Genomic DNA, 113801 nt, shown 5'->3' on the forward strand with positions numbered 1-113801 from the left:
CCGCGCACTCTCCGCCAAGGTGACCGGCTTCATGCTCAAGGACGCACCAGCCGCACAACTCGCCGACGCCATCCGCAACGTCGCCGCCGGCCGACGCGTCGTCGACAGCCAACTCGCCATGGCCGCATGGGACAGCGCGGAGTCCCCGCTCACCGCCCGCGAGACCGAGGTCCTCCGCCTCACCGCGGAAGGCATGCAGGCGGTCGACATCGCGTCGAAGCTGTTCCTGTCAGTCGGCACCGTCCGTAACTACCTCACCACGATCATCGGGAAGCTGGCCGCACGCAACCGGGTCGACGCGATCCGGATCGCACGGGAAGCAGGCTGGCTCTGACGCCGGTACCCGGTTGCGCATCACCCGCAGGGGCACGTCGGCACGGAGCCGGAACATGTGCGGATCGCGTGTCACGGTGACCGAGCCGCCGATCTCCTTGGCACGCACCGAAAGGTTGCGCAGTCCGCAGCCGCCGCCGTCCCGGTTCGCTGGCAGCGCCGCCAGGTCGTCGTTCACGATCTCGATCGACGCGTGGTCGCGCTCCTGCCGGATGGTGATCTCGCAGTGCTTGGCCTTGCTGTGCCGCAACAGGTTCGTGACGCCTTCACGCAGCACGGTGGCCAGCACGGTGCTCACCTGGACCGGCAGGTCGGTGTGGTCGACGTCGAGTTCGACGGCGACGTCCGCGGCCGAGAGCACCGACACCGCGGAGCGGCACTCCTCCTCGATCGACAGCTCCCGGTAGCCGCTGGCGACCGTGCGCGCGTCGGACAGCGCGAGTCGGGAGATGTCCAGTATCTCGAGCAGTTGGTCGCCCGCCTTCCTCGGTGACGTCTCCAGGAGCCGGTGGGTCAGCTCGATCTTCAGCGTGATGGCCGACAGGCTGTAGCCCAGCAGGTCGTGCAGGTCCCGCGCGAAACGCAGCCGTTCACGCAACACCGCCATGCGCGCGATCTCGGCACGGCTCTCCTGCACCTCGCGGACGAGTGTGGTCAGCCGGGACAGGCCGTACACCACGAGCCCGGTCGTGACCGTGGAGATCGCGGTGTAGAGCGTGTCCACGAGCCGCTCGGTGAAAACCCACTGCGCGTAGCCCATGCTCGCGACGACGAGACCGAAGGCGGTCCACGCGAAGACGGGCCGCAGCACCAGCAGCGCGCTGCCAGCGAGGAACCCCGGCACGCCGACCCACGCCTGGCCGAAGACCAGGATCGGCAGGTACGCCAGGCAGGCCTGGAACCCGAGGACCGCGTGGCCGAGCGATGAGCGCAGCCGGGTGCTTTCCCCGGAATACCACAGCGACTGCACCAGCGTCAGCGCGACGATGCACGTGCTGGACAGCACGACGGCGCCGACGGTGACGTTCGGGAGGAGGAGAACGTGCAGGAAGTCGATCAGGCAGATACTGACGAAGACGGCGACGACGACACCCATCGCCAGCCGGGGCGCCGGAAGCGGCCCCGCGCCAGGGATTGGGTGGCCGGAGGTGGTGGGAGTGCTCACGACGGCAGCTCCGGTCCGGCCTACAGCAGTCGACGCGGCGCACGCGGCCAGCGCTCGAGTAACCAGCGCGGTAAAAAAACAGACACGACTCTCACCCCTGATACCTCCGCCCGATACCTAGAGTGTGTCTTGCATATGCACTTGTGATTCGCGAATGAACGCGACCCTGTCTGGAGAATACACCACGGATGGGCGCCCGGGACGCAATTCTTACGTGGCCGACACACGCGAATTCGCCGGGGCGTGCGCCGTTCAGCGCAGTCGTACAACGAAACGACAGGCCGGCGACCGACAACTGTGGACTGTGCAGAATGGCCACTCAGCCGACCGATGGGCCTGATGGAGCCGCCACACAGCGAAACCGAATCGGCCTTTCGGGGTAACGGCGTTGCGCCGGGCGGCACGCACCAGGCAGGTCCGCCGCGGCCGGCCCGTCGGAGGAGAGTGGATCGCGCCGAGGAGCGAATGGGCGCGTCCGGTCAATTATGCAGGTTGCATTGACAAAATCGAGAATGCGTCGAAACAGCCGATCGTCTCGGCGTGCGGCCTTTCGGACTATCCGTCGTAGACCGAAACGACCGGCTCCGGGGTCGCGGTGTAGGACGCGTGGTGGATCAGGCTGCGGTTGTCCCAGACGAGCAGGTCGCCCGCCTCGAACGTCTGCAGGTGCACGTTGTCGTGCTGGTAGGTCCGGTCGAGCTGACCGGTGACCTCGAGCAGCCGCGCGAGGAGGTCGGGACGGTCGGCGCCCCCGGCGTCCTGGACGGACGTGGTGAAGCCCTCGCTGAGGTGTAGGACGGTCTCCCCCGTGCGCGGGTGCGGCTCCGTGATCGAGTTCGTCACGGGCGGGGCCTTACCGGTGACGACCTGCACGAGCTCGGAGATCGGGCGGCGCACGTCGGCCGGCAGGAGCTTGGCGTGGCGGAGCACGCTGTGCGTGGCGGTGGCGCCCACGACGGCCAGCTTGAGGTCGGCCGAGAGCCTCCGGTAGGCGGCCGCCATGTCGATGAAGTAGGTCGGCACCACCTTCGGATAGGCCAGCGCGAAGTCGAACGGCGCACGCGTCAGCAGGTAGTCGGAGTGCCAGAAGCATCCCGGGCTCCGGTAGACCGGCTCGTGGAACTCCGCCCGGCGACCGAGCCGCTTGCCCAGCGCCAGGATCCCGTCCCGCGTCACGTCCTGACCCTTCAGTACGGCGATCTTGTCGGCGTAGACAGCCTTCTTCAGCATCGCGAGGTCAGCCGAGGACGCCTCCGCAGCGTCGAGGCCCTCGACGGTCACCCCGAAGGCTTCTCCCGCTCGCGCGGTGATCTTCATCAACGATTCCCCAACAATCGTTCGGCACATTCTTAAAACGGGATCCACCCACGAAACATCACATTGACGCCAACCGGCGAAATGGCATGGCGAAGCCGGTCGGAAAGTCGCTTCCGACCGGCCGCCAAGCCCTGATGGGGAGCCCACTACAGGCCTGCCCGCCCCCGGCGCCGCCTCCACCACCACGCGGCCACCGGGGCGTTCCCATCGTCCCCAGACGCTCGTCGAACTGTGTGTTGGCACCATCGCCGGCACGTCTGTCACGCCCCGACGATGGGCCGGACCAGGGATATCAGGCGTTCGTCGCTGGCCGGCCGTCGCACCAGGTGATGCTCGCGAGAGGGGCGGCCGTGAGACCGGAGTTGGTCCAGCTGTCCAGGACGTCGATGCGCACATCGCCAGTCGCGGCCACGTCGGTGCCGTCGAAGAAGAAAGCCTTGACAATCTCGTTGGTCGACATAGCAATCTCCTTGAGAGGAAAGTTTTTTGTCTTCGGCTAGCGGGGAGCAACCGCTGGGTTTAAATTTCCGCTATCGGGGTAGGGTCCGACAAGTTCCCCAGTCACCGTTCACTCAAGGGGTTTCTCACTGCCCCCTCATGAATTGTTCATACCGACCTGACGGAGTCAGTCCGCTACTTTGCGCACTCGCGGCACGCCTCACGTCCTGACACGTGGCGGTCATCCCTGATCATAGATAGGACGGCCACTGGAGAGTATGCATCGCGCGTGCCGCGACCGGTGACCGCTCCCGCAACTCATGTGACAGGTTCACGGGCAGGGGTATGAGATCTTCACGTCAGGCGCCCGACGAGTCCACTATGGACAACCGAGGTCGGCCGTCACACCGCGCCGCCGGTCAGGAGCGTCAACAGTCGGTTCAGCGGCACGGATCCGCTCGGCTCGTGGTTCGTGATCACGGAGACCAGTTGCAGCAGGCCGTTGTCGAAGTCCAGGCATGTGCGCAGGATGCTGATCACGTGAGCTCGGCGGGCCGTGAAGTGCCTTACCGTGCCGGCGAACGGGAGCTCGTCGACCACGAGGGAGCGCGTGTCCTCCTGCCGCATGCACGGAATGTCCTCGAGCGCGTCGACGACCTCGTAGAACCGAGGCGACGCCGGGCGCAGCCGCACCGGGATGACCACGGGCGGGACCGGTTCGGTGACCGGACGGACGGAGGGTGCCGGCGCGGGTAGCTCGTGGCCGGGGACGCGGATCCAGCCGACGTCGCTGGTTTCCTTGACATCCACGTTGACCTGCCGGTACGCGTTCGGCTCGTAGTCGTCGTGGTGCTGGATCACCTCGGTGTAGAACCAGTCCGAGGCGATCATGGCCAGTGATCCCGCGGAGTTCCGCAGCGCCTCCTTCAGCGGCGGCGCGTCCAGCAGGCGGCTCGCGAGGATGATCGCCTTCCCGGCGACGCCGTACCTGTCGTAGGTGACCTCCCCCGCGTGCAGGGCGAGCCGCAGCCGGATCCGCTCCGCCGGCAGATGCGCCTCGTTGTGCGCCCCCAGCGCGTCGGCCAGCGCCTCGGGCAGCGCGCCGGCAAATGCCCCCTTCGGCACGTGCGCCGGTGCGAGCACGAGGATGCTGTCACCGACGTCCTGCTGGAAGCACTTGTCCCAGGGAATCCCGGCCAGGTCGAACGCCTGCTGAACCGACTCGTACATGCCGGATCGCAGGGTCACGTAGTTCGGCCGCGTGCGGGCCATGCCACCGTAGCCCGCGATGTCGACCGAACAGATTGTCTGATGGACGTCCACACGACTCACCCCGGGCATCAGGATGCAACCGTGTCTACTGCCGGCACAAGAACGCGACGCCCGACAATTGCTTGTCGAGGCGTCACGTTCTGGACTCACCGAGGCTACGGGGTCACCTCTGCCAAAAGTGTCCCGTTTTTGTCATACGCGCGGAGTACCAGAGCCCGGCGGTTCTCCGGGATGAGCCAGTCGGTTGGGTGGAGGACGCGCGCGAGGAAGGTGCCGTTCGCGACCGAGGCGTCCACCGAGTCGGCGCCGACCGTGACGGTCACCTTTGCCACCTCGGGCGACACCCGGCCGCCGAACTGGTCTGTGCCGGGCTGCCCCGCGTACTGCGACTTGTTCCCCGCGACATCACCGCCCGCGCTGGCCAACGAGGTGTCGAGGCCCACCGGTGGCGTGAAGTCGCCGAAGCCACCGCCGCCGGGGTTGTACCCGGTCGGTGGGGTGTCGAGCGTGCACACCACCGCGACCCGGTCGCTGTAGAGCAGCGCGACCCGGCCAGCCGCGTCGGTGAGCACCTGCTTCAGCGTCAGCGTTTCGTCCGGGAAGCCGGACCGCGCGCAGCCGTCCTCGATGGCGGCCCGCTCGTCGGGCGAGACACCGGCAACCGGCTCGCTCACGTCGGACGTCGACGTGGACGGTGCCGGCAGAGTCGTCTCCTGGCTCGTCGGCTGGGTCGCCGCGTTCCCGCCGTTCCCGGTCCACGGTGTGAACCACGCGACGAGGCCGACGATCGCGAGGGCGGCGGCCGCGGTGACGAGTGGGGCGATCCAGCGGCGGTTCGGACGGCGGGTCGCGGCCAGCACGGCGCCACGGATCTGGGCGTGGCGCCCCGGCGGCAGGTCGCGGGACGGCGGCAATGTCGTGTTCACAGTTCCTCCTTGGCGGTTGCGAGCGTCATGACCGACCTGCCGAGCAGCCCCTGGAGCCGGGACCTGGCCTTGCTGACCCTGGCCCGGACGCTTGCCTCCGCGATCCCGAGCACCGCGGCGGCCTCCGCGTAGGACACGCCGGACCACACGCACAGCGCGAGTGCCTCCTGCTGGTTGCGGGGCAGCTCCCGCACGGCGGCGAGCAGTTCGGCCATCCGGCGTTCGTCGTCGATACGGCCGGCCACGTCGTCGGCGTGGTCGGGCGCGGGCGCCTCGACCGGCACCCGGTTGACCAGGCGCAGGCGCCGGGCCACCGTCCGGCGCTCGGAGCGGACCACGTTGGTCGCCACCGCCAGCAGCCACGGCAGCGCGGAGTCGTTGGTGAGCGTCACCCGGCTCCGCTTCCGCCATGCCATCAGGAAAGTGGCCTGCGCGAGATCCTCACCGGCGGTCCACGAGCCGACGAGCCGGAAGCAGTGGTTGTACACAGCGCGCGCGTGCCGGTCGAACAGCAGCCCGAAGGCGTTCGCACTACCGGCCGCGGCCTGTGCCCACAGCTCCCGGTCCGTCGGCTCGAAATCGGTCGTCATGACCACGTTGTGTCCACCACGACCGGAAGTGTTGCCTACCGCCAGAACCCGCAGTTGTGCTCGGCGGCCACGTCGACCTGCTCGATCGCGGCAGGCGCCAGCGACTGGGCGTTCTCACCGAGGAAGATCGGCCAGCTCGGCAGGTCAGGACCGTTGGGGTTGCCGGTGGCGGCGAACCGTGCCCAGTACGCGATCATCTGGTCGGCCAACGCCTTCTGCTCCGGGTTGAGCACGCCGGGGAAGCCGACCATGTCGAACAGGTACGGCAGCTCCGAGCTGTGGAACGCGCCAGGCGGCAGGTTCGGCGGGAACTCGAACCAGCCGGTCGGCGCGGTGCGGTCGGCGAACTGGTAGCCGTACACCGGCACGTGCCTTGCCAGTGCGCGGTTGTCGGTCACGTGCCCGCACGCCCACACCCGGTCGGTCAGCACCTGCGCGTACGCCAGGATCGGCGAGCCATGCGCGGCGGAGGGGTACTCCGCCGCAACGCGCGGCGCGTCGGCGCCGAACGCCTCGACCAGCAGCGCCTGGTAGGACTCCTCGGTGAACGGCTGCGGGGCGCGCGCGGGCGCGAGCCGGCCTTCGTCGCGCGTGTGGCCCGCGATCACCGGCACGCGGTGGAACCGGCCCTGTGCCAACGCCTGGCCCGGATGAGAAGGCAGGACCTTCGTGCCGTAGGTCAGCCGGGTGATCATCATGACGTAGTCCTGCGACACCAGGTCGGCGGCCGGCACCTGGCGCAGACAGTCGACCGCGTCGGCCGAGTCCGCGCAGCCGTACCGCGCGGCGAGGTCCGCGCCGTGCGCGTTGGACTCCGCCAGCGACACGAACGACGACGCCGCCGGCTGGTCCTGGATCAGGCCGTTGGCCGGCCAGCTCGTCGTGCAGGTGCCGCTCTGGATGATCGCCCGATGGAACAGGCCCCGCGCACCCGGCGAGGTCAGCTGCGCGCAGACGTCGAACGCGCCCCCGGACTCACCGAACAGCGTGACCCGGTCGGGGTCGCCGTCGAACGCGGTCGCGTTGCGCCGCACCCACCGCAGCGCGGCCTGCTGGTCCTCCAACCCGAACGCGCCGCCGCCGGCCAGGTCGGGGTGGCTGAACGCGCTGAACACACCCAGGCGGTAGTTCACGGTCACCACGACCACGTCGCCCTGGACGGCGAGCCGGGTCGGGTCGAAGTCGGTGCCGGCGCCGATGCTGTTCCCGCCGCCGTGCACCCACACCATCACCGGCTTGCGGCCGGGTGTGCTGGGCGTCGTGACGTTGAGGTAGAGGCAGTCCTCGGTCGCGCTCGGGGTGCCGCCGCTCGCGGTCTGCGGACAGCGGTCAGCCGGGGTGGTGGCGTCCCGCACTCCCGCCCACGGCGTCACCGGTCGTGGGGACCGCCATCGCGCGTCCCCCACCGGCGGCGCCGCGAACGGAATGCCTTGGAACGTCCTGTGGTCAGGCGCGACCGTGCCACGAACCGACCCCTCGACGGTTCGTACCACCTCCGTGGCGCCCTCGGCAGGCGCACCGGCCAACCCGCTTGCCAGCGCGGTCGCGACCAGCAGTTTCGTCAACATGGATCATGGCTCCCTTCGCGTGCTCGCACAGCAACGTCGAAGCAGGAGCCGGCACTTCGACACTCGGCTCAGAGTTCTTCCTCGCGATCACGGACGGCGTTGCGGACCGTCGGCGGCACGCGAAGTCGTGGGTCGGCCATCAGGTCGGGGAGGTCCGTCAGCTCCGGGTCGAGCGTGGCGGCGGCCAACCGGTCGAAAAGCTCGACGTCGACCGGTGCCTCCGGCTCAGGCATGGCGCCCCACACGTCCCACGGCAGCAGTTCCACCTTGAGCAGTGCCGCCGCGTCCCGCATGAGGTTGGCCGCGATCCACCAGTAGCCGGCCTCCTTGGTGAACGTCAGCCCGAACGAGTCCGGTGACGCCTCGCCCGCACGGCAACGGGTCCACGCGTCACCCGCCACCAGGAAACGGTCGCGTGGCACGTCGGTGACGTCGAAGTCGATCGGGAACGTCGCCAGCTGCGTGGCGTCGATCTGCCCGTCGACGAGCCGCCAGCGCTCACCCGTCCAGTACTCGCACACCCAGTGGTCCTCGAAGAACCCCGGCGCGAAGTAGGCGCCGAACCCGCATCTGGCCCGCGCCGGCACGCCGTGTGCCCGTAACGCGGCCACCAGGAACACGGTGAAGTGCCGGCAGTTCGCCGCGACCAGCTCTTCCGGCGGCCGCGGCGTCGCCAGCGGGGTCGGTGACACCGCGAGAATCCGTGCCAGTAGCCGAGGAACCGGCCTGATGTGCACGGACTCGCGGTCCTCCTGGCTGAACTCCACCCTGTGGAGCCAGGTCAGGTGCTCGTGCGCCATCAGCCCCTGGCCGACGGCGGCGAGCCTGACCGGTTCGGCGGGCAACTCGGCGAGTAGTGCTCGGTAGTCGCCGGTCATCGGCCCGGGTGCGGCGTACATCGCGTGCATGCGGACGACTCTGTGATACTTCCGCCGCCAATATCAACCGACGGCCAACAACCCGATCGAAATTCCCGCCGCGGCGAGGCCGACCGTCTGCCATGTGGACAGCCGTTCCCGCAACACGGTGATGCCGAGCAACGCCGGGATCGCGGGGTACAGCGATGACAGGACGACCGCGACGACGTCCAGCGTCTGCCGGGTCGCCAGCAGGTAGCAGACGAGCGCGCCGGCGGCGGTGACGCCACAGGCGGCCGCGCCGACCCCGATCCGGGCCGGGATCCGGCGGCGCGCGGTAGGCAGCACGATCAGCGCGGCCACCACCCGTCCCGCGACGATCGGCCACAGACCGCTGTGTGCCTGTGCGAGCGCGAGGTACTGGACGGCGAACCCGACGCTGGCGATGAGCGCGTCGCCGAGCGCGGCGGGTTTGCCGCCGCCGTCCGCGCGACCCACCAACCACAACGCGGGCACCGCCACGATCGTCCCGGCCCAGGCGAGTGCCGTGGGCCGTTCCCCGAGCACCGCCACCGAGACGATCACCGGCAGGGCCACCCCGCCCACCGCGCTGACCGGCACGACCACGCTCATGTCGCCACGCGCCAGCCCGCGGTAGAGGAACAGCATGCCAACGCCCGTGCCGGCCCCGGACAACGCACCCCAGCCGAGATCACCGTAGGTGACGTCGGCGGCAACGAACGGCGCCGCCCCCAACGCGAACACCAACCCGGCGAGCTGGCCGACGAACGCGATGGTCCCGAAATGCGCCCGCCGCGACAACAACCCACCGACGAAATCGGCCAACCCGTACGCCACGGCCGACGCGAGCGCGAGCAGCACACCCGTCACCCGGCAACCCCCGAAAACGTCAGTGCCCCTTGGGACAATCGAACCGGGGGCCGGAGGCCACGCCCACCGGTCCCGCGAACAGCCGCCGTCACGTGAGCCGGGTCTTCCGCACCTGCTTCCAGTAGTCCGGGCACACGCGTTCGACCTCGGCGCAGCGCGCTCGTTCACGGTCGTGCAACAGCCCGTACGTGAACCCGTTCTCGCCGGCCAGATGTGCCTTCATCCCCAGCTCCCGCAGCAAAGGCCGCACCACGGTGCCGTCCTGGTGCTCGCCGAGCAGCTTGGTCAGCGCTCGGGCCGCCTTCCGCGCCCGCTTGGCCTTGCCGCCCACGGCGGGCTGGGCCACCTCCAGCGCGTACCGGTACCGCTTCGCCGCCTTCCTCGTCTGGTGCAGGGTGTCTGACCCCATGCGGCGCTTCGTCTTCCGGTACGCCCGCCGCACGTGCTCGCGCAGCTCCTTGCCCGCGGGCCGGGACGCGCGGGAGGCCAGTGGCGGGTCAGCCACGAGCCGGTCCAGCGCGTCGAGCAGGCGACGGTAACGCTTGTCCGCCAACGTCTTCAGCACACGTTCCCGCGCCGTGGCCGCCGCCGGTGCGAAGTGGCGGGTCAGCCGGGCGGACACCGGCCCGACGACCAGTTCATCCGGCAGCGTCGCGATCTCGTCCCGCAGGTGCGCGTGCTGGACCTCCAGGTCACGTGCCTCGGCCATCCGCCTGCCCAGCCAGCGCAGGTCGTCCGACACTCGTCCCGTGTCCGGCAGCAGGTGCCGGTACACCCGCAGCGCGCTGCGCAGCCGTCGCGCCGCCACCCGCATCTGATGCACCGCGTCCGGCGCGTCCCTGCGCACCAGCAGGTCCTGTGTCACGATCTCGTCGTACTGGGTCCGGACGTAGTCGAGCAGGGCGTCACCCGCCGTGTCCCCGGTGGGTCGCTCCTCCTCGACGGCCAGAGCCCGCGCGAGCTTCGACGTGTGCGGCGCCCGGCGCAGTCCAGCCTTCCGCAACGCGCGGTCCATGCCGGGCGCCATGTCCGGGTCGGCCAACTCCACCTCCAGCTCCCGCCATTTGTCTACTGTGGACTCACGGTCGAGGCGGCTCGCGGTGACGCGGTCGTCGGCCACCTCGGCGAGCGGCTTTCCCTTACGCCCGAACAGTTCCCAGATCTGGCGCTCGGTCTTCAGCAGCACGACCGGGCGGATCTCCGCCCCGCGTGCCATCCCGAAGGTCAGGTCGACCAGCTCGTCCGGCGGGGTGTTCGTCACTCTGGCCGGCCCCTTGTCGAGCGGGAGCCGCAGCTCGGTGCGCGAGTCGCCGCCGGCGGGGACCTTGAGGTGCCAGCCGGCGTCGTGGCCGCCGGTCCGCCTGCGCAACGTCACACCGTGCCTGGCGAGCCGCAGGTCGGCCGTGTCGAAGTAGACGGCCTCCAGCCGCTCGGTTCTCGGTCCGTCCACACCGGACACGCCGGGGAGCCCACCGAGTGACGGCAGCTCCGCACCGGCCTCGTACTTGAGTTCGGTCTCACGGTGTGCGGCGACGGTCATGTGGTAGTCCTACCCCTTCCGTGCCTGGCCTAATCGATCACGACGGCCGAAGGGACATCGAATTTCGCCTGTTGGGGCGCACGCGTTGCCCTAACGGCTTGTTCTGGATGACCGACTACTGACCGTGCGGGAACCACTCGAGCGGGCAGGTGTGCTCGACAAGCTGCGCAGAACCGCCCAGGCCGCGGAGGCCGGGCGGGGCTCCGTCGCGCTCGTGACCGGTGAGGCCGGCATCGGGAAGACGAGCGTCGTGCGGGCGTTCACCGCCGGGCTGCGCATGCGGGTGCTCGCCGGCGCGTGCGACGACCTGCTCACGCCCCGCCCGCTCGGCCCGCTGCGGGACATGGCGGCCGCCGGCACCCCGCTCGCGAAGGCGGTGGCCGACGGAGAGCTCGAGCGGATCTTCGACGCCGCGCTCGCCGAGCTGAGCACGCCCACGGTGCTGGTCGTCGAGGACCTGCACTGGGCCGACGACGTCACGCTCGACGTGCTCGGCTACCTCGCCAGGCGCGTGGCGAGCCTGCCGGCCCTGCTGCTGCTCACGTTCCGCGACGAGGAGGCCCCGCTGCGCTGGCTCGGCACCCTCGCCGCCGCGCCGACACACCGGCTGCCGCTCGCCCCGCTTTCCCCCGCCGCGGTCGAAACGCTCGCCGAGGAGGCCGGCCGGGACGCGCCGGACCTGCACGCGCTCACCGGCGGTAACCCGTTCTACGTCACCGAGTGGCTCTATCTCGGCAACGGCGTGCCCGTCACGGTCGCCGACGTGGTGCTCGCCCGCGTGGCCCGCCTCGAACCCGCGGCACGCGCGGCGCTCGAACAGCTGGCCGTGCTACCGGGCGTCACCGAGTACGACCTCGCCGAGCGCCTGGTGGGGCCGCTCGACGTCGTGGCCGAGGCAGAGCGGAAGGGCCTGCTGGAAGCCCGGCCGGACGGGCTCGCGTTCCGGCACGAGCTGACCCGCCGCGCCGTCTACGAGCACGTGCCGGAGCTGCGCCGGCGGTCACTGCACGCGAGCGCGCTCGTCAAGCTGCCCACCAGCAACCCCGCGCGGCTCGTGCACCACGCGGTCTGCGCGGACGCCCCGGCGGCCGTGCTGGCCTACGCACCACGTGCCGGCCGGGAGGCGGCGGCCGCCGGGGCGCACCGCGAGGCACTAGCGCACTTCACCGCCGCCATGCGGCACGAGCACCGCCTGCACGGCGACGAACGCGCGCGGCTGCACGACGACCACGCGTGGGAGCTGTACAACGCGCACCGCTTCACCGAGGCGGTCGTGGCGGGCGAACGTGCTGTCGCGCTCTACACCGACCCGGTCGCGTTGGCGCAGGCGCAGGTCCGGCTGTCCCGGCACTACTACATGGCGGGTGACACCGAGGCGGCGGAGCGGACCGCGCGCCAGGCGGACGAGGGGCTCGCCGGCACGGCCGCCCATGCGTACGCCGCGACCTACCACGGCGCCGTGCTGGCGCTGGCCGGCGACCGGGCCGCACAGTCCGCTGTGGACAGGGCACTGCGGCTGTCCCGCGCGGCGAACCGCGTCGACCTGGTCGAGCTGGGCCTGAACTACCTGAGCACGGCCCAACCCGGGCTCGAGGCGGACGGCCGGATCGCGTTGCTGCGGGAAAGCCTGGCGCTCGCACTGCACCACGGCCACCACGAGCACGCGGCCCGCGCCTACACGAACCTCGGCGAGCTGCTGTACCGGCACGCCCGGTTCGACGAGCTGGCCCGCGTCCTGGCGGACGGCCTGGCCTTCACCCGCGACCGGGGCTTCTCCTCGCACGCCTACAACCTGCAGGTGCACGAGGCACTGCTGACCATGCGCCGCGGCGACCTCACCGGGTCACTGGCCGCGCTGGCGGAGCTCGCGACCCGCCCGGAGGACACCGGGATGCAGCGGGTGTACGCGGAACCGCAGCACGCGCGGCTCCTCGCCAGGACCGGCGACGAGGCGGCCGGCACCCTGCTACTGGCGGCGTGGGAACGCGGCCAGCGGCAGCGTTCGCTCGTGGGACTGGGTTATCCCGGCGCGGCGCTGGCGGAGTGGGCGTGGCTCACCGGCAACGCACCGGTCGCCGCCGCCGTACGCGACGCGTGGGCACAGCACGCGGGTCGTCCCGGCGCCGAGCCGCTGTGGGCGGAGGTGCTGCGGTACTGCCGGCGTGCCGGTCTGCCGGTGCGTTCGTTCGCCGGCTGCCCGGAACCGTGGGCGTCGGGCCTGCGTGGCGACTGGCGTACGGCCGCCGAGGGCTGGGCGCTGCTGGGCGACCCGTACGAGCAGGCGCTGGAGTTGGCGGACTCCGGCGAGCCGGGCCCCACCCGGGACGCACTGCTCATGCTGCAGGACATGGGTGCGACGGCCGCCGCCGCGCACGCGCGCAGGCGGTTGCGTGACATGGGGGTCCGCTCCGTGCCGAGAGGACCGCAGCGGACGACACGGGCACACCCGGCAGGCCTCACCGCACGACAGGCGGACGTGCTGGAACTGCTGGCCGCCGGACTCACCAACGCACAGATCGCGGAAAAACTGGTGCTGTCGGTGCGCACGGTGGACCACCACGTGTCCGCGATCCTGACCAAGCTGGGCGTCGCCTCGCGCCAGGACGCGGCGGCGTACCACGCGTGCGCATGAGTCAGCTCAGCAACGCGGCGATCGGCTCGCGGAACCGGTTCAGTGACGTGACGTCCTCGACGGACGGTTCGCCGACGACGGCTGAGCTGGCGATGACGACCGCGCACCGGCGGCCAACGGCCACACCTGTTTGCACGGCGGTGTCCCTGGTCCGGTGCGCGGCGGCGGCGATGGTCTCCGCGTGCCGCTCCTCCGCCGTCTCGACGAGGAAGATGAGGAGGAAGTCGCGGAACATGATTCCCGGCGGTTCGGCGTGCACCTTCGCGCAGGACCGCAGTCCACGTAAGGCCTCACGGACCTGTGGGGTGTCGCCGCCGAGCCACACGGTCGGCACCTCACCGACCACATCGGTGCTGTTGACCTCGTAGATCCCGTCGTCGTTCACCAACTCGACCACTTTGGCCGCTCGCTCCAGCAGGTCGTCCGCGTCCGGCGATGGGCCGCCAAGGCTGTCCACGAGAACCGGGCCGTCCAGCGTCAGCATCTCGCGGTACCCCCAGGCGGCCAGGTCGACCTCCCGTCCGACGGCGCGTTCGAGGATCTTGGCGACCTGCGGGTCCGCCCACCGGACGGCGCGGCCTCGCACCTCGTCCGGCTCCAGCCCGACCCGCCGAGCCGCGAAGGACGCCAGCGACGCCACGACCACGACGTCGCTCCCGTCGACCCGCTCGACGTCGATCGCGGACAGCGCGTCGAAAGCGGCCTCCGCGGCCCCGGGATCCTCGTTCCGCAGGGCGGCGAGCACACACCGCCGGGCGAACGTGAGGAGCGTGTGGAAGTCGTCCATCGTGAGACCCGCCCGTACCCGCGCATGGTCGTCGACGCCGGTGTACGCACGGACGAACGTCCAGACCTCCGCGTCCTCCTGCGCATCCACCCACTTCCACAACAAGTCCGCCCCACGCGGGTACGCGACCCCGCGCAAGGGCGACGGCCCGGACGCGGTCGCCCGGTGCAGTTCCTCCGACACGCGAGCGACCGCCAACTCCATGCCGAGGAAAACGTCATCCACCACGTTCAGGACTCTAAGTGACCGACCACTCGCTACACACACAGTGGACGCGAGAGTGTCCTTACCTTGTCAACTGCGACAGCACCTCGTCAGCCCCCGGCATCGCCGCGATGTCCTCACTCACTCTCCGTGCTCGTTCGCCGAAGCCCGGTTCGGTCATCAGACGTGTCACGGCGTCCGCGACGGCCTGGGCACCGATCTCGTCAGGCGCGAGCGACAACGCGACGCCGGCACTCTCCGCCAGCGCGGCGTTGTGGAAGTTGTCCGCGCCCCGCGGAAGGATCAACTGCGGCAGCCCGTGCCGTAACGCGCCGAGCATCGAGCCAGCACCACCGTGGTGAACGGCCACGCGACAGTGCGGCAGCACCAGTTCCTGCGGCACGAAGTCCGTCACCTGAACGTGCGCGGGCCATTCGCCGACACGCGCCGGGTCCGCGTTGGGGCCGGTGGTGACGAACACGTTGACCGGCAACGAGGTCAGCCCGTCGAGGGCCGCGCGGAACACGTCCGCCGCCTCGTGGAAGATCGTGCCGAGCGTCAGGTACACGGTGTTCGGGTACTGGTCGGGAATCGCGGGCGCGGTGGTCACCTGGCTCGGCGGCGGCGCCGGTCGCAGCGCCAGCACCTCGGGAAAGTCGGGCCTGGCCTGCAGTCCGGCCGGCAGGATGTCGAGGTAGGTCGCGTCCAGGTACCGATCGGCGACCGACCACTCGGCACACAGTGCGGTGTAGCCCGGCGCGAAGATCGACCAGATTCCCGCCGGCCACATCCCCAGCCCGTGCACGACCTGCCGCGCCCCGGTGACCGCCGCGGCGATGCCGCCGGCGAGCGCCGACGGCTCGTGCACCACCAGGTCCGGGCGCCACGCCACCGCCCTGGGCACCAGATCCTGTGCGCTCGCCCTGGCTTGCGGCACGAAGAACGCGGACACGTCCGCCGCGATCCGCTCCTCCGGCGACAGGTTCTCCTCGTCGACGCGGTGCTCGGCGACGGCCTCGGCCAGCGTGGGCCCCACGCGCCAGAACTCGACGCCGAGCCTTTTGACCTCCACCTCGATATCGGTCCCGGAAGCGACGACCACCTCGTGTCCGGCCCGCCTCGCCGCGTCGACGAGCGGCGTCATGGGCAGGAAGTGCCCGAACACCGGCACGGTCGTGAACAGAATTCTCATGCCGTGTTTGTAGAGCCGCCGGGCCGTGCACGACATCGGTAACGGGTGCCTATATCTCGAGCGACCGTGCCCACATCCGCAGGTACACCTCCGCGCCGCGGCTCATGTCGGTCACGATCGCCTGGCCGTCCGGGCCGGAGACGATACGTAGGTCCTCCAGCCAGTCCGGCAGCATGCCGTAGTGGGCGAACCCGTCGGTGTTGACGTCGTAGGTGCGCTCGCCCGTCCGCTGTCGGTCCACAGTGGATCCGCCGTCGAACGTGCGGAACGGGTACCGGACCGCATTTGTGCCGCGTGGCGGTGGCTGGTGGCCGAAGCCGCCCGTGTCGAAGCCGACGCCGAAGCCGAACTCGTACCGCGGGTCGGCGACCGCCTTCATCGACCGCCACTCGGCGTGGAACTGTTCGGTGCCGAAGCCGTACGGCACGGCCATGCCGCCCAGCGAGTAGATCCGCGGGTAGAAACTCGGGTCCAGCCACGAGTGACCGGACACGGCACCCGCGTAACCGTTGGCCTCCAACAGGTCCAGCGCCTGGTCGGTGGCCTTCACGCTCATGTGGTCGAGGTCCACCATCATGCCGCGGTCCATCATGCCCTCGATGGCATAGGCACCGAGATCGGTCAACCCGTTGACGTTGCAGTGCGGCGCGCTCGGGTACACGGGCAGCGTCACGCCGGGCGGCAGCAACGCCGACAGTGCCCCGGACAGCACGTCGCTCTCGACGGAGATCGTGTTGTCGTGCGCGGCGGTCGGGCACCGTTCGACCTGCCAGAACCGGCCGGTGGAGAAGTAGTTGGCCGCGTTGATGATCGTGCCGGCCGCGCCGCTGTCGAACCGCACGCCGCACAGCGCGTTGTCGAACTTGTGGCACACGAACATCCGCCGGACGCCGAGGTCGTGCAGCTCGTCGAGGCCCGCGTCGATGTCCGCCCGGTCGCACTGCGGCACGCCGTTTCTGAGGCCACAGCCGAACGGCTGCGACACCTCGGCGCCCAGCACCACCGCGAGCTTGCCCTGCTCGATCACCGACCGGGCCTGCTCGGGGTCGGTCACGATGCGGAACCAGCCGCGTCCCGGCCCGCCGTGCTGGTCGTCGATGAAGTCCTGCAGTTCGTAGATCCGCTGCGCCTGCAGGCGGATCGACGCCATGTCCTCGCACGGGTTCGTCTTGATCGGGTAGATCTCGCAGAGTGCCGCGTTGTTGACGAACAGGTTGGTGTAGAGCCGAAGCCCGCCGCGCCACGCCCGCTCGACCCACCGGTAGTACATGGCCTCGTGGGTCCACGAGTTGTGCTTCGGCCAGTCGCGGAAGGTCGGCCAGCCCTTGGTGTCGTGAGTGAAGGTGGGATAGCCGCCGCCTGCGAGGTTCTCCCACCACGCGCCAAGGCCCGCCGGTTCGTGGTCCGGGCAGTCGACGAGCGCGGCGGTGATGCCGTACGGGCTCCACGGCTCACCGCAGTGGATGTCGCCGCCGATGAACTCGTACGCGGTCAGGTGGCCGTGCAGGTCGGCGAGCCCGCGGACCTCGCCGTCGACCGTGCCGGTGAACGGCTGGCCGGTGATGTCGATCTCGGCCTCCGGCGCGCTCGCGCAACCCGACGCGGACACGAGCGTGAACCTGGTGCCGGTGGCCCGCAGCGCGAGTGTCCGCAGGATGGGGTCGACCGCGAGGTGGCGGTTGGCGGTCACGGCGGTGATCGTGACGGTGTCGCCGGTGCTCGCCGTGAGGCGCCAGTTGGTGTCCGCGCTCGCCGCGCCGGCCGCGAGGACACCCAGCGTGCCGAGGCCCTGCCCGAGAAAGTCGGTGCCGGTGCCGTAGAACAGGTAGCTCGCGGCGCCGGTCTTCTGCAGGCGGAACGGTTGCGTGGCGCCGCCGGTGGCCTGGTAGCCGCCGAGCGCGTTGCGCACCACGAAGGAGCCGTTCGGCGCCTGCAGCGCGACGCAGGCGCCGTCGAGGGCGTTGACGTCCGGAGACGCGGCCTGGGCCGGGGGCACGTTGAGCGCGGTGGCGGTGAGTACTGCGGCAACGGCCGCGAGGACACGTTTGCGGTGCATCGGCAACCTCCTGGCTGAAGCTACCGTGGCGTAACAAACACACTCCGTCAAGACGCAGCTCAGCCGGCAGTGCCGATTCCCGTCACGATCAGGTGATGGTGGACGAAGCCTTCCGGCTCCAGCTCGGCGAGCCGCGCGCGCACCGCACGCACGAACTCGGTCCGCGCGTCGGGCGGCAGGCCCAAGAGGCGCCGGGAGGTGTGCCCCAGCTCGACATGCTGCTCGACGAACCGTTCCACCGACGGCCGGTACTCCCAGGGGGTGCCGTCGACAGTCACCTCGGCGAACCCGGCGTCGCGCAGCAGCCCGGCCAGCTTGTCGGGGGTGTCGACCAGGTCGTGGTTGCCGACCAGCGGTGCGTCGGGTGGGGCGTCGTGCCGGTCGAGTTCCTCGTGCCAGATGTCCAGTGCCGGCACCCGCGGTTCAGGGCCCCAGGTGGCCACCCCGACGACGCCGCCGGATCGGAGCACCCGCCACGCTTCCCGTAAGCCAGCAACAGGATCGGGCAGATGGAAGAGCATGAAGGCGAGCACGACCACGTCGAAGACGTCGTCCGCGGCGGGGAGCCGCGCGGCGTCCCCCAGCACCCGGGGGAACCCGGCAGGGGCACGCCCGATCATGCCCGGGGACCGGTCCAGCCCGACGACGAGGGCGTTCGGCGCGACCTCCCGGAGCGTGGGGAGCAGTGTGCCGACCCCGGTCCCGAGGTCGAGGACACGGCGTGCCCCGGCCAGCGGGAGGCGGCCGAGCAGTGCCCGGTTCAGCGGGTCGAGCTCACGGGCCCAGAGGCGTTCGTAGGCTGTCGCGGCGGCGCTGTAGTGGTTGGCGAGAAACCGTACCGAGGAGTCTGCGGAAGTCATCCCGAACCAGGGTAGGTCTTCTGCCGCCCTGCTCCTACCTCTTGTCCGGCGCGAGGGCGATGATCACGCTGTCCTCGCCATCCTGCCGAACCTCCGGATGCTCGGTCTCGTTGCACCAGTAGCCGCCCTCGCCGAGATAGCGGAAGCGGACCTGGGTGCCGTCCGGCACGGTCACCGACACCGAGCGGGTGCCGTTGTTGCGTGGCCGCAGCTCGTGCGCGCCGGGCTCCCACGCGTTGAAGTCTCCGACGACGCTCACCCGGCCATTCGGTTCGTCGGGCCGCAGGACGAACGTGACACGGACGTCGCCGGTGCGGTCGCGGTCGATCTTGAGCATGACTCTCCATAATCGATCTTGTCGGGGGTCGAGCACATAATGCCCGCATGACCGTTATCCCGCTTGTTGATCGTGTCGGCCACGTGGCCGGCGTCGAGTCGATCGTCGTGGACGGCCGGCGCTGGTACTTCGGCATGGACTACGGCAGCGACCTCGTCGTGTCGCCGCTCGTCGAGGACTCCGGCGACATGGCCGAGTTCGCCGCGCAGTACATGGCCCAGAGCGACGGCATGCATGACGTCGCGTACTGGGCCGACCAGGTCGCCTGGGCGGACGAGAACTCCGACCTTGTCGAGCCCGGCGGCAACGTATACGACAGCGCCACGCTCGCCGCCGGCATCGACTACGGCCTCCTCTACCTGTTCGGCGCCGTCACCGGCTGGGAGGGCGACGTGTTCGCCGACGATAACTGGGACGAGATCAGCGAGAGCCTGGACGACGCCGAGGTCCAGAGACGCTTACGCGAGTCCCTGGCGTCGCGGCTGCCCGCCGACTGGGCAACCGTGTTCGCGCCGTTCTTCCAGAGCGGCAACGAAATTCCCCCGAAAGTGTAAGAGGTCGGAACTTTCGGGGTGACGACACGGCCGCCGTGCGCTGCGTAGCTTTCCGCCATGGCAAGAACTCTCGCGCTGGCGGCCGCGCTCGTCCTGTCAGGACTGTTGGCGCCGTCCACTGTGGCGGCGACGGCGCAACCCCCTACGGCGTGGGCGGTGTGCGGCCGGATCGCGGCGCGGTACCCGACGCCACCACCCGGCGCGGTGGTCGTCCGACCGATCGACGAGGAGGTGCAACGCCTGACCGCCGAGCGCCCCAGCGGCACCACGTTCTGGTTGGCGCCGGGCACGCACACGCTGGGCACGGACCAGTACGGCCAGGTGATCCCGAAGAACGGCAACGTCTACCTCGGCGCGCCAGGGGCGGTGCTCGACGGACGCGGGCGGAACCGCTATGCGTTCACCGGCTACGCGACGAACGTCGTGCTCCGCAACCTGACCGTGCGGCACTTCGTCGCCCCGCGCGACGAGGGCGTGGTCAACCACGACTCTGGTGACGGCTGGGTGATCGAGCGCAACACCATCGAGAACAACAAGGGCGCCGGTCTGATGGCGGGTGCGCACCAGCGGGTGCGGGGCAACTGCCTGCGCAACAACGGCCAGTACGGCATGAACGCGTACAAGGACGGTCCGCTGACCGACATGGTGCTCGTGGGCAACGAGATCTCGGGCAACAACGTCGACGACTGGGAGACGGTCACGCCCGGCTGCGGCTGCACGGGCGGGGTGAAGTTCTGGGCGTTGGACGGCGCGGTCGTGCGGGACAACTGGGTGCACGGCAACCGAGGACCCGGGCTGTGGGCGGACACCAACAACAACAACTTCCTCATCGAGCACAACCTGTTCGAGTACAACGACGCGGAGGCGCTCTTCTACGAGATCAGCTACAACGCCGTGGTGCGCGACAACGTCTTTCGCGCCAACACCGTCGTGATGGGCCGGCGGTTCGCGGGCAGTGGCGACACCTTCCCGGTGGGCACCATCTACATCTCGGAGTCCGGCGGCGAGCCGAGGGTCGCGGCCCGCACCAACCGCATCGAGATCCACGACAACACGTTCGTGAACAACTGGTCCGGCATCACGCTGTGGGAGAACGCGGACCGCTTCTGCAACAGCCCGGCCAACACGTCGTTCGGGACCTGCACGAAGCTCGTGGCCAACCCCGACCGGTGTGTCCGGCCACGGATCGCACGCGCGCCGCTCTACCACGACTGCCGGTGGAAGACACAACGCGTGCTCATCCACCACAACCGGTTCACGCTCGACCCGGCGGCAATCGGCTGCGACAGGGGCTGCGGCCGCATGGCGGTGCTGTCCAACTGGGGCACGTACCCGCGGTGGTCGCCCTACCAGGGCCAGGTCGTGCAGCAGGCGATCACGTTCAAGCAGGGGAACCTGTGGCACCACAACACGTACGTGGGCCCGTGGACGTTCACGCCGTTCGACACGTCCCGCGTGCTGAACGCGGCGGCGTGGCAGGCCGCGCCCTACTACCAGGACGTGTGCAGCGCGTTCACGCTGTTGCCGACCACGTGTTAGCACTCGCGGGTGTGCGGATCGTCGCAAACCCTCGAAACCGCGGGTCCTCAAACTGCCGGCCAGGAGCCGGCCACGTGGTGGGGGACCTGCTCACCGGCCAGCGCCTGCCGCCCGCACTGTCCGAGGTGGACACCGTTGCTTCACCCGGCCACGCCACTGCGCGGCCGCACCGATCGGACCGCCACCCGGAACCTCCGCCGCGGCGCGGGCGGCGCACCTGGCGTTCGTGTCCATTGTGGGCATCGACGGTCCACGCCGGCCGGCGCCGCGAAGCGAGCTGACCCTCGCCTACGTCCTGGTGCCCACGGCAGCCGCCATCTGGCTGGAACGGCGGCTGGGTGCAGATCGCTCTGGCCACGAACCTCGTGTTCACCGTGCCGCACTTTCTGTTCCACGCCACGCACCTGGACCACCACCCGGCCGGCTCCGCGAGACCGTCACGCTGGGCCTCGCCGTGCTTGTCCCGGCCGCCCTGCTGGTGCTCAGCCGCCGTCTGCCACGAGCCACCCTCCAGGCGGTTGACCGGACCGACAGCGGGTAGCCGAACTGTGGGACACACCATGAAGGAGGAGATGTGACCAGGGCTGAGACCGGTCAAGTCACCGGTACGAAGGACAAGGACTACAACGTCATCTGGTTCGTCGAGGCATGCCTCAGCAACGCCCTGCGCCTGGAGACCTACATCCAGGACGCCGAGCGGGACGGCGACTCCGAACTGGCCAACTTTTTCCGGCGTGCGCAGGGCGAGAGCCGCAAGGGCGCCGAGCAGGGCAAGGAGATGCTGGTTCGCCGGCTGGGCAAGAACTGACAAAACGAGAACTGGTTTGGCCGGCCCCCCGAGGCCGGCCAAACCAGTCAGCTCATCGAACAAGCGGCAGTAGCCGCACGACCGCGTACTGCGACAGCAGGTCGAGGGCGTCTTCCGCGTTGCGCGCGGCTGGTTGCGGCGCGCCCGCGCCGGGGTTGGCCGCGAACTCAGCGACCTCCTCGGCCGGCGGGCACACGGAACCGGGCAGGTAGGACAGCGTGACCAGGTCCTTGCTTCCCGCCGGCTCGAGCACCGACCGCCACCCCGTCCGCTCGTCCCACACCAGCGCCACATCGATGTCGGGGAACGCGGCCACCCGCTCCTCCAGCGGGATGTAACCCGTCAACGGCCGCTCCAGCCGAACGGAGAACGCCTCCCCGGAACCACACACTCGCGCCACTCGCCGGAAGTACTCGCGCAAACCCCGTGCCGGTTGACTCCAGCTCTCCAACTGCATCGTTCACCTCGCCTCACACGCATGGGGGTGCGTGCGCCCTGCGGTGGTTACCCGGGCGTTCTTCTCCTCACACGTATGAGAAGGGTGGTTTCTTTCGAACAGGTGAAATTGGGTCCGGTCGGACGAACAACTGCTGGGCCATTCGTGGCAGCGCGTTACCGCGCGACTACTCGAACGGACTTCAGCTCGGGGTCCACCGGATCGGGGATCTGCATGCCGGCACGCAGGCCGCTGCGCACGTAGTCCAGAACCTCCTGGGTGATCACCTCGCCCGGCAGCACGGGCGGCGCGCCGGGTGGGTACGGGGTGATCATCTCGGCACTGCACCGCCCGACGGCGTCGGCGACGCTGACCTGTTCGGTCCTGGCGAAGAACGCGTCCCTCGGCAACATGACTGTCGCCAGCTCCAGGTCGTCCGGGCTCGGCAGGTCCACCGGGCGCGGCGCCGGCAGGTCGGCCTTGGCCAGCGCGGCGACCGCGCGCACCAGCACGGCCGCGGTGTCGGCGTTGTCCGCGATGGTCAGCTGGGCGACGATCCTGCGGTGGTCGGCCAGCCCGACCGCCACCCGCCGGTGCTCCCGCAGCCAGTCCGCGGCCTGGTAGCCGCTGATGCCCATCCCGGACACGTCCAGCACGATCTTGAGCGGGTCGGTCGTCGTCGCGAGGTCGGGCCCCACCAACTCCTCGCCCATCACGTCGAGCCCGTCGATCGCGGACAGCTCGCGGCGGGTGGCGTTGGCGAGCGACAACGCGGCACCCAGCAGCTCCTTGCCCTGCTGCATCATGTGCCGGCGCCAGCCGTCGAGCGTCGCGTACACCAGCGAGGTCGGGCTGGTCGTGCCCAGCAGGTCCTCCCGCGCCTTCAGCACGGCCGGGTCCACGCGGTTGCCCTGCTGGTGGAACACCGAGCTCTGCTCGACCGCCGCGCCGGACTTGTGCACGCTCGTGACGCACACGTCCGCGTTCGCGTCCATCGCCCACGGCGGCAGGTCGGGGTGGAACGGCAGGTGCGCGCCCCACGCCTCGTCGACGATCAACGCCCGGTCGAACTCGTGGCAGACCTCCGCGATCGCCGCGATGTCACCGCACGTGCCGTAGTCGGTCGGGGTGACCAGCAGCATGCCCTTGGCGTCCGGCGACTCCGCGAAACAGCGCCGGACCTCGTCGACGCCCGGCGGGTGGGACAGGTGGCGCTCGGCGTCCCAGTTCGGCCGCACCCACACGGGCTCGACGCCCGACAGGATGAGGCCGGAGATCACCGACTTGTGCGACTGGCGTGCCACCAGCAGCTTCTCGTGCGGCCCGGCGACCGACAGCATCGCGCTCTTGACCGACAGGGAGCTGCCGCATGTCGAGAAGAAGGCGTGTTCCGCGCCGACCGCGTCGGCCATCAGCTCCTGCGCCCGCTGCACGATGCCCTGCGAGGTGGTCCGATCGTCCAGTCCGTTGACCGAGAGGACGTCGGCCGCGAAGACGTCCGCGCCGACGATGTCCAACACCCGCGCGTCCACTCCCCTGCCCTGCCGGTGCCCTGGCGGGTTGAAGGGCGTGACACCCCGTTCACGGAAGGCCTGGAGCGCCTCCAGGACTGGTGCGCGGCTGTGGTCCATGCGGCCCGGGTGCCCATGTCGTGACCACGTGAAACGCTGGCGAGTCCACAGTGGCCCAGTCACTCTCGTGGGCGAAAGGCTCGGAGTCGATGTCCTCCCGCCACGCCACGAAAAGGGCGATCAGCTGGGCGAATTCCGGCTCCACGAACCGATGTGTCGCGGATTCGATCAGTCTCGTTACCACGGTCGTGCACGCCCGGCCACCGGCTCGATGTCCGCTGTTACACCAAAATGGTCACTGCCCCACACTCCGTCGATGGGTGTGTCAAGGATGCGTTCACAGTGCGTTACGCGTAGGCCCGGTCCTCCGCCACCCGTACAGCGGATCAGAATGTAATCGATCCGCCGATCGAGGTCATTTTGCCAACGCTCCGTGACCAACGGCATGACCGATGGCACAAAGGTCGGACCAGGCAGGTCACCGTGGGTGAGCTGCCACGCGTCGCGGTACGCGACGCTCGTGCCGTCGAGCGACGCCATGCCACGCCAGAACCGGACGCTCGCGGCCTCCGGCATCGCGTCGAAGTCGCCGGCCACCACCACCTGCTGCCCGGTCCGCTCGACGATCTCCTCGACGAAACCGGCGGTGAGCACCGCCTGCCGGCCGCGCTCGTACTCGAGGTTGGTCCGGTAGGACGGCTTGTGGTTCACCAACAGCAGCGGCAGATCTGAGTGCGGCCAGAGGATGTCCGCGATGAGGGCGCTGGCCGCGAAGCCGGCGGTGCGCGGCCCGAACTGCAGGTCCAGCTCGCGCACGGCGCCGATGGGCCAGCGGCTCGCGATCGAGATTCCAGAACCGTCTTCTTCCCGCAACGGATGATGCGCGATGTGGTACTCCTCCCCCAGGACATCGGTAACCTGGTCGTAGTCGTCGGTCGCGACAACCTCCTGTACAGCCATCACGTCAGGCTTCAGGCGCTGCAACCAGCTCGTGACCACGTGCCTGCGACGCGGCCAGTCCATGTGGTGCCCGAGAAGGTTCTGCGTGACCACTCGCATGTCGTCAAGTCTTGTTCGGCCGCCGCGGGTTCGCATGACAACGTCGAACAAGGGGTACGTCTGTCTGGCGGAAAGGTGGGCAGTTGAGAGAGATCTTCCACAGCGAGCTGACCGAACTGCGTCAGACGCTGAGCTACATGTGCCAGCTGGCGGCCGCGAACATGCGACTCGCGACCGAGGCACTGCTGTCCGCCGACCTCGAGAAGGCGAACCAGGTGCTGGCGGCGGACGTCGAGCTGGACGAGCTGCGGGACAAGTGCGAGGAGCGCGCGCACCAGATGCTCGCGCTGCAGGCGCCGGTGGCGAGCGACCTGCGGCTCGTGCTGTCCGTGGTGTACTGCGCCGACAAGATCGAGCGGATGGGCGACCTGGCCGAGCACGTCGCGAAGACGACGAGCAAGGTCCACCCGGCACATGTGGTGCCGGCGGAGCTGCGGGACACGTTCGCCGAACTGGGCGCGATCACCGCGAGCATGGCCGATGGTCTGGTCCAGCACATCGCCTGCCCGCGCCCCGGCTCGTTCGCGGAACTCGACGAGACCGACCGCAGGGTGGACGCCCTGCACGCCTCGGTGCTCGGCGAAATCACCGAAGCAACGTGGCAACACGGCGTCCCCTCGGCGACATGCCTCGCCCTGGTCACCCGTTTCTACGAGCGCTTCGCCGACCAGGTCGTGTCGGTCGCCAAACGCGTCGAGTTCGTGAGCACGGGCAAGCTGCCGCGCTAGCCTCGCGGGCGTGGTTGTTCGAGTACGCGGCTACGCCCTGCCGCACGGCGAGTACGTCGACCTGTACGCCGACGGCGACCGGTGGACCACCGATCCTGTCGCGGCTGCCGAGCTGGTCGCGGAAGGCTGGCTGGTGCCGGGCCTGGTGGACGCCCACACGCACCCCGGCGCGGAGAACCCGGGCGACCCGCTCGACGAGTCGATGCTGCGCAAGCACCTGCACGAGCACCTCGACGCCGGCGTCACGGCCATCCGCTCCCCCGGCCTGGCCGGCGAGCCGCCGCCGTGGTTCGGCGTGGCGCCGGACGCGCCGAGGGCGTGGCACGCGGGCCCGTGGCTGGCACAGCACGGCCAGTTCTTCTTCGGCTGGGGACATCGTCCCGGCCTCGACAAGCTGGCGGAAACCGCTGCGGCACAAGCAAGACGCACGGGCTGGGCAAAGATCATCGCCGACTGGGGCATCGGCGACACGGTCATCCCGGTCGACGTCCTGCGCGCAGCGGTCGATGCCGTGCACGCGGTGGGCGGCCGCCTCGCGGTACACACCCAACAAGCAGCGGGCGGCGCGATCGCCGTAGCGGCGGGCGTCGACTCGGTGGAACACGGGATGTGCCTGGACCCCGCACTACTGAACGACATGGCGGCGCGCGACATGGTGCTGACGCCTACCTTGTCGGTGATCGAGGCTTCGCTGGCGAGGACCCGCGACCGGCCGGACAACCCGGGAAAACGTTGGTACGTCGAGGGTGCGAGCGCCCACCCCGCCCTCGCCGCCGCGGCCGCCGAAGCTGGCGTGACCGTGCTGGCGGGCACGGATTCCTTACCACACGGGCGAATCATCGACGAAGTACGAGCGCTGGCGGCCGCCGGCCTGCGCCCCCACGACGCCTTGGGCGCGGCCTCGTGGTCGGCTCGCGCATACCTGGGCCTCCCCGGCCTCGAGGCGGGCGCCCCAGCCGACGCGGTGATCTACGAGAGCGACCCCCGCCTCGACCTGCGGCAGCTGGCACACCCGCTGGCCGTGATCCTCCGAGGTAACCGGGTCCGATAGGTCCATTCACGGTCTGCATATTTTCGATTACTCAGCGCGAGTTGGTACTCGACAGACAAGGGGGGCACCATGGGAGCCATGACTGCGGAAGCCGGTTCAGTTCAGCTCGCCCACGGACGCCCGTTCACCGTGGACGACCTGGAGGCGATGCCGGCTGACGGCAACCGGTACGAGCTCATCGACGGGATGCTCATCGTGAGCCCCGCGCCCGGCCTCAGCCACCAGACAGTCGTGGGCAATATCTTCGTGGCATTGCTTGCAGCGTGCCCACCGGACATGCATGCCGTGGTCGCCCCATTTGCCGTGCGTCCATCACAGACCACCGAACTGCAGCCTGACGTCCTCGTCGCGCGCAAGGAAGACTTCACCAAGAAGCTCTTGCCCGTGGCACCGGCGCTGGCCGTCGAGGTGTTCTCGCCAAGCAGTGTGCTCAACCTCAACAACAAAAAGGCTGCCTACCAACGCCTCGGCGTCAAGAACTACTGGGTGATCGATCCTGAGGCCCCGACGTTGACCGCCTTCGAACTTGACGACTCGGGCGTATACCGGCAGGTGGCCGAGGTGAAAGACACAGACGTGTTCGAGGCGCGCGAACCGTTCCCTGTGCGTATCTCACCCGTTGACCTACTCGACTGGCTGGCTGAGCAAGAGGACTGAGACTGCTCGGCCATGGCGTCGCCGGGTTGCCGCTCGCGGACATGCGACGGTACCTGGAACGCTGGTCCTGGAGCCGGAGTACGGCGCGACGAACCCGTTCGCGTTCATGGAGTTGCAGGACGTGCAGGAGCTGTCCAACTTCTTCGAACGCCGCGTGTCCGCCTACCAGGTCGCGGTGACGGGCGCGGTGACCTTCGACGAGGACTTCTAGCAGTATGTGACCCATGGCTCTGCTGTTGCGTGATGTGACGATCGGGTTCACCGGGCGGCGCGCCGACGTGCGTGTCGAGGGGCGTCGCCTGGTGGCCGTCTCTCCTGTCGGCATGGCGGTCGACGGGGCGGAGGTCGTCGACGGGCGGGGCGGCACACTGCTGCCCGGTCTCGTCGACGCGCACGCGCATCTGTTGCAGTGGGCCAGTTTCCAGCAGCGGGTGTCGCTCGGCTCGGCGCGGTCCGCCGCCCACGCCGCCGAACTGATCGCGGCGGCCGACACCACGCCCGGCGTTCTGTTACAGGGGGCCAACTTCCAGCCCGCGCTCTGGCCCGACAGTCCACACAAGACGATGCTCGACCGTGCGTTGCCGGACCAGCCGGTCGCCCTGTTCTCCGGTGACCTGCACACGCTCTGGCTCAGCTCGGCGGCCATGCGGCTGGTCGGCGTCGACCACCCGACGGGTGTGTTCATCGAGGACGAGTGCATGGCGCTCACCGCGGCGTTACCCGCACCGCCGACCGACGTGACGGACCGGTGGGTGCTCGACGCCACGAAAGCCGCCGCCGCGCGCGGTGTCACGACGATCCGCGACTACGAGTACGCCGACACCGTCACCGACTGGTCACGCCGCGACACCCCGGCGACCCGGATCGAGTGTGTCATCGCGAAGTTCCTGCTCGACGAGGCCATCGAGCGCGGTCACCGGACGAGCGACCAGATCGCCGACCTGCTCACCGTCGGCCCGCTCAAGATCTTCATGGACGGCTCGCTCAACACCCGCACCGCCTACTGCCACGACCACTACCCCGGCGGCGAGTACGACGGTGAGCTGCTCGAACCGCTCGACGACCTACTTCCCGTGCTGCGCAAGGCGATCGCGAACGGCATCGGCCTCGCCCTGCACGCGATCGGCGACCGGGCCAACACGCTCGCGCTCGACGCGTTCGCCGCGCTCGGGGTCGGCGGCCGCGTCGAGCACGTCCAGCTCGTCAGCCCGGCCGACCTCCCCCGCTTCGCCGCGTTGAACGTGGTCGCGGGCGTCCAGCCGGCACACCAGCCCGACGACCGCGACGCGGCTGATCGGCACTGGGCGGGCCGCACCGACCGGGCGTTCCCGTACCGGGACCTGCACGACGCCGGTGCCACGCTCGAGTTCGGCTCCGACGCGCCGGTCGCGCCGCTCGACCCGTGGGACGCCATCGCGTCCGCGGTCACCCGCACCGACGACGACCGGCCGGGGTGGCACCCGGAGCAGTGCCTGCCCCTGGAGGTGGCCGTCGCCGCGTGCACGGGCGGGCGGACCACGGTCGAAGCCGGCGACCCGGCCGACCTGGTGCTGGCCGGCCGGGACATCGCCGGGTTACCCGCGAGCGAGCTCCGGGATCTCCCGATCCTGGCGACCGTCCTCGACGGCCGTCTTACGCACCGGGCGTAGCGCCAGGACCATGAGCACCCCCGCGGCGACGGCCGCGAAGGCCGCGATCTGCGGCAGTGCCCGGACGCCCACCAGGTTGATCACCGCACCGCCGGTCAGACCCGACAGGCCGACACCGAGGTAGATCGCGGACGCGTTCAGCGACAGCACGAGCGCGCTGTTCGCCGGCGAGAACCCGATGAGGAAGTTCTGCATCGGCGGGTTGAACGACCAGGTGACCATGCCCCAGACAACCATCACCACGGCCGCCACCGGCACGTTGACCACCACGAGCGGCAGCGTGGCGAGCAGGACGATCATGGCACTGATCGACGTGTACAGCGGCAGTTTGCTGCCGAACCGGTCCGTGACGCGGCCGCCGAGCGTGTTGCCGACGGCCGCGCCGACGCCGTAGCCGAGCAGCAGCAGGCTGATCGCCGCGCCGTGTGCCCCAGCCGTCTCGGACAGGAACGGCGCGATGTAGGTGAACGGGGCCATCGCGGACAGCACACCGAGCACGGTCACCCCGAGCAGGAGCTGCACACGCCGGTCGCGTGCGACGGCGAACCGCTCACGCAGGCCGACGGCGGGCGGCGCGTCGACGGCGGGCACACCGAGCCGCACCGCGACCGCCCCGGCCAGTGACACGGCCGCGACCAGCGCGAACACGCCGTGATAGCCGAGCGGCCCGCTGAGCAGGTTGCCGGCCGGCACCCCGAGGATCAACGCGAACGTCAGCCCGCCGAACACGAGGGCGACCGCGCGGCCACGACGTTCGGGCGGGTTGAGCACGGTCGCGACCGCGGTGGCCGCCGGGGTGTAGACGGCCGCGCCGAGGGCGGCGACGATCCGGGTGGCGAGCAGCAGTTCGAAGGTCGGTGCGAAAACGGCGAGCGCGTTGCCCACCGCGCTGACGAGCAACGCGACCACCAGCAGCGTGCGGCGTTCCCAGCGGCCGGTGAAGGCGGCGAGCAGCGGCGAGGCGATGGCGTAGGCGATCGCGAAGGCGGTGCCGAGCTGGCCGGCGGTGGCCACCGAGACGTCCAGTGCCCCGCTGACCTCGGGCAACACTCCCGAGACGATGTATCCACTGGTGCCGACCGCGAAGGCGCCGAGAGCGAGCAGATAAGTACGTGGCGACATGTCCCTCCTTGGTACGATCGACACCGTACTACGATTGTGGTCGAACTACGACAGTTCTCGTACTATGAGGCGTTATGGCGGAAGTGCTCCCGCACCCGGAGCGGTCGGAGATCCAGATCGAGTCGGTGCTCCAGGCCCTGGCCGACCCGGTCCGGTTGCGGTTCGTCCGCGAGCTCGCGAAGCTCGGCTGCGACGGCGCGCCGTGCGGATCGATCGACCTGCCGGTCACCAAGTCGACCCGCACGCACCACCTGCGCATCCTGCGTGAGTCAGGCGTGATCAGCGTACGCCCGGAGGGCACGTCCCGGATCTCAACGCTTCGGCGTGACGACCTCGACGCCCTCTACCCCGGGCTCCTCGACAGCATCCTCGCCGCCAAGCGCTGACGCGGCACGGACGCGGGGCACCAGCCACGTCACCAGCAGGCCGGTCAGCGCCGCGCCCGCCGCGATCAGGAACGCCACGCGGAAGCCGGTGAGCGACGGCACGGTGAGCGACCCGACGGTGAACGTCATGTGCGCCAGCAGGGTCGCCATCACCGCGCTCGACACCGACGTGCCGACCGAGCGCATCAGCGAGTTGAGCCCGTTCGCCGAGGCCGTCTCCCGCAGGGGCACCGATCCCATGATCAGCCCTGGCATGGCGGCGTAGGCAATGCCCACACCGGCGCTCACGAGCAGGCAGGCCAGCATGATCTCGACGACGTTGTCCAGCAACAGGGTCGACGCCAGATAGCCGACCGCGATGACGCCGGCGCCGACCATGAGCGACGTCCTCGGGCCGCGCCGACGAGTGAGTCCGGCGGACACCGGCGACAGGGCCATCATCACCAGCCCGCCGGGCGCCATCCACAGGCCGGCCTCGACCATCGACTGTCCCAGCCCGTAGCCGGTGATCGCGGGCGCCTGCAGCAGCTGCGGCAGCACGAGCGACGAGCTGTACATGGAGAACCCGACCAGCACGGACGCCATGTTGGTGAAGAGCACGGGCCGACGCGCCGACACCCGCAGATCCACGAGCGGATGACGCACCCTCAGCTGGTACCAGCCCCACACCAGGAACACGAGCACCGCGGCCGCGAACAGCCCCAGCGTGGTGGGCGATCCCCATCCCCACGACGCGCCCTTGGTGATCGAAAGCAGGAGAGAGACGAGACCTGCCGCGAGCCCGAGCGCACCGATCCAGTCGAACCGCCCGCCGGCCCGGACCCGCGAGTCCGGCACCACGAACCACAGCAACGTCAGGCAGGCGGCGCCCAGCCCCGCGGCCATCCAGAAGAGCACCCGCCAGGAGGACGTCTGTGCGACGACGGCCGACACCGGCAGCCCGATGGCCCCGCCGACGCCGAGCGTCGCGCTCATCATCGCGATGGCCGAGCCGATGCGGTCGGCGGGAAGAATGTCGCGCATGATGCTGATGCCCAGCGGGATGACGCCCATCGCGCAGCCCTGGAGTCCGCGTCCCACGACCATCGGCAGCAGAGAGCCGGCGAGCGCGCACACGACCGAGCCGGCGACCAACAGCACGAGGCTCGCGAGCAGGATGCCGCGCTTGCCGTAGAGGTCGCCGAGACGGCCGCTGACCGGCATGATCACGGCGGCCGCGAGGAGCGTGACCGTGATGACCCAGGACGCGTCAGCGGGTTCGGCGGAGAGGATGGTGGGCAGGCTGGGTATCAGCGGTATGACAAGGGTTTGCATGAACGACGCGACGAGACCGCAACTCGCCAACACGGTGACGACGAACCCCGGGCGCACATGTGTACCGTACACATCCAACGACGGAGGCCGCGGTGATGCGTGGTAGAGAACACCTGCTGGAGTCGATCACGCGCGAGCTGACCCTGATCAGCCGCCACCAGCTGGCCAGCGCGGCACGAGGTGTGCTGGAGCGGTCCGCGTACCTGATGATGAGCAGGATCGACGCCACGGGCCCGATGACCGCACGCGAGCTGGCGACGGCCCTGCAGCTGGAGATCTCCACGGTGACCCGGCAGGTGAGCGCCATGCTGCGGGAGAAGGTCGTGGAACGGATTCCCGACCCGGACGGCGGCCTCGCCCGCCGCCTCCGCATCACCTCCACGGGCGCCGCCCTCCTCGCCGCGGACCGCGAGCGTCACCGCACCAGCCTCGACAAGGTGCTGACCGACTGGCCGGACGCGGAGTGCGCCGACCTGTACCGCCTGCTCCGCGCGCTGAACGAACGCATCGAGGAGCTGCAGGGCACCCCGTGGCCCAGGGAGACCTGAACGTTCTGGAAATCGGCTGTTTGAGATCGTGTTCGGGCGGGTAAAAGCAGGCGAGCCCTGAGGGAGACGCCATGACAGACCCCAACCCGATCTACACCGAGTTGCTTGCCGAGCGTGAGGCCGTTGACGCGGTGGAGTCCGAACTCGACCAGGACAGCACGGCCGACGAGCGTTAGCCGCGCCGAACCCACGCTGAGTGACTGGCGACACTCAGCGTGGGTGGCGCACCGCTCACAGGCGTGGGTCCACGGGCTCCGACTCCAGTGCCAGTACCGCGAACACGGGTTCGTGCACGCGCCACAGTGGTTCCTTCTCGACGAACCTGATCAGTGACTCCATGCCCAGCGCGTACTCACGCAGCGCCAGCGAGCGCTTGCGACCCAGCGAACGCCGGCGCAGGCGGTCGAGGTTCTGCGGTTCGGAGTAGTCCGGGCCGTAGATGATCCGCAGGTACTCGCGGCCCCGGCACTTGATACCCGGCTGTACCAGGCGGTCCGCCGGGGTCTCGGACGGCTTCACCACCATGCCCTCGCCGCCCGCTTCCGTCATCGCGGTCCACCAGTCGATGCCCGCCGCAACGGATGTCGGGTCGGTGACGTCCACCGTCAGCCTCCTGGTCGAACGCAGTAGCTCCGGGTCGGCGGCCACCAAGCGGTCCAGTACGGCCTCGTGCCAGCGACGCGGGTTGGTCGCGTGTACCTGGCCTTCGGCCGCCAGCACCGCGAACGGGGCCAGCGACACACCGGCGAGACCCTCCACCGGCCAGCAGTACCTGCCGTACGCGGCCACGTAGCCCTCGGCGTTCGTCAGCCTGGTCCGTTGCCTTGCCAGCAGGTCCTGGACGTCGGCGCCTCGGGCCGCCGCTCGTTCCAGCGCGGTCACCGCGGACGGGAGTGCCGCCGTCGCCGCCGCGCCAACCGGGGCGTACTGGCGCTTCAGCAGTTGGTCCGCCTTCGCCGACCACGGCAGCAGCTCCGCGTCAAGGATCACCCAGTCACTGTCCAACGTGGACCACAGGTCCGCCGCGGTCGCCGCCGCCCGCAGGCGGGTCAGGAACTCCGTCGGCTCCGGGAAGAACGAGCGGCCCGTCCGCGTGTACACCGCGCCCGCCGCGCCGTCCGGTGCGGCGAAGCGGTTCCGTGCCACCGACTCGTCGCGGCACAGGACCACCACCGCACGGGAGCCCATGTGCTTCTCCTCGCACACCACCTCGGACACACCGTCGGCGCGGTAGGCCTCGAAGGCCTCCACCGGGTGTTCCAGATAGCCGTCCACTGTGGACGTCGCACACGGGGCCATGGTCGGCGGCAGGTACGGGAGCCACTGTGGCGCGATGGCGAACCGGCTCATCACCTCGAGCGCGCCGGCCGCGTTCTCCTCTCGTACCTTCAGCCGGCCCATCAAGCGAGCGTCCACGTGGCGCGTGCCCAGCACGTCGTCGATGCGCAACACGTCCGGTGCCCGCGTTGGCGCGTTCAGTGGCTTGGCCGGCTCGTAGTGCACCGCCTCCGCCGGCACCGACACCAGCTCGCGGGACGGCCAGCGCAGCGCCGTCAGCTTCCCGCCGAACACACAACCCGTGTCCAGACAGATGGTGTTGTTGACCCAGGTCGACTCCGGCACCGGCGTGTGTCCATACACGACGGTCGCGGCGCCCCGGTAGTCGTCTGCCCACGGGTAGCGGACCGGCAGGCCGTACTCGTCGGTCTCGCCGGTCGTCTCCCCGTACAGGCAGAAGGACCGCACCCGTCCCGACGACCGGCCCTGGTACTCCTCCTTCAGGCCGGCGTGTGCGACCACCAGCTTGCCGCCGTCCAGCCGGTAATGGCTCACCAGGCCGAACATGAACTCGCGCGCGGCCTTGCGGAACTCCTCCGGCTCCTCCGACAGCTGCGCCAGCGACTCCGCCAGACCATGGGACACCCGGACGTCGCGACCGTCGAGCGCGCGCACGAGCTTGCTCTCATGGTTACCCGACACGCACAGCGCGGTCCCCGCCGCCACCATGCCCATCACGAGACGCAGCACGCCCGGTGTGTCAGGACCGCGATCGACCAGGTCGCCGACGAACACCGCCGTGCGGCCATCGGGGTGGTGGGCGCCGTCCGCCGTCACCACATAACCGAGGCGGGTCAACAGCGTCACCAGCTCGCTGTGACACCCGTGCACGTCGCCGATGATGTCGAACGGGCCCGTCAGCTCGCGCTTGTCGTTGTACGCCTTCTCGTACTCGATCTCCACGGTGTCCTGTGCGGACAGGACGTGGACCTTGCGGAAGCCCTCCTTCGCCAGGTGCCGAACGGACCGGCGCAACGCGTCGTGCTGGCGGCGGATCACGTGATCGGGCAGATCACGGTGGCCCTTGTTGCGCTCACGAAGAGTCGCCAGGGGCAGGTCGAACACGATGGCCGTCGGCAACACGTCGTACTCGCGGGCCAGTGCCACGAGCTTCGCGCGATCCTCACGCTGGACGTAGGTCGCGTCGACGACCGTCAGCCGGCCGGCGCGCAACCGCCTGCCGGCGACGAAGTGCAGTGCCGCGAACGCGTCCGGCGTCGCCGACTGGTCGTTCTCGTCATCGGCCACCATGGCGCGGAACGCGTCCGACGAGAGGACCTGCGTCGGCGCGAAGTGCTCGCGGGCGAACGTGGACTTGCCGGAGCCGGTGACCCCGACGAGCGCGACGAGGCTCAGGTCCGGGATGGCGATGGTTCGCATCAGGCCTCCTTTCTCGTGAACACGGCCAGTTGCGTCGGTGCGCCGACCTCGGGGTCGACCGGGCCGACGGGTACGTGGCGGACCTCGTAGCCGTGGGTGGCGCAGACCTCGTCGGCCCATGTGGACAGTTCGGCGCGGGTCCACTCGAAACGGTGGTCCGGATGGCGGAACCGGCCGGCCGGCAGGGTTTCCCAGCGCACGTTGTACTCGGCGTTCGGGGTCGTCATCAGCACGTGTGTGGGCTTGGCAATGCCGAAGACCGTCTCCGCCAACGCCGGCAGGCGCGGCGGGTCGACGTGTTCGACGACCTCCGACAGCACGATGGCGTCAAAGCCGGCGATGCGCGGGTCCGCGTAGGTGATCGAACCCTGGTACAGCGTGACCCTGGCACGCTGACGTTCCGCGAAGCGGTCCACGCGGGAGGCGGCCGTGAGCAACGGCCTGGCCGCGACCTCCATGCCCACGATCTCCGTCAACGTCGGCTCCTTGACGAGTTCCCGCAGCAGGCGGCCCTCACCGCAGCCCAGGTCGACGACTCGGCGCACACCAAGGGCACGCAGTTCGTCCACAATGGCCTCCCGGCGCAGCTGCGCCAGTGACGGCAGGCGTTCCTCCCGCTCCGGCACGTCCGCGTCCTCGGCGGGCCGGTCGTCCAGCTCGGTCAGCCTGGCAAGCGCCTCGACGGTGTACCGGCGCTTGTGTACCAGGTAGCGGGTGGTGATCAGCTCACGGTCGGGGTGCGTGGCCAGCCAGTTCTTGCCGGCCCGCAGCAGCTTGTCGATCTCGTCGGCCGACACCCAGTAGTGCTTCGCGTTGTCCAACACCGGAAGAAGGACGTAGAGCTGGGTGAGCGCGTCCGCCAGGCGCTGCGTGCCGGACAGGCGCAGGTCCACGTACGGGCTCTCACCCCAGTCCGGGAACGCCGAGGCCAGCGGGATCGGGGCGGCCTCGACCGTCCAGCCCAACGGGCCGAACAACCGCTCCGCGTGCGCACGCGGGCAGGCCGGCAGGTGGATCTCCAGCGGGATCGCGGTCGCGGCCAGCTCGGGGCGGGCGTCGCAGCGGCCGCGCATGGCCGTGCCGAAGACCTTGCCGATGGCCACCGAAAGCAGCGACGACGCCGCGTAGGGCCGGTCGTTGACGTACTGGCCCAGCGTGTCGCCGTCCCTGCGCGCGAGGCCCACCGGGTCGACCTCCAGCAGCAGCGTGGCCGTCGCGCGCTCCTCCGTGACCTCCGGGTAGAAGACGTGTGCCGTGCCGGTCGACACGTCGAACCGCTGGGCGCGGTCGGGATGTTTGTGCAGCAGGTACCCGAGATCGGCCGCGGGTCGGTGCGTGGTCGTGATGTTGAGGAGCACGGACCGAGTATTCCGGAGGAGGCGGACGACGTCCGCCGGTTTTGTGATCGCGGGGAGGGTAACCGAACCTTCGAGGACACGGCCGCGTTTGAGTATGTGTAGGCCGCAGGTCCTCCGACAGTGGGTCATGGGACGGGACTAGGTGGGCGCCAGTGTTACGCCTCGAAGACCGGGCACAGGACGACACGGTCGTCGTTCACCCCGTGGGGCGGCTCGACGTCGCCTCCTACCGGCAGCTGCGTGACCACCTGCTCAAGGTGGGCGCCGACCACCCACGTGCGGTGGTCGTCGACCTCACGGCCGTGGACGTCGAGTCGGGCGCTCCCCTGGCGGTCTTCCCGGTCGTCCACTCGCGACTGCAGCAGTGGCCGGGTGTGCCGCTGCTGCTGGTCACCGGCATGAAGCAGATCAGGCGCCTGCTCGCCCGCAACCGGTTCCTCCGCGTGCACGACAGCGTCCCGGAGGCCATGGCGGCCATCGCCGAGCCGCCCCCGCGCCGCGTCGCCCGCCTCCAGCTGCCCAACGCGGTGACGAGCCCGAGCATCGCCCGCGAGTTCGCGCGGCGGACGTGCGCGACCTGGGATCTCGTCGAGCTGATCGACGACGCCGTGCTGCTGGTCGGGGAGCTGGTGACCAACGCGGTCATGCACACGTCGTGCCAGCCGGACATCCGGCTGGAGCTGTGCCGCGACCTGTTCAGCGTCGCGGTGTACGACGACGCGCCTGGCGAGGTCGCCGTGCGTGACCCCGGCGCGGGCCTCACCGGGATCCACGGCCTGTTGCTGGTCGCCCAGATCGCGACCGCATGGGGCTACGTGCCGACGTCGTCGGGCGGCAAGGTCGTGTGGGCGACGCTGCGTACCGTCTAGAGCGTGTTTCAGATGTCATAGCCATTCGTTGATCGAAGCGATGACGAGGACGGCTTCGTAGCGGACGGCGAGTTTGTCGTAGCGGGTGGCCACGGCGCGGTTGCGTTTGAGGCGGTTGATGCAGCACTCCACGGCATGGCGTTGTTGTAGATCTCCTGGTCAAACGTGGGTGGTCGTCCGCCAGCGCTGCCTTTGTTCTTGCGGTGGCGGATCTGATCGGCGGGTTGCGGGATCGTGCACGCGATCCCGCGTCGGCGCAGGTAAGAGCGGTTGGCCCGGGAGGAGTAGGCCTTGTCGCCCAGAACCCGATCCGGTGTGGTTCGCGGTCGCCCACCCCCGATCCGGGCCACGCAGATCCCCTCCAGCACGGCCTCGAACTGCGGACTGTCACCCCGCTGACCGGCAGTGACCACCAACGACAGCGGCTTGTGCCCCTGCTCCGAGGCGAGATGGGTCTTCGTGGAGAACCCACCCCGCGACCGGCCCAGCCCGTGATCAGCCGGCTCGGTGTCGACTCCACCTGGCGGTTCGACCTGCAGATCCGCGTCCTTGCGTGCCCCCGCGGCATGCTGATGCGCCCGCGAGATGGTCGAGTCCACACTCACATCCCAGGCGATCAACCCCGCCGCGTCAGCGAGAGCCCGCAACGAGGCCAGGATCCGCTTCCAGGTCCCATCGCGCTGCCACCGCCGGAACAACCCATACACCGTCTGCCACGGCCCATATGCTGGCGGCACATCCCGCCACGGCGTCCCAGCCCGAATCCGCCACCGGATCCCATCGATGAGCTGTCGTTTGCTCCACTTCGGCGGACGTCCTGGTTTCTTTCCCTTGGGCAGCAACGGTTCCCACACCGCCCACTGCGCATCAGTCAGGTCAGCCCGCCCCGTTACCGCTACGCTGGCCACGAGGTCTCCGAGAGAATGGTCCTTCTTGGTCGAAGAACCACCTATCGGAGACCTCACCCATTTCGATCAACGACACGCCGCGATCCCCGCAGGTCAGGCCTTTGAAACGCGCCCTAGGGCGTGACCATCCCGGACTCGTAGGCGAAGATCGTCAGCTGGACGCGGTTGGTGACATCGAGCTTGGCGAAGGTCCTGGTGATGTGGGTCTTCACGGTGGCCTCGCTGAGGAACAGCTCACCGGCGATGTCGGCATTGGACTTGCCCTGCGCGACCGCCCTGACCACCTCCTGTTCCCGTTCGGACAGCACGCCGAGCTTGGCGAGTGCCCGCTGGCGACGCGGGTTGGCGCGCGCGGCGACGAAATGGCCGACGAGCTTGCGGGTCGTGCCCGGGGACAGCATCACGTCCCCCTTCGCGACGATCCGGACGGCCTCGATGATCTCCTGCGGTGAGCCCTCCTTGAGCAGGAACCCGCTGGCCCCGGCGGCGAGCGCGTCGAAAACGTACTCGTCGAGGTCGTAGGTCGTCAGCACGAGCACCTTCGGCGGGTTCTGCAGTGCGGTCACGGCCGCGGTGGCGGCGATGCCGTCCATCCGTCTCATGCGGATGTCCATGAGCACCACATCGGGCACACTGGCCCGCACCTGCCCGACCGCCTCGTCGCCGTCCCCGGCCTGCGCCACGACGACGATGTCCGGCGCACTCCCCAGGATCATCGCCAGCCCGGTCCGCACGAGCGGGTCGTCATCGACGAGCAGCACCCGCAGCTGAGTCACCGGATCATGGTAGGGATGTTCCCGAAAACGCAACTCACAGGGGCCGAACGCGCGACTCGCGGGGGCCGAACGCGCGACTCGCGAGTATTAGGGCCAGGGTAGCCAGGCCTGTACTACGAAGGTGATGTTCGTCGGGCCTATGGTCACCTTGCCGCCCAGTGCGGCCACGCGTTCGGACATGCCGGTCAGACCAGAGCCGGAGCCTGGGGACGGTGGGGCGTTCGGGGTCAGGAAGTTCACCACCTCCAGGGTCACGCCGGCGCCGGGGCCGCCGCGGACCGTGACCTCGGTGGGAGCGCCCGGGGCGTGGCGGATCACGTTGGTGAGGGACTCCTGCACGATGCGGTAGACCGCGATCGCGAGTGGAGCGGGGGCGGCGGTCGCCTGGTCCAGCATCACCGTCAGGTTCACCGGCACGCCGGCCTTCCGTGTCTGCGCCACCAGTTCCGGCAGGTCGGCGAGGGTGGGGACCGGGCCGTGCAGCTGGAAGTCCCGACCGTCGCGCAGTACGCCGATCACCTGGCGCAGGTCGTCCAGTGACTGCTTGGCCGTGGTCCGCACGGCCGCGGCCGCGTCGCCGGCGGCCGGCGCGGACACCTCCAAGGCCCCTGCCTGCAACGAAAGCAGCGACAGCCGGTGGCCCAGCACGTCGTGCATCTCGTGTGCGATGCGGGAACGCTCCTCCCGCCTGGTCATCTCCGCACGCATCCACTCCTCGCGCCGTTCCCGTTCACGCAGTTCCGCCCGCGTGCCCCGCGTGATGCCCACGATCAGTGGCACCGCCGTGAACACGGCGGCCGTCAGCAGCACGACGATGACCTTGCCCGCCCCCGACGACGGAATCCACGTCCCGACGATCTGGTCCGACTCGTGCCAACTCGCGTCCCGCCACACCGCGTACGCGGTCGCCGCGTAGACGAGCGCGCTTCCGAGCCATAACAGGTGATCCCGCCGCTTCGCCGCCAGCGCGGCCAGTACGATCAGCGCCGCCATCGCGTCCGAGGCCACCAGTGGCGGCACCAACGCGATGCCGCACACCAGTTCCGGCCACCGATGCCGCCAGACCAGCATCACCGCCGCGCCGATTCCCAGGAGGAAGCTGAACCCTGACAACAGCGTGGGATGCAGCTTCTCGTCGTACGGCACGGAACTCTCGCCGGCGAACGAGATGATGCTGCTGAGCACGCCGAAGAACACCGCGAACACGGTGGCCACCACGCCGAGTACGGGCCGTCCCATGGGAAGAGCGTACGGATCGGCGGTGGCTGTCCTCATCAACCTATCCGCTCTGGACGATTACGACGAAAGTCGTAACGGCTAGCTGCCCACGAACGACGCGGGACCCAGTTGCCCGCTGCTTGTATTCCCGGCAGCAAAATCCCCGAAAGGACTCACCCTGTGACTCAGTACGCCCCGAACCCGCCGCAGCCGCCCGTCGCGAAGCCGAGCAACGGTCTCGGTCTGACCGGTTTCATCCTCGGTCTCATCGGGCTCTTACTCTCTTTCATCCCGCTCATCGGTGTCGTGGCCTGGCCGCTCGTGATCCTCGGGATCATCTTCTCGGCCATCGGCATCGCCAAGGCCAGCAAGGGCCGCGCCACCAACAAGGGCCTGTCGATCGCCGGCCTCGTGGTGTCGGTGATCGGCCTCGTCATCTGCATCGTGTGGGCCACCGTCATCAACAAGGCGGTCGACGAGGTCAACGAGGAAGCCGCCCGCGAGGCCGTGATCGTTTACGAGGTCACCGGCGACGCGGCCAACGTGGACGTCACCTACTCCACCTTCGGCGACGAGATGACCACGAACGACGAGACCGTCGCGGCCCTGCCGTGGACCAAGGAGGTCAAGACGAAGGGCCTCGTCAAGGAGGGCCAGCTGATCGTCACCACCGGCGAGTCGGGTGGGACCGTCACGTGCAAGATCACCGTCGACGGCAAGGAAGTCGAGACGGCGACCGCGACCGGCCCCTTCCAGATGGCCACGTGCGACAGCATCTGAGCTGGAAACCCGCACACGGGGGGTGGTGCCCTTCGGGACTCAGGTCCCGAAGGGCATCGTCACGTCAGGGGACGACCTGAACGACGTCACCCGGCTGGAGCGTGTTGTAGAACGTCCGCGCCGCCTCCGGGGAGAGGTGGATACAGCCGTGTGACTGCTGGCTCAGGCTGCCCTCGTGGAACGCGATGCCGCTCCTGGTGAAGAACACCGAGTACGGCATCGGCGCGTCGTAGGCCTTGCTCCAGTGATCGATGTCCTTGTACTTCACGGTGAAGGTGCCAGGCGGCGTCTCGTACCCCGGCTTCCCCGAGGTGATCGGCACACCGCCGTAGGTCACGACTCCGTTGTCCATCAACCATGTCGTGTTCGCGCTGAGGTCGATGCACGCGTCGGCCCGTGCGCCGCATGGTGCCGGCGCGGCGTTCGCGATGCCGGGTAACGCGAGCAACAACCCCGCCGAACCGGCGGCCACACCCAACGTGGTCCGCAGCTTTCCCATGATCGGTCCTCCCATCCGCCCGTCGAAGCGGGCTCGTGTTCGGTGCTGCGATGATCATTGGGTACCACGGCGGAGCGCGCTTTAAAGCTTGGAAAGGTCGACGGCGTTCGCCATCGCCCGGTAGCCGGCGTCGTTGGGATGCAGGTGGTCACCGACGTCGTACGCGGGCAACATTCGTTGCGGGTCAGCGGGGTCGCGGGTCACCCTGTCGAAGTCGATGACCGCGTCGAACTCGCCGCTCGTGCGGATCCACTCGTTCACCGAGACCCGCGTGGCCTCGAGTGTCTCGTCCCACACCCGCCAACCCTTGAACGGCAGCATCGTCGCGCCGATGACCCGGATCCCGCGTGCCTTCGCCTGTGAAAGCAGCTGCCGGTACGCGGAGATGAGCATCGCGGGATCGGTCTGGTGCGGGGTCTGCTGGATGTCGTTGATGCCCTCGAGGATGATCAGCGTGCGGACGTCGCCCTGGCTCAGCACGTCGTCGGCGAACCTGGCCAGCGCGTTGCGCCCGAACCCCGAGCCCGGCACGTCGAGCAGGAGACGGTTGCCGCTGATGCCGGCGTTCAGCACGCCGAGCCGGCCGCGCAGGCGGTCGGACAACAGGTCAGGCCAGCGGTTGTTGGAGTTGTTGGTCATCCCGACGCCGTCGGTGATCGAGTCGCCGAGCACCATCACCGAGCCTGGCGCGCCGGACCGCACGTCCACGCCGGTGACGTAGTGCCACACGGAGGTCTGCTCGGTGAAGGCGGCGCCGGACTCCTGGTCGGCGAAGTCGCCGTTCGGCGTGAAGAACGAGGTCTGACCGGTGAACGCGTGGAAGGTGGCCGGCCCGGACGGGGTCGGCGTGAAGGTGGTGACGAGCAGGTCGCCGTCGCGCGGCACGGTCAGCCGCACCGGGTCGCTCAGCACCTCGGCCGCGGCTGGTACGACCACCGACCGCTGCCCGCCGAACGTGAGCGTGCGCATCGTGCCCGGTCTCGCCGCCGGCGAGGTGCCCGACGCGGCGACGGCGACCGTGACGTGCCCGAACGTCAGCGGCGTCGTGCCGAAGGTGTTGGACAGCCGCACCCGCGCGTGCGTGCCACCGATGCTGGTGTGGACCACGTTGCGGATCGAGTGGTTCGGGAAGCCGTTCGGCGTGTTCGCGACCCCCGCGCCGGGCGAGGCGGCCCATGTGCCGACCCAGCCACCCGGTGGTGCGTGCCGATCGGTCCCGGTCGTGCTGGAGGCGATCGCCCCCGAGCCGACGAGCGTGACCATCACTGCCCCGAAAACCAGTAATCGCCGCATGCCGATCACCGTGTCTTTCTGGCGGCGCCGGCAGCAACCGCTGACCGGGTGACGGACCGATTTCGGTCGGTAACCGGGTGGAGTCGCCGCGGGAGGACTAGTTTGACTGGCATGACCACAGTCGCACTGCTCGGCACGGGGATGATGGGCGCCGGCATGGGCCGCAGCATGGCCCGCGCGGGGCTTTCCGTCACCGTGTGGAACCGGTCCGCCGACAAGGCCCGCGAGGTCGGCCTGCCGGTCGCCGAGGACCCCGCCGCGGCCGCTCGGAACGCGGACGTCGTGGTGACGATGCTGTTCGACTTCGAGTCGGTCGCCGAGGTGATGACCGAGGCGCTGCCGGCGATGCGCCCGAACACCGTGTGGTTGCAGACCAGCACGATCGGCCTGGACGAGACGACCGCGCTCGCCAGCCTGGCCGCCAAGCACGCGGTGTCCTTTGTGGATGCGCCGGTGCTCGGCACCCGGCAGCCGGCCGAGAACGGACAGCTGACCGTACTCGCGGCAGGACAACGGGACGAGCGGCTCGACCCCGTGCTGGACGCGATCAGCGCCAAGGTCATGTGGGTCAGTGACAAGCCTGGCGACGGCCACCGGCTGAAGCTGACCATGAACGCCTGGCTGCTGACCACCGTGGCGGGAACCGCGCAGAGCCTCGCGCTCGCGGAGGCACTCGGCCTTGACCCGCAACAGTTCCTCGACCTGATCGCGGGCGGCCCGCTGGACTCGGGATACGCGCAGCTCAAAGGAAAAGCCATGCTGGCGGGTGAGTTCACGCCCGCGTTCGCGCTGGGCGGCGCGACCAAGGACGCCGGGCTGATCCGCGAGGCCGCGGCGGACGTCGGCGTGGCCACGGACCTGATCGCGGCGCTGCAGCGGTTGTTCGGCGCGGCGGGCAACCCGGCCGACGACATGTCGGCGGTCATCCGCGCGCTTCGCGTGGAAGAGAAGTAGGCGGGTCCGGGTTGGACGGTGCGCCTTCCGGCACCACGTATGATCGCCCGATGACGACGGTCTCGCGACGGGAAGGCATGCTGGCAGTCGCGGTCGTCGCCGTCGCACTGGGATGGTCCGCGATCGGCGCGAAGAGCCTTGGCACGTGGGCACTCGAGGTGGTGTGGATCCTGCTCGGGTTGCCGCTGGTGCTGTACTTCCGGCGACGCTTCCCCTTGACCCGCCTGGTGTGCTGGCTACTGGTGCTGCACGCGATCGTGTTGTGTTACGGCGGCCATTACACCTACGCCGAGACCCCACTGGGCAACTGGTTCCGCGACCAGTTCGACCTCTCGCGGAACCACTACGACCGCCTCGGCCACTTCGTGCAGGGCTTCGTGCCCGCCGTCCTGGTGCGCGAGCTGCTGCTCCGCCTCACCCCGTTGCGCCGCGGCGGGTGGACGTTCACGCTCACCACCGCCGTGTGTCTGTCGGTCAGCGCGTGCTTCGAGTTCGTCGAGTGGGCGTCGGCGCTGATCCTCGGCGCGGGCGCGGACGCGTTCCTTGCCCCACAAGGCGATGTGTGGGACACGCAGTGGGACATGTTCCTGGCCCTGTGTGGCGCGATCCTGGCGCAGCTACTGCTCGCCCGTGCACACGACCGACAGCTGGGCTCCGCGACAGTGCGATAACTACGCAGCGCTACCACTTGACTGCGGAAGAAAGATGGTCTAAACCATAAGTGTGGTCTAGACCACAATCTCCGGTTGAACCCTGCACTCCCGGGAGATTCGCATGAGCCTGAAACGAAAACTGATCATGTTCGCGTCAGCGGTCCTCCTCGCCCCCATCGGGCTCGTGGTGCTACCCGCGGCGACGGCGAACGCGCACGGCTACATCTCGAGCCCGCAGAGCCGGCAGGCGCAGTGCGCCAGAGGCACGGTGAACTTCTGCGGTGACATCAAGTACGAGCCGCAGAGTGTCGAAGGGCCCAAGGGCCTGCGGAACTGCCACGCCAACGTGGGCCGCTTCGCCGAGCTGAACGACAACAGCAAGCCGTGGAAGACCACGTCGGTCGGCCGGACCGTCGATTTCACGTGGACGTTCACCGCGCGGCACGCGACCCACAGCTTCGAGTACTTCGTGGGCAACACGCGTGTCAAGGAGTTCCGCCTCAACAACCAGCAACCGCCGGCGACGCTGACCCACAGCGTGAACCTCGGCAACGTGAGCGGCAAGGTGCGGCTGCTCGCGGTGTGGAACATCGGGGACACGACCAACGCGTTCTACTCGTGCGTCGACCTCCAGGTCAGCGGCGGCGAGGAGGCGCCAGAGCCGGCACCGGAGCCCCAGCCGGCACCACCACCCGCCACCGGCACCTGGGCGGCGAACACGGCCTATCCGGCCGGGTCGATCGTGACCTACAACGGTGCCACCTACCGAGCCGCGCAGAGTCACACCGCGCTGCCGGGTTGGGAGCCGCCGAGTACCCCTGCGCTCTGGCAGGCCTCTTGACCCATCCGGTAGTGCGAGCCGGCCGGCCCATCACGCACCCGGGCCGGCCGGCCTCTTTTTCGGGAGTGTGCCGATGAAAGCGTGGCTGCTCGCCCTGTTGTTCGTGCTCGCCGGCTGCGGCGTCGGGGTCACGGAGACCACCGGCGTCTCGATCAGCGCGCCACCGCCGCCCGGCGGGTTCAACGACACCGACGTGATGTTCCTGCAAATGGCCGTACCGCAACACGAACAGGGCATCGAGATGGCGCGGCTCGCCGAGAAACGCGCTGACCGCAAGGAAGTCCGCGACCTCGCCACCGCGATCCGGCTGACACAGGCGGACGAGGTCGAGGCGATGAAGAAGTGGTTGGTGGCGTGGGAACAACCCATCGCACCCGACCTCGACCCCAACGCCCACACCGCACACGGGGGCATGCACGGCACCGACCCCGCCGTCCTGCAGATGCTGCGTGACACGCCGGCCGGGCCGGAGTTCGACAACCGGTTCCTGAACCTGCTGACCGGCCACCAGCACGGCGCGGTGGAACTGGCCCGCATGGAGGAGAAGGACGGCCTCAACTCCGACACGCGTGCACTGGCGACCCGAATAGTCCAGTCCCGCACGGCACAGATCCAACAGATCGGCACCTACCTCTAACCCGCGCGTGTCCAACCAAACAGACCCGCGTGTCCAACACTGGTGACCGGTGAGTTCAACAAACGCGCCGACCAAGCGGTAAGCAGGTTTGTCGAACTCGCGGGTCCAGATTGTTGGACACGCGGGTTCTGGGCGTTGGACACGCGGGGCGCGGGGGTCAGTCGCCGAAGTTGCTGGCTGCCAGGTCCTGGAACGTGCGGAGGGCTTCGGTGGCCTGTGGGCCCGTGGCCTCGACGCGGACCTCGTCGCCGCCGCGTGCGCCGAGTGCCATGAGGCCGAGGACGCTGCGGCCGTCGGCCTTGGCGTCGCCGAACCGGACGGTCACCAGGGCGTCGAACCCGGTCATCGCACGCGCGACCACGGCGGCCGGTCGCGCGTGGAGGCCGATCTCGTTGGTGAGCGTGACCACCACCGCCTCTAGCCTGCCCTGCGTGGCCGCGGCCACGCTCGCGCCGCCCGCGATGTCGATGGCGCCCGCGACCACCCGGTCTCCCTCGGCGGATCCCGGCTCACGCGCCGCGTCGGCGGTGATCAGTTCGGCCTCGGTGCGGACCGCTTCCTTCGCGGCGTCGACCACCGCCGCGGCGTCCGCTCCGCCCTGCGCCGCCACCGCTGCCGAGACCGTGCCCTCCACCAGCGGCGCGTCGGCCAGGTGGGCGTTCTCGGCCGTCTCGATCGCCATCTCGGCGACCATGCGTGCGCTGCCCAGGTCGTAGAGCACCACCACGCCAGCACCGCTGTCGGCCCGCTCGATCGCGGCCGTGACAGCGTCGAAGTCCGTGCCGATGCCCCCGTCCGAGGTGCCACCGGCGGCGACGACCACGACGTCCGGCGCCATCTGCGCCGCCACCTCCACAACCCCTGCCGCGAGTGCCGCACTGTGCGACACGACGACCAGCCCGACCCGAGGACTCACGACCACCCCTCACCCACCGTCCGACGGTTCACGACGCGGCCACTTCCGCTAACGCCCGCAGCAGCAGGGCCGTCGAACGGGCGCCGGGGTCCATGTGGCCGGCGCTGCGTTCGCCCAGGTAGGAGGCACGGCCTTTGCGTGCGACGAGCGGGACGGTCGCGTCGGCGCCGGCCTGCGCGGCGTCCGCGGCCGCCGCCAGTGCCTCCGTCACGGTGTCGCCGACCGCGGCCTTCACGGCCGGGTCCAGCGCGTCGACCATCGTCTTGTCGCCGAGTTCCGCCTTGCCTCGGGCGACGACACCGCCGAGCGCGGCCGTCAGCGCGTCCACCACGTCCGTCACGTCCAGCTCGGCCTTGTCCTTCACCGCGGTCGAGGCGCGCAGGAACGCCGTGCCGTACAGCGGTCCGGCGGCGCCGCCGACCTTGGAGATCAGCGTGGTGGCGACCGTCTTCAGCACCGCGCTCGGGCTGTCCGGTGTGGACGCCTCGAACGCGGCGAGGACGGCCCTGAACCCCCGGTCGAGGTTCTCGCCGTGGTCGCCGTCGCCGATGGCACGGTCGAGCTGGATCAGCTCGACGCGGTGTTCTGCGACGGTCGCGGCGATGGCACGGACTGCGGTGACCAGGTCAGCGGCCGTGCACCCCACGTCAGCGCCCCCACCGCAGCGCCGCCGTGTGCACGGGCGCGTCCCACAGGTCCCGCAGCTCGTCGTCGAGTTTCAGCAGCGTGAGGCTCATGCCCTGCATCTCCAGGCTGGTGACGAAAGGCCCGACGAGCCGGCGCTCGACCACGATGCCGCGGTCCGCGAGCAGCCGCTCGGCGATGCCGTGTGCGAGGTACAGCTCGAGCAGCGGCGTGCCGCCCATCGAGTTTGTGAACAGCAGGACCCGGTCACCCTCGCGGAACGGCAGGTCCTCGACGATCGGTTCAAGCAGGCGGGCGACGATGCCGTCGGCGTTCTCCGCCGGCATACGCGCACGGCCGGGCTCGCCGTGGATCCCGATGCCGACCTCCATCTCGTCGTCGGCGAGGTCGAAGCTTGGCCCACCGACATGTGGCACGGTCGGCGCGGCCAGCGCCATGCCCATGGACCGCACGTTGGCGACGACCCGCTGCGCGATCGCGTACACGGCGTCGAGGCCGTCCCCACGCTCGGCCGCGGCGCCGACGATCTTCTCCAGCGGCACGGTGCCACCCACGCCACGCCGGCCGGCGGTGTAGAGCGAGTCCTGCACGGCGACGTCGTCGTCGATGACGATCGTGCGCACCTCGCCCTCCACCAGCTCAGCGGCGGTCTCGAAGTTGAGCACGTCCCCGGTGTAGTTCTTGACGACGAGCAGCGCGCCGGCCCCACCGTCGGTCCGCTCGATGGCGAGCTGCATCTGGTCGGGCGTCGGCGAGGTGAACACGGCACCCGGGCACGCGGCGTCGAGCATCCCCGGCCCGACGAGGCCGCCGTGCATGGGCTCGTGCCCGGACCCACCGCCGGAGATGATCGCGACCTTGCCCTGCACGGGCGCGTCGGCCCGCAGGATGACGGCCGGGTCGTGGACCACGGTCAGCAGATCGCCGTGGGCGAGCTCCACCCCACGCAACGCCTCGGCGACCACTGTGGACGGATCATTGATGATCTTCTTCATGCGAGCTCCCGGTTCGTGGCGGCGCTGCCCCGGCGTTGATCGTAGTCCCGTTAGCCGTGCGACACGATCAGGCGAAAGCCGGCGTCCCACTGGTCGAGGGCGAGCAGGTCCTGGTGTCGTTCGTGCCACCGGCCGCTGTGGACGTCGGCGCGCAGGCGGCTTATGCCCCGTTCCACGGCGGCGGGAGCCGTCTGCGCCAGGGCGGAGCAGGCGCTGCGGACGCGGGGGTCGAGATAGGCGGCTGGGCGTCGCCAGTAGGCGGGGAAGACGCCGTCGGTGAAATCCCAGGGCAGTGGCAGGGGCGTGACGCTGCTGGCGCCCAACTCGTTCGCGATGTCGGGCGCGGAAGGCCGGGTGAGCTCCAGCGCGGCGACCTCGGGCACGTACTCGCGGACGAACCAGAACTCCGTGTGCCGGCGCGTGTCGTAGGCGAGGACGATCTGTCGTGGGGCCACCCGGCGCAGCTCGGCGAGCCCGCGCCGCCAGTCGGTCCAATGGTGGACGGTGAGCACGGCCAAGGCGACATCGGCCGCGTGGTCGCGAACCGGCAGCGCCTCGGCGACCGCCCGCACGGTGGGGCACGCACCGGGTGGCCGTTGCCGAACCATCTCGCCGGACGGTTCGACCGCGAGCACCGTCCGGTCGTTCGGCTCGTAGGAGCCGGTGCCCGCACCCACGTCGATGATCGAGCCCGCGTCCCCGACCGCGGCGAGGATGGCCGCCATCCACCGCGGATCCGTGCGCCGTCCGAACGAGTACTCCGTGCCGATCTCGTCGTACAGCTCAGCCCCAGTCATCTACCCAACAGTAACAAACAAAGTGACCCCGGTCACCACGCTTCACGTCTGGTTCGGGTCGGCTCGTCTCGTGGTCAGGTCAACGCGAGAAGGGAAAGAGCGATGCACAAGATCGTGATTCTTGGTGGCGGATACACCGGGCTGTCGGCGGCCGTGAACCTGGCCGGGCGCGTCAAGCGGCGTGACGACGTGCGGATCACCGTGGTCAACGCCGCCGAGCGGTTCACCGAGCGGTTGCGGCTCCACCAGGTGGCGTCCGGGCAGCGGCTGGCCGACCTGCGTATCCCGGACCTGCTGGCCGGCACCGGGGTGGAGTTCGTGTGCGGGTGGGTCACCGGCGTGGATGTCGAGGCGCGGACCGTGCGGATCGACGACGAGACGGTCCTCGGGTACGACACCCTCGTCTACGCGCTGGGTGGGGTCGCCGACACCGGCAGCGTGCCCGGCGCCGACGACCACGCCCACACGCTGAACAGCGCACAGGACGCCGCGGTGCTCGCGCGGCGGCTGGCCACGGCCCGCACCGTCGCCGTCTGCGGTAGCGGGTTGACCGGGGTGGAGGCGGCCGCCGAGATCGCCGAGCAGCACCCCGGCCTGGACGTCGTGCTCCTCGGGCGGGACGAGCCGGGGGCGGCGATGGGGCCCAAGGCGAAGGCGTACCTGCACGCGACGCTGGCGCGGCTGGGGGTTCAGGTCCGCGGCGGCGTCGAGATCACCAAGGTGCTGCCGGACTCGGTCGAGCTGGCCGGCGGGGAGAGCGTCGCGGCCGACGTGATCCTGTGGACCAGTGGGGTGCGGGTGTCGCGGCTGGCGGCGGCGCTGGAGACCGACGAGCGTGGGCGGATCGTCACCGACGCCGCGTTGCGGTCGGTGTCGCATTCGGACGTTTACGTCGTCGGCGACGCGGCGTTGGTGCGGCAGGGTTTCGGCGTCCTGCACGGCACGTGCCAGAGCGGCATGCCGACCGGCGTGCACGCGGCGGTGTCGATCGCGCGGGAGCTGAACGGCAAGCAGCCCAAGGCTTTCCGCTTCGGCTACTACCACACGCCGGTGAGTCTCGGCCGGCACGACGCCGTGGTGCAGTTCACCAAGCCCGACGGCAGCCCGCGACGTCTTTCGCTGACCGGGCGGCGTGCCACCTGGTACAAGGAGACGGTGAGCTCCGCCCCGTGGCCGACCTACGGCCAGATGCTGAAGCACCCACGAGTCACCTCGATCTGGCCGCGTGGCGGCCGGCACACGCGATGACGGCCGACATCTTCGCGGAGTACCGGAACCTGCTGTTCTCGGTGGCCTACCGCGTCCTCGGCACCGCCGCCGACGCCGAGGACGCGGTGCAGGACGCGTGGGTCAGGTGGTCGGCCGCCGACCGGTCGCAGGTGGCCGACCCGAAGGCGTACCTGGTGCGGATCGTCACGAACGTCGCGATGGACCGGCTGCGGTCGGCGGCGCGGCAGCGGGAGACGTACGTGGGGCCGTGGCTGCCGGAGCCGGTCATCACTGATGACACTGTGGACAGTGAGTCCGTGTCGATGGCGCTGCTGGTGGTGCTGGAGTCGCTGACTCCGTTGGAGCGCGCGGTGTTCGTGCTGAGGGAGGCGTTCGGCTTCACCCACGGCGAGATCGCGGAGGCCGTCGAGCGTTCGGAGGCCACCGTGCGCCAGGCCGCGCACCGGGCCCGCGAGCACGTGCAGGCGCGGCGGCCCCGGTTCCACGCCGGCCGCGCACGGCAGCGGGAGGTCACCGAGCGGTTCTTCACCGCTGCCGGGGGCGGGGACATCAACACGCTGATGCAGCTGCTGGCCCCGGACGTGACACTGTGGACGGACGGCGGCGGCAAGGTGCGTCAGGCGATGCGTCCGGTCACCGGCGCGGAGCGGGTGGCGGCGTGGTTCGCCGGTGTCGCCTCGCGTCCGTACGAGGGCGTCGATCCCGCGGACATGACGACCGAGGTGGTCGACCTCAACGGCACGCCGGGCATCGTGTTCAGCGGCGCGGGCCGCGTGCTCGCCACGCTCACCCTCGACCTCGACGAGCAGGGCCGGATCATCACCATCCACAACGTCGCCAACCCGGACAAGCTCCACGCGGTCTCGACTCGTACGATCCACCCGCTGCGTTGAACTCGCGGGTCTCCAGTGTTGGACACGCGGGTCTGCGACGTTGGACACGCGGTTAGCCTGGTGTTGTGGCGCAGACTGAACAGCGGGCCCGGCCCCGCGTGCGTGCTGGGTTCCTCGTCGTGGTGGTCGTCGCGATCGGCTTGTTGTTCGGGGTGCCGTGGCTGACGCTCGTGCTGCCCTGGCCGCCGGTGGTCGTCGTCATCGGCGCGGTGGTGTTCGTCGGGGCGGCGATCGCGTTCCCGTTCCTCATGTTCCTCGGGCACGGGCGTGGTCGTGACTGGGCGGCGCGTGTCGGTGACACTCTGCTCGGCGTCGTGTGGGTGCTGTTCGCGTGGTCGGTGCTGGGGCTGGTGGCACGGCTGGTGCTGCCGGGCCGGGCGGTGGCCGTCGCCGTGCTCGTGGTGGCCGTGGTGCTGATCGCCTGGGGTGTCCACGAGGCCATGCGGGTGCCGAGGGTGCGCCGGGTGGACGTCGTGCTGCCACGCCTGGGGCCCGACCTCGACGGGACGACCGTGGTCGTGCTGGCGGACACGCACTTCGGGCCGATCAACCGGGTCCGCTGGTCGGAGGGGACCGCGGCCGCCGTGAACGCGCTCCGTCCCGACATCGTGTGCCACGCCGGGGACATCGCCGACGGCTCGGTGGCACAGCGCCGCGAGCAGGCCGCGCCGCTCGGGACGATCGAGGCGGGCCTCGCGCGGGTGTACGTGACCGGCAACCACGAGTACTTCGGCGAGGCGCAGGTGTGGCTGGACCACATGGCGTCGCTGGGGTGGGAGGCACTGCACAACCGCCACGTGGTGGTCTCGCGGGGCTCGTCGCGTCTGGTGCTGGCCGGCATCGACGACGCCACCGCCAAGGCGTCCGGTCTTGAAGGGCACGGCGCGCAGTTGGACGCCGCACTGGCCGGGGCTCCGGAGGACGCGCCGGTACTGCTCGTCGCCCATCAGCCGCGGCAGGTCGTGCAGGCCGCGGCGGGAGGCGTTGACCTGCAGGTGTCGGGGCACACGCACGGCGGCCAGATCTGGCCGTTCCACTACCTCGTCCGCGTCGACCAGCCGACCGTGCAGGGCCTCACCCGGCACGGTCAGACGCAGCTGTACACGAGCCGCGGCGCCGGCTTCTGGGGGCCGCCGATGCGGATCTTCGCACCGAGCGAGATCACGCTGATCACCTTACGGGCCACACCGAACGGGTGAGACTCAGAGCGGGTCGAGGCGGGCCGTGAGCAGGCAGAACACATTGTCTTCCGGGTCGGCCAGGACATGCCATGCCTCCTCGCCCGTCTGGCCGATGTCGGCGGGGCGCGCACCGAGCGCCAGAAGACGTTCGAGCTCGGCGTCCTGATCGCGGTCGGTGGCGTTGACGTCGATGTGCAGCCGGGACTTCCCCTTCTCCGGCTCGTCCCGGCGGCTGAGGAAGAGCGTCGGCTGCGCACCACCGAACCCTTCGCGCGGCCCGATCTCCACCGATCCGTCGTCCTCGCGACCGAGCACGACGAAGTCCAGGACCTCGCACCAGAACCGCGCCAGCAACTCAGGGTCGCGGCAACCCAACACGAGCTCACCGATACGACATGCCATTCTTGGGACCGTACCGGACGAGACGAGCACAGGCGCGGCCGGACAAGCGCGATGGCCAACTAGGCGTCCCGCAGGCGTAACACCGCGGCACCGGCGAGCAGGGCCGCCGCCGCCCATCCCGCCAGCACACCCAGACCTTCCCACGGGCCAACGGGTTGCGCCACCACGTCTACTGTGGACTGAACGGCCAGTCCCGCGGTCATCGGGCTCAGCCGGCGCAGCCGGTCGTGCCAGTCCGGGTCGGACACGAGCGTCGTGACGATCGGGGTCAGGTACAGCAGGCCCAACACCACGCCGATGGCCGCGGCCGCGTCACGCACGACCACCGCCAGCCCGAGGCTCAGCAGGCCGATCAGCGCCAGGTACAGCACCGAACCCACCGACGCGCGGAGGACCGGTCCGGTCAACGTCAGGTCCGGCAGGGCCAGGAGCCCCACCACGATCGACCCGAGCACGGCCACGGTGCCGGCGACCAGCACCAGCGCGCTGACGACGATTCCCTTGGCCGCCAACATGTCCAGGCGTTTCGGGACGGCGATGAGGCTGGTGTGGATCATGCCGGTGGCGTACTCGCCGCTCACCATGGCGACCGCGAGGATCACCACGATCGCCTGACCCAGTGCCACGCCGGTGAGGGCCGACTCGGCCGGGTCGCCGCCGGGCGCCATCGCGTTGGTGGCCAGCGCACCCAGAAGGACGGTGAGCGCCACGGTGCCGAGCAGCAGCCAGATCGTGCCCGGCACCGTACGAACCTTCGTCCATTCGGCATGCAACGCGCTCACGCCGATCACGCCGTCCCCTCGCAGGCTCGGTGACGCCGTTCGTCGGCGTGGTGCCCATGGTTCGCTCCGCAAGCTCCGCTCACGCATCCCTCCTACGGAGCGCAGCGAACGCGAACCCGACGGCGACCGCCGCGTACACGCACAGCACCGCGAAACCGCCGGCGGGAGACAACGGGAAGAAGCCGTCCGCCGTGACGTAGTCGGATGCGACCTGCGGGTACTCCACGGCGGTCTGCTGCAGGGCGAACGCCGCCGCCGGGGTGACCGTGGTGAGCCAGTCCGCCGGGCCCGGCGGAAGCATCGACGCGATCGCCAGCAGGTACGGCAGGACGATCCCGACGATCACGACCGTGACCGTCCCCCCGCCGCGGCGCAGGAGGGTGCCCACCGCGACCGCGAGCACGGCCGACACCGCGAAGAGCAGACCGGTGCCGCCGATCACGCGCAGCTCGGTGAGCGTCGAGGTCGGGAACAGGAAGAAGCCCTTCGCGACCTCGAGGTTCTCGACCACCGGGATCGTGATCGCCGCCGCCACCACACCGACCACAAAGGACACTGAGCCGATCACGACCGCCTTCGCGGCAAGCAGTTGGCCGCGGCGCGGGTTCGCGGCGAGGCTGGTGCGGACGAGGCCGCGCCGGAACTCGCTCGTGACGAACATCGTGGCGACGACGAGCACCGCGATGAGCCCGGCGAAGACACCGATCAGCGTGCTCTCGACGGTCTTGCCGAGGCTGCCGAGGGACGGCGTGATCGGGACGATGTCACCGGTGCCGGTGATCGTGAACTCGCCACCGCTCTCGGTGAACCCGGTGGCGTCGTCCGGCGACCCACCGACGTCGGCGCCCTGCCAGTCCGCCGACCAGTCGCCGTCGGTGCGCACCTCGTCGAACGTCGTGGTCGCGAGGGTCAACCCGCCCGTCGCGTCCACGCCGCCGAACGAGCGGTTGATCTCGACATGTTGCGGCGAGGAGACGAACATGCCGGCCTGGACCCGCTCCCCCAGTCCCAGTTGGACGGTGCTGATCGTGACCCAGCGTTCGCCGTCCAGCGAGACCTCGCCGGTGAGTGAGTCACCCTTGCGGGACAGGCGAAGCCACTGGCTGTCCTGATTGGACGAAGGGCCGGCGACGTCCTCGGTGTAGTTGTGCTGCATGCGCACGCCGTGGTGGCCGGTGAGCAGCACCGCCGCGTACGAGGAGCCGGGTTCGGTGCCCTGCTTGAGGATGACGCCCGCCTTGGCCCACGGTTCGGCGTTGTCGGGAAGGGCGGCGACCCGCGCGGTGATGCTGCCGTCGCCGGTGAGGGTGCGGTGCACGAACGTGAACGCGTCGATCACCGGGATGTCGCCCGGTCCGGTCGGCGGGTTCCGGCCGGCGCAGGATTCGCCGTTCGGGCCGGCGCAGCTGAAGTTGCTGGTGGCCGGACCCAGAAGTCCGATGAGGACGGTCAGTGGGATCGCGAGGAGCATGCCGACGATCCAGCCGCGGACGGTCCGGAACTTGGTCCACTCGGCGTGGATCAGCGACCTCATCGCTCCCCCGCCCTGAACTCGGCGGCTTCCCGCGTCAGCTCCATGTAGGCCTCCTCCAGCGAGGCGCGATGGGCGCTGACCTCGGTGAACGGCACGCCTCCATCGGTGAGCAGCGCGATGACCGTGGCCGCGGGCAGCCCGGCGATGGTGATGGTGTCGGCCCCGTCCACGGTCACGACCGCACCGGCCCGCGCGAGCACGGTCATCGCGGGCTGGCGTGCGGTGGTGCGCAGGGTGACACGGTCCCCGGACGCGGCGGCGATCAGCTCCGCGACACTGGCGTCGGCGATGACCTTCCCGCGCCCGACCACGACCAGGTGGTCGGCGGTGTCCTGCAGCTCGCTCATGAGATGGCTCGACACGAGCACGGCGCGACCCTCGGCGGCCTTCTGCCGCAGGAAGGTGCGCATCCAGATGATGCCTTCGGGATCCATGCCGTTGAACGGTTCGTCGAGCATGAGCACGGGCGGGTCCCCGAGCAACGCCGCGGCGATGCCGAGCCGCTGACGCATGCCGAGGGAGAACCCGCCGGCCTTACGCTTCGCCGCCGAGCCGAGCCCGGTGATCTCGATGACCTCGTCCACCCGCCGGGCCGCGAGCCCCTGCGAGTGCGCGAGCCAGAGCAGATGGTTCCGCGCGGAACGGGACGGCTGCAGCGCACCGGCGTCCAGCAGTGACCCGACGTGGGTGAGCGGCCGCGACAGCTCCCGGTAACGGCGGCCGCCGACGAGCGCGTGCCCGGAGTCGGCGGCGTCCAACCCGAGAACGACGCGCATGGTCGTGGACTTGCCGGCACCATTGGGCCCAACGAACCCGGTGACCTGCCCAGCGCCGACGGTGAAGGTCATCCCGTCGAGCGCGGTGGTGCCGCCGAAGCGTTTCCGCAACCCGGCGACCTCGATGGTGGCTTCCATACCCAAGGAGGCTATGGACCAACAGCCCCCGAGTCGTCCCAACCCGGAGCGATCCTCACAGTCCCCGACAAGAGCGAACGACATAGCTCCCACGAGTGACACCGACGCCGCTACCAGCAGAGACAATGCCGGCCATGCGGAAAGGTCAGGCCGGCCGGCGAGTTGGCCCCCACGTGCTCCACATCGTCACCTGCGCCACGCTGGCAGCCCGTGATGTCGGCAAACTGGTCGGCCAAGCGCAGGATGCGGGCTGGGTCGTCTGTGTCATCGCAACGCCCATGGCCCTGCGGTTCGTCGACCAACCCGCCCTGGAAGCTCAGACCGGCTATCCCGTGCGCAGCGAATACAAGCAGCCCGGCGCGCCTGACGCCCTGCCCCGGCGACCGCCATGATCGTGGGCGGTGCGAGTGCCAACACGATCAACAAACTGGCGACCGGCATCTCCGACAACCTGGCGCTCGGGGTGCTCAACGAAGCGATCGGGCTTGGGCTACCGCTGGCGGTCCTGCCGTTCGTGAACACAGCCCTCGCCGCTCATCCCGCTTTCACGCGCAGTGTCCGGTTACTGCGGGAAGCCGGGGTCGAGGTGCTCCTGGGCGAGGGTGGGTTCGTGCCCAATCCACCCAACCAAGGCGAGAAGACGCTGCCGGACTACCCATGGGAGACGGCACTACGGGCCGTGACGAAGCGGCTGAACGAGGACTGAGTCGATGCCGCGTGGAGCTGACGCCGCTGGGCTCGGCACGGCGAACGCAGGTCGCTCCCACGAGTGACGCCAACGCCGCTGGCAGCAGAGACAATGGCAGCCATGCGGGAAGTTGGGGCCAGCCAGCAAGGACAGGCAGACGAGTTGTCCACAACGGACCCTCGAACACGCCAAGACTGTCGGTGCCCACCGGTAACGTTGAAACCGGGGGACCCCCGGATGCACCAATGGGACATTCGCTCGGAGTCGGCGGGTGAACCTGTTCCCGATTGCCGGGCGCAGGGCCGGAAATGTCGGTCGTCGCGGGTAGCGTTGAAACCGGGGGGCCCCCGGCGCACGAGTGGGACTTTCGTGCAGCGGTGGGAGCCGGGACCTTCGTGGGGCAGGCGGTGAGAGTGCTTGGGCGCGAAGCGAGGGCGGTCGAGCACGAAGCGAGCCTGGCTGGACGCGAAGCGAACATGGCCGGGCGCGAAGCGAGCGTGGCCGGGCGGGCGGTGAACATGGCCGGGCGGGCGGTGAAGGCGGCTGGGCACGTGGTGGGGGCAGGCCAAACCGTGGGGGTCGTGCTCGGGGTTGGTGCCTTTGGGGAGGCGATCGGCCGGGCGGTGGAGACCAGTGTCGAGGCCGGGCTCATGCTGTGCCTGCTCGCCGTGGTGGGGTCGGTTCCTGTTGGGGTGGTTCGCCCAGTGGGGGCCGTTGCGCTTGTTGCTGCTGCTGGGTTTCTTTCGCTCGCACTGCTGGACGTGCTCACGGTCGCCGCGGCGGTGGCGTTTGTGATCGCCCTGTTCAGGGTTGGCGCCGTGTGGGCGCAAGCGCTTGCGGCGCCCTTTGTGGTGCTTGCGCTCATCCGGCCATCCGTCGTGACGGTGTTGCTCGCCGCGGTCGGGCCGGCCGCGGTTTGGGCTGGGGTGGCGGCCAAGGCGCGCAAGGAGGCTCTGGTGCACCGGGCCGCGCGGCAGGCGGTCGCGACCACGCTTGTCGAGCACACCGCACGAGGCGAGCGGGCCCGGATCGCGCGGGAGTTGCATGACGTGGTCGCCCACCACATCTCGATGATCGCGGTGCAGGCCGAGACCGCGCGGCTCACCACGCCCGACCTGCCAGCCCTTGGCGCGCAACGTTTCTCGGAGATCGGGGACCGCGCGCGGGCCGGGCTCACGGAGATGCGGCGGCTGCTCGGTGTGCTCAAGGACGGCACCGGCACCGCCGACCTCAAGCCGCAGCCGGGGCTTGCCCAGCTCGTCGAGCTTCTCGACGACGCACGGCAGATCGCGAACGCGCGGCTCATCGTGTCCGGGGCGCCCGTCCCCCTCGATCCGGGGGTCGAGCTGGCCGCCTACCGGATCGTCCAGGAGGCTCTCACCAACGCCCGCCGGCACGCGCCGGGGGCCGCCGTCGATGTCGAGTTGCGGTACGGGACCGAGCTGAAGGTACGGGTCCGCGACAACGGGCCGGGGCCCGCCAACCCTGACGGGCACGGGCTCACCGGCATGCGGGAACGGGCGGCCGCCGTCGGTGGCACCCTTCGGGTGGGTCCCGCCGCGATGGGTGGGTTCCTCGTCGAAGCGATCCTGCCGGTGGAGGCATCATGAGCGCAGCTCGCGGAGCGAATCATCGACGTTCGCGGCGCCAACTCGCCCGAGGAGGGCGACGATGCAGCGGAGCCTGCGGAGCGGGTGAGTTGGTGGTGGCGGAGTGATCACGATCGTGGTGGCCGACGACCATGAGGTCGTGCGGACGGGGTACGCGGCGCTGCTCGACACCCAGGCCGACTTCACCGTGGCCGGTACCGCCACCGACGGCGCCGAGGCGGTGCGGCTGTGCCGGGAGCATCGGCCGGACGTGGTGCTGATGGACGTCCGCATGCCCGGCACGGACGGCATCGAGGCCACCCGGCAGCTGGCCAGTGCCGACGAAACGGGCCCGCGCGTGCTCATCCTCACCACGTTCGACCTCGACGAGTACGTCTACGACGCACTCCGTGCCGGCGCGAGCGGCTTCCTGTTGAAGGACGTCACCGCAGAGCGGCTGTTCGACGCCGTCCGCGTGATCGCCGCCGGTGAGGCGCTGCTCGCGCCGACCGTCACCCGCCGGTTGATCGGCGAGTTCGCCCGGCAGAGGCCCCAGCCCCGGCCGCCCGAGCTGACCATGCTCACGCCGAGGGAGACGGACGTCCTGCGGCTCGTCGCGGAAGGGCTCTCCAACACGGAGATCGCCCAGCGGTTGGTGGTCACCGAGGAGACCGTGAAGACCCACGTCAGTCGCATGCTCGGCAAGCTCGGCCTGCGTGACCGCACACAGGCCGTGGTGGCCGCGTACGAGTCGGGGCTGGTCGTGCCGCGGTCAGAACGTCGGTAGGTACCCGCCGTCCACCTGGATCATCGTGCCCGTCAGGTACGACGCGGCCGGCGACAGCACGAACGCGGCCACCCGGCCGAACTCGTCCGGCTCGCCGTACCGGCCGAGCGGGATCGCGGCACGGGACGCCTCTCGCTGCTCCAGAGTCACCTGCGCGTCCAGGTAGGTCATCCGGTCGGTCGCGATACGGCCCGGCAGCAGGCCGTTCACCCGGATACCGCGCGGCCCCAGCTCGGTCGCCATCGACTTGGCGACCATCGCGAGGCCCGGCCGCAACCCGTTGGAGATGCCCAGGTTGCCCAGCGGCACCCGCACCGACGACGACAGCACGAACGCGATCGACCCGCCGGTCCCCAGTGACGCCGCGACCGTGCGTGCCAGCCGCACCGCGCCGAGGAACACCGACTCGAACGCGGCGCGCCACTGCTCGTCGGTGGCCTCGATGACGGTGCCGGCCGGCGGTCCGCCGACGCTGACGAGCAGCCCGTCCACCCGCCCGTACCGCTCCTTCGCGACGTCGAGCAGCCGGGTGGGCGTGTCCGGGTCGGCGTTGTCGCACGCCACCCCGACGGCCCCGAGCTGTTCGGCCGCCGCCGACGCCGTCTCGGCCGTGCGTCCCGTCAGCACCACCCGCGCGCCCTCGCCGACCAGCGCGGACGCCGTGGCGAAGCCGAGCCCCCTGCTGCCGCCGGTCACCAGGTAGACGTGGTCCTTCAATCCAAGATCCATACGGCTATGTAACCGGCTGAGAGCCGCTGAAACCACAGTGAAACCCCGCTGATCCGCGCCGACCGCAACCTTTCCCCATCGAACACGGAACAAAACAGGGGAAACACCATGACTACCGCGATCGGGGCCACCGGGCTCCGCAAGAAGTTCGGCGACCACGTGGTCCTCGACGGGATCGATCTAGAGGTGCCGGCCGGCACGATCTTCTCGCTGCTCGGCCCGAACGGCGCCGGCAAGACCACCGCGGTGCAGATCCTGTCGACGCTGATCACCGCCGACGCCGGCACGATCACCGTTGCCGGGCACGACGTCGCGGAGAACCCGCACGCGGTCCGCGAGGCGATCGGCGTCACCGGCCAGTTCTCGGCGGTGGACAACCTGCTCACCGGCGAGGAGAACCTGCGCCTGATGGGTGAGCTGTACCGGCTGCCGAAGCCGGAGGTCCGCCGCCGCGCGGCACACCTGCTGGAGCAGTTCGACCTGGTCGAGGCCGGCAGGAAGACGGCGGCGACCTATTCCGGCGGCATGCGGCGGCGCCTGGACCTGGCGATGACGTTGGTCGGCGAACCACGCGTGATCTTCCTGGACGAACCGACCACGGGCCTCGACCCGCGCAGCCGCCACGCCATGTGGGACATCATCCGGAAGCTGGTCTCCGGTGGCGTGACGATCTTCCTCACGACCCAGTATCTGGAGGAGGCCGACCAGCTCGCGGATCGGATCGCGGTGCTGGACCACGGCCACATCGTCGCCGAGGGCACGGCCGCCGAGCTGAAGCGGCGCATCCCCGGCGGGTACGTCCAGCTGCAGTTCGCCGACGTCCGCGAGCTGGACACCGCCGCCCGCATCCTGGGCAACACGTCGCGTGACCTGGAGGCGCTGACGCTGACCGTCCCCAACGACGGCAGCCGCCGCGCGTTGAAGGCGCTGCTCGACCGCCTCGACGACGCCTCGATCGAGACGGACTCGCTCACCGTGCACACGCCCGACCTCGACGACGTCTTCTTCGCACTGACCGGCCACAAGGCCGACCACGCACCGGAGGTGCAGACCCGATGATCGACTCCGCCACCATGTTCCGCCGCAACCTGCGGCACGTCCTCCGCTACCCCAGCATGATCGTCGGCACCCTCTCCGTCCCGGTCATCATGCTGCTGCTGTTCTCCTACATCTTCGGCAACACGATGTCCGCCGGTGTCGGCGCCGCGGCCGGGAGCGCCGACTACATCGACTACCTGGTCCCCGGGATCCTGCTCATGACGATCGCCTCCGGCGCCGTGCAGACCGCGGTGTCGATCCGGATGGACATGAACGAGGGGATCGTCAACAGGTTCCGCACCATGCCGGTCTCCCGCACGTCGGTGGTGACGGGGCACGTGTTCGGCAGCGTGGTCCAGAACGTGGTCGTCGTCGTGCTGGTGATCGGCGTCGGCCTGGCGCTGGGCTTCCGGCCCACGGCGGGGCTCGTCGAGTGGGTCGCGGTCGCCGGGCTGGTCCTGCTGGTCTCGTTCGCGATCACCTGGCTTGCCGTCGCGCTCGGCCTGGTGGCGAAGACGGTGGAGGGCGCCAGCAACACCCCGCTGCCGCTGTCGTTCCTGCTGCCGTTCGTGTCCACGACGTTCATCCCGCTGGAGTCGCTGCCGTCGGGCACCCGCTGGTTCGCGGAGTACCAGCCGTACACGCCGATCATCGAGACCCTGCGCGGCCTGCTGATCGGCGGCCCGATCGGGCACAACGGGTGGCTCGCCGCCGGGTGGGGCGTGGTGCTCACCGTCGTCGGCTACCTGTGGTCGAAGAAGCTGTTCAACCGGGATCCGCAGCCGCACTGACCCGTGAGCGCAGGACCGCGAGTGCCTCGGCCCGCAGTTCGGTCCGGGTAAGGCCGGTGTACTCCGCCAACGCGGCGGAGTACACCGGCCCGTCGGCGTTCTCGGCCGCGGCGCGCACGTCGGCCGGGGACATGCTCGGCCGGAATCCGCGCAGGAACTTGAAGTGCTCGGCGAGTGCCAGGAGCCGAACCCCGGACGCGGTGTCCCCGCTCGCGAGGTCGGTCATGCCGACCGCGACCAGCAGCGCGCCGGCCAGCTGCTGTTCGAGGACGTGGACCGACGCTCGCCGGAGCGGGTTCGACAGCAGCAGCGTCAGCTTGCGCGGCAGCTCTGACAGCAGGTCCGCGACAAGGTCCAGCCTGCCGAACCGGGCATGGGCGGTGACCGCGCCCGCCTGTGTCTCCAGTGCCCACGGCGTCAGACCGTCCGGGTCGGCGAGTTGGAGGTCCACGGTGTCCAGCGCGACCGAGGCCTGACGCCACAGCCGCAGGCCCGTGTCGACGTCACCGCGGGCCAACGCCAGCTCACCCCGCACGACGAGCCCGAACATGACCGCGCCTGCCTCGACCACCGGGCCCTCGTCGGTCGGGGTGCCCGCGTTGTCGGCCGTTGCCCGGCCGACCCAGTGCTCGGCCGTGTCGAGCTCGCCGAGCTGCAGGTTGGACACGGCCATGCCCCAGTACACGCCGACCACGTCACGGGGAGCGCCGATCTCGTCGAGCACGCGGACCGCCTCGGTGAAGTAGGCCCGGGACTCCTCGTTCCGCTCCACCCGCAGGGTCAGCTCACCGATCCGCGAGAGCGACAGGATCCACATCCACGGCGTGGTTCTTGCCGCCCACGCGTTCCGGAACAGTCGGGACGCCTCGATGGCGGCCGGCAGGTCACCGGCCTGCTCGGCGTAGTAGCTCAGCACCATCCCGGCGAACGCGGCCACCTGTGGTGAACCGCCGGCGACCAACTGCCGCAGCGCGGCGTGGTCCGGGGCGAAGACGTCGGGGGTGGCGAGCACGGCCGCCGCGGCCCGAACCGGCGTGTCCGGGACACCGGCAGGCAGCCTGCGCAGGGCGTACAGCATGCGTGCCACGCCACCCTGCTGGACGGCGATCGCGTTGACCAGGCACAACGCCGCCGCGGTGCGGGTGACCTCGACGTGCTCGGGCGCGGGCGTGTAGTGGGCCAGCACCTGGGCGACGTCCTCGGCGAGCGCGCCGGCACGGATGTAGCTGGCGTTGACGGCCCACACGCCGGCGAGGACGGCGGCGGCCGCGGCGACCGACGCGCCGTCCCCGCGGGCCAGGCCGTGGCGCAGCACGAGCAGCAGGTTGTCCTGCTCGGCCGCGAGCCGGTCGCCGACGGGGACCGGGTCGGGCCCGAACACCGCGTCGTGGTGGCCGGCGGCGAGGTCCCGCGCCCACGCGAGTACGCCGTCGATCACCCGATCGGTGTCGCCGGACTCGGCGAGCCGGGCCGCGCCGAACTCGCGGACGGTCTCCAGCATCCGGAACCGGACGCCGCTCGGGGTGTCGGCGACCTTGAGCAGCGACTGGTCGACGAGGTGCTCGAGCGTGTCGAACGAATCCCGGTCGAGCACGCGGTCGGCGGCCTCGACCGTGAACCCGCCAGGGAAGATCGACAGTGCGCGCAGCGCGGCCTGGCCGTCGGCGTCGAGCAGGTGCCAGCTCCAGTCGACGACCGCGTGCAGCGTGTGGTGTCGTTCCGGCGCGTCGCGGCGGGCGCCACGCAGCAACGCGAACCGGTCCGCGAGCCTGGCGTTGATCTCCGCGACCGGCAGCACCCGCACGCGGGCGGCGGCCAGCTCGACGGCGAGCGGCAGCCCGTCGAGGCGGGCACACAGTTCGGCCACCGCCGCGTCCGGCAGATCGACGCCGGGACGGGCCGCCCTGGCCCGCTGGTGGAACAGCTCGACGGTCGTGGGCTGGTCCAGCTCCGGCAGCGGGTACACCGACTCCGACGACAGCCCCAGCGGTGCCCGGCTCGTGGTGAGGATCCGCAGGTCCCGCGCCATCGCGACGAGCGTGGCGACCAGGTCCGCGGCCTGTGCGAGGACGTGCTCGCAGTTGTCGAGCACGAGCAGCGCGCCGGTGCCGAGGGTGTCGACGATGCCGGGGACCACGGCCTTGCCGCCACGCGCGAGCCCGACCGCGGACGCGACCTCGGCGGCCACGTCCCCGTCCGCCGCGACACCGGCGAGGCTCACGAAGTGGACGGACCGCCGCGTCCAACGTCGGCTGACGGCGTGCGCGAGCCGGGTCTTGCCGAGCCCGCCGGGACCGACGACCGACACGACCCGGGCGGAGTGCAGCAGGTCCGCGACCGTGGCGAGGTCGTCGTCCCGGCCGAGCAGCGGGTTCGGCTCGTGCGCGACCCCGTGCCGGACGGTGGGCTGCTCGTCCTGCAGAAGCTCCTGGTGTGCCCTGCGGAGCGCGGGGCCCGGGTCGGCACCCAGCTCGTCCCGCAGTGCGCGGCGGTAGGTGTCGTAGCGGGCCATGGCCACGGCCGGGCCCCTCGTGGCGGCCTCGGCGCGAAGCAGTTCCAGCAGGATCTCCTCGTCCCGCGGGTACGCGGCGGCGAGGTCGGTGAGCGGTTCGACCGCGTCACCGTGGCGGCCGAGCCGGGCGAGCGCGAGGGCACGAGCCCTGGCGAGGGTGCGGTAGGTGACGGCCCGCTCGGCACGTAGATCGGCGAGCGGGTCGCGGGTCTCCTCCGGTTTCGGCGGGCCGTCCCAGAGCGCGAGGCCGACCTCGGCGTGCTCGAGCGCGCCGCCGTGGTTGCCCGTTCTGGCGCGTTCCGCGGCCGCGGCGGCGTGCTGGAGCACGGCGGACGCGTCGATCTGGGTCTCGTCGAGCGCGAGCCGGTAACCGGTCGGCGTGCGGACGACGAGGCCGTCGCCGAGCTGTGCGCGGATGCGGGAAACGAGGATCTGCAGTGCTTTCGCGGGATTGTCGGGCTGGTCGTCCGGCCAGAGCCCGTCGATCAGCCGTTGTGCGCCACAGCCTTTGGGTTCGCCGGCGAGCAGTGCGAGCAGCCCGCGCAGCCGCGGTCCGGTGATCTCCTTCCCCCGGTAGGCGACACGCGAGAGCACGGTCAGCTCGACGGTCACCTGGCAAAGGCTAGATGATGTGCCCGTGACACGACGTGCGGTTGTCCTTGGCGGCGGAGGCATCACGGGGATCGCGTGGGAGTGGGGTGTGCTCGCGGGTCTCGCCGAGGCCGGGGTCGATCTCCGGGACGCGGACGTGGTGATCGGCACGTCGGCGGGTTCGGTGGTCGGCGCCCAGCTGGCGAACGGCCTCGACCCGCGAGAGCGGTACGAGGCACAGCTCACCCCACCCGACGGGGAGGTCGCCGCGGCGCTCGGGCCGCGCGTCATGCTGCGGTTCGCCCTCGCGATGGTCGGTTCCCAGGCGCCGCAACGGATCCGGCAGCGGATCGGCAAGCTGTCCCGCAGCGCCGGGAGCGGCACGGAGGCGGACCGGATCGCCGTGATCTCCTCCCGGCTGCCGGTCAAGGAGTGGCCGGAGTCGCGGCGACTGCTGATCACCGCGGTCGACACGGAAACGGGCGCCCTGCGGGTGTTCGACCGAGATGCCGGTGTGCCGCTGACGCTGGGGGTCGCCGCGAGCTGCGCGGTGCCGGGTGTGTGGCCCCCGGTCACGATCGAGGGCAAGCGCTACATGGACGGCGGAGTGCGGTCGAGCGTCAACGCGGACCTGGCGTCGGGCTACGAGCGCATCGTCGTCCTTGCCCCGATCCCCCGCGGCTTCACGGCGATGAGCGGCGCCTTCGCACAGGTGGAGGACCTTCGCCGGGACTCACAGGTGGCGCTGGTGACCCCGGACGCCGCCGCGGTGGCGGCGATCGGGCGCAACGTGCTGGATCCGGCGCGTCGGGCACCGGCCGCCCGCGCCGGTCTCACCCAGTCAGCGGACGTGGTGGCGCAGGTTCGTGAGGTGTGGGATTAGGTGGCCACGACCGTCAGGGCGTAGGTCACCGACAGCGAGAAGCCGGTGCCGCTTCCCTCGATAATGAGCTCGTGGTCTCCCGGCTCGAGCTGGTCCACCGAGAACCACAGGCCGCAGCCGTAGCCCTCGAACTCACCGGCCTCGCCGGTCACCGGGTTGCCCGCCACCGTGTCGAAGGTGATCGGCACGGGGTTCGCCTTGTGCAATGGCAGTTCGGTGCCGTTCAGTGTCACGACCCCTTCGGCGTCCCGCATGAACTGGTCGCAGTCCGCCCGGGTGTCCGACACGAGGTTCACGGCAGGCCCGGCCACCGGGACACCGGCCGGCACGGTGCACTCGCGGGACACGGTCTCCCCGAAGGAACCGGCAAGGAGCCAGACACCGACCTGCTGGTTGTCGTCGCAGTACTCACCGGTCGTGTCGCTGACCGGGTTGCTCTCCTCCGGTGCCGACGCCGCCCACGTCCACCACGTCGACTGCAGCAACGTCATGTCCGTGACGTCGAAGCCGTCCTCGACCATCATCGCGGTCCCGTCGGTGGTCACGGCCGTCCCCGCGAACCCGCAACCCCCGGCCGCCAGCACCAACGCCAGCACCACGATCAGCTTTCTGTACAACGTCATCACCCCAGGACTTCGGATAATCGATCAGGCAGCACCGCGGTGGGCACCAGCGCGTGCAGGCGGTCGCGTAATCGGGTGTCGTGGACCAGCTCACCCAGGGCCAGCTGCCGCTCGACATCCCGCGCGGTGCGCTGGCGGCTGGCGTAGACCTCGGCGAAGGTGCCGGCGTTCTGGCGTTCGTAGTCCTCGCGCCAGTGCCAGCCGACCTCCGCGCCCACCTCGGTGTTCGCCGCGTACGCCGAGCCGCCGTTCGCGATCTTGCGGGCGTACTGCTGGAAGCCGCGGTCCGGGACGTGCAGCATGCGCAGCGGGTGCTCGCCCGGTGCGGCGAAGGGCGGGCGTAATCGGGGCCCGGTGGCGGTGTGGTTGCCGTACGCCACGGTCACGTCCGGATCGCCGATGTGGCAGAACTTCGGGCCGATCCTGGTCCCGCGCGGGGACAGGGACAGCTCGTCCCGCAACACGAGGCGATCCGGCCACGAGCCGGTGGCCGCGGGGTCGGCGACGAGGTTGTCCCTCGGCACGGTCATCCCGTCGCCCGTCACCGCCGCGAACACGTCCGGCAGCGGGACGTCCGTCCACAGGAACTCGTCCGCGTCGGCGTTGATCACCCAGTCCGCGCCGTGCACCCGCGCGGCGCGGCGGGCCATCCGCGTCACCCACTCGCCCTGGCGGTAGTCGCGGCCCGGCTCGTGGTGCAGCTCGACGACACCCGCTTTCTCGTACGCGGCAAGGATGTCCACTGTGCCGTCGACGGAGCCGTTGTCGGTGGCGACCACCAGGTCCACACCGGCGGCGAGGTGGTGCTCGACGACCGCGGCCACGATGTCCGCCTCGTCCCGTACCAGCAACGTCATCACGACCGTCATCGCGTACTCCACATTGGACCGATCACCACATGTCCTCGAACCGGGAGCCCAGCATCACGCGGGCCATGGTCGCCTTGATCACACGGCGCAGCTCGGTCGGGCTCTCCAGCTCCGGCAGCGTCTCGAAGATCGCCCTGCTGACGTCGAGCAGCGTGACCCCTCGGGTGCCCTCCTCGGTGCCGAGCACGAACCACGCCCAGCACCGGTACGACTCCGGCTCCGTGATCGGTCCACCGTTACGCAACATTGGACACAGGAACACGCCGGCGACGGACTCGACCTGACGCAGCAACGCGCCCTCCGAGCTCCAGCGCCGCGACCAGCCGTTGGCGGTGTTCTCCCGCTGGACGCGCAGCAGATCGTCGGTCGCGGCGACACGGACGGTGAAATCGGGGTCACCCCACTGCACCTCCGACCGCTGGCGAGATGGTCTGTCCTGTGTCAAGGTCACCGATCCACGGGAGTTACGCGAGATTGGCAGGGTAGCGGGCGGGTACTCAGGGACGAAGAGGTCCGTCTCCTTGAAAGGATCCGACATGCTGGCCATCGTCGCGGCGATACTGTTCGCCATTGCTCTCATCATGGACTTGGCAGACGCCGCCCCAGCAGTGGGTGCGAGCGTGTTCATCACCGGTGGCCTGCTCTGCCTCGCGCTGCACGCCGCCGGCATCGGCGCCCGCATGCCCGTACGCAACGGCCGCCGCTGGAGTTACCGCCGCTGACGGACGGGCTGCGACATCGGGGTGATGTCGCGGTACCGCGGAGTGACATGTGCGCTTCGCCCAGGTGGCACGGGTTACGTTCGAAAACTGTGCGAACTGGCGACCTGCTCGAGCGACACCCTCTGCCCGAGTCGCTGTTGCCCGCGCACGCCGCCGACGGAACCCGTGTCACCTACCGCGGCGTCGGCTACGACGGGACCCGGCGCGCGGTCAGCGGGTCGGTCTTCGTGCCGTTCGGGTCGGCGCCGCCCGCCGGGTGGCCGGTGGTCAGCTACGCCCACGGCACAACGGGTCTGGCGTCGAGGGCCGGGCTGACCCGCCGCGAACGCGAGCACGTGGCCCGCTGGCTCGCGGCAGGCTATGCCGTGGCCACCACCGACTACGAAGGCCTCGCCACACCGGGTCCGCACCCGTACTTCCACGGCGAGGCCGTCGCCGACGACGTGATCGACATCGTCCGCGCGGCCCGGAACCTGGACGACCGGGTCGGGCGGACGTGGCTCGTCGCCGGTTTCTCGCAGGGCGGGCACGCGGCTCTGTTCACCGGGTTGGTGGCCAGCCGGTACGCGCCGGAGCTCGACTTCCGCGGCACGGTCGCGCTGGCGCCACCCGTGCACATGCCGCAGCTGGTGCGTTTCCTGACCTCGTCCGGGGACCGGCCGGTGTCGCTGCTGCTGCCGTACCTGCTCGCCGGGGTGCGTGCCGACTTCCTGACTCCCACCGGTCGCGAACTGGTCGACCTGGCGGCACACGCGACGCTCGCGGAGATGGACCACGCGGTCCGCGGCCGCGTATGCGACGAGGCCGGGCTGACCGATCTGTCGTGGCGCCCGGGCCTCGCGTCGATCCTGGCGGCGTGCCGGGTGCCGGTGACCAAGATGGACCGTCCGGTGTACGTGACGGCGGGCTCGGCGGACGTGACGGTGCCGGCGCCGGTGGTCTCGGCGTTCGCCGCGGACCTGCGCGCGGCCGGCACGGACGTCCACTTCGTACGGCACGAGGACGCCACGCACATCGACCTGCTCGACACCGGCCTGGACGAGATCATCGCGTGGGCCACCCGCATCATGCGCACCCGCACGGGTTTCGACTGGTTCGACTCGGACCACGACGGCCACCTGACCGGAGACGACCTGGCGGTGTACGCGCTGCGGCTGGCGCAGGCCTGCGAAACCCCACCGGGCGCGCAATCGGCCCGCGCCGTCCGCGACGCCTACGCCGCCCTGTGGCAGGCCATCGCGACCCGCGCCGACACGAACGCCGACGGCGCGGTGGACCGCACGACGTTCCTCCACGACGTGGAAACCGGCGACGGCTTCAGCCCCGAGATCACCGCGCTGGCCGAGGCGGTGCTCAACCTGGCCGCCGGCAGCGACTCGGTACAGGCCACCGAACTAGCCGCCGCGGTAAGAGACCCAGGCAGAACAGACCACTGGCTCTTCGCCCGCCTATAACCAGCCGACGACACCAACCCCTGGCCTCCGGCCCCCGGTTCCACGCTACGGCACACCACCGACAAAACCGGCCGGCGCGGGCAGGCGACTGTGGACAACCGCGTGTCCAACACTCAGGACCCGCGAGTCCAACGCCGGAGACCGCTGAGTTCAACACAACGGTCGCTTCCGACCACGTCAACCGGCTCGGACACCAGGATGTCGACCGCCGCGAAAGGCGCCGGCGGTCCTGCTGTGAAAGGCGCGCTGGGCACTCCCAACGCTATGAACGCGCCGGTCACCACAGCGGGAGTGTGATGACCGCGCCTTTCACAGCGCGAACGGCGAGACCCGGCGAACGTGGTCGGTCACCGCGCTACATCCCGATCGCGCCGTCGATGCGTTCGCGGAGTAGGTCGGCGTGGCCGTTGTGGCGGGCGTACTCCTCGATCATGTGGATGAGCACCCAGCGCAGCGATACCGTCCCCCGCCAGACGTCCTCGCCTGTCACGTCCAGGTCTGGCGCCGTGTCGACGAACGCCTCGGCGAAGGTCACCTCGTCCCGCCACGCCGCCCATGCCTCGTCCGCCACGTCCGGGGTCGCGCCGTCGAAGTCGCCGTCCGGGTCGGCGGCGGAGGAGAAGCGTGGCGGAGCGTCCTCTTTGGCCAGTACCAGGCGGAACCACCGGCGTTCGACGTCCGCGAGGTGTCGTACCAGGCCGAGCAACGACAAAGTGGACGGCGGCACGGACCTGCTCGCCAACTCGGCCGACACGCCGGCGCACTTCATCGTCAACGTTTTCCGCTGAGCGCCGAGCATGGCGGCGAGCATCGTGCGTTCGTCACCCGTCGTCGGTTCCTGGAACCTCGGGTCGTCCGCGCCGCCGAACAGGTCTCCTCTGCGACTGGCCATGCCGCAGGTTAACGCCCGACCAACCGCCTGCCGGCGAGCAGCATCGGGAGCAGCTTCGTGAACTGGTCGCGACGCCAGATGGCACCGCTCGTGGCGGGGACCAGCATGCCGGCCCCACGCGAGACGCTCGCCTGCGCCTTTGTCACGAGTGGACGGTGCGCCTGCTCATACCTGGCCAGCGCGTCCTCCCCCGACTCGAGCGCCTCGGCGAGCGCGGCCGCGCCGACCATCGCCAGCGTGGTGCCCATTCCGGACAGTGGTGACGCGCAATAGCCCGCGTCGCCCACGAGCGTCACGCGGCCACGCGACCATGTCGACATGTGGACCTGGTTCACGGCGTCGAAGTACAGGTCGTCGGCGGCCGCGACCGCGTCGAGCAGCGCCGGTACCTGCCAGCCCTCGCCGGAGTACACGTCCGACAGCAGCTTCTTCTGCTGGTGCAGATCGTGGTGGTCGTAGCTCAGCTCCGGCGACCGGAACATGAACACCGCGTCGGCCTTGCCGCGGTAGCGGTACACGCCGGCCAGCCTGCCCGGCGAGTTGTACATGACACCCCGGTTCTCCGTGCCCAGCGCGGGGTCCACCGACACGATCGAGACGTACAGGCCGAGGTGGCGCAGGAACCGCGACTCCTCCCCGAACACGAGGCGGCGCACGATCGAGTGCGTCCCGTCCGCGCCGACGACCAGATCGAACCGTTCTGGCCCGCCACGCACGAACGTCACGTCAACGCCGCCCGCGTCCTGAGCCAGCGTGGCGATCGATTCCTCGAACCGGTATTCCGTGTCGTTTTTCGTCGCGTCGTACAGCAGGTTCACCAAGGCGCCACGTTCCACCTCGATGTCGCGGCCACCCGGCTCCGCGTACGCCTCGGGATGAATGCTCGCCTTCCGCCTGCCACGGCCGTCCACGTACTCGATGGCCTCGGTGCGCACCCGCGCGGCGGAAATCGCTGGCAGCAGCCCCATCCGGTCGGCCACGTCGACGGCCGCGCCACGCACGTCGATCGGCGAGCCGCCTTCCCTTGGCCGCGCCGCACGCTCGACGATCGTCACGTCGTGCCCCCGGCGGGTCAGCCAGTATGCCAGCGTCGGACCGGCCAGGCTGGCGCCAGAAACAAGTACCCTCATTGTTTTATCCCCTTTCCTGACCGTCGGTCAGTAACTCAGACGGTACATAACTGACCGCCGGTCAGGCAACGTTATGCTGAGAACATGCTCAGCACCCGCGCGCAGATACTCGAGGCCGCCCGACGCCTGTTCGTCCGGCAGGGCTACCAACACACCTCGATCCGGGAGATCGCCGAGCAGCTCGGCCTGACCAAGACCGCGGTGCTGTACCACTTCCCCACCAAGGCCGACCTCCTGTCGGCGATCGCCGAGCCGTTCGTCGACGACCTGACGACGGCGGTCGACGGCGCCACCTCCCGCCAGGAGGTGTTCGAGCGCCTGCTCGACGTCTACTTGCGACACCGCGCGCTGTTGCGGGACAACATGATGCACGACCTGGCACTGCTGGCGCAGGGTCCGATCCTGCGCCGCTTCACCGAGGTGCTGCTCACCGCCAACCGGCTGGCCGCCGGTCCCGACCCGACCCTGCGGGAGAAGGTGCGAGCCGCGCAGGCCATCGCCGCGCTCAGCGATCCGGTGATCGCCTACGCGGACGAGCCGGGCGACCAGATGCGCGCGGAGGTCCTGCGCGGCATTTCCCTGCTGTACTCGGAGTGACCGGATGAGCGCGTGGCAACGAGTGATCGACGACTTCGACTACTACCTCGACGCGCCCGGGCGGGTGAGCGACCGGGCGATGGACGCGTTGCTGGCGTTCCTGGACATCGAGGTCGAGCTGTCACCGCACGCCATGGACGACTGGGCGGTACGGGTGGCGGCCGCGGCAGGCGCCGGTCCGGCGCGGCTCGTGGAAGCACTGGCGCACAACGACCTGAGCCGGATCGCGGCCTTCGCGCTCACCTACTGCGGCGCCCCTGGCCCGGTCGATCTCACCTCGGACGACGAGCCGACCCGGCTGGCACTGCACATCGCGGCCGGTGTGCACGAAGGCTGGGCAGCGTCCGATGACGACCTCGCCCGGTTCGGCAGGGCGTTCGGTGCGCTGCTCGTGTCGCGAAACGTCCAGCCGGGCATGCTCGACGCGCTCACGCTGTGCGCCGGCACGCCCGGCGACGTGCTCGCTGAGCTGCCGTGGGCCGAGCCGGAGTGGGACACACCGGTCGCGGCTGTCGACGATCTGGTGCGCCGAGCGCCGGAGTCGCACGTCGAGTGGTTGCTGGCCATGGCGGCGCGGCACCCCGCCCAGGCGCCGAGGCTGGCGGACTCCGCCGCACGCACCGAGGACTCGCGGCTCGTGGAGCCGTACGGCATCGCGCTGCTGGCGCACGAGAACGTCGAGATCCGGCGTGCTGCGGTGAGCCGGCTCTCGCGGTCGTGGCGGACGGCCGCGTACCAGGACGCGGTGGCCGCGCTGCTCACGCACGCCGAGTTGGCGGACGCCGCGGTGACCAGGCTCGCCGCGCTCGCGGACCGCCGCTGCCTGCCGCACCTCGTCGAGCGGATCGAACGGGTCGAGAACGTGGGCGTGGGGCGACAGTTCAGCGCGGAGCTCCTGCCCCACATCCTGCGGAAGCTCACCGAACCCACGCTTGCGGAGCACGCGGCGAAGCTGCTGCTGGCGACCGCGACCTGGGGTGATCCGCAGCTGCTCATGCGTCCGGAGGCGGCGGACGTGGTCGACCGGCTACGTCGCGCCGGCGCGAACTCCGCGCTGATCGAGATCAGTCACCGCGTGTCTGGGTGGCGCCGGGCGAGTCCGGAGATGATCGCGCGCCTGCGGGTGCTGGCGACCGAGGCGCCGGCTCGGGTGCGGCAGTACGCGCAGCACGCGTTGCTTTCGGTGGGAGACAAGGAAAACCTGGTGCCGGTGCTCATGGCCGAGATCACCGAACACCCGGTCCGCACCGGCGAGGCCGCACAGCACGACGTCGGCTTCGGCTGGCGGACGGACGCGACGGCGTGCGTGTGGCTTGGCACGATCGGTGTCGCCGCGGCACAAGCCGTGCCTGTGCTCCGCGCGATGTTGACCGAGACCGGGCCCGCGGGGGAAGCCCGGGCCGAGGCGGCGGAAGCCTACTGGCGTGTCACGGGCGACGCGGACACCGCGTTGTCCGTTGTGGACTCGCTGGCGTCACTGCCCGGCGACCTCGGCGTCCGTGCGCGGGAGGCCGCCGGTCGCATCCGATCGTGACGTGGCGCGGATCGCGGGGATCGCGAGGAGCAGCGCGAGCCCGCAGCCCACGCCGGCCACCAGGAACGCACCACGTGGCCCGACCGCGCCGATGAGCGGACCCGCTGCCGCGTACGCGACCGCGGAGCCCAGTTGTGCCGCCGTGGCAACGGCGCCGAAGGCACGGCCGAGCATGTGCCGGGGCGTGAGCCGCTGCACGAGCGTGTCCGTTGCGACGTTCTCCATGCCGTTGCCCATCCCGGCGATCAACTGCGCGGCGGCGACGGCCAGGATCGTCGGTAGCAGCGCGGTGGCGACCGTACCCGTGGCGGACAACGCCAGTCCGCCGATCACCAGCGCTCCCGCCGCGCCACGGCCGAAGACCAGCAAGGTGGACGCCGCGAGCATCCCGACCCCGAACGCGGCCTGCGTGAAACCGAACTCGGCCGCCGAGCCGTGCAGTACGTCGGACACCAGGAACACCAGCGCCACGTTGTCGATGGCCGCGAAGGACACCGCGACGAACAGTGACAGCACCAGTGCACGCGGTCCCGGCGTGGTGGCGACGAAACGCAGTCCGGCCACCATCTCCGTCCACAGTCCACTGTGGTGGCCGGTGGGTTTCAGCGCCGGCAGGCGGGTGAGGATCAGTGCCGAGACGAGAAAGGTGACCGCGTTGGCGGTGAACGCGACCCGCGCGCCGCCGAACTCGACGGCGAGCCCGCCGATCGTCGGTCCAATCGCGACCTGGAGGTTGAACGCGGTGCCGAGCAACGCGTTGGCACGTCCCAGGTCCTTGTGCGGGACCAGTGCCGGCACGGCGCCGCGGCCCGCCGGCACGAACGCGGTCGCGAACCCGCCGGACACCAGCACGAACGCGATCAGCACCGGCAGCGGCGGCAGGAACGCGGCCAGCACGGCGAAGACCGCGGCCTGTCCAATTTCGCACACGGCCATGAGCCGCCGCTGGTCGAAGCGGTCCGCGAGCGCGCCCGCGAGCGGCCCGAGAAACCTCGGCAACGCGACCGCGAGCAGGACGAGGCTGACCGCCGTGGCACCCTGCGTCGCCGCGTGCAGCACCAGTGCGGTCCGACCGATCCCGTCCCCGGCGAACGAGACCGCGCGAGACCACCAGAGCACCCGAAAAGCCATGCCGCACAGGTTGCGGCACCCGCCGCCGGGTACCCATGATTTCGACTGACACCGAAATGGAGGCTGCTCGGCATGCCGGTCACGTTCCGGATCACCGACCCGGCGTCCTGCCGCTGGGCGATCTCGCCGCTGCGGGAAACCCTGAACGCGGTGCGGTTGCTGGCGCAGCCGCACCGGCAGGGCTACCACCAGCCGTGGCTGCGGGAAGTGGCGCCGGCGCTGGACGAACTGGACCTGACCCCGCTGCTGCAGGTCATGCCGAGGACGACGTACAACCCGGACTTTCTCGTCCCCGCGCCACCGGGACCGTCCGCCCGCTTCGGCGAGGAGCTGGCGGTCGTGCGGCACACCCCGGCCAGACAGGTGCGCTCCGAGCTGGGGCGCTGCCTGCGCGGGCAGCACGGCCGCCGGTTGCCGCCGCCGGCGCAGTCACTGGTCAACCACCCGCTGCGCGCGCGACGGCTGCTGACCGACACCCTCGAAGCGTGCTGGGAACGGCTGATCGAGCCGTGGTGGCCACGGATCAACGACGTGCTGGCGGGCGACATCGCGTACCGCACCCGGCAGCTGGCGGACGGTGGACTGGCGGCGGTGCTGTCCGACCTGCACCCGAAGATCAGCTGGCAACACCCGAACCTGGTGATCGACCTGGAGACGACCGGCTTCCGCGACGCGGACGCTGGCCTGGTGCTGATGCCGAGCACGTTCGAGTGGCCGAACGTGGGCGTGGTCCTGGACCGGCCATGGCTGCCGACGATCGACTACCCGGCCCGGGGCATCGCCGCGCTGTGGGAGCCGCGCTCGGACCCGCCGGACGCGCTGGCCAGGCTGATCGGCCGCACCAGAGCGATACTGCTGGCCGCGCTCACCGCACCGACGTCCACCACCGGCCTGGCCCGCCAGTGCGCCCTCCCGAACAGCACGGTCAGCGAACACCTGAGCATCCTGCGCGACGCGGGCCTGATCACCACCTACCGCACGGGCCGCTTCCTCCAGCACAGCCGCACCCCGCTGGGCACCCAACTGGCGAGCCAGTGACCCGCGCGTGTCAGTGCCGCATGAGGGCGTTGAGTGAGGCGTAGTCGAGGGCGTCGGTGAGCGTGGTGTACGTGCCGGCGCCCTGCGCCTCCTCGGTGGCACGTCGTACGACCGCGTACGCGGACTCGGCGACCGACGAACCGAGGCTCACCCGGGCCACGCCGAGCTCGGCCAGTTCCGCCACGGAGGGCGCACCGGGACCGGCGAGCACGTTGACCGGCGCGGACACAGCCTTGACGAGGGTCGCGATCGTCGCGGGGTCGCTGACGCCCGGTACGAACACGCCGTCGGCGCCGGCGGCGAGGAAGGCGGTCGCACGTGCCACGGTCTCGTCGACACCGCCGACACCACGCAGGAAGGTGTCGATGCGCGCGTTGATGTACAACGGCAGGCCGGCGTCGTCGGCGGCGGCGCGGGCGGCGGCCAGCCGGGCGCACTGGTCGTCGACGTCACGCAACGACGCCGGGCCGGTGTGCAGCGCGTCCTCGATGTTCACCCCGGCTGCTCCCGCGGCGACGACCCTGCTGACGGTGGCGCGGACTTCCTCGGGTGTCACACCGAAACCGGACTCGATGTCGGCGGTCACCGGCACGGACACGGCGGCCACGATCCGGGCGATGAGGTCGACGGCGAGATCACGGCCGAGCGCGTCGCCGTCGGGTGCGCCGAGACTCCACGCGACGCCGGCGCTGGTCGTCGCGATCGCGGGGGCACCGGCGGCCTCGGCGATCCGGGCGCTCGCGACGTCCCATGCGTTGACCAGGACGAGGGGCCCCTCGCCGGTGTGCATCGAGCGGAACAGCTTGGTGTTGAGGTGTTGATCGGTCATGCCCGTGAGTCTGCGGCGCTGGTCGCGGCGACGGTATTGTTTCAGCTCCAGCTGAAACGAAGGGCCGTCGTGGTTGCCATCGGCTTGTCGGCGAACGCCGTCGCCCGTATCCGGTTCGCGGTCTCGTGTCTGTGGGAGGTCGTCGCGAGCGTGCGGGTCCTCCGCCACCCGAGCGGCCACGTCGTCCACGTTCCTTGGGTGGACAAGGTGCGGCCCCGGCTCGTCGACGCCGGCCTCATGGAGGGTCTGCTCTGGCGGCTCATTCCGGCTGAGCCGCGATACCTGCCCGACTTCCTCACCCCGCCGCCCGACGGCCTGACACCCGACCTCGACACCGAGCTGGCGGTACTGCGTGCGACGCCGCCCGAGGTGGTCCGCGCCCACCTCGACCTCTACGAGGACGTTCACACCGGTGTGGTTCAAGACCTGTACGCGGACCCCGAGGCGGGGCTGCGCCGTCTTGCCGACGAGATCACCGAGTACTGGCGCATCGCCATCGCCGCCGACTGGCCGCGAATACGGGTCCTGCTGGGCGCCGAGGTACACAGCCGTTCCCGCGTGCTTGCCGAGAACGGCGCCGCCGTACTACTCGACAACCTTCACCAGCGAGTCCGCTGGCGGGGCGACGGGCTCTCGATCACCCAGCCGTACTGCTCCGCCGCCGATGCGCCCCATGGTGGCGGCATCGTGCTGATCCCCTCGGTCTTCGTCTGGCCGTCTGTGCTCAGTGTCTGGACCGGCGACTCGCCCCAACTCGCCTTTCCAGCCCAGGGCGCGGCCACGCTGTGGGAAGGGCCGGCGCGGGCATCCGAGGCGTTGAGCGCCGTCATCGGACGTGGCCGAGCCCAGCTGCTGGTCGAGATGCGCGCGCCGGTGTCCACCACCGAACTGGCCCGCCGCACCGGGATGTCCGCCAGCGGCGTGTCACAACACCTCGCCGCGCTGCGTGCCGCCGGCCTGGTCACCGCACACCGTGACGGCAAAGCCATCCTCAACACCAGGACCACCGTCGCCGAAGCGCTGCTGGCCGCCGCGGTTTGTTGAACTCAGGGGGCTATCCACGGGCCCGCTATGGACGGGTCCAGCACGCCCTCCTCCAGCCAGGTGTAGGAGTCGGCCAGCACTCGGGTGGCGACCGTGCCGTCGTGGTCGTCGGTGTTGACCCACAGCTGGTCGGACAGTGCGGCCACGCGACGCCGGGCCTGTCGGCAGAAGGCGTCGGCCAGTTCGACCGCCGAGTCGCCGAGTGCCTTGGCGTACACGCAACTCGCGGTCATCGCGTACAGCTCGGCGGCGGTGTCCACGATCCGGCCGAGGAACATCTGCCGTGACCCGAGTGCCGATCCCCACCGCGCCTTGCCGGTGTCGATGTGGCGCTCGAGCCGGCGCGCCGCGCGGTCGACGAAACGCACGTGCTGGGCCAGCACGCCGAACGACCCCGCCAGCGACGAGGACGGCACCGGCCGACCGACCACAGTGGACTCCCGCAGCGCGTCGGTTGCGACGAACACCCGCAACGCCTCGGAGGACCCGTCGAAGATCCGCGCGATCCGCACGTCCCGCAACAACTGTTCGACCGGGACCCCGCGTTCCCCACGCGCCGCCGCGGACTCGGCCGTCTCGTAGCCGCGCCCGCCGCGGATCTGCACCAGCTCGTCGGCGATCCGCCACGCCTTCTCGGACGCGAACAGCTTCGCGAGATCCGCCTCCAGCCGCGTGTCGAACCGCCCGGCGTCGGCGTGCCGGCCGGACACCTCGACCATGGCCCCCAACGCGAAGGCCGTCGCCGCGATGAAGGAGATCTTGCTCGCCACGGCCGCGTTGGCGCCGATCGGCCTGCCCCACTGGACCCGCTCCCGCGACCACTCCCGCGCGACCTTCAGGCTCCACTTCGCCGCCGCGGCACACATCGCCGGCACCGACAGCCGGCCCATGTCCTGCGCCGCCAACGCGATCTCGAGCCCCTGCCCCTCCACGCCGATCCGCCGCGACACGGGAACGAACACGTCCCGCAGGCGGATCACCCCGGTCGCCGACCCACGCAGACCGAGGAACGAGCTCCGGTGCTCGACGGTGACACCCGGGGAGTCCGCCGGCACGACGAACGCGGACATCCCGCCCGGCCCTTTCGCCATCACGACGAGGAAGCCCGCGCGCACCCCGTTGGTGGCCCACAACTTCACCCCGTCGAGCAGGTAGCCGCCGGCCACCGCGGTGGCCGTGGTGCGCAGGCGGAACGGATCGTTGCCGGTGTCCGGCTCGTTGAGGACGAACGCGGAGATCTCCCGCACGCACCGCGGCAGGAACTCCTTGCACTGCGCGTCGGTGCCGAACAGCAGCAACGGCTGGACGAGCCCGATGGACTGGTGCGCCGCGAGCAGTTCCCCGAGCGACGAGTGCGCGCTGCTGACGATCATCAGTGCCCGGTGGTAGCAGGTATTCGGCAACCCGAGCCCGCCGTACTCCTTGGGAATCCTGATACCGAAGGCGCCGATGTCCCTGAGCCCGTCGACGACCTCGTCGGGGATCCGGTCCTCGCGCTCGATGACCCGTCCGTCCACTGTGTCCACACAGAACGCCCGCAGCCGCGCGAGGAACGCCGAACTGTCAGCGTCGAGCGCGAATGACGGGATCGAGTCGATGAGGTCGAGCCTGAGCCGGCCGGCGAACAGTTCCCTGCCGAAGCTCGGTTTGGCCACTGTGTCCGTCCAGACCGGCTCTTCGTGTCCCGTCGACATCGGACTCTTCCTCCTGGTAGCTACCCCATCAGGGGATCACCAGGAGGCGCACTGCGCGGTAATTGTCCGGTAACGCTCACTGGTAGCTCAGCAGCACGGCACGGTTGTCGAACCCGCGCGTCGCGACGAGCCTCAGGTTGAGCCGTTCCCCCACCGGGAACAGCCGCTTGCCCCCGCCCAGCACCACAGGGTGGACGACCACCTGGTATTCGTCGATCAGGCCGATACGCGCGAGCGCCGCGGCGACCTCGGCACCGCCGGTGAGCACCATGTCCTTGCCCTGCTCGGCTTTCAGCGCGCGGACCGTGCCTTCCAGATCGGCGCTGACCCGCGTGTTCCAGCCGGCCTCCGTGAGCGTGCGGGAGAACACGACCTTCGGCGTGTCCCGCCAGATCGGCGCGAACCTCAGGTCGTGCGGGTGGTCGGAGACCTGGTCGGCGGTGGGCCAGTAGCTGGACATGAGATCCCAGACCACCCGGCCGTACAGGTAGGTGTCGACCCGCTCCGTCAGGGCGTCGGAGTACGCGGACAGCTCCGGCGTCAACTCCGGCCAGTCGAACTCCCCGTTGGGCCCGCAGATGAACCCGTCGACCGAGGCGTGCACCCAGTAGATGACCTTCCGCATTGTCCCGCTCCTCACGCTTGATGGTTGTGACACCAAGTCGGAGCGACGCCCGGGTTCTCGACATCTACGGTGAGACCATGATCGCGGACGGCTGGCTGGAAGACACTCGAACGTCGTACGACACGGTCGCGACCAGCTACGTCGACATGGTGCCCGACCTCGTGGCCGCCGACCCGTTCCTGCGCGGGGCGCTGGCGTTGTTCGCCGACATGGTGCCGAGCGGCGGCCCGGTCGCGGACGTCGGCTGCGGCCCGGGACACGTCACCGCACGCCTACACGACCTGGGCATCGACGCCTTTGGCATCGACCTCTCCCCCACCATGATCGAGGTGGCCCGGCGAGCCCACCCCGCCCTGCGGTTCGAGGTGGGCTCGATGACCGACCTGCCCCTGGCCGACGCCTCGGTCGACGGACTACTCGCCTGGTGGTCACTGATCCACATCCCCGACGACGCGATGCCCGCGGTCCTCGCACACTTCCGCCGCGTACTGCGCCAAGGCGGCCCACTGCAAGTCGGCTTCCACGTCGGCGACGAGTCCCGACTGAAGACGGAAGGCTACGGCGGCCACCCGATGAAGGTCCACGTCCACCGCCGCCAGCCGGACCAGGTGGCGACCTGGCTGACGGACGCCGGCTTCACGGTCAAAGCCCACCTGAACCTCGACCCACACAGCACCCGCCCACAAGCAATCATCTTCGCGACCTGAGGCTCCCTGCGTTCCGGCAATGCCACGGGTGCGGTGAAGGGAGCCTTCCTTTTGCTGGGCATTAGGAAGGACGCCTTCCTCGTACGGCCACCTGCTCGAACCGCCCGCAAAACGGACGCTTCCCGCCGTCAGCCCGCACAACCGCGAACCACCACACGGGTTCAACGCCCCGACGTAGCTCGAGCGGTTCCATGATCAACGCCAACACAGATGGTTGCGCAGGCATCCCCACCCATACCCCGCAGGGCTCCGTCAAAGTCTTGCTTCTCGGGCGGGCGAGCTGGGTTGCACCGTCAGGTGGTGGCTGATGTCCCGAGGGTGCCCTTCAGGGCATCCGGGAGCCGGCCCTGGCCGAGCGCGGTGCGGTGCGGGGAGCCTTCCTCACCGTGGGCGTGATGAAGGACGCCTTTCCTCGCGCAGCAACCGACTCGAACCGCCCGCGAAACGGGCACTTCCCGCAGTCAAACCACGAAACCGCCGCCCGGGCTCAACGCCCCGACATCGCCCGAGACCGTTTCATGATCAACGCCAACACAGATGGTTGCGCAGGCATCCCCCACCCATACCCGGGGGGCCACCCCGAGGCCATCGTACCAACCGACACAGACAAAACCCCAGGTCGCAAGGGCCTGTGGACAACTTTCGGGGGCCAGTCCGAGCGAATGGGACACTCGTGCGCCACCGCGGATCCGAACGTCGCGCCAGAGAGATGGCGGTTTGTCGGCATAGGGGGAGTGGGTTCGGGCCGGTGTCTGGGGGAATTCGCGGCCCGAACCCACTCCATCCGGTCAGCCACCCGGAGACGGCGGTATGGCGCCGCTGGGGGGCACGGCGGTCGCGGCGCCGCGGGCTTTGCTGGCCGGAGTTCGGGGGCCGGTCGACGGTGTCGGGGTCTCGACCGGCGGTTTGCCGGAGTCGGTCTTCGACGGCTTGCCGCCGTCCTTGTCGTTATTGCCCGGGTTGTCCGTCGGACTGCCGTGGGACGACGCCGGGGTGTCCGTGCAGGACGCCGGGCACGGGACGGACGTCGGCGGTGTGACCTCGTCCGTGGTTCGCGGGTCGAGCCCGGGCGACGAGGGCACGGCCGGCACGGACGCTGGTTCGGTCACCGCCGGCGGGTCGGCCGGAGGGACGGGCGACGACCACGGCAATGCGCCGCCAGCCGCGGCGACCACCACTCCCGTTGACGCCACCAGACCTCCTATGACCATGGCCTTCACTGTCAGTGCACGTGCCAGGAGCGACCGGCGTGGCGGGGCGGACGCGGCCGCCCGGAAGGCGGCCACCGCCTGGTGCTCGCCGGTCAGCTCCTCCGGATGCGCGGGCGCGCTCGCCGCACGCAGCACTGCCCCGAGTGGGTCGGGGTCGTTGCCTCGCGCGTGCATAGTCATCTCGTCTTTCTTGGCGTCCCGGCGCCCGCGTGTGTCACACCCGCGTCCGCGCGTTGCTGTTCGAGTCGTTCGGCCAGGGTGCGCAGCCCGCGCCAGACGGCGGTGCGCACCGCGCCCGCCCGCTTGCCCATGACCTTGGCCGTGGCCTTCACGTCGAGACCGAGCACGATTCGTAGCAGCACCGCCTCGGCCTGGTCTCTCGGCAGGGTGGCGATGAACGCGACGGTCGCGTTCGTGGCCGCGAGTCTGATCACCTGTTCGGCCGTGTCCTGCCCGTCCGGCAGATCGGCCACCATGTCCAGCGACACTCCGGTGACCGGCCGTCGCTGGTTGCGGCGCAGGTGGTCCAGCGCCCGATGCCGTGCGATGGTGGCCGCCCAGCCGCGGAACCCCGCGCCCTCGTCGCGGAACGATCGGATGTCCCGCGCGATCTGCAGCCACGTCTCCGACGCCAGATCCTCCGCGTCGTCGCCGACCAACCCACGCAAATACCGCAATAGTCCTGGCTGTACCTCCCGGTACAGCAACCGGAAAGCCGCCTCGTCGCCGCCGCGGGCCGCACGCACCGCGGCGGCCAGATCAGCCGCCGCCTGACCTGCTGTCACGAACATCCTCGTCTGTTGAACGGCCCCCTGCCCGTTAGGCGTACAACGGTGCAGAAGTGTCACACACGAAGGAACGCGCGGACCGCGGAGCCCTCCTGACCAGCGTGAATTCGGACAAGGTCGGCCAAATCGTTGACCAGCAGGAGCCCGCGCCCGTTGGGGTTGTCCGGGTCGGCGGGGTGCCGGCCTGCCATCGGGTCGAGCTTGCCTGGCGAGCGGACCTCGCACACCACGTGGGTACCGTCGGAGAACACGACCAGGTGACCAGGCCCAGGCGTGTGGACGATGCTGTTGGTCACCAACTCGGTGACGATCAGGGCAAGGTCCTGCAGGCGTTCCTCGCCCAGCCCGAAGCGCTGGCCCTCCGCGACGGCGAACCGGCGGGCGGTGCCGACGTCGGCCGGCACGGCGATCCGGCAGCCTTCGACGGTCGGGGTCGTCATCGGCTGGTTGTAGCGGCTCACGACGTCGTCGGGGTCGTACCGGTCGCTTCGGCTCTGGCCGTCGACGTCCCAGACCTCCGGGTGCGTGGCGTACGCGTCGGCGATGGCCGTCTCGTCGAGCCCGGCGAGGTCGTACGGGCACAGGATGGTGACGTCCCGTCCGGCGAACGCGGCGTTGATCAGCGCCTCGTGCTGCACACACGCGGGGTACTCGGTGTCGCTGCGGCCCTGCCAGATCGGCTCGCCGACGATGCGGACGTGCCGGTCGGGATGGGCGTCGGCGAAGCGCCGCAGCACGCCGGCGATGATCCGGCCGGGGTTGCGGCCCTCGTGGGTCATGTCGAGCAGCTTCACGTCGCCGGCCGCGTCGCCGAGCGCCTCGCGGACCAGCCGCAACCGGGGGCCGGGCACCGAGACCGCGACCGGCTGCCCGAGATCGAGTCCTTCGGTCACGAAAGGCACGATGGTGGCCTGGTACTCGTCCTCTGAGCGGTAGAACAGGGCGGGGTGCACGAACCGTGTACTCACCAGACGCCCAGACATACTGACGAACCTACACTTGCCGGCCGGGAAAGGGCCGGGCCGAAAGGAACAAACCGTGCCCCGCATCGGCATCACCGGCCACACGAACCTGACGCCGGCATCGTTTCCACTGGTCAGCGATGCTATGCGGAGTGCACTGGCCACCCACGCCGCTGGCGGGCTGTCCGGCGTGACATGCCTCGCTCAGGGTGCCGACCAGGTGTTCGCCCACGCGGTGCTCGACCTGGGCGGGACGCTGCACGTGGTGCTGCCCTCGGCGGACTACCGGGAGAACCAGGTGGGCCCCGACAACCTGCCGGAGTTCGACGCCCTCCTCGACCGCGCGGCCACCGTGCACACGATGCCGTTCCCCCGCTCGGGCCCGGCGGCCTACATGGCGGCGAGCGAGCACATGCTGGCGAGGATCGACACGCTGATCGCGGTGTGGGACGGCAAGCCGGCGACGCACTACGGCGGCACAGCGGACGTCGTGGACGCTGCCCGCCACTGCGGCCTCCCCGTCGCGGTGGTCTGGCCACCAGGCGCCAACCGCGCCTGAGCCGCTCTCCCGGTTTTCGGGTTGTCGAGCCCCAGATCTGTCGTAGAACCGTGAACCCGGTCTGGCGGCAGTCCTCCGGTGACGTGGCGCTGCGCACCCGACCCCCGCCAGGCACCGACGAAGCGGGCCGTCCCGAAGCAACAACAGCCGCCCGATCACCGGTAGATCCGAGTGACCCACGCGTCGGCACCCGACCGTCGAGGCAAGATCGCGTTCATGATCAACGCCAACACAGATGGTTGCGTAGGCATCCCCCACCCATACCCGGGGGGCCACCCCGAGGCCATCGTACCAACCGACACGGACAAAAGCCCTGGTCGCGGGCCCCTGTGGACAACTTTCGCCAACGAGTCCGAGCGAATGGGACACTCGTGCACCGGCTGGCCCTCAGGGCTTACCCAGGCCGTGCTCAGTGCTTCTGTGCCACACCCGCGTAGAGGCCGTCCCGTTCTGGTGCGTCGTCCTCGTCCGGGAGTTCCGGGCGCCACTGGGAGGTGGTGACCAGGCCTGGGTCGACCAGCTCGAAGTCGCCGAACAGGCGTAGCACCTCGTCGCGGCCGCGGGCGCACACGTTGTTCTGCGAGCTTTTCATGATCTCGGTGAGCTCGTCGGCCTTGACCGTCGCGAAGTCGTTGGTCAGGTGGCTGATCGCCAGGTAGCTGCCCGACGGGAGGGCGTCGCGGTAGGTCGCGAAGACGCCGTACGGGTTCTGGTCGGGGAGCACGTAGTGGCCGATGGTGATGGCCAGCAGACCGATGGGCTTCGTGAAGTCCAGGAGCCGCTGCGTGTCGTAGTCGGTGAGGATCAGGCCGGGCTGCGTGATGTCGGCCTGCACGATCGCCGCGTTGTCGTTGTCCTCCAACAGAAGCTGGCCGTGCGCGACCGCGACGTGCTCGTTGTCGACGTACACGACCCGTGCCCTCGGGTCGACACCCTGTGCGATCTCGTGCACGTTGCCGACCGTGGGGATGCCGGAGCCGAGGTCGAGGAACTGGCGGATGCCCTGGTCGAGCATGAAGAGCACAACACGCCGCATGAACGCGCGATTCATGATCGCGAAGCGCTTTGCTTCGGGCTGGACGGCGAGGATCTTCTCGAGGAACTCCCGGTCCACCGCGAAGTTGTGGCTGCCGCCGAGCAGGCAGTCGTACATTCGCGCGGCGCTGGGCTTGTCTATGTTGACAGTTGTCGGTACCCAGTTGGTCTGTTGTGACACTTGTTCGACCTTAGTGGCAACGTTGACCCGGATGGTAGGAACAGCCGGGTGACCAACTTCGCCGATCTCGACGAGTACGTCGCTCTCCCCCGCGCCGCCGGTCTCTGGCTCTCCCCTGACGGACGCCGGCTGGTCGTCGGGGTGTCCGCCCTCGACGAGAAGAAGACCAGGTTCGTGCCCGCGCTGTGGGAGGTCGACCCGGACGGGAACCGGCCGGCCCGCCAGCTGACCCGGGGCGAGGGTGGCGAGACCGGTGCCGCGTTCACCCCCGATGGTGACCTGCTGTTCGTCTCGGCGCGGCCCGCCGAGGAAGCGAAGTCATTGTGGCGGCTGCCCGCAGGCGGCGGTGAGGCGGCACAGGTCGCGTCCGCGCCCGGCGGTGTGCGGGGTGTGGCGGTCGCGCGGGACGCGGGCACGATCGTGTTCGGCGCGAACATGTTGCCGTCGGCCACGACCGCGGCGCACGACGAGGAACTGCACAAACAGCGCAAGGACGGCGCGGTCGTGGCGATCCTGCACGACGAGTTCCCGGTCCGCTTCTGGGACCACGACCTCGGACCGGCCCGCACCAGGTTGCTCGCCTCCGCACCGGGCCAGGAGTTCAGCGACCTCACCGGGCACGTCGGCCGCGCGCTGCATGACGACACCGCCTGGGACATCACGCCGGACGGGCGGACGGTCGTGACCATGTGGGCGGTCGCCGAACCCGGTGCCGCGCAACGCGACACGCTCGTGGCCATCGACGTGGCGACCGGTGAGCGGCGCGTTCTCGCCGACCACGCGGACCACGACTACAGCGAACCCCACGTTTCCCCGGACGGCACACAGGTCGCTGTCCTCGTACGGAAGCTGCCCACACCCGAGCGGATCGGGGACACCTGGCTGGCCGTCGTTCCGATGGCCGGCGGCGAACCACGCGCGCTGACCAACTCCTGGGACCGCTGGCCGGGCTCGCCCCGGTGGACGCCGGACGGCACCGCGATCGTGGTGGTCGCCGACGACCACGGGCACGCACCGCTGTGGCGGGTGGACGCGGCGACCGGCGACGTGACCCGGCTGACGGAGACCGGCGCGTTCACCGACCCGTCGGTGTCGCCGGACGGGCAATGGGTCTACGCGTTGCGCTCGGCCGTGGACCAGCCGCCGACCCCGTACCGGGTGGCGCTCGACGGCGGCGAAGCGCGACCGCTACGCGGTCCCGCCCCGGCCGTCGACGTGCCGGGAACGCTCGTCGAGGTCACCGCGACCGCCGAGGACGGCGCACCGCTGCGGGCATGGCTCGCCCGACCGGCCGGCGAGGAACCGGCTCCGCTGTTGCTGTTCGTGCACGGCGGCCCGCTCGGGTCATGGAACGCGTGGCACTGGCGGTGGAACCCGTGGCTCGCGGTCGCTCGCGGTTACGCCGTGCTGCTGCCGGACCCGGCTCTCTCGACGGGCTACGGGCTCGACTTCATCCAACGCGACTGGGGCGAGTGGGGCGGTGCCCCGTACACCGACCTGATGGCGCTCACGGACGCGGCCGTCGCGCGTCCCGACATCGACGAGACTCGCACGGCGGCGCTGGGCGGCTCGTACGGCGGGTACATGGCGAACTGGGTGGCCGGCCACACCGACCGCTTCCGCGCGATCGTCACGCACGCGTCGCTGTGGCAGATGGAGCAGATGGGCTCGACCACCGACTGGGCGTTCGAGTGGGTCCGCGAGATGACCGCCGAATCGGCGGACCGCAACTCACCGCACCAGTTCGCCGACCGCATCACCACCCCGATGCTGGTCATCCACGGCGACAAGGACTACCGCGTCCCCATCGGCCAGGCGCTGACCCTGTGGCGGGACCTCACGTCCCGCGAACCCGGCAGGCACAAGTTCCTGTACTTCCCGGACGAGGGCCACTGGATCCTGAAGCCCAACCACGTGAAGGCCTGGTACGCCACGGTGTTCGCGTTCCTGGCACACCACCTGCACAACGAGGAGTGGCAACCACCGAAGATCCTCGGCTAGCGAACTGTACGGTCGACCGTATAGTTAGTTTTGAACTATACGGTCGACCGTATGTTTAGTTACCGGGAGAACTTCATGGCGCCGTCCTCGAGGGGGCGGTGGCGCAGCGCTACCACGTCGTGGGGGTAGCTCATGCCCAGCTGCCATGGCTTGCGCGAGCCCGCCTTCGGGAACTCGTCGATCGACCGCAGCACGTAGCCGGCCTGGAAGTCCAGCAGCGGGCGCTCGGTGATCGTCGGGTCCTCGTTGGTCGGGACGAACCGGTCGTAGCCGCCCGCGTCCATGTGTCGCAGCAAGCGCGTCGTGTACTCGGCCACCAGGTCGGCCTTGAGTGTCCACGACGCGTTCGTGTAGCCGATGGTGAACACGAAGTTCGGCACGTCGCTCAGCATCATGCCCTTGTACGCCATGGTTTTCGGCAGCTCGACCGCCCGGCCGTCCACCGACAGCTCGATCCCGCCGAACACCAGCAGGCGCAGACCCGTTGCCGTCACGACGATGTCGGCATCCAGCGAGTCGCCCGACTCCAGCCGCACGCCTGTCTCGGTGAACTCCTTGATTCGGTCGGTCACGACCGAGGCCTTGCCGTGACGGATGGCCGTGAACAGGTCGCCGTCCGGGATCAGGCACAGTCGCTGGTCCCACGGCTGGTAGGTCGGCTTGAAGTGAGTGTCCACATCGTAGCCTGGCGGGAGCTGCTTGATGATCGCCTTGCGGATCAACGACTTCACGAGCCGTGGGCGGCGCCGGCTCAGCTGGTAGATCAGCGTGGCGGCCAGGACGTTCTTCCACCGCGCCAGGAAGTACGCGCGCTTCGCGCCCAGGAAGCGCCGCAGCGTGTTCGCGATCGCGTCCTCCGCGGGCAGCGACATGATGTACGACGGCGAGCGTTGCAGCATCGTCACATGCGCGGCCCGGTCGGTCATCGCCGGCACCAGGGTCACGGCCGTGGCGCCGCTGCCGATCACGACCACGTTCTTGCCCGTGTAGTCGAGATCCTCCGGCCAGTGCTGCGGATGCACGAGCGTGCCGCCGAAGCGCTCGATACCCGCGAACTGCGGCAGGTGCCCGGCGTCGTAGTGGTAGTAGCCGCTGCACAGGTACAGCAGGGACGCCGTCAGCTCCACCGTTTGACCGTTGTGGACCGCTGAGACCGTCCACCGTGAGTCTTCTGTGGACCAGCTGGCGCGTACGACCCGGTGACCGAAACGAATATGGCGGTCGATACCGGCTTCCCGCGCGGTGTCCCGGACGTACTGGAGGATCGACGGCCCGTCCGCGATGGCCTTCGCCTTGGTCCACGGGCGGAACCGGTAGCCAAGCGTGTGCATGTCGGAGTCGGACCGCACACCCGGGTACCGGAACAGGTCCCAGGTGCCGCCGATGGTCTCGCGTGCCTCGAGGATCGCGTACGTCCGGTTCGGGAACGCTGCCTGGAGCTGATAAGCCGCACCGATGCCGGACAGCCCGGCACCGACGATCAACACGTCAACATGCTGCGTCATGCCGTCTCCTCACCCGCTCCGTGGCGCCGGAACGCTCCGCAAGCTCCGCTCCACCGGCGCCCTCCGCGGGCTCCGAGCCGGCCTGAACATCGATGGTTCGCTCCGCACGCTCCGCTCACGCCATCTCCTTCTGCTCGGGGCGCAGGAGCTTCTGCACACGGGAGAGCACGTCGAAGTAGTGCGTCGGCGTGAGGCGGGCCAGCGCGTCGAACACGTACGCGTCCGGACCGACCAGGATCCGCGCCTTCCCGGCCTCAAGACCTTTGTGGATGATCGAGGCCGCCTTGTCCGGCGAGGTCATCGTGATCGCCTCGAACTCCGCGGCCAGCTGTTCCCTGCTCCGGCCGCGCCCCTCCGGGTCCTTGCGCATCCGCATGTTGCGGGCGATGTTCGTGGTGATGCCACCCGGGTGGACGGTCACCGCACGTACTCCGGTGCCCCGCAGCTCCTGCCGCAAGGAGTCGGTGAAGCCGCGGACGGCGAACTTCGCCGAGCAGTAGGCACTCTGGTACGGCATGCCCACGAGACCGAACACACTGGACGTGTTCACGATGGCGCCGTCGTCCTGCGCGACGAGGATCGGCAGGAACGCCCGCGTCCCGTTCACGACGCCGTGGAAGTTGATGTCCCACAACCAGTCGTCGTCCTCGGGCGTCGCGTCGAGGACGGTGGACGTGACCGCGACCCCGGCATTGTTGAACACGGCGGCGAGCGGCGCCGGCAGCCAGTCCCGCACCTCGTCGGCGAACCGTTGCACGTCCGTCGCGTCGCGGACGTCGAGGGCCCTGGTCAGCACCCGCCCGGACAGGGAGGCCGCGGTCTCCTTCAGACCGGACTCGTCGATGTCGGCGATGGCGACCGGCGAACCGAGCCGGGACAACCGCTGCGCCAACGCACGGCCGATCCCCGAGGCGGCGCCGGTGATCATCACCGGTCGGCCGGTGATGCTAGATCGTGGCATCCTCGCTCCTTTGCCGTGCGTGGTCGTCGATCAGGTCGAGCAGGCGCGGCCACGCGCCCTTCGGTAGATCGTGGCCCATGCCGGGGATGGTCTCCAAACGAGCGCCGCCGATCGCGCGTGCCGTGGCGGCGCCGCCGGTCGGGTGCACCATGCGGTCGCGGTCGCCGTGGATCACCAGCGTCGGCGCGGTGATCGCACGCAGCCGCGACGTCCGGTCGCCGGAACGGAAGATCGCCGCCAGCTGGCGGCCCACGCCGGCCGGCGACGGGTCCCGGTCCCAGCCGGACCCGGCCAGCTCGCGGACCGCCGCCTCGTCGAACGGGAAGCCGTGCGAGCCGATGTGCCGGAAGATCCGCACGGCTCGGTCCTCGGCCTCCGCGCGGGTCCGCGCCGGCTTGCCGCCCATCAGCAGCCATGTCGACAGCGCCGGCCGGCCGGCCTTGCGCGCGCCGGTGTTCGACATGATCGACGTGAGCGTGCGGACCCGCTCGGGACGCAGTGCCGCCACGGTCTGCGCGATCATGCCGCCCATCGACACGCCGGCAATGTGGGTGTCCGCCAGGTCGAGCGCGTCGAGGAGCCCGATGGTGTCGGTCGCCATGTCGGTCAGGTCGTACTGTTCCGCCGGCCACTGTCGCAAAAGGATCGCACCGGGGCGGGGCGGCCGGAACCTCATGTGGGTCGAGCGGCCCGCGTCGCGGTTGTCGAAACGGATCACCCGGTACCCGCGCGCGGCGAGCTCCTCGCAGAACGCCGTCGGCCAGCTGTGCAGCTGCTGCCCGAGCCCCGCGACGAGCACGAGCGGCTCACCCGTACCGATCTCCTCGTACGCGAGGGAGATCCCCCGTCCGACGTCGGCGATTCGTTCGGTCACGAGTGTGCTCCCCTCGAGGTGGTGGTGGCGGTCGGTGCGGCACCCGTGGTGCGGCGGTGGACGACCGCCAGGCCACCGTCGCGTGGCGCGCTGGCCACGCCGCGCGAGTGCCAGCGCTCGTCGGGCTCGCTCGTCGGCGCCAGCGTGAAGTCCCGCAGCATCGTGCGAAGAACGACGTTCATCTCCATGACGGCGAACGCGGCGCCGATGCAGCGACGGGTGCCGCCACCGAACGGGATCCACTGGTACAGGTCCGGCCTGGTGCCGGTGAACCGCGACGGGTCGAACGCCCTGGGGTTGGGGAACACGGCGGGGTCGTCGTGGATCAGGTCGATGCTGACCAGCACGTTCATCCCCTTCGGCACCGTCCACCGGCCGAGCTGGAAGCCGTCGGTCCTGATGTTGCGGCCCACGAGGTCGATGACCGGGCGGACTCGCTGCACCTCGGTGATCACCGCCTCCCGCAGCTCCTTGCCGCCGGCGTCCACCTCGTCGACGAGGGCGTCGAGCACGTCCGGGTGCCGGCGCAGCCGCTCGACCGCCCAGGCGAGCGTCGTCGCCGTCGTCTCGTGCCCGGCGGCCAGCAGCGTGAGCAGTTGGTCGGCGACCTCACTCCGGGTCATCGCCGAGCCGTCCTCGTAGCGGCTCTGCAGCATCATGGCGAGCACGTCGTTGCGATCGTCGAGGTCGGTCGCCTTGTCGATCAACCGGTTGATGACCGCGTCGTACTCGCGGCGCAGGGCCCGGAAGCGGCCCCACGGGGTCCACGAACCGTAGTCCCGCTTCGGGATCGGCAGCAGGGCGAGCTTCGAGCCGAGCGCGACCAGCTTCGGCAGCAGGTCCCTTAGGTCGGCGAACTCCGCGCCCTCCGCGCCGAACACCGCGCGCAGGATCGCGTTGAGGGTGATCCGCATGGTCGACGGCATCACCGGGAACGGTCGCCCCTGCGGCCATCCCGCCAGCTCGTTGACGGTCTCTTCCTCGACGATCTGCTCGAACGCGGCGAGGCGGCGGCCGTGGAAGGGCGGCACCAGCAGCTTGCGCTGGGCGCGGTGCGCCTCGCCCTGTAACGCGAACAGCGAGCCGGGGCCCAGGATGCGGCCGAGGTTGGGCTCGACGTTCTCCGCGATGTCCGGACTGGTCTGGAACAGCTGCCTGATCTCGGCCGGGTCGCTGATGACCAGCGCGCGCCCGAAGATCGGCGTCTTGACCACGAACGCGTCGCCGTACCGCTTCCGGGTCTCCCGCATGCCCCTGTGCGGTCTGGTCATCGCGTAGAGCACCTGCACGAGTACTGGTGTGGACGGACCGGGCGGAAGCGTCGTCATCTGCGCAACACCTTCCTCGGAGTTGGTACGCGGCCGTACCATCGCACGGTACGCCGCTGTACCATCGATCACAAGCGGCCGGGCGATCGTGGGAGGACTAGCGTGACCACGGTGATGACGCGGGACCCGTACCGGCAACGACTGCTGGACGGCCTCGCGGAGTCCATTGTGGAGATCGGCTACCTTGACACGACGGTGGCCGACATCGTCCGCCGAGCCCGCACGTCGCGCCGCACGTTCTACGAGCACTTCGCCGGCAAGGAGGAGTGCTTCGTCGCGTTGCTGACCGAGGCCAACACGGCGATGATCTCCGAGATCGCGGCGTCCGTGGACCCGACCGCGCCATGGCGGGTACAGGTGCGGCAGGCGGTCGAGGCGTGGATCGGGTGCGCGGAGTCGCAGCCTGGGATCGTCGTGAGCTGGATCCGGGACGTGCCGGCGCTCGGCGTGTCCGGCCGGACACTCACACGAGACCTGATGGCCGCGTTCACCGACATGGTCCAGACCTTGGTCATGACGGAGCGGTGGCGGGCGATCCGGCCCGACGGCGTGCCGAGGCAGCTGGCGATCGTCCTACTCGGCGGGTTGCGTGAGCTGATCGCCACGACGGTGGAGGAGGGCGGACACCCCGCCGACATCACCGAAGTGGCCGTGAGTGCGTCAATCGCGCTGTTGGCGCCGCCGGGGAACTAGAGTTGCGCGTGTGAGCAAGGACGAGCCGGTCACGCTGATCGCGCTGGCGCGGGCGGCCGGGGTGTCGAAGACGACCGCGTCGGACGCGTTGCGCAACTCCGGGCGCGTTTCGGAGCAGACCCGCCAGCACGTGGTCTCGGTCGCCACCCGGCTCGGGTACTCCCCCAACCCGTCCGCGCGGTCACTGCGCCGGGGCAGCACCGGGGCGATCGGGCTGCACCTGCCGGAGATCCTCACCCGGTCGGAGTACTACATGTCGTTCGTCTTCGGCGTGGTCGACTTCGCGGCACGGCAGGACTACGACGTCACGCTGATCACCTCGCGGCGTGGCACGTTCCCCCGGGTGGACGGCATCGTGCTCGGCGACCCGCTGGAGGCCGACTCGGTGGCGAGCCGCCTCATGACGTCGTCGGTGCCGGTGGTGACGTGCGAACGGTTCACCGGCGACTCCGAGCCGGCCGGCATAGTCCGGTCCGACCATGCCGCGACGCTGGCTTCGCTGCTGGATCACCTGCGTGCCGCGGGTGCCCGCCGCATCGCACTGCTCGCGTCCAGTGTGGTCACTGACTGGGGCGCAACACTGCAGCACGCCTACCGGTCGTGGTGCGCTTCTCATGGTGTGCCGGTTTTGTTGCGTGACCTGCCGTTCGGCTCTCCTGCCATCGCCGTACAGGATACCGTCCGCGCCTTGCTGGCGGCGGACATCGACGCACTGGTCTGCGCCCCGGACGGCTCGGCGATGGCGGCCCTTCCGGTCCTACGCGCGGCCGGCCGGGTGATCGGGAAGGACCTGCTACTGGCGTCCTGTGTAGACAGCACACCGCTCGGACACGCTGACCCACCGATCACGGCCATCGACCTGCGCCCTCGCGAGGCCGGCGCCGAGTGCGCGAAGCTGCTGTTCGAAATCCTGAACGGCGAGACTCCCCACGGCGCGGTGCGAGAACAACCCATCGACCTGATCCCCCGAGCCTCCACCGTCTCGTGAAGGCGTCGCCCGTTCAGGTCCACATCTCGACTGAATGTGATAAGCGCTCTTCTTCATCACCCCATCAGGGCTGATTTCGAGGCTCGATAGTGATTTGACTGGCACCCGGCGCGCCTTGATGTCACTATGCCGATTTGGCTGAATCAGGCATTGATCGGCTTCTGGAATATATTCCTGACCGAGCATATGGAGGGGACTGATGAATTCCACGTGGTTGAGAGCTGGACTGGCCATCTCGGCGACACTCGCCGTCTCCATCGCGGGGCCGACGACTGCGCAAGCTCAGGCTCCGGCAGCTTTTCAGTTCGCCCTGGCCAATTTTGGGGTTAATCAGGGCTGGCAGGTAAACGCACATCCACGATTCCTGGCGGACATCACTGGCGATGGCCGGGCCGATGTCGTTGGTATGGGTAACGCCGGCGTCTACACCGCGGTCGCATTGGGGAATGGCGGCTTCGGACCCGCACAGTTCGTGTTGTCGGGCTTCGGCGTCAACCAGGGTTGGCAGGTGAGCGCGCATCCGCGATTCCTGGCGGACATCACCGGTGATGGCCGGGCCGATGTCGTTGGCATGGGCAACGCCGGCGTCTGGACCGCGATCGCATTGGGGAATGGCGGCTTCGGACCCGCACAGTTCGTGTTGTCCGGTTTTGGCGTTAATCAGGGCTGGCAAGTGAACGCACATCCACGATTCCTCGCCGACATCACCGGCGACCGCAGGGCCGATATTGTCGGTATGGGCAACGCCGGGGTATGGACAGCAGTCGCCCTGGGCAATGGCGGCTTCGGACCCGCACAGTTCGTGTTGTCGGGCTTCGGCGTCAACCAGAGCTGGCAGGTGAGTGCGCATCCACGGTTCCTCGCGGACATCACCGGCGACGGCCGGGCCGACATTGTCGGCATGGGCAACGCCGGCGTCTGGACCGCGATCGCCCTGGGCAATGGCGGCTTCGGCCCGGCCCAGTTTGTGTTGTCCGGCTTCGGCGTCAATCAGGGCTGGCAGGTAACTGCGCATCCACGATTCCTCGCCGACATCACCGGCGACCGCAGGGCCGATATTGTCGGTATGGGCAACGCCGGGGTATGGACAGCAGTCGCCCTGGGCAATGGCGGCTTCGCGCCCGCACAGTTCGTGTTGTCCGGCTTCGGCGTCAACCATGGCTGGCAAGTGAACGCACATCCACGATTCCTCGCCGACATCACCGGCGACCGCAGGGCCGACATTGTCGGCATGGGCAACGCCGGCGTCTATACCGCAGTCGCACTGGGCAATGGCGGCTTCGGCCCGGCCCAGTTCGTCCTGTCCAATTTCGGAGTCAACCAAGGCTGGCAAGTGAACGCACATCCACGATTCCTCGCCGACATCACCGGCGACCGCCGAGACGACATCGTCGGCATGGGCAACGCAGGCGTCTACACCGCCACAGCCCAAGGCAACGGCCACTTCTGACGAGCGTCAGCCGCGAGTCGCGCTTTCGGCCCCTGCGAGTTGCGCTTTCGGGAACACCGGGGCGTACGAAAACGCAACTCGGGGGTGCTGAACGCGAGACTCGCCGGGGCTGAACGCGCGACTCGCGGTGTTACCGGCGGGGCAGGTGCCACGGGTTGGACTCTTGTAGCGCTGGTGGTAGCGCTGCCTCTGGGACGTTTTGGTAGGCGACTGGGCGGGTGAAGCGGGTCAGGGCGGCCGCGCCTACCGATGTGGTGGCCGGGTTCGTTGTTGATGGCCATGGGCCGCCGTGGTGTTGGGCGCCCGAGACGGCGACGCCGGTTGGCCAGTCGTTGACGGTGACGCGGCCCGCCAGTTTGCTCAGGCGGTCGACCAGCCAGGGCACGTCCGGGTCCGCGTCGCCGGCCATCACGGCCGCGGCCAGTGTGCCCTGCAGTTCGTCCAGTGCCGCCTCCAGTTCGGCGCGGTCGCGGTACTCCGTCACGATCGCCACCGGGCCGAAGCACTCCTCCAGCAGGCGCGAGCCGCTCGTCAGTTTCTCGATCGGCACCGTCAGCACCGTCGCCGGGGCCGTCCAGCCGGACTCCGGTGCCGGGACCTGGCCGGCGATCGTGCCGCCGGCCGCCACCAGTTCGCCGACGCCCTCGACGGCCGCGTCCGCGATCTGCGAGGTCAGCAGCCACGCGCTCGGCGCCAACCCGCGCAACGCCTCCGTCACCTGGGTCGCCATGTCGCTGCCAGCGGGGGCGAACAGCAGGCCCGGCTTCGTGCAGTACTGGCCGGTGCCGCGGGTGAACGACTCCACGAACCCCGTCGCTAACGACGAGGACACGCCCGCCGGGGTCACCACGACCGGGTTGACCGTGCCCATCTCGGCGAACACCGGGATCACCACGTCCCGCTCGTTCGCCATGCGCCACAAGGCAAGGCCGCCGCGCTGCGAGCCGGTGAACGCCACCGCCGCCGTGTTCGGTGAACGGACCAGTCGGGAACCCGCGTCGAAACCGCTGACCAGGGCGAACAAACCGGCCGGCGCGTCGTCCGAAGCCAGCGCGGCCAACGCCAGTTCGCCCAGCCGGGCACTCAGCGCCGGGTGGGCTGGGTGGGCCTTGGCGACCACCGGACAACCGGCGGCCAGTGCGGAACCCGTGTCCGTACCGAGAACGCTGAACAGGAACGGGAAGTTGCTCGCGCCGAACACCGCGACCGGGCCGAGCGGCACACGCATGCGGGCCAGCCGCGGTGGGCCGGCGTCGACCGTGACGTCCACATAGGAGCCCTCGACGGCGACATCCGCGTAGTAGCGCAGCTGGATGGGCGCGCGGCCGACCTCCATGCGGAGCCGTTCCTCACCGAGGCCGGTCTCCCGGTCGGCGAGCGCGACCAGCTCGTCCACCGTCTCCGGCACTTCCAACGCGGCGGCGATCGCATACAGCCACGACTTCCGCGTGGCGGGTGGGGTCGCCGCGGCCACCGGGGCCACCGCGGCGGCCGCCGCGAGTACCGCGTCCACTTCGGACAGCGTGCTGGTCGGGATCTCCTCGACGACCCTGCCGGTCCGCGCGTCGTAGCTGACATCGGTCATGAGATCTCCTTCGCGGACAGGGACTGCCACGTATCCGGGGTCACCTGGCACGGACCGCCCTCGTGGACGTCGACGCGGCACTCGACGACGTCCAGGCTGATCGTCGCCAGGCTTTCCCAGCGGGTGTACGGCGGCAGCGACGGGTCGGCGTGCGCGCACAGCGGTGTGTCGTCGTGGGACAGCAGGGCGGCGGCGCGCTCGTCCCGGTCCGCCGATCGCAGCGCGTCGGTTCGGGTGCTCAGGAGCGCGAGCCGGTCGTGCGTCGTGGACTCCGACGGCACCGTACGCTCCCCCGGCGACAGCGCTGGATCCAGGAAGTGGTTGGTGTGCAACAGGGTGGCACCGGACAGCTCGGCCACCCCCGCCGGGCTCAGTTCCAGGCCGCGGGCCTCGTCCCGGGTCACGACCGTGATCACCGACGGCGCCGACAGCCTGGCCGAACGCGCGATGGCCACTGCCTCGTCCACAGTAGACGATTCGTCGAGGATGCGGCGTGCCACCACGTGGACCGGGACGCCGATGTCCGCGTGGTCGCTGCCATGCCGCAGCACGTTGAAGTGGATCCCGAGGCCTGCGGAGTTCACGCCGATCTTGCCGGCGATGCCGAACTCGGTGAAGACGCACACCCCGAACTCCGGGCGTACCTGGATGGCTCGCATCAGCATCACGTGCCGCAGGGTGTCGTGCCAGTCCCACGTCTGCACGGTACGGGGCGCGATCCCGTCCAGCACAACGGACGTCGAGCACTCGCCCTCACCGGTGGCGGCCGCGGCGGCGAGGATCTCGGTGCGGCCGTTGAGCACGCCGAGCTGCCAGGGTTCGAGTCCCGCGCCGACGGCGACCCCCTCGATCTCCGCGGCGATGTCCGGCGCCCACGACCAGGTCTCGACGAGTGCCCGCTCCCCCAGCTCACGTACGCGCGACAGCCCGTGTGCCGCGAACAGGTCCATATAGGACTCGAAGGTGCGTTCGAGTTCCGGCCGCCACGTGGCCCCGAGCGCCAGCCCACGCTCGGCCGGCAAGACCTCGCGGGAGACGTGCAGCGGGATCATCGCACGCTCGACAGCACGGCGTCCCAGGCGACCTCGGAGGCCAGCGCACCGAGTCCGGCAGACGTGCCGGTCAGCTCGACCTCGTCCGTGGTCAGCGCGAACAGGGTGTCACCGTCCAGTTCGGTGTGGAACGGCTGGATGGCGCGGTGCATGGAACTGTGGACCTGGGTGGCGAGCTGGTTCAGCGCGAAGTCGGTGAGCTTGACGTTCGTGACCAGAACGGTGAGCGTGGTGTTGCCGGCGACCGTGCGGGCCTGCACCGGTGCGGCGTAGTCGAGTGCCGGCATCCGGCGCTCGCCGGTGTCGCTGTGGTAGTTGCCGCGCACGACCGTGCCGTCGCGGTCGACGACCACACCGACCGCGTTCACCACGGTGACGACGAGCACCTTCGCGTCGCCGAATGTGCCGAACGTGGCACCCTGGCCGGCGAACTCGGCCCGATCGTAGTCGATCTTCCCGACGGACGTGGCGCGGCCCGCGCCGCACCGTCCAATCGAGACCTTGCCCTCGACGGAGTTCTCCAACGCGGCGAGGCCAAGTGCGGCGTCCGGCGCGATCGCCGTCTCCCGGGTGGAGAAGTCGTAGACCACGGCACCGGACACGTGCGCGAGCGCCGCCCAGTGCGTGCGGTTCTCCGCGCGGTGCAACAGTTCCGTACTCACCCCGGCCGCCGCCTCCAGCCCGTACACGGACCCGCCGGCGAGCACGACCGCGTGGTGGAACTGGTACCCGCCGGACAACCCGACCGCGCCGCCGCGTGCGTCGACCGCGGTGCGCGCGCCCTTGGGCAGGTAGATCACCGTGCACCCGGTCGGTCCCTCGCCGTACTCGGCGGTCCCGACGTACACCCCGGGCAGGTCGAACTCGACCACGTCGCTACCGGGGCTGGCCTGTGGGACCAGCGGCAGGTCGTGGTTGCTGAGCGCCGCCGGCGCGAACGTGGACCTCTTGGCCAGCCTCGGACCTGTCACGAAATGTCTCCTACCGTCTCGACGATCTCGCCGTGCTCCATCATGACCGTACGATCGGCCACGTACCGCACGGCGGCGAGGTCATGGCTGATGAACAGCGCAGCGAACGCGAACTCGTCCCGCAGGTCCGTGACGAGGTTGAGGATCTGTGCCTGCACCGAGACGTCGAGCGCGCTGACCGCCTCGTCGAACACGATGAACGGCGGCCGGGTGATCAGCGCCCGTGCGATCGACACCCGCTGCCGCTGCCCGCCGGACAGCTCGTGCGGGTACCGCTGCGCGAACGACGCCTCCAGCCCCACCTGGTCGAGACTTTCCTCGGCGCGACGGGCGAGTTCGGCCTTGGTCGTGCCGCCGAGCATCGCCAGCGGCTCCGCGACACACTGGCCGACCCGCATCCGTGGATTGAGTGACCACTGTGGATGCTGGAGCACGGCCTGCATCCGTCCGGCGAGTTGCCTGCGGCGCCGGGGAAACGGCTTCCCGTCAAAGAGGACTGTGCCGGTGGTCGGACGTCGCAGGCCGAGCGCGACTATGCTGGTGGTGGTCTTGCCGGAGCCGGATTCTCCTACCAGGCCAAGGATCTCTCCCTCGGCGAGCTGGAGTGAGCAGTTCCGCATCGCGTGCACGATGCGCCGGTGCCACGGCGGCCCCGACGTGACCGTGACGTCGTCGAGTTCGAGGATCATCGGCTCGCTCCCACCGGTGCGCGAAGGCACAGCACGTCCCGACCGCTGAGGCGGACGACCTGCGGTCGGGACGTGCCGCACCGCTCGAGGGCGTCGGAGCAGCGCGGCGCGAACGCGCACCCCTGTGCCGGTCCAGTGAGGACTGGTGGTTGGCCGGGGATCGGTTCGAGCCGTTCCCCTTCGGTCGCGACGGCGGGCACCGCGCGGACGAGCGCGGCGGTGTACGGGTGTTCGGGCGTGTGCAGCACGTCGGTGGCGGCACCCGACTCAACCACGCGGCCGCCGTACATCACCGCGACCCGTGAGCACCGCTTGGCCACCGCGGGCAGATCATGGCTCAACCACAGGATCGTGGTCCCCGACTCACCGGCCAGCGAGAAGATCACGTCCAGCACGTCCTCGCGGATCTGGGCATCCAGCGCCGCGGTGGGCTCGTCGGCGACCAGTGGCGCCGACCGCGCGCCGGCACCGGAACTCACCACGCGCATCGCGAAACGCTGCCACCAGGAGGGCGTGCTTGTGTTGACAGCCGGCACCTACGGAAACGTGCTGCGCCTCCTACCCCCACTGTCCATTCAGGACGATCTACTGCGGGAGGGCCTCGCGATACTGGCCGATGCAGTGACCGCCGAAGTGTGATCGTGCCAGACGTGAGATGTTGCGCCATCATGTCACGTCGAGCACGATCACAACCACTCAGAAGAGCGACACTGCCTTGTCCAGGCCGGGGTCGCGGCCGGCGGCAAGGTCCGCCGCCGTCATCGGGGCGTGGTGGTCCGGTGCCACGCCGACCGTGTTCACGACCTCCTTGTTCGCGCCGATCTCGTGGTGCTTTGGCAGCACGAGAACAGTTCCGTTGTCCAGCAGGTACGGGGCTCCCGGGCCGGAGACGGCGCCGGCAGTGCGCGTGCCGACGAGCTTGCCCAGCTTCAGGTCCTTCACCGAGCTGGTGAAGGAGTCGCACGCCGAGGCGCAGCGGCGGTCGGTGAGTGCGACGAACGGCAGGTTCCACAGCTCGACCGAGTCGTCGGTGCGGTTGGGGGTGCAGCGGTCCCGGACGTCGCACCAGTAGCTGGTGGTCTTGCCGTGCGCGAGGGCGCCGAGCAACTTGGCAACCGCGGCCGGGCTGCCGCCGCCGTTGCCGCGCAGGTCCAGGATCACGCCCCGCAGCCCGGTTTGCGCACGCAGCGCGGCGACGGCGGCGAGCACCTGGTCGGCCGTCGCCGGGGTGAAGCCCGGCAGGGTCACGTACGCGATGTTCCCGTCCACCAGCCTGGACTCGACCGCCGGCCGGGGCGCCTGGAACCGCGCGGCGGTCACGGACGCGGTGAACGTCTCGCCGGTGGTGGGCCGGCGCATGGTCAGTTCCACCACCGAACCGAGTGGGGCGTCCATGAGCCAGGACAGCGCGCCCTTGGTGAACACCCCGTTGATGAACAGCGGCACGCCGTTGATCGCCAGGAGCTCGTCCCCCAACGCCACACCGGCCACCGCCGCCGGGCCGTCCACGGCGATCCGGTCGACGTAGACCGGTTGTGTGGCCACGGGATCGATGTCGCCCGGGCCGACGATCGCGGACAGCGTCAGTCCGACCAGGTTCTGGCTGGACTTGTTCTGCCACCGGGCGTGGTTGTCGTCCAGTTCGTCCACCATGGCCTGGATGGCGGCCGCGGCGATCGCCCCACGTGCCTCGTCGTTCGGGAGTGCGTTCGCGATCCGCTGGTAGACCTTGCTGAACGCGCGCCAGTCGGGGTCCTTGCGGCCGGTCAGTGCCGGCAGCGTCGCGTCCGGCTGGTCCAGGCCGCGGCGTTGCAGCTCCTGGGTGAGCGCGGCGAACGCCGGCACCAGCAGGTCACGGCTGTCCAGCACGGGGCCGCTGAAGTAGTTGTCGAAGATGCAGTAGTAGGCCTGGCCGACGGTCGTGAGCGTGGCCGGCGTCTGCTGCGGCGGTTCCGGCGAGTTGGGTTCCGCGCAGGCCGGGGGCCGCTCGTAGTTGGCGGTGGCGGTGCCGGCGCTGACCAGTGTGGCCGCGACGGCGAACACCGCGGCGGCCAGCGGCAGCCATCTGTGTTTCACGAGATCTCCCCTGTGTCGAAGGATTCGAGCAAGGGCGATTTCTACGCAGGTGATGGTTTCGGGACGGTTTCGAACCCGACGAGACCACTCCGAAACCTCCGGCCGGCAATACTGACGACCGTGCGAGTGCTGGTGGTGGAGGACGACGAGGAGATGGCGCACACGGTGGCGCTCGGGCTGCGGCGGGCGCACATGGCCGTCGACGTCGCGTTGGACGGGGACAGCGGGCTGGAACGCGCGCTGTGCAACGACTATGACGTGATCGTGCTGGACCGCGACCTGCCCGGCAGGCACGGTGACGACGTGTGTGCCGAGCTGATCGCGACCGGCTGTCGCAGCCGGATCCTGATGCTGACGGCGGCGGCCACCACGGAGGACCTAATCGACGGGCTCGGTCTTGGCGCCGACGACTACCTGCCCAAGCCGTTCGACTTCCGGGCGCTGGTGGCGCGGATACACGCGCTGGCGCGGCGTGCCCACCCGGCCGCGCCACCGGTGCTGCGGCACGGTGACCTCGTGGTCGACACCGCGCGGCGCCATGCCACGCGTGGGGATCGGATGCTGGAGCTGGCACCGAAGGAGTTCGGTGTCCTCGAGCTTCTGCTGGCCGCCGCGGGCCGGGCGGTGTCGGCGGAGGAGCTGCTGGAACGCGTGTGGGACGAGGCGACCGACCCGTTCACCAACGCCGTGAAGATCACGGTCAGTCGGCTGCGGGCGAAGCTCGGCGACCCGCCCGTCATCGAGACCGTGGCGAAGAGCGGGTACCGGATCTGATGTTCGCCAAGACCGTCCGACTGCGACTGACCCTGATGTACGGCGGACTTTTCCTGCTCTGCGGCGCCGGTCTGCTGGCGGGCACGTACTTCCCGGTGCGCCACCAGGTGACATCGAGCAAGGTGCGGATGTTCGAGTTACCGCAACCGCCGACGCCACCGGCTCCGCTGCCGTCACCCCCTCGGCAGCCCTTCCTGGAGGCGGCGGAGCGCGCGCTGGTGGCGGATCGGGAGAACGTGCTGCACCAGCTGCTCGTCCAGTCCGTGATCGCGCTCGCGATCATGATGGTGCTCGCGCTGGCACTGGGTTCGTTCGTGGCAGGACGGATCCTGCGCCGACTCCACACGATCACCACGACGGAGCGGGACATCTCGGCCACCAACCTGCACCGCCGCCTGGCACTGCCCGGCCCAGCCGACGAGCTGAAGCAGCTCGGCGACACGTTCGACGATCTGCTGAGCCGGCTGGACGCGTCGTTCCAGGCACAGCGCCAGTTCGTGGCGAACGCCTCGCACGAACTACGCACCCCGCTCGCCCGGCAGCGGGCGATAGCCCAGGTGGCACTGGACGATCCGGATGCGACGGTGGAGTCGTTGCGCGCCGCGCACGAACGGGTCCTGGCTGCCGGCACCCAGCAGGAGCGGCTGATCGAGGCCATGCTCACCCTGACCCGCGGCCAGGCGGGCCTCGACGTCCGGCACCCGTTCGACCTGGCCGAGGTGGTCCGCGAGGTCGTCGGCAGCCGGTCCTCCCCCGTGCCGATCCGCACGTCGGTCGCCGAGTGCGTGGTGTCGGGTCACCGCGCGCTGGCCGAGCGGCTGGTGGTGAACCTGGTGGACAACGCGGTGCGGCACAACGTCGACGACGGTTGGGTCGAGGTGTCGTGCGGCGCCGGCGTGCTGACGGTGTCGAACACGGGCCCGGTCGTGCCGGCAGACGCGGTGGAGCGGCTTTTCCAACCGTTCCAACGCCTCGGGCCCGCCCGCACCGGCGAGGGCCTCGGCCTGGGGCTCTCGATCGTGCGCGCCATCGCAACCGCCCACGACGCGACGGTCGAGGCCGTCCCCCGCCAGGAAGGTGGCCTGGTCGTGACGGTCACCTTCGCCCCGCCGCCCTGACGACTAACTGTACGGTCGTCCGTATAGTTCAGAAAAACAATACGGACGACCGTACAGTTAGCCTCGACACCAGCGCCGCGGCATCCTCAGATGTCGTTTGCCGCTATGTAGCCGAAGGTCATTGCCGGGCCGATGGTCGAACCGGCGCCCGCGTAGCTGCGGCCCATGACCGCGGCGCTCGCGTTGCCGGCGGCGTACAGACCCGGGATGACCGTCCCGTTTGAACGGAGTACTCGCGCCCTGGCGTCCGTGCGCATGCCGCCCTTCGTGCCGAGGTCGCCGGGGACGATCTTGAAGGCGTAGAAGGGCGGTAGCCACAGCGGTGCCAGGCAGGAGTTCGGGAAGATCGCCGGGTCCGTGTAGTAGTGGTCGTAGGCACTCGCGCCGCGGGCGAAGTCCGAGTCCGTGCCGCTCAGCGCCTGGCTGTTGAACCGGGAGACCGTCGCGCGCAGTGTCGCCTGCGGAACACCGATGGCCGAGGCCAGGCCGTCGATCGTGGCCGCGCGGTGCACGGCACCGGAGGAGTACCAGTCGTTCGGCAAGGGGAACGTCGGCACGACATCCTTGAACAGGTACCGGTTCCGGTAGTTCTGGTCGACGATCAGCCAGCCCGGGATGCACTGGTCGGTCGGGTTGCGTTCGTACATCACGTGCACCACGTCGCTGTACGGGGCCGCCTCGTTGACGAACCGCTCGCCGCCCGTGTCGACGATCATGCCGCCGGGCAGGGTGCGCTCGGCCAGGCAGAAGTACGGCTCACCGGGCAGCGGGATGGCCGGACCCCACCACGCGTCGTCCATCAGGTCCAGCGCGGCCCCGGCTCGTTGGCCCGCCTGGATTCCGTCGCCGGTGTTCGATCGCGCGCCGACCGTCCACTGTGTTCCGATGGGCTGCTGCTGGTACTGGTTGCGCATGGCGGCGTTGTGCTCGAACCCGCCGGAGCCGATGATCACCCCGCGCCGCGCCTTGATCACGCCAGCCGGTACGCGGACACCGGTCACCCTGCCGTTCTCGATCACGAGGTCCTGCAGCGGGGTGTTCAGCAACACCGGCACGTTCGCCGACATCAGCCCGGCCCGCAGCCCGGCGGCCAGCGACTGCCCCATCGTCAACGGCTTCTCGCCGCGCAGTGCGGCCGCGGTGCCCCTGGCGAGACACTCGGCGGCGACCGCGGCGCCGCGCACGTTGACCGCGGACAGCGCGAGCCACTTGTAGTCGGCGCTGAACACGACCATCCCCGCCGGCGTGGCCAGGTACGGCGGGTTCAGCTTGGCCAGCTCGGCGCCGAGGATGTTGCCGTCGAGCTGGTCCGGCTCGATGGAACGCCCGTTCGGCAGGCCTCCCGGCAGCTCCGGGTAGTAGTCGCTGTAGCCCTGCATGAACCGGAACCGCAGCGGGCTGTTGGCCATGACGAACGACAGCATCGCCGGACCGTTGTTGAGGAACGCCTGCTGCCGGGCGGCGGGAATCGAGGGTCCGACGACGGCCGCGAGATACGTGGCGGCCTTCTGCGGCGTGTCGGGGACGCCCGCGCGGAGGATGACCTCGTTGTTGGGAATCCAGATGCCGGCCCCGGACCGGGCCGCCGAGCCGCCGAACGTGGCGGCCTTCTCGATCACCACCGTGCTGAGTCCACGGCGGGCGGCGGTCAGCCCGGCCGTCATGCCGGCGGCTCCGGCGCCGACCACGACCACGTCGTACTCGCCGACAACGGCGGCGACCTCGGCCTCGGCGACGGTGTTCGCGGTGACCGCGAGTGTGGCACCGACGGCGGCACCGCGAAGGACTTGCCTGCGAGACAGCTCCATGTCGGCAAAATTAGAACCTGTTACAGCAGTATGGCAATCAGATTGCCCTTGCCGCACTAACACCTACGGCCAAACGACTGAAATTCGTTCTATCAACGATGGCCGCGGCGGGGCGACACGGAGGGCGATCGCACCGCTCGATCCCGGAGGGCGGCTTGCCTCGGCGACACCCGGCCACGCACACTGTGCCCCGTGCCTCTGACGGCCCGGCGACGCCGGTACCTCACCGACGGCGTGCTGATCCTCGTCGTGGCCGTTGCCTACTTTCTCGCCGCCAAGATTGGACTCAATCTCGCTCTTGTGCGTGGCCAGGTCACTCCATTGTGGCCACCCACCGGCATCGCGGTCGCGAGCCTGCTGCTGTTCGGTATCCGCTGCTGGCCCGGCATCACGGTGGCCGCCTTCGTCGTCAACGCCGGGTTCGGGCCGTCGATCCCAGCCGTCATCGCGATCTCCGCGGGCAACACGCTCGGGCCCGTCTGCGCCTACCTGCTCCTCACGCGGTTCGGTTTCGACGCCGACCTGAGGCGGCTCAAGGACGTCCTCGCCCTCATCTTTCTCGGTGCCTTCACCGGCATGTTGGTCAGCGCCACCATCGGCGCCGGCACCCTCGTGCTGGCCGGCGCGCTACCCGCCCGCGACTTCTGGTCCACCTGGTCGGTGTGGTGGACCGGCGACGCGATGGGCGTGCTCGTCATCACCCCCGTGCTGCTCGTCGCCGCGACCGCCCGCTTCAGCCGGCGCATCCCGCTCGCGCGCTGGCTGGAGGCCACGGCCGCGTTCGCCGGCCTCACCGCGGTCACGCTGATCGCGACCAGTACCGCCGCACAGCTGTTGTTCCTGATCTTCCCCATGCTGCTCTGGGCAGCACTCAGGTTCCGGCACAAGGGCGCGGCGCCGGGCAACCTGATCGTGTCGATCACGGTCGTCGCCGCGGCGGCGGCCGGGCAGGGCCCGTTCGCCGACCTCGAGCTGCTGCCGATGATGATCACTCTGCAGGCGTTCAACATGTCCGCCACCCTCACCGCCCTCCTCCTGGCCGCGATCACCTGCGAACGCGACGAGGCGGAGCACACCCTGCACCGCGCGGTGGCCCAGCTGTCCGACGCCGTCGCCACGCTGGAGCCGTACAGCCTGCTCCGCAACGCCCGGTTCCAGCAGGTCATCCACCAACGCACCGATCGGCCCTAGAGCCTGCGATGAGCAGGCGAAGGAACCCGCGAATTCGGAGCGGCATCCTTCGCGGCGTGGGCGGTAGCCGCCTCTCGCCGAGACGGCGAATGCCCCGACTCGCTGGCAGTGCTCGTTGATTTGACAGAGCAACCCGCCGCATGAGCAGCTGCGCGTGGCGAGACCTCCCTGAACGGCGCGTGCCACGGTCGAGGTCATGATCACGGTCGAGGCCGCAGCATGAGCGGGATTCCATCGGGCGATGACGGCGAGACTTGATCTTTCAGCCCAAAGGTGCGTCCAGTCGTTCGATCGTAAGGGCGGACAGGTAGAGCGCTCACGAGAGGAAAGAAGGAACGTTTACTCGCCCAGCACGAGCTACGTACCAATCGGGTAGACGACTTTCGGGTGGCATATGTCGGACGGCCGAAAACATTCTGGATTCAAGTCATCGCAAACCTTGTGACCCTAGTCACTCGTTTCGATTTGCAGTAGCTCCAAAGGAGGCCTTCAATGGAGCCTCCCGCAGTCAAGGAGAAGAATGGACGAAAAGGAGCCCGCTGCAGTGGGACAAGATCCGGCCAGCGGCGGTCATGATCCAAAAACCAAGAACCCCGCACACGAAGGCCGCACACTGCATTGGACCCGCGTCGCTGCGGTACTTACCGGTGTCGGCGCGGTCGGTACGCTGGTATTCGGGATAGCGAGTGCTTGCGGAAGCGATGATCCATCAACACCAGACGTGAGCCAGAAGGGTACCGGGAACAACTACTGCACAGAGGGCTCCACATGCCCCGTCAACGTCACGCAAGTGCAGCAGATCGTGCAGGACGCTGAAAGCGTGGCCGGCAGCAATGACACGGAGATGAGGAAGCAACTCCGAGCGGCGCCCGACGCGACGAAGCCGCCGACCGGGTCGGGGCCGTATCCGTTCCTCGTGGTCGACACCGGAGATCTTGGGTTGTTCGCGCGTACCAGCAATGTGGTGAACGGCGTGCGGGTTGGAAACTCCGGCAACCATGAATTGGTTTGGGCCGATTGCATGGAGCAGAGCGACTTCACCCCGAGTGATGTCTCCGGGGAGACGAATGTCGGGCCCCTGTGGGTCCAGGTTCGCTGGAAGCATCTGGACGGCGGTCAAGTTCGGGGCTTGTCGGAACCGAACGAGACCCAGACTGCTTGGATGTACCGGGGAGACCTGGAGCCTGTGGGTCACAACGGTGACATTCCTACCTGCTAGGGCGCGAAAGGCGGAAGGCGATCGGCCTCGCATCCGAGAGGAGTGCGAGGCCGATCTCTTCTGGTCAAGGGGACGGTAGTTACACCGGGTAGGTCCACTCCCAGCCGCGCTGACCGTCCTCCTCGGCGCTCATGAGCTGGAGGGCGATGATCCCGGATCCCTCGGTCACCTCGAGGTCCATCACGCCCTGGTACTGCTGGTTGGGGCCGTATGTGTCCGGCAGATTGTTCGTCGTGGGGTCAGCGCACATCCCGAAACTGGTGTCGCGGGTGACACCGTCCTTGCCGATCTCCACGAAGTTGAACGGGTTGATGACCCCGCCAACCCGGTCCACCACCTTCAGGTCGTTGCCGGTGGCGATCCGCAGATGCAGCAGCAACGTGTGCCCGTTCTCCGGATGGGAACCGAACTCGCCGCACGGCGGATCCACCTCTACCTGGTCCACTGCGAAGGACACACCACCGTCGCAGTTCTTGCCGGCTCCTCCGAAGCACGCCAGTTCGCCGAGTTGCTTGACGATGAGCCCGCGCTCGTTGGTCTGCTGGGCCTGTGCCGTCTCGGCCGCGGCGCTGCCGCCGGCGTCGGGCAGTTTGGGTGCGTTCTCACCGTTTCCTGCGCTGGTCGTGTCGTTGGCGCAGCCGGCAAGGGCAAGCACCGCGCATCCGATCAGCGCCAGACGCTTCACGAAGTTGTTCACGTTCCCCAGTCCTGTCTGTTAGGTGATCTCGGATCATCGCATCGCTGTGCGCCGAGCCGTGGTTACAGGCGTCGCTCGGGCCACGGCTACTGCGCGTTCCAGATCAGCGTGGCCGTCGGCGCGGTCGCGGTGACCAGTCCGGCCGCCAGCCAGAACGCAGGTGTCGGAGAGTGGCTGTGCAGGAATGCCGTGCCGAGAAGCGCGGTGCCCAGGGTCGCGCCCAGCTGCTGCACGGCGTTGAGGAGTCCCGCCGCCGATCCGGTCTCATGTGGACGGACGCGGGACAGCGCGGTCGTGAAGAACGGCACCGTGAACAGACCGAGCCCCAGCCCACCGAGCGCCAGCGCGCCGAGCAGCGTCGACGGCGACGCGATGGCCATCAGGATCCCCGCTAGCAGGAGCCCGAGCCCGGCGAACGCCACTCGTGGGCCGGGCACGAGGTAGCGTCCCGCGACCCAGGACGACACCGCCAGCCCGCCTGACCACGGCAGCAGCGTCAAGCCCGAGGTGAGCACGTCCCGGCCCTGGTTCAGCTGCAGGTCCAGCACCACGACGAGCACGAGTCCGTTCATCACCGCGAAGAACAGCGTCGACGTGACGAGCGCGGCGGGGAAACCGCGGTGATGGAACAGGCTCAGCTCGACGAGTGGGTGCCGGCGGGTGCGTTGGTGGTAGCCGAACACGAGCAGCACCAACACACCCGCGCCGACCATCGCCCAGTTTCGTTCGGTGCCGATCAGCGGATACACCACGAGGCCCGTGCCGAGCATGGCCAGCCCCGTGCCCTGGAGGTCCAAGCGCGTGCGGCGGGTGGCGCGGTCCTCGGGAAGCAGCCGGCCGGCGGCGAGCACGGCGAGCGAGATCGGGACGTTGACCAGGAACACCACGCGCCACGACGTGACGTCGGTCAGCACGGCGCCGAGCACCGGGCCGGTCACCGCGGAAAGTCCCACCACCGGGCCGTTCCAGCCCAGCGCCGCGGCCAGTTCCTGGCCGGTGAACATGGTCTTGATCAGCCCGATGGTCTGCGGAACGCACAGCGCCGCGAACGCGCCCTGCACGGCACGCGCGCCGATCAGCACCGCGGTGGCCGGCGCCAGCGCGCAGCACAGCGAGGCGAGCGCGAACCCGGCGACCCCGATCAGGAACATCCTCCGGCGGCCGGCCAGATCACCAAGCCGGCCGCCGGTGATCAGCAGCACGGCGAACGGCAACGTGTACGCCGCGCCGAACCACTGGATGTCGGACGCGGGGCCGCCGAGGTCGGCGTGGATCACCGGCGCCGCCACCTGCGTGATCGTCGCGTCCAGCACGTTCATGGCCTCGGCCGCCAGCACGATGGCGAGCCCCGCCTGCTTGGTCATCATGCGAGCTACCCTGAGATCGATGTAGCACATGTTCCATCGAGCGCGGGTTGATTGGACGGAATCTTCCATGCTGGACGCGGTCGACCGTGGTTTGATCCACGCACTGAGCATCGACGGCCGGGTGGCGTTCAGCCGGGTCGGGACGGTACTCGGGGTCTCGACGCAGACCGTCGCCCGTCGCTACCAGCGGCTACGCGCCGAGGAAGGGTTGCGGGTGGTCGGCCTGCCGGACCCGGACCGGACGGAGCTCACGCAGTGGCTGGTCCGGCTCACCGCACAGCCGGCCACAGCGCGGACCCTCGCCCGCTCGCTGGCCCGCCGCTCCGACACGTCGTGGGTCAAGGTCACCTCGGGTGGCACGGAGATCGTGGTGATCGTGCACGCGCCGGCCGGCGCGCCCGCGCTGCTCAACGACATCCCCCGCACGGCAAGCGTCACGGCCGTGTCGGCGCACTTCGTGCTCCACACCTATCTCGGCGGCCCGACCGCCTGGCGCGGCCGCCTCGCCGCCCTCGACGACGAGCAGCGGAAACTGTTGCGGCCACCGGACATCGTGCCCGGCGACGAGCCGCTGACGCGCGACGACCACGCCATCATCGATGCCCTGCGCCACGACGGCCGCCTCAGCAACACCGACCTGGCCGCGGCGACCGGTCTGTCCGCGGCGACCGTGGCCCGCCGGCTGGGCGACCTGCGCGGCCGCGGCGCGCTGTTCTTCGACGTCGAGATCGACGCGGCCCGCTATGGCGTCACCACGCAGGCGTTCCTGTGGATGGCCGTCGCGCCGGCCGAACTTGACGAGGTGGCAACGGCTCTCGCCACGCACGACGAGCTGGCGGTCGTCGCCGCCACCACGGGCCCGACGAACCTGATCGCGCACGCGTTGTGCCCGGATCCGCCCGCACTGCACCGGTATCTGACACGGCGGCTCGGCGCGCTGCCCGCCATCCACACCCTGCACACGGCCCCGGTACTGGAAACGTTGAAAGCGACGGGGCCGATCAACCCATAAGGGCGTTCCGGATATACCACACGACATAATGGCGCTGGGGTGAGCCGGATGCGATTTCGGGTCCTTGGTCCGATGCAGGTCTGGCACGGCGACGGGTGGCAGTCCATACGGGCCGCGCAACCACGGGTCGTGCTGGCCGTCCTGCTCGCCGAGGCTGGTCAGGTGGTCAGTGCGGACCGGCTCGTCGACGAACTGTGGGGTGAACGCCCGCCGAGGACCGCGCTCAACACCATCCAGGGATACGTTGCCCGGCTGCGGAAACTGCTCGGCGGCACCGCGGAATCCCGCCTGTTGACCCGAGATCGCGGCTATCTGCTGGATGTCGCCGACGGCGCACTGGACTCGCACGTGTTCGAGCGGCTCGTCGAGGCCGGGCAACGCAGTGTGGCCGCCGGCGAGCTGGCCGCCGGGGTGGACCTGCTGGTCGAGGCGCTGGCGCTGTGGCGCGGGCCGGCGCTGCACGACGTGCCGACCTCCCCTGTCGTCACCGCCGAGGCGAACCGCCTGGAGCAGCGACGGCTCACGGCGCTGGAGGCGCGGCTCGGCGCGGAACTCGCGCTGGGCCGACATGTCGAGATCGTCGACGAGCTGCAGCGCCTCGTCGACGAGTTTCCGTTGCGCGAACAGCTTCGGTGCCAGCTGATGCTCGCGATGTACCGGTGTGGCAGGCGGGCCGAGGCGCTCGACGTCTACCGGAACGGTCGTGCGGTGCTGGTCGCCGAGCTCGGCATGGAACCCGGGCCCGAGCTGCGTGAGCTGGAAAGGGCAATCCTCGCCGACGACCGCGCCCTCACCAACACGAGAACCACGCGGCGGGTCACGCCAGCGCAAATCCCCGGCGGTGTCGCCGGGTTCACCGGCCGGCACACGCTTCTGCGGCAGCTCGACGGCTTGTCGCCGCAGCGGGGACCGGCGGTCGCGATCGTGACGATCACCGGGACGCCCGGTGTCGGCAAGACCGCGCTCGCCGTGCACTGGGCGCATCGCGTGCGGGACCGGTTCGGCGACGGCCAGCTGTACGTGAACCTGCGCGGGTACGCGGCCGGCCAGCCGGTGCGGCCGATCGACGCGCTCGCCCGGTTCCTGCACGCGCTCGGGGTGCCGGCCGAGCAGGTGCCGACCGACGTCGACGAGGCCGCCGCCCTCTATCGCAGTGTGCTCGCCGACCGGCGCATGCTCGTCCTGCTCGACAACGCGCACCACCCCGACCAGGTCCGGCCGCTGCTGCCCGGCGCGCCCGGCTGTCTCGTGCTGGTCACCAGCCGGGACGCGCTGACCGGCCTGGTCGCGCGGGACGGCGCGCGGGGACTGCGCCTCGACGTGCTGACCGGGACCGAAGCGAACCAGTTGCTCACCTACCTGCTCGGCGACGACCTCGTACGAGCCGAACCCGCCGCGGTCGCCGAACTGGCCGAGCTGTGCGCGTACCTGCCGCTGGCCCTGCGCATCACGGCGGCCAACCTCGGCGAGCACACCGTGGCCGAGTACTGCGAGCTGCTGCGCGCCGGCAACCGGCTGGCCGCACTGCAGGTCGACGGCGACGAACAGGCCGCGGTGCGTGCCGCGTTCGACCTGTCCTACGCCGCACTGCCGGACGACGCGCGCCGGCTGTTCCGGTTGCTGGGCCTGGTGCCGGGCACGGACGTGACAGTGGAGGCGGTCGCCGCGCTCGCCGGCATCGACAGTGCCACAGCTGGCGACCTGCTGACCCGGCTCGCCGCCGCACACCTGGTCGACCACCACGCGGACCGGTACGGCTGCCACGACCTGCTTCGCCTGTACGCCAGCGAACGGGGCGAGCAGGAGGACAGCGCAGCCGAACGGGACGCCGCGGTACATCGGCTGTATGACTGGTACCTGCGCACCGTCGACGCCGCCGCGACCCTGCTGTACCCGCAGTCGCGCCGGCTCACGCTGCCCCCGGCCGACGGCGCCGACACAGCCGGCAGCGCCTTCGCGGACAACACGGCGGCACTGGCGTGGTTGGACGCCGAGCGGCACAACCTGGTCGCCGCGGTGCGGCACCGACCGCTGCCCGTGGTGGCCCTGCTGGCCGACGCACTGCGCGGCTACTTCTGGCTTCGTATGTACACAGTGGACTGGCTGGCGGTCGCGCACGCCGGCCTCACGGCAGCGGAAGCCAACGAGGACCTCACCGCGCAGACCGGCGCACTCCTCAGCCTCGCCGACGCCAACTTCCGGATGGGGAACTACCAGCAGGCCATCGAGTTCTCCACCCGCGCACTCGACACCGCACGAAGAACCGGCTGGGCGGAAGGCGAAGCCGCCGCCCTCAACAACCTGGGCAACCTGCACAACCTCTCGGGCCAGCCGCGAGCGGCCGTGGAGTTCTACCAGACCGCCCTCGCGCTCAACCAACGAATCGGCCGGCTGACCAGCCAGTTCAACAATCTGGGCAACCTGGGCATCGCCTACCAGCACCTGGGCGACCTGCAGGCAGCCCACAGACGGTATGCCGAGGCACTGGCGATCGGGCGTGAGATCGGGGCGCCCCACGCGGAAGCGGCCAAGCTCAGCGATCTCGGTTCGGTACTGCACGACCTCGGCCGGCTCAACGAGGCACGAGATCACCTGCTGCGCGCGCTGACCCAACACCGTGAGGTCGGCGACCGGGCCACGGAGATCGAAACCCGCAACCGACTGGCCGACGTTCTCAGCGATATCGGCGAACAAGCCGTCGCGCTCGAGCACGCACAGGCGGCGCTGACCATGGCACGGGAGATCGCATACCCACACGGTGAAGTCGACGCGCTGAACACATTGGGCACCGTCCACCTGCGCCTTGGGCACAAGAGCACCGCGGTCGACCATCACCAGCAGGCGGTGGCTTTGGCCCGCGACACCTCCCATCGGCACGGCGAGGCTCTCGGTTTGATCGGTCTGGCCGCCGCACGCCGAAGACCCGAAGACGCCACGCAGACAATCGATCTGGCGAACAAGATCGGCTACCGGGTACTCGAAGCCCGGGCCAGGACCGTTCTGGCGGCCATCCAACTCGACCGGGACGA

109 protein-coding genes (1 of these 109 running past the window's edge) are annotated in these 113801 nt (G+C 69.9%); 46 read left to right on the top strand and 63 right to left on the bottom strand.

The genetic code is table 11. From position 1 onward, the window contains the following. Positions 1-334: response regulator transcription factor (locus tag VF106_RS48685; protein ID WP_330846948.1), on the top strand; the 334-nt coding region annotated here is incomplete at its 5' end. Here VF106_RS48685 and VF106_RS48690 read toward each other — a convergent pair. The 10 genes from VF106_RS48690 to VF106_RS48735 form a co-directional block, all read right to left on the bottom strand. Further along, on the bottom strand, positions 230-1498 hold the full coding sequence (locus VF106_RS48690; protein WP_330846949.1) for a sensor histidine kinase: 1269 nt from the start codon (positions 1496-1498) through the stop codon (positions 230-232). The genes VF106_RS48685 and VF106_RS48690 overlap by 105 nt on opposite strands. 555 nt (positions 1499-2053) lie before the next feature. Further along, the gene (locus tag VF106_RS48695) at positions 2054-2815 is read right to left on the bottom strand and encodes a TauD/TfdA dioxygenase family protein (RefSeq protein WP_330846950.1); all 762 of its coding nucleotides are present in this window, start codon (positions 2813-2815) and stop codon (positions 2054-2056) included. A 292-nt stretch (positions 2816-3107) separates the two neighbouring features. Further along, positions 3108-3275, bottom strand: a complete 168-nt coding sequence (locus VF106_RS48700; protein WP_330846951.1) for a hypothetical protein — start codon at positions 3273-3275, stop codon at positions 3108-3110. A 380-nt stretch (positions 3276-3655) separates the two neighbouring features. Then, entirely contained in the window at positions 3656-4576 is a 921-nt protein-coding gene (locus tag VF106_RS48705; RefSeq protein ID WP_330846952.1) for an effector-associated domain 2-containing protein, read from the bottom strand. Positions 4577-4680: 104 nt separating this feature from the next. Next, a complete protein-coding gene (locus tag VF106_RS48710) occupies positions 4681-5451 on the bottom strand; it encodes a hypothetical protein (protein WP_330846953.1) in 771 nt (256 codons plus the stop codon). Continuing rightward, positions 5448-6041, bottom strand: coding sequence for an RNA polymerase sigma factor (locus VF106_RS48715; RefSeq protein ID WP_330846954.1), 594 nt, complete (start codon positions 6039-6041; stop codon positions 5448-5450). The genes VF106_RS48710 and VF106_RS48715 overlap by 4 nt, the downstream gene beginning before the upstream one ends. A 35-nt stretch (positions 6042-6076) precedes the next feature. After that, positions 6077-7609: a carboxylesterase/lipase family protein gene (locus VF106_RS48720; protein ID WP_330846955.1), complete on the bottom strand. Its 1533-nt coding sequence runs from the start codon at positions 7607-7609 to the stop codon at positions 6077-6079. Between the two features lie 68 nt (positions 7610-7677). Further along, positions 7678-8517 (bottom strand): transglutaminase domain-containing protein, encoded by an 840-nt coding sequence (locus VF106_RS48725; protein ID WP_330846956.1) that lies wholly within the window; start codon positions 8515-8517, stop codon positions 7678-7680. A 33-nt stretch (positions 8518-8550) separates the two neighbouring features. Next, positions 8551-9357, bottom strand: a complete 807-nt coding sequence (locus VF106_RS48730) for an EamA family transporter (RefSeq protein ID WP_330846957.1) — start codon at positions 9355-9357, stop codon at positions 8551-8553. An 88-nt stretch (positions 9358-9445) separates the two neighbouring features. After that, a complete protein-coding gene (locus tag VF106_RS48735) occupies positions 9446-10897 on the bottom strand; it encodes a CYTH and CHAD domain-containing protein (protein WP_330846958.1) in 1452 nt (483 codons plus the stop codon). Between the two features lie 124 nt (positions 10898-11021). On the opposite strand from VF106_RS48735, the gene VF106_RS48740 reads away from it, so the two are divergent. Continuing rightward, complete coding sequence (locus VF106_RS48740; RefSeq protein ID WP_330846959.1) at positions 11022-13529, top strand: ATP-binding protein; 2508 nt, start codon at positions 11022-11024, stop codon at positions 13527-13529. 1 nt (position 13530) lies between these two features. Here VF106_RS48740 and VF106_RS48745 read toward each other — a convergent pair whose 3' ends face one another. From VF106_RS48745 to VF106_RS48765, 5 genes are read right to left on the bottom strand one after another with little or no spacing between them, the layout of a single operon-like run. Continuing rightward, on the bottom strand, positions 13531-14544 hold the full coding sequence (locus VF106_RS48745; RefSeq protein WP_330846960.1) for a hypothetical protein: 1014 nt from the start codon (positions 14542-14544) through the stop codon (positions 13531-13533). A gap of 58 nt (positions 14545-14602) precedes the next feature. Continuing rightward, positions 14603-15712 (bottom strand): glycosyltransferase, encoded by a 1110-nt coding sequence (locus VF106_RS48750; protein WP_330846961.1) that lies wholly within the window; start codon positions 15710-15712, stop codon positions 14603-14605. Positions 15713-15761: 49 nt separating this feature from the next. Then, positions 15762-17768, bottom strand: a complete 2007-nt coding sequence (locus VF106_RS48755; RefSeq protein ID WP_330846962.1) for a hypothetical protein — start codon at positions 17766-17768, stop codon at positions 15762-15764. A 59-nt stretch (positions 17769-17827) separates the two neighbouring features. Continuing rightward, positions 17828-18628 (bottom strand): class I SAM-dependent methyltransferase, encoded by an 801-nt coding sequence (locus tag VF106_RS48760; RefSeq protein ID WP_330846963.1) that lies wholly within the window; start codon positions 18626-18628, stop codon positions 17828-17830. A 34-nt stretch (positions 18629-18662) separates the two neighbouring features. Then, a complete protein-coding gene (locus tag VF106_RS48765; RefSeq protein WP_330846964.1) occupies positions 18663-18965 on the bottom strand; it encodes an isoamylase early set domain-containing protein in 303 nt (100 codons plus the stop codon). A gap of 47 nt (positions 18966-19012) precedes the next feature. Between VF106_RS48765 and VF106_RS48770 the strand changes: the two genes are divergently transcribed. The 3 genes from VF106_RS48770 (at position 19013) to VF106_RS48780 (ending at position 21866) form a co-directional block, all read left to right on the top strand. Next, positions 19013-19519: a hypothetical protein gene (locus VF106_RS48770; protein WP_330846965.1), complete on the top strand. Its 507-nt coding sequence runs from the start codon at positions 19013-19015 to the stop codon at positions 19517-19519. A gap of 57 nt (positions 19520-19576) precedes the next feature. Continuing rightward, the gene (locus VF106_RS48775) at positions 19577-21058 is read left to right on the top strand and encodes a right-handed parallel beta-helix repeat-containing protein (RefSeq protein WP_330846966.1); all 1482 of its coding nucleotides are present in this window, start codon (positions 19577-19579) and stop codon (positions 21056-21058) included. Positions 21059-21632: 574 nt separating this feature from the next. Next, the gene (locus VF106_RS48780) at positions 21633-21866 is read left to right on the top strand and encodes a hypothetical protein (RefSeq protein ID WP_330846967.1); all 234 of its coding nucleotides are present in this window, start codon (positions 21633-21635) and stop codon (positions 21864-21866) included. A 52-nt stretch (positions 21867-21918) separates the two neighbouring features. Here the strand turns inward: VF106_RS48780 and VF106_RS48785 are convergent, their stop codons facing one another. The 3 genes from VF106_RS48785 to VF106_RS48795 all read right to left on the bottom strand — a co-directional run bounded on the left by VF106_RS48785 (position 21919) and on the right by VF106_RS48795 (position 24932). Then, on the bottom strand, positions 21919-22323 hold the full coding sequence (locus VF106_RS48785) for a DUF6292 family protein (protein ID WP_330846968.1): 405 nt from the start codon (positions 22321-22323) through the stop codon (positions 21919-21921). Positions 22324-22478: 155 nt separating this feature from the next. Next, positions 22479-23933 carry an aminotransferase class I/II-fold pyridoxal phosphate-dependent enzyme gene (locus tag VF106_RS48790; protein WP_330846969.1) on the bottom strand — a complete coding sequence of 485 codons (1455 nt, stop codon included), beginning with the start codon at positions 23931-23933 and terminating at the stop codon, positions 22479-22481. Between the two features lie 177 nt (positions 23934-24110). Next, on the bottom strand, positions 24111-24932 hold the full coding sequence (locus tag VF106_RS48795) for an endonuclease/exonuclease/phosphatase family protein (RefSeq protein WP_330846970.1): 822 nt from the start codon (positions 24930-24932) through the stop codon (positions 24111-24113). Positions 24933-25015: 83 nt separating this feature from the next. Here VF106_RS48795 and phoU point away from each other — a divergent pair, with 83 nt between their 5' ends. The 4 genes from phoU to VF106_RS48815 all read left to right on the top strand — a co-directional run bounded on the left by phoU (position 25016) and on the right by VF106_RS48815 (position 29017). Next, entirely contained in the window at positions 25016-25660 is a 645-nt protein-coding gene (gene phoU / locus VF106_RS48800; RefSeq protein ID WP_330846971.1) for a phosphate signaling complex protein PhoU, read from the top strand. A gap of 10 nt (positions 25661-25670) precedes the next feature. After that, a complete protein-coding gene (locus VF106_RS48805; protein WP_330846972.1) occupies positions 25671-26711 on the top strand; it encodes an amidohydrolase family protein in 1041 nt (346 codons plus the stop codon). Between the two features lie 78 nt (positions 26712-26789). Next, positions 26790-27368, top strand: coding sequence for a Uma2 family endonuclease (locus VF106_RS48810; protein ID WP_330846973.1), 579 nt, complete (start codon positions 26790-26792; stop codon positions 27366-27368). 224 nt (positions 27369-27592) lie between these two features. Next, positions 27593-29017, top strand: a complete 1425-nt coding sequence (locus VF106_RS48815; protein WP_330846974.1) for an amidohydrolase — start codon at positions 27593-27595, stop codon at positions 29015-29017. On the opposite strand, the gene VF106_RS48820 is transcribed toward VF106_RS48815, so the two are convergent. Continuing rightward, positions 28943-30139: an MFS transporter gene (locus VF106_RS48820; RefSeq protein WP_330846975.1), complete on the bottom strand. Its 1197-nt coding sequence runs from the start codon at positions 30137-30139 to the stop codon at positions 28943-28945. The genes VF106_RS48815 and VF106_RS48820 overlap by 75 nt on opposite strands. A 74-nt stretch (positions 30140-30213) precedes the next feature. Between VF106_RS48820 and VF106_RS48825 the strand changes: the two genes are divergently transcribed. Further along, a complete protein-coding gene (locus VF106_RS48825) occupies positions 30214-30525 on the top strand; it encodes an ArsR/SmtB family transcription factor (RefSeq protein ID WP_330846976.1) in 312 nt (103 codons plus the stop codon). Here VF106_RS48825 and VF106_RS48830 read toward each other — a convergent pair. Further along, entirely contained in the window at positions 30451-31896 is a 1446-nt protein-coding gene (locus VF106_RS48830) for an MFS transporter (RefSeq protein WP_330846977.1), read from the bottom strand. The two genes, VF106_RS48825 and VF106_RS48830, sit on opposite strands and share 75 nt — an antisense overlap. A 38-nt stretch (positions 31897-31934) precedes the next feature. Between VF106_RS48830 and VF106_RS48835 the strand changes: the two genes are divergently transcribed. After that, positions 31935-32387, top strand: coding sequence for a MarR family winged helix-turn-helix transcriptional regulator (locus VF106_RS48835; protein WP_330846978.1), 453 nt, complete (start codon positions 31935-31937; stop codon positions 32385-32387). A gap of 231 nt (positions 32388-32618) precedes the next feature. Here VF106_RS48835 and VF106_RS48840 read toward each other — a convergent pair whose 3' ends face one another. Further along, a complete protein-coding gene (locus tag VF106_RS48840; protein WP_330846979.1) occupies positions 32619-35105 on the bottom strand; it encodes a polynucleotide kinase-phosphatase in 2487 nt (828 codons plus the stop codon). Beyond that, positions 35105-36463: a 3' terminal RNA ribose 2'-O-methyltransferase Hen1 gene (locus tag VF106_RS48845; protein WP_330846980.1), complete on the bottom strand. Its 1359-nt coding sequence runs from the start codon at positions 36461-36463 to the stop codon at positions 35105-35107. Before VF106_RS48845 ends, VF106_RS48840 begins: the two co-directional genes overlap by 1 nt. 152 nt (positions 36464-36615) lie before the next feature. Here VF106_RS48845 and VF106_RS48850 point away from each other — a divergent pair, with 152 nt between their 5' ends. Beyond that, entirely contained in the window at positions 36616-37332 is a 717-nt protein-coding gene (locus tag VF106_RS48850; protein WP_330846981.1) for an STAS domain-containing protein, read from the top strand. Between the two features lie 15 nt (positions 37333-37347). On the opposite strand, the gene VF106_RS48855 is transcribed toward VF106_RS48850, so the two are convergent. From VF106_RS48855 to VF106_RS48865, 3 genes are all read right to left on the bottom strand, one after another. Beyond that, positions 37348-38240, bottom strand: a protein-coding gene (locus VF106_RS48855; protein ID WP_330846982.1) for an IS5 family transposase whose coding sequence is annotated in 2 segments (ribosomal slippage) — positions 37348-37478 and positions 37478-38240 — 894 coding nt in all. Because the reading frame shifts where the segments join, the coding sequence is not laid out codon by codon here. A 113-nt stretch (positions 38241-38353) separates the two neighbouring features. Then, complete coding sequence (locus tag VF106_RS48860) at positions 38354-39001, bottom strand: response regulator transcription factor (RefSeq protein ID WP_330847165.1); 648 nt, start codon at positions 38999-39001, stop codon at positions 38354-38356. 102 nt (positions 39002-39103) lie between these two features. Then, positions 39104-40255, bottom strand: a complete 1152-nt coding sequence (locus VF106_RS48865; protein ID WP_330846983.1) for a sensor histidine kinase — start codon at positions 40253-40255, stop codon at positions 39104-39106. Positions 40256-40414: 159 nt separating this feature from the next. On the opposite strand from VF106_RS48865, the gene VF106_RS48870 reads away from it, so the two are divergent. Further along, a complete protein-coding gene (locus VF106_RS48870) occupies positions 40415-41014 on the top strand; it encodes a DUF4190 domain-containing protein (protein WP_330846984.1) in 600 nt (199 codons plus the stop codon). A gap of 64 nt (positions 41015-41078) precedes the next feature. On the opposite strand, the gene VF106_RS48875 is transcribed toward VF106_RS48870, so the two are convergent. Continuing rightward, complete coding sequence (locus VF106_RS48875) at positions 41079-41513, bottom strand: L,D-transpeptidase (RefSeq protein ID WP_330846985.1); 435 nt, start codon at positions 41511-41513, stop codon at positions 41079-41081. Positions 41514-41594: 81 nt separating this feature from the next. Further along, positions 41595-42806 carry an SGNH/GDSL hydrolase family protein gene (locus VF106_RS48880; RefSeq protein WP_330846986.1) on the bottom strand — a complete coding sequence of 404 codons (1212 nt, stop codon included), beginning with the start codon at positions 42804-42806 and terminating at the stop codon, positions 41595-41597. A gap of 48 nt (positions 42807-42854) precedes the next feature. Between VF106_RS48880 and VF106_RS48885 the strand changes: the two genes are divergently transcribed. From VF106_RS48885 to VF106_RS48900, 4 genes are all read left to right on the top strand, one after another. Next, entirely contained in the window at positions 42855-43760 is a 906-nt protein-coding gene (locus tag VF106_RS48885; RefSeq protein ID WP_330846987.1) for an NAD(P)-dependent oxidoreductase, read from the top strand. A gap of 50 nt (positions 43761-43810) precedes the next feature. After that, positions 43811-44431: a DUF2238 domain-containing protein gene (locus tag VF106_RS48890; RefSeq protein WP_330846988.1), complete on the top strand. Its 621-nt coding sequence runs from the start codon at positions 43811-43813 to the stop codon at positions 44429-44431. 103 nt (positions 44432-44534) lie between these two features. Beyond that, positions 44535-45254, top strand: coding sequence for a lytic polysaccharide monooxygenase (locus tag VF106_RS48895; protein WP_330846989.1), 720 nt, complete (start codon positions 44535-44537; stop codon positions 45252-45254). A 73-nt stretch (positions 45255-45327) separates the two neighbouring features. Beyond that, positions 45328-45891 carry a DUF305 domain-containing protein gene (locus VF106_RS48900; RefSeq protein ID WP_330846990.1) on the top strand — a complete coding sequence of 188 codons (564 nt, stop codon included), beginning with the start codon at positions 45328-45330 and terminating at the stop codon, positions 45889-45891. A 157-nt stretch (positions 45892-46048) separates the two neighbouring features. Here the strand turns inward: VF106_RS48900 and dhaM are convergent, their stop codons facing one another. Genes dhaM through VF106_RS48920 form a run of 4 tightly spaced genes read right to left on the bottom strand, consistent with a single transcriptional unit; the run spans position 46049 to position 49244 of the window. After that, on the bottom strand, positions 46049-46807 hold the full coding sequence (gene dhaM / locus VF106_RS48905) for a dihydroxyacetone kinase phosphoryl donor subunit DhaM (protein ID WP_330846991.1): 759 nt from the start codon (positions 46805-46807) through the stop codon (positions 46049-46051). 28 nt (positions 46808-46835) lie between these two features. Continuing rightward, positions 46836-47453, bottom strand: coding sequence for a dihydroxyacetone kinase subunit DhaL (gene dhaL / locus VF106_RS48910; protein ID WP_330846992.1), 618 nt, complete (start codon positions 47451-47453; stop codon positions 46836-46838). Position 47454: 1 nt separating this feature from the next. After that, on the bottom strand, positions 47455-48447 hold the full coding sequence (gene dhaK, locus VF106_RS48915; protein WP_330846993.1) for a dihydroxyacetone kinase subunit DhaK: 993 nt from the start codon (positions 48445-48447) through the stop codon (positions 47455-47457). A gap of 50 nt (positions 48448-48497) precedes the next feature. Then, complete coding sequence (locus VF106_RS48920; protein ID WP_330846994.1) at positions 48498-49244, bottom strand: class I SAM-dependent methyltransferase; 747 nt, start codon at positions 49242-49244, stop codon at positions 48498-48500. 102 nt (positions 49245-49346) lie between these two features. Between VF106_RS48920 and VF106_RS48925 the strand changes: the two genes are divergently transcribed. The 3 genes from VF106_RS48925 to VF106_RS48935 all read left to right on the top strand — a co-directional run bounded on the left by VF106_RS48925 (position 49347) and on the right by VF106_RS48935 (position 52566). Beyond that, the gene (locus tag VF106_RS48925; protein WP_330846995.1) at positions 49347-50492 is read left to right on the top strand and encodes an NAD(P)/FAD-dependent oxidoreductase; all 1146 of its coding nucleotides are present in this window, start codon (positions 49347-49349) and stop codon (positions 50490-50492) included. After that, positions 50489-51367, top strand: a complete 879-nt coding sequence (locus tag VF106_RS48930) for an RNA polymerase sigma-70 factor (protein ID WP_330846996.1) — start codon at positions 50489-50491, stop codon at positions 51365-51367. The genes VF106_RS48925 and VF106_RS48930 overlap by 4 nt, the downstream gene beginning before the upstream one ends. A 65-nt stretch (positions 51368-51432) precedes the next feature. Then, a complete protein-coding gene (locus tag VF106_RS48935; protein WP_330846997.1) occupies positions 51433-52566 on the top strand; it encodes a metallophosphoesterase in 1134 nt (377 codons plus the stop codon). Positions 52567-52569: 3 nt separating this feature from the next. Here VF106_RS48935 and VF106_RS48940 read toward each other — a convergent pair whose 3' ends face one another. The 4 genes from VF106_RS48940 to VF106_RS48955 form a co-directional block, all read right to left on the bottom strand. After that, entirely contained in the window at positions 52570-52950 is a 381-nt protein-coding gene (locus tag VF106_RS48940; protein WP_330846998.1) for a VOC family protein, read from the bottom strand. 59 nt (positions 52951-53009) lie between these two features. Continuing rightward, positions 53010-53741, bottom strand: a complete 732-nt coding sequence (locus VF106_RS48945) for a phosphatidylglycerol lysyltransferase domain-containing protein (RefSeq protein WP_330846999.1) — start codon at positions 53739-53741, stop codon at positions 53010-53012. 70 nt (positions 53742-53811) lie between these two features. Continuing rightward, the gene (locus VF106_RS48950; RefSeq protein ID WP_330847000.1) at positions 53812-55266 is read right to left on the bottom strand and encodes a DUF1349 domain-containing protein; all 1455 of its coding nucleotides are present in this window, start codon (positions 55264-55266) and stop codon (positions 53812-53814) included. Next, on the bottom strand, positions 55263-56180 hold the full coding sequence (locus VF106_RS48955; RefSeq protein WP_330847001.1) for an ABC transporter ATP-binding protein: 918 nt from the start codon (positions 56178-56180) through the stop codon (positions 55263-55265). The genes VF106_RS48950 and VF106_RS48955 overlap by 4 nt, the downstream gene beginning before the upstream one ends. 173 nt (positions 56181-56353) lie before the next feature. Here VF106_RS48955 and VF106_RS48960 point away from each other — a divergent pair, with 173 nt between their 5' ends. From VF106_RS48960 to VF106_RS48975, 4 genes are all read left to right on the top strand, one after another. Beyond that, positions 56354-56572 (top strand): hypothetical protein, encoded by a 219-nt coding sequence (locus tag VF106_RS48960; RefSeq protein WP_330847002.1) that lies wholly within the window; start codon positions 56354-56356, stop codon positions 56570-56572. Then, entirely contained in the window at positions 56569-56886 is a 318-nt protein-coding gene (locus VF106_RS48965; RefSeq protein ID WP_330847003.1) for a flavoprotein, read from the top strand. Before VF106_RS48960 ends, VF106_RS48965 begins: the two co-directional genes overlap by 4 nt. Before the next feature lie 458 nt (positions 56887-57344). Beyond that, complete coding sequence (locus tag VF106_RS48970; protein ID WP_330847004.1) at positions 57345-58478, top strand: sensor histidine kinase; 1134 nt, start codon at positions 57345-57347, stop codon at positions 58476-58478. A gap of 103 nt (positions 58479-58581) precedes the next feature. After that, positions 58582-59244, top strand: coding sequence for a response regulator (locus VF106_RS48975; protein WP_330847005.1), 663 nt, complete (start codon positions 58582-58584; stop codon positions 59242-59244). On the opposite strand, the gene VF106_RS48980 is transcribed toward VF106_RS48975, so the two are convergent. Beyond that, a complete protein-coding gene (locus VF106_RS48980; RefSeq protein ID WP_330847006.1) occupies positions 59230-59973 on the bottom strand; it encodes an SDR family oxidoreductase in 744 nt (247 codons plus the stop codon). The genes VF106_RS48975 and VF106_RS48980 overlap by 15 nt on opposite strands. A 108-nt stretch (positions 59974-60081) precedes the next feature. Between VF106_RS48980 and VF106_RS48985 the strand changes: the two genes are divergently transcribed. Both VF106_RS48985 and VF106_RS48990 read left to right on the top strand, forming a co-directional pair. Beyond that, a complete protein-coding gene (locus tag VF106_RS48985; protein ID WP_330847007.1) occupies positions 60082-61032 on the top strand; it encodes an efflux ABC transporter ATPase subunit, DrrA-related in 951 nt (316 codons plus the stop codon). Further along, positions 61029-61802 carry an ABC transporter permease gene (locus tag VF106_RS48990; protein ID WP_330847008.1) on the top strand — a complete coding sequence of 258 codons (774 nt, stop codon included), beginning with the start codon at positions 61029-61031 and terminating at the stop codon, positions 61800-61802. Before VF106_RS48985 ends, VF106_RS48990 begins: the two co-directional genes overlap by 4 nt. On the opposite strand, the gene VF106_RS48995 is transcribed toward VF106_RS48990, so the two are convergent. Next, positions 61777-64926, bottom strand: coding sequence for an ATP-binding protein (locus VF106_RS48995; RefSeq protein ID WP_330847009.1), 3150 nt, complete (start codon positions 64924-64926; stop codon positions 61777-61779). The genes VF106_RS48990 and VF106_RS48995 overlap by 26 nt on opposite strands. 25 nt (positions 64927-64951) lie before the next feature. Here VF106_RS48995 and VF106_RS49000 point away from each other — a divergent pair, with 25 nt between their 5' ends. Continuing rightward, entirely contained in the window at positions 64952-65788 is an 837-nt protein-coding gene (locus tag VF106_RS49000; protein ID WP_330847010.1) for a patatin-like phospholipase family protein, read from the top strand. On the opposite strand, the gene VF106_RS49005 is transcribed toward VF106_RS49000, so the two are convergent. From VF106_RS49005 to VF106_RS49015, 3 genes are read right to left on the bottom strand one after another with little or no spacing between them, the layout of a single operon-like run. Next, positions 65785-66411, bottom strand: coding sequence for a hypothetical protein (locus VF106_RS49005; RefSeq protein WP_330847011.1), 627 nt, complete (start codon positions 66409-66411; stop codon positions 65785-65787). The genes VF106_RS49000 and VF106_RS49005 overlap by 4 nt on opposite strands. Then, a complete protein-coding gene (locus VF106_RS49010; protein WP_330847012.1) occupies positions 66411-67280 on the bottom strand; it encodes a glycosyltransferase family 2 protein in 870 nt (289 codons plus the stop codon). The genes VF106_RS49005 and VF106_RS49010 overlap by 1 nt, the downstream gene beginning before the upstream one ends. A 22-nt stretch (positions 67281-67302) precedes the next feature. Beyond that, the gene (locus VF106_RS49015; protein ID WP_330847013.1) at positions 67303-67731 is read right to left on the bottom strand and encodes a hypothetical protein; all 429 of its coding nucleotides are present in this window, start codon (positions 67729-67731) and stop codon (positions 67303-67305) included. An 85-nt stretch (positions 67732-67816) separates the two neighbouring features. Here VF106_RS49015 and VF106_RS49020 point away from each other — a divergent pair, with 85 nt between their 5' ends. Together VF106_RS49020 and VF106_RS49025 are read left to right on the top strand one after the other, a co-directional pair. Further along, positions 67817-68002 carry a hypothetical protein gene (locus VF106_RS49020; RefSeq protein ID WP_330847014.1) on the top strand — a complete coding sequence of 62 codons (186 nt, stop codon included), beginning with the start codon at positions 67817-67819 and terminating at the stop codon, positions 68000-68002. A gap of 89 nt (positions 68003-68091) precedes the next feature. After that, the gene (locus VF106_RS49025) at positions 68092-69456 is read left to right on the top strand and encodes a lipase family protein (RefSeq protein WP_330847015.1); all 1365 of its coding nucleotides are present in this window, start codon (positions 68092-68094) and stop codon (positions 69454-69456) included. Between the two features lie 355 nt (positions 69457-69811). On the opposite strand, the gene VF106_RS49030 is transcribed toward VF106_RS49025, so the two are convergent. Both VF106_RS49030 and VF106_RS49035 read right to left on the bottom strand, forming a co-directional pair. Continuing rightward, entirely contained in the window at positions 69812-70348 is a 537-nt protein-coding gene (locus tag VF106_RS49030; protein ID WP_330847016.1) for a DinB family protein, read from the bottom strand. Between the two features lie 8 nt (positions 70349-70356). Continuing rightward, a complete protein-coding gene (locus VF106_RS49035) occupies positions 70357-71478 on the bottom strand; it encodes an FAD-dependent monooxygenase (RefSeq protein WP_330847017.1) in 1122 nt (373 codons plus the stop codon). An 84-nt stretch (positions 71479-71562) separates the two neighbouring features. Here VF106_RS49035 and VF106_RS49040 point away from each other — a divergent pair, with 84 nt between their 5' ends. Further along, on the top strand, positions 71563-72075 hold the full coding sequence (locus VF106_RS49040; protein ID WP_330847018.1) for a TetR/AcrR family transcriptional regulator: 513 nt from the start codon (positions 71563-71565) through the stop codon (positions 72073-72075). A gap of 4 nt (positions 72076-72079) precedes the next feature. Further along, positions 72080-73609: a hypothetical protein gene (locus tag VF106_RS49045; protein ID WP_330847019.1), complete on the top strand. Its 1530-nt coding sequence runs from the start codon at positions 72080-72082 to the stop codon at positions 73607-73609. Here the strand turns inward: VF106_RS49045 and VF106_RS49050 are convergent. Beyond that, the gene (locus tag VF106_RS49050) at positions 73550-74740 is read right to left on the bottom strand and encodes an MFS transporter (RefSeq protein ID WP_330847020.1); all 1191 of its coding nucleotides are present in this window, start codon (positions 74738-74740) and stop codon (positions 73550-73552) included. The genes VF106_RS49045 and VF106_RS49050 overlap by 60 nt on opposite strands. Positions 74741-74812: 72 nt before the next feature. On the opposite strand from VF106_RS49050, the gene VF106_RS49055 reads away from it, so the two are divergent. Beyond that, entirely contained in the window at positions 74813-75778 is a 966-nt protein-coding gene (locus VF106_RS49055) for a DUF5937 family protein (protein ID WP_330847021.1), read from the top strand. A 10-nt stretch (positions 75779-75788) separates the two neighbouring features. Here the strand turns inward: VF106_RS49055 and VF106_RS49060 are convergent, their stop codons facing one another. Next, the gene (locus VF106_RS49060) at positions 75789-76607 is read right to left on the bottom strand and encodes an isocitrate lyase/PEP mutase family protein (RefSeq protein WP_330847022.1); all 819 of its coding nucleotides are present in this window, start codon (positions 76605-76607) and stop codon (positions 75789-75791) included. Between the two features lie 69 nt (positions 76608-76676). On the opposite strand from VF106_RS49060, the gene VF106_RS49065 reads away from it, so the two are divergent. Beyond that, positions 76677-77651 carry an ArsR/SmtB family transcription factor gene (locus VF106_RS49065; RefSeq protein ID WP_330847023.1) on the top strand — a complete coding sequence of 325 codons (975 nt, stop codon included), beginning with the start codon at positions 76677-76679 and terminating at the stop codon, positions 77649-77651. 2 nt (positions 77652-77653) lie between these two features. Here VF106_RS49065 and VF106_RS49070 read toward each other — a convergent pair whose 3' ends face one another. Both VF106_RS49070 and VF106_RS49075 read right to left on the bottom strand, forming a co-directional pair. Next, positions 77654-79345 carry an acyl-CoA dehydrogenase family protein gene (locus VF106_RS49070; RefSeq protein ID WP_330847024.1) on the bottom strand — a complete coding sequence of 564 codons (1692 nt, stop codon included), beginning with the start codon at positions 79343-79345 and terminating at the stop codon, positions 77654-77656. Positions 79346-79421: 76 nt separating this feature from the next. Beyond that, positions 79422-79970, bottom strand: coding sequence for a dihydrofolate reductase family protein (locus VF106_RS49075; RefSeq protein ID WP_330847025.1), 549 nt, complete (start codon positions 79968-79970; stop codon positions 79422-79424). 77 nt (positions 79971-80047) lie between these two features. Here VF106_RS49075 and VF106_RS49080 point away from each other — a divergent pair, with 77 nt between their 5' ends. Beyond that, positions 80048-80677, top strand: a complete 630-nt coding sequence (locus VF106_RS49080) for a class I SAM-dependent methyltransferase (protein ID WP_330847166.1) — start codon at positions 80048-80050, stop codon at positions 80675-80677. A gap of 788 nt (positions 80678-81465) precedes the next feature. Here the strand turns inward: VF106_RS49080 and VF106_RS49085 are convergent. From VF106_RS49085 to VF106_RS49095, 3 genes are read right to left on the bottom strand one after another with little or no spacing between them, the layout of a single operon-like run. Then, positions 81466-82068: a hypothetical protein gene (locus VF106_RS49085; RefSeq protein ID WP_330847026.1), complete on the bottom strand. Its 603-nt coding sequence runs from the start codon at positions 82066-82068 to the stop codon at positions 81466-81468. Beyond that, a complete protein-coding gene (locus VF106_RS49090) occupies positions 82065-82673 on the bottom strand; it encodes an RNA polymerase sigma factor (protein WP_330847027.1) in 609 nt (202 codons plus the stop codon). The genes VF106_RS49085 and VF106_RS49090 overlap by 4 nt, the downstream gene beginning before the upstream one ends. A 59-nt stretch (positions 82674-82732) precedes the next feature. Continuing rightward, entirely contained in the window at positions 82733-83659 is a 927-nt protein-coding gene (locus VF106_RS49095) for an anti-sigma factor RsbA family regulatory protein (RefSeq protein WP_330847028.1), read from the bottom strand. A gap of 55 nt (positions 83660-83714) precedes the next feature. Between VF106_RS49095 and VF106_RS49100 the strand changes: the two genes are divergently transcribed. Beyond that, complete coding sequence (locus VF106_RS49100; protein ID WP_330847029.1) at positions 83715-84197, top strand: hypothetical protein; 483 nt, start codon at positions 83715-83717, stop codon at positions 84195-84197. Positions 84198-84606: 409 nt separating this feature from the next. On the opposite strand, the gene VF106_RS49105 is transcribed toward VF106_RS49100, so the two are convergent. Next, on the bottom strand, positions 84607-85413 hold the full coding sequence (locus tag VF106_RS49105) for an SAM-dependent methyltransferase (protein WP_330847030.1): 807 nt from the start codon (positions 85411-85413) through the stop codon (positions 84607-84609). A gap of 48 nt (positions 85414-85461) precedes the next feature. Between VF106_RS49105 and VF106_RS49110 the strand changes: the two genes are divergently transcribed. Beyond that, a complete protein-coding gene (locus VF106_RS49110; protein ID WP_330847031.1) occupies positions 85462-87414 on the top strand; it encodes a S9 family peptidase in 1953 nt (650 codons plus the stop codon). Positions 87415-87473: 59 nt separating this feature from the next. On the opposite strand, the gene VF106_RS49115 is transcribed toward VF106_RS49110, so the two are convergent. From VF106_RS49115 to VF106_RS49130, 4 genes are all read right to left on the bottom strand, one after another. Beyond that, complete coding sequence (locus VF106_RS49115) at positions 87474-88919, bottom strand: flavin-containing monooxygenase (protein ID WP_330847032.1); 1446 nt, start codon at positions 88917-88919, stop codon at positions 87474-87476. A gap of 115 nt (positions 88920-89034) precedes the next feature. Beyond that, positions 89035-89880 carry an SDR family NAD(P)-dependent oxidoreductase gene (locus tag VF106_RS49120; RefSeq protein WP_330847033.1) on the bottom strand — a complete coding sequence of 282 codons (846 nt, stop codon included), beginning with the start codon at positions 89878-89880 and terminating at the stop codon, positions 89035-89037. Next, entirely contained in the window at positions 89867-90754 is an 888-nt protein-coding gene (locus VF106_RS49125; protein WP_330847034.1) for an alpha/beta fold hydrolase, read from the bottom strand. Before VF106_RS49125 ends, VF106_RS49120 begins: the two co-directional genes overlap by 14 nt. Then, positions 90751-92082, bottom strand: a complete 1332-nt coding sequence (locus VF106_RS49130) for a cytochrome P450 (protein WP_330847035.1) — start codon at positions 92080-92082, stop codon at positions 90751-90753. Before VF106_RS49130 ends, VF106_RS49125 begins: the two co-directional genes overlap by 4 nt. A gap of 114 nt (positions 92083-92196) precedes the next feature. Between VF106_RS49130 and VF106_RS49135 the strand changes: the two genes are divergently transcribed. From VF106_RS49135 to VF106_RS49145, 3 genes are all read left to right on the top strand, one after another. Further along, the gene (locus VF106_RS49135; RefSeq protein WP_330847167.1) at positions 92197-92775 is read left to right on the top strand and encodes a TetR/AcrR family transcriptional regulator; all 579 of its coding nucleotides are present in this window, start codon (positions 92197-92199) and stop codon (positions 92773-92775) included. 10 nt (positions 92776-92785) lie between these two features. Next, entirely contained in the window at positions 92786-93763 is a 978-nt protein-coding gene (locus VF106_RS49140) for a LacI family DNA-binding transcriptional regulator (protein WP_330847036.1), read from the top strand. A gap of 199 nt (positions 93764-93962) precedes the next feature. Beyond that, complete coding sequence (locus VF106_RS49145; protein WP_330847037.1) at positions 93963-95213, top strand: FG-GAP repeat domain-containing protein; 1251 nt, start codon at positions 93963-93965, stop codon at positions 95211-95213. A gap of 130 nt (positions 95214-95343) precedes the next feature. Here VF106_RS49145 and VF106_RS49150 read toward each other — a convergent pair whose 3' ends face one another. The 5 genes from VF106_RS49150 to VF106_RS49170 are packed head-to-tail and all read right to left on the bottom strand — an operon-like array spanning position 95344 to position 99998. After that, positions 95344-96798: an aldehyde dehydrogenase family protein gene (locus VF106_RS49150; protein ID WP_330847038.1), complete on the bottom strand. Its 1455-nt coding sequence runs from the start codon at positions 96796-96798 to the stop codon at positions 95344-95346. Further along, entirely contained in the window at positions 96795-97850 is a 1056-nt protein-coding gene (locus VF106_RS49155; protein WP_330847039.1) for a C45 family autoproteolytic acyltransferase/hydrolase, read from the bottom strand. The genes VF106_RS49150 and VF106_RS49155 overlap by 4 nt, the downstream gene beginning before the upstream one ends. After that, a complete protein-coding gene (locus tag VF106_RS49160; RefSeq protein WP_330847040.1) occupies positions 97847-98821 on the bottom strand; it encodes a P1 family peptidase in 975 nt (324 codons plus the stop codon). The genes VF106_RS49155 and VF106_RS49160 overlap by 4 nt, the downstream gene beginning before the upstream one ends. After that, complete coding sequence (locus VF106_RS49165) at positions 98818-99510, bottom strand: ABC transporter ATP-binding protein (RefSeq protein ID WP_330847041.1); 693 nt, start codon at positions 99508-99510, stop codon at positions 98818-98820. Before VF106_RS49165 ends, VF106_RS49160 begins: the two co-directional genes overlap by 4 nt. Then, positions 99507-99998 carry an oligopeptide/dipeptide ABC transporter ATP-binding protein gene (locus tag VF106_RS49170; protein WP_330847042.1) on the bottom strand — a complete coding sequence of 164 codons (492 nt, stop codon included), beginning with the start codon at positions 99996-99998 and terminating at the stop codon, positions 99507-99509. The genes VF106_RS49165 and VF106_RS49170 overlap by 4 nt, the downstream gene beginning before the upstream one ends. Before the next feature lie 25 nt (positions 99999-100023). Here VF106_RS49170 and VF106_RS49175 point away from each other — a divergent pair, with 25 nt between their 5' ends. Continuing rightward, positions 100024-100149 carry a hypothetical protein gene (locus tag VF106_RS49175; protein WP_330847043.1) on the top strand — a complete coding sequence of 42 codons (126 nt, stop codon included), beginning with the start codon at positions 100024-100026 and terminating at the stop codon, positions 100147-100149. A gap of 57 nt (positions 100150-100206) precedes the next feature. On the opposite strand, the gene VF106_RS49180 is transcribed toward VF106_RS49175, so the two are convergent. Continuing rightward, positions 100207-101586: a S41 family peptidase gene (locus tag VF106_RS49180; protein ID WP_330847044.1), complete on the bottom strand. Its 1380-nt coding sequence runs from the start codon at positions 101584-101586 to the stop codon at positions 100207-100209. A 120-nt stretch (positions 101587-101706) separates the two neighbouring features. Here VF106_RS49180 and VF106_RS49185 point away from each other — a divergent pair, with 120 nt between their 5' ends. Then, positions 101707-102360 (top strand): response regulator transcription factor, encoded by a 654-nt coding sequence (locus VF106_RS49185; RefSeq protein WP_330847045.1) that lies wholly within the window; start codon positions 101707-101709, stop codon positions 102358-102360. Continuing rightward, on the top strand, positions 102360-103478 hold the full coding sequence (locus VF106_RS49190) for a sensor histidine kinase (protein WP_330847046.1): 1119 nt from the start codon (positions 102360-102362) through the stop codon (positions 103476-103478). The genes VF106_RS49185 and VF106_RS49190 overlap by 1 nt, the downstream gene beginning before the upstream one ends. 86 nt (positions 103479-103564) lie before the next feature. Here the strand turns inward: VF106_RS49190 and kstD are convergent, their stop codons facing one another. Next, positions 103565-105286, bottom strand: coding sequence for a 3-oxosteroid 1-dehydrogenase (kstD, locus tag VF106_RS49195; protein WP_330847047.1), 1722 nt, complete (start codon positions 105284-105286; stop codon positions 103565-103567). A gap of 192 nt (positions 105287-105478) precedes the next feature. Between kstD and VF106_RS49200 the strand changes: the two genes are divergently transcribed. Together VF106_RS49200 and VF106_RS49205 are read left to right on the top strand one after the other, a co-directional pair. Beyond that, entirely contained in the window at positions 105479-106477 is a 999-nt protein-coding gene (locus VF106_RS49200; protein WP_330847049.1) for an MASE1 domain-containing protein, read from the top strand. Between the two features lie 520 nt (positions 106478-106997). Further along, positions 106998-107696 carry a hypothetical protein gene (locus VF106_RS49205; RefSeq protein ID WP_330847050.1) on the top strand — a complete coding sequence of 233 codons (699 nt, stop codon included), beginning with the start codon at positions 106998-107000 and terminating at the stop codon, positions 107694-107696. 79 nt (positions 107697-107775) lie between these two features. Here the strand turns inward: VF106_RS49205 and VF106_RS49210 are convergent, their stop codons facing one another. Both VF106_RS49210 and VF106_RS49215 read right to left on the bottom strand, forming a co-directional pair. After that, positions 107776-108393, bottom strand: a complete 618-nt coding sequence (locus VF106_RS49210; protein WP_330847051.1) for a hypothetical protein — start codon at positions 108391-108393, stop codon at positions 107776-107778. Between the two features lie 86 nt (positions 108394-108479). Next, complete coding sequence (locus tag VF106_RS49215) at positions 108480-109760, bottom strand: MFS transporter (protein WP_330847052.1); 1281 nt, start codon at positions 109758-109760, stop codon at positions 108480-108482. 67 nt (positions 109761-109827) lie between these two features. On the opposite strand from VF106_RS49215, the gene VF106_RS49220 reads away from it, so the two are divergent. After that, positions 109828-110772 carry an Lrp/AsnC family transcriptional regulator gene (locus VF106_RS49220; protein WP_330847053.1) on the top strand — a complete coding sequence of 315 codons (945 nt, stop codon included), beginning with the start codon at positions 109828-109830 and terminating at the stop codon, positions 110770-110772. A gap of 48 nt (positions 110773-110820) precedes the next feature. Beyond that, positions 110821-113801: the 5' portion of an AfsR/SARP family transcriptional regulator gene (locus VF106_RS49225; protein WP_330847054.1), read on the top strand. Its footprint extends 265 nt past the window's final position; 2981 of the gene's 3246 nt are visible here — the first part of the coding sequence; its start codon is at positions 110821-110823; the stop codon falls past the right edge of the window.

The organism is Actinophytocola sp. (assembly GCF_036378875.1).
Taxonomy (GTDB): domain Bacteria; phylum Actinomycetota; class Actinomycetes; order Mycobacteriales; family Pseudonocardiaceae; genus Actinophytocola.

What these genes read in the sequence shown, in the direction of transcription:
- VF106_RS48695 (WP_330846950.1), bottom strand. Translation starts at nt 2,815, where the DNA reads ATGAAGATCACCGCGCGAGCGGGAGAAGCCTTCGGGGTGACCGTCGAG.
- VF106_RS48700 (WP_330846951.1), bottom strand. Translation starts at nt 3,275, where the DNA reads ATGTCGACCAACGAGATTGTCAAGGCTTTCTTCTTCGACGGCACCGAC.
- VF106_RS48715 (WP_330846954.1), bottom strand. Translation starts at nt 6,041, where the DNA reads ATGACGACCGATTTCGAGCCGACGGACCGGGAGCTGTGGGCACAGGCC.
- VF106_RS48720 (WP_330846955.1), bottom strand. Translation starts at nt 7,609, where the DNA reads ATGTTGACGAAACTGCTGGTCGCGACCGCGCTGGCAAGCGGGTTGGCC.
- VF106_RS48725 (WP_330846956.1), bottom strand. Translation starts at nt 8,517, where the DNA reads ATGCACGCGATGTACGCCGCACCCGGGCCGATGACCGGCGACTACCGA.
- VF106_RS48735 (WP_330846958.1), bottom strand. Translation starts at nt 10,897, where the DNA reads ATGACCGTCGCCGCACACCGTGAGACCGAACTCAAGTACGAGGCCGGT.
- VF106_RS48750 (WP_330846961.1), bottom strand. Translation starts at nt 15,712, where the DNA reads ATGAGAATTCTGTTCACGACCGTGCCGGTGTTCGGGCACTTCCTGCCC.
- VF106_RS48755 (WP_330846962.1), bottom strand. Translation starts at nt 17,768, where the DNA reads ATGCACCGCAAACGTGTCCTCGCGGCCGTTGCCGCAGTACTCACCGCC.
- VF106_RS48760 (WP_330846963.1), bottom strand. Translation starts at nt 18,628, where the DNA reads ATGACTTCCGCAGACTCCTCGGTACGGTTTCTCGCCAACCACTACAGC.
- VF106_RS48765 (WP_330846964.1), bottom strand. Translation starts at nt 18,965, where the DNA reads ATGCTCAAGATCGACCGCGACCGCACCGGCGACGTCCGTGTCACGTTC.
- VF106_RS48770 (WP_330846965.1), top strand. Translation starts at nt 19,013, where the DNA reads ATGACCGTTATCCCGCTTGTTGATCGTGTCGGCCACGTGGCCGGCGTC.
- VF106_RS48775 (WP_330846966.1), top strand. Translation starts at nt 19,577, where the DNA reads ATGGCAAGAACTCTCGCGCTGGCGGCCGCGCTCGTCCTGTCAGGACTG.
- VF106_RS48785 (WP_330846968.1), bottom strand. Translation starts at nt 22,323, where the DNA reads ATGCAGTTGGAGAGCTGGAGTCAACCGGCACGGGGTTTGCGCGAGTAC.
- VF106_RS48790 (WP_330846969.1), bottom strand. Translation starts at nt 23,933, where the DNA reads ATGGACCACAGCCGCGCACCAGTCCTGGAGGCGCTCCAGGCCTTCCGT.
- VF106_RS48795 (WP_330846970.1), bottom strand. Translation starts at nt 24,932, where the DNA reads ATGCGAGTGGTCACGCAGAACCTTCTCGGGCACCACATGGACTGGCCG.
- VF106_RS48810 (WP_330846973.1), top strand. Translation starts at nt 26,790, where the DNA reads ATGACTGCGGAAGCCGGTTCAGTTCAGCTCGCCCACGGACGCCCGTTC.
- VF106_RS48815 (WP_330846974.1), top strand. Translation starts at nt 27,593, where the DNA reads ATGGCTCTGCTGTTGCGTGATGTGACGATCGGGTTCACCGGGCGGCGC.
- VF106_RS48820 (WP_330846975.1), bottom strand. Translation starts at nt 30,139, where the DNA reads ATGTCGCCACGTACTTATCTGCTCGCTCTCGGCGCCTTCGCGGTCGGC.
- VF106_RS48825 (WP_330846976.1), top strand. Translation starts at nt 30,214, where the DNA reads ATGGCGGAAGTGCTCCCGCACCCGGAGCGGTCGGAGATCCAGATCGAG.
- VF106_RS48835 (WP_330846978.1), top strand. Translation starts at nt 31,935, where the DNA reads ATGCGTGGTAGAGAACACCTGCTGGAGTCGATCACGCGCGAGCTGACC.
- VF106_RS48840 (WP_330846979.1), bottom strand. Translation starts at nt 35,105, where the DNA reads ATGCGAACCATCGCCATCCCGGACCTGAGCCTCGTCGCGCTCGTCGGG.
- VF106_RS48865 (WP_330846983.1), bottom strand. Translation starts at nt 40,255, where the DNA reads ATGGGACGGCCCGTACTCGGCGTGGTGGCCACCGTGTTCGCGGTGTTC.
- VF106_RS48875 (WP_330846985.1), bottom strand. Translation starts at nt 41,513, where the DNA reads ATGGGAAAGCTGCGGACCACGTTGGGTGTGGCCGCCGGTTCGGCGGGG.
- VF106_RS48880 (WP_330846986.1), bottom strand. Translation starts at nt 42,806, where the DNA reads ATGCGGCGATTACTGGTTTTCGGGGCAGTGATGGTCACGCTCGTCGGC.
- VF106_RS48890 (WP_330846988.1), top strand. Translation starts at nt 43,811, where the DNA reads ATGACGACGGTCTCGCGACGGGAAGGCATGCTGGCAGTCGCGGTCGTC.
- VF106_RS48895 (WP_330846989.1), top strand. Translation starts at nt 44,535, where the DNA reads ATGAGCCTGAAACGAAAACTGATCATGTTCGCGTCAGCGGTCCTCCTC.
- VF106_RS48900 (WP_330846990.1), top strand. Translation starts at nt 45,328, where the DNA reads ATGAAAGCGTGGCTGCTCGCCCTGTTGTTCGTGCTCGCCGGCTGCGGC.
- dhaK (WP_330846993.1), bottom strand. Translation starts at nt 48,447, where the DNA reads ATGAAGAAGATCATCAATGATCCGTCCACAGTGGTCGCCGAGGCGTTG.
- VF106_RS48920 (WP_330846994.1), bottom strand. Translation starts at nt 49,244, where the DNA reads ATGACTGGGGCTGAGCTGTACGACGAGATCGGCACGGAGTACTCGTTC.
- VF106_RS48925 (WP_330846995.1), top strand. Translation starts at nt 49,347, where the DNA reads ATGCACAAGATCGTGATTCTTGGTGGCGGATACACCGGGCTGTCGGCG.
- VF106_RS48930 (WP_330846996.1), top strand. Translation starts at nt 50,489, where the DNA reads ATGACGGCCGACATCTTCGCGGAGTACCGGAACCTGCTGTTCTCGGTG.
- VF106_RS48940 (WP_330846998.1), bottom strand. Translation starts at nt 52,950, where the DNA reads ATGGCATGTCGTATCGGTGAGCTCGTGTTGGGTTGCCGCGACCCTGAG.
- VF106_RS48950 (WP_330847000.1), bottom strand. Translation starts at nt 55,266, where the DNA reads ATGAGGTCGCTGATCCACGCCGAGTGGACCAAGTTCCGGACCGTCCGC.
- VF106_RS48955 (WP_330847001.1), bottom strand. Translation starts at nt 56,180, where the DNA reads ATGGAAGCCACCATCGAGGTCGCCGGGTTGCGGAAACGCTTCGGCGGC.
- VF106_RS48965 (WP_330847003.1), top strand. Translation starts at nt 56,569, where the DNA reads ATGATCGTGGGCGGTGCGAGTGCCAACACGATCAACAAACTGGCGACC.
- VF106_RS48970 (WP_330847004.1), top strand. Translation starts at nt 57,345, where the DNA reads ATGGCCGGGCGCGAAGCGAGCGTGGCCGGGCGGGCGGTGAACATGGCC.
- VF106_RS48980 (WP_330847006.1), bottom strand. Translation starts at nt 59,973, where the DNA reads ATGGATCTTGGATTGAAGGACCACGTCTACCTGGTGACCGGCGGCAGC.
- VF106_RS48985 (WP_330847007.1), top strand. Translation starts at nt 60,082, where the DNA reads ATGACTACCGCGATCGGGGCCACCGGGCTCCGCAAGAAGTTCGGCGAC.
- VF106_RS48990 (WP_330847008.1), top strand. Translation starts at nt 61,029, where the DNA reads ATGATCGACTCCGCCACCATGTTCCGCCGCAACCTGCGGCACGTCCTC.
- VF106_RS49005 (WP_330847011.1), bottom strand. Translation starts at nt 66,411, where the DNA reads ATGACGTTGTACAGAAAGCTGATCGTGGTGCTGGCGTTGGTGCTGGCG.
- VF106_RS49010 (WP_330847012.1), bottom strand. Translation starts at nt 67,280, where the DNA reads ATGACGGTCGTGATGACGTTGCTGGTACGGGACGAGGCGGACATCGTG.
- VF106_RS49020 (WP_330847014.1), top strand. Translation starts at nt 67,817, where the DNA reads ATGCTGGCCATCGTCGCGGCGATACTGTTCGCCATTGCTCTCATCATG.
- VF106_RS49030 (WP_330847016.1), bottom strand. Translation starts at nt 70,348, where the DNA reads ATGGCCAGTCGCAGAGGAGACCTGTTCGGCGGCGCGGACGACCCGAGG.
- VF106_RS49035 (WP_330847017.1), bottom strand. Translation starts at nt 71,478, where the DNA reads ATGAGGGTACTTGTTTCTGGCGCCAGCCTGGCCGGTCCGACGCTGGCA.
- VF106_RS49040 (WP_330847018.1), top strand. Translation starts at nt 71,563, where the DNA reads ATGCTCAGCACCCGCGCGCAGATACTCGAGGCCGCCCGACGCCTGTTC.
- VF106_RS49045 (WP_330847019.1), top strand. Translation starts at nt 72,080, where the DNA reads ATGAGCGCGTGGCAACGAGTGATCGACGACTTCGACTACTACCTCGAC.
- VF106_RS49050 (WP_330847020.1), bottom strand. Translation starts at nt 74,740, where the DNA reads ATGGCTTTTCGGGTGCTCTGGTGGTCTCGCGCGGTCTCGTTCGCCGGG.
- VF106_RS49055 (WP_330847021.1), top strand. Translation starts at nt 74,813, where the DNA reads ATGCCGGTCACGTTCCGGATCACCGACCCGGCGTCCTGCCGCTGGGCG.
- VF106_RS49060 (WP_330847022.1), bottom strand. Translation starts at nt 76,607, where the DNA reads ATGACCGATCAACACCTCAACACCAAGCTGTTCCGCTCGATGCACACC.
- VF106_RS49070 (WP_330847024.1), bottom strand. Translation starts at nt 79,345, where the DNA reads ATGTCGACGGGACACGAAGAGCCGGTCTGGACGGACACAGTGGCCAAA.
- VF106_RS49075 (WP_330847025.1), bottom strand. Translation starts at nt 79,970, where the DNA reads ATGCGGAAGGTCATCTACTGGGTGCACGCCTCGGTCGACGGGTTCATC.
- VF106_RS49080 (WP_330847166.1), top strand. Translation starts at nt 80,048, where the DNA reads ATGATCGCGGACGGCTGGCTGGAAGACACTCGAACGTCGTACGACACG.
- VF106_RS49085 (WP_330847026.1), bottom strand. Translation starts at nt 82,068, where the DNA reads ATGACTATGCACGCGCGAGGCAACGACCCCGACCCACTCGGGGCAGTG.
- VF106_RS49095 (WP_330847028.1), bottom strand. Translation starts at nt 83,659, where the DNA reads ATGTCTGGGCGTCTGGTGAGTACACGGTTCGTGCACCCCGCCCTGTTC.
- VF106_RS49115 (WP_330847032.1), bottom strand. Translation starts at nt 88,919, where the DNA reads ATGACGCAGCATGTTGACGTGTTGATCGTCGGTGCCGGGCTGTCCGGC.
- VF106_RS49120 (WP_330847033.1), bottom strand. Translation starts at nt 89,880, where the DNA reads ATGCCACGATCTAGCATCACCGGCCGACCGGTGATGATCACCGGCGCC.
- VF106_RS49130 (WP_330847035.1), bottom strand. Translation starts at nt 92,082, where the DNA reads ATGACGACGCTTCCGCCCGGTCCGTCCACACCAGTACTCGTGCAGGTG.
- VF106_RS49135 (WP_330847167.1), top strand. Translation starts at nt 92,197, where the DNA reads ATGACGCGGGACCCGTACCGGCAACGACTGCTGGACGGCCTCGCGGAG.
- VF106_RS49145 (WP_330847037.1), top strand. Translation starts at nt 93,963, where the DNA reads ATGAATTCCACGTGGTTGAGAGCTGGACTGGCCATCTCGGCGACACTC.
- VF106_RS49150 (WP_330847038.1), bottom strand. Translation starts at nt 96,798, where the DNA reads ATGACCGATGTCAGCTACGACGCGCGGACCGGCAGGGTCGTCGAGGAG.
- VF106_RS49155 (WP_330847039.1), bottom strand. Translation starts at nt 97,850, where the DNA reads ATGATCCCGCTGCACGTCTCCCGCGAGGTCTTGCCGGCCGAGCGTGGG.
- VF106_RS49165 (WP_330847041.1), bottom strand. Translation starts at nt 99,510, where the DNA reads ATGATCCTCGAACTCGACGACGTCACGGTCACGTCGGGGCCGCCGTGG.
- VF106_RS49170 (WP_330847042.1), bottom strand. Translation starts at nt 99,998, where the DNA reads ATGCGCGTGGTGAGTTCCGGTGCCGGCGCGCGGTCGGCGCCACTGGTC.
- VF106_RS49190 (WP_330847046.1), top strand. Translation starts at nt 102,360, where the DNA reads ATGTTCGCCAAGACCGTCCGACTGCGACTGACCCTGATGTACGGCGGA.
- kstD (WP_330847047.1), bottom strand. Translation starts at nt 105,286, where the DNA reads ATGGAGCTGTCTCGCAGGCAAGTCCTTCGCGGTGCCGCCGTCGGTGCC.
- VF106_RS49205 (WP_330847050.1), top strand. Translation starts at nt 106,998, where the DNA reads ATGGACGAAAAGGAGCCCGCTGCAGTGGGACAAGATCCGGCCAGCGGC.
- VF106_RS49215 (WP_330847052.1), bottom strand. Translation starts at nt 109,760, where the DNA reads ATGATGACCAAGCAGGCGGGGCTCGCCATCGTGCTGGCGGCCGAGGCC.
- VF106_RS49220 (WP_330847053.1), top strand. Translation starts at nt 109,828, where the DNA reads ATGCTGGACGCGGTCGACCGTGGTTTGATCCACGCACTGAGCATCGAC.